102 protein-coding genes and 1 pseudogene (1 of these 103 running past the window's edge) are annotated in these 115,343 nt (G+C 38.1%); 48 read left to right on the top strand and 55 right to left on the bottom strand.

The window, feature by feature from the left end; genetic code table 11:
- Positions 1–50: 50 nt before the first annotated feature.
- Positions 51–614 carry a thermonuclease family protein gene (locus VB713_RS15605; protein WP_323312428.1) on the top strand — a complete coding sequence of 188 codons (564 nt, stop codon included), beginning with the start codon at positions 51–53 and terminating at the stop codon, positions 612–614.
- 248 nt (positions 615–862) lie between these two features.
- Here the strand turns inward: VB713_RS15605 and VB713_RS15610 are convergent, their stop codons facing one another.
- The 3 genes from VB713_RS15610 to VB713_RS15620 all read right to left on the bottom strand — a co-directional run bounded on the left by VB713_RS15610 (position 863) and on the right by VB713_RS15620 (position 3,004).
- Positions 863–1,135: a cupin domain-containing protein gene (locus VB713_RS15610; protein ID WP_323312429.1), complete on the bottom strand. Its 273-nt coding sequence runs from the start codon at positions 1,133–1,135 to the stop codon at positions 863–865.
- 22 nt (positions 1,136–1,157) lie between these two features.
- Positions 1,158–1,496: a Mo-dependent nitrogenase C-terminal domain-containing protein gene (locus VB713_RS15615; protein WP_323312430.1), complete on the bottom strand. Its 339-nt coding sequence runs from the start codon at positions 1,494–1,496 to the stop codon at positions 1,158–1,160.
- 728 nt (positions 1,497–2,224) lie between these two features.
- Positions 2,225–3,004, bottom strand: coding sequence for an HAD family hydrolase (locus VB713_RS15620; protein ID WP_323312431.1), 780 nt, complete (start codon positions 3,002–3,004; stop codon positions 2,225–2,227).
- A 106-nt stretch (positions 3,005–3,110) separates the two neighbouring features.
- On the opposite strand from VB713_RS15620, the gene VB713_RS15625 reads away from it, so the two are divergent.
- Positions 3,111–3,917 (top strand): hypothetical protein, encoded by an 807-nt coding sequence (locus tag VB713_RS15625; RefSeq protein WP_323312432.1) that lies wholly within the window; start codon positions 3,111–3,113, stop codon positions 3,915–3,917.
- A gap of 17 nt (positions 3,918–3,934) precedes the next feature.
- Here the strand turns inward: VB713_RS15625 and VB713_RS15630 are convergent, their stop codons facing one another.
- From VB713_RS15630 to psbP, 6 genes are all read right to left on the bottom strand, one after another.
- Positions 3,935–4,675: a DevA family ABC transporter ATP-binding protein gene (locus tag VB713_RS15630; RefSeq protein ID WP_323312433.1), complete on the bottom strand. Its 741-nt coding sequence runs from the start codon at positions 4,673–4,675 to the stop codon at positions 3,935–3,937.
- Between the two features lie 221 nt (positions 4,676–4,896).
- Positions 4,897–6,051, bottom strand: coding sequence for an ABC transporter permease DevC (devC, locus tag VB713_RS15635; RefSeq protein WP_323312434.1), 1,155 nt, complete (start codon positions 6,049–6,051; stop codon positions 4,897–4,899).
- A gap of 156 nt (positions 6,052–6,207) precedes the next feature.
- Complete coding sequence (locus VB713_RS15640) at positions 6,208–7,641, bottom strand: HlyD family efflux transporter periplasmic adaptor subunit (protein WP_323312435.1); 1,434 nt, start codon at positions 7,639–7,641, stop codon at positions 6,208–6,210.
- Between the two features lie 968 nt (positions 7,642–8,609).
- Positions 8,610–9,347, bottom strand: coding sequence for a phycocyanobilin:ferredoxin oxidoreductase (locus VB713_RS15645; protein WP_323312436.1), 738 nt, complete (start codon positions 9,345–9,347; stop codon positions 8,610–8,612).
- A 939-nt stretch (positions 9,348–10,286) separates the two neighbouring features.
- Positions 10,287–10,880, bottom strand: coding sequence for a nucleoside triphosphate pyrophosphatase (locus VB713_RS15650; RefSeq protein WP_323312437.1), 594 nt, complete (start codon positions 10,878–10,880; stop codon positions 10,287–10,289).
- 357 nt (positions 10,881–11,237) lie between these two features.
- Positions 11,238–11,783 (bottom strand): photosystem II reaction center PsbP, encoded by a 546-nt coding sequence (psbP, locus tag VB713_RS15655; RefSeq protein ID WP_323312438.1) that lies wholly within the window; start codon positions 11,781–11,783, stop codon positions 11,238–11,240.
- A gap of 296 nt (positions 11,784–12,079) precedes the next feature.
- On the opposite strand from psbP, the gene rpiA reads away from it, so the two are divergent.
- The 3 genes from rpiA to VB713_RS15670 all read left to right on the top strand — a co-directional run bounded on the left by rpiA (position 12,080) and on the right by VB713_RS15670 (position 15,589).
- On the top strand, positions 12,080–12,790 hold the full coding sequence (rpiA, locus tag VB713_RS15660) for a ribose-5-phosphate isomerase RpiA (protein WP_323312439.1): 711 nt from the start codon (positions 12,080–12,082) through the stop codon (positions 12,788–12,790).
- A 170-nt stretch (positions 12,791–12,960) separates the two neighbouring features.
- Positions 12,961–14,142, top strand: coding sequence for an aldo/keto reductase (locus tag VB713_RS15665; RefSeq protein WP_323312440.1), 1,182 nt, complete (start codon positions 12,961–12,963; stop codon positions 14,140–14,142).
- A gap of 79 nt (positions 14,143–14,221) precedes the next feature.
- Entirely contained in the window at positions 14,222–15,589 is a 1,368-nt protein-coding gene (locus tag VB713_RS15670) for a DNA cytosine methyltransferase (RefSeq protein WP_323312441.1), read from the top strand.
- A gap of 1 nt (position 15,590) precedes the next feature.
- On the opposite strand, the gene VB713_RS15675 is transcribed toward VB713_RS15670, so the two are convergent.
- From VB713_RS15675 to VB713_RS15685, 3 genes are all read right to left on the bottom strand, one after another.
- Positions 15,591–16,136 (bottom strand): TdeIII family type II restriction endonuclease, encoded by a 546-nt coding sequence (locus VB713_RS15675; RefSeq protein WP_323312520.1) that lies wholly within the window; start codon positions 16,134–16,136, stop codon positions 15,591–15,593.
- Between the two features lie 97 nt (positions 16,137–16,233).
- Positions 16,234–16,518, bottom strand: coding sequence for a TdeIII family type II restriction endonuclease (locus VB713_RS15680; protein WP_323312442.1), 285 nt, complete (start codon positions 16,516–16,518; stop codon positions 16,234–16,236).
- 111 nt (positions 16,519–16,629) lie between these two features.
- Entirely contained in the window at positions 16,630–17,943 is a 1,314-nt protein-coding gene (locus VB713_RS15685) for a hemolysin family protein (RefSeq protein WP_323312443.1), read from the bottom strand.
- 229 nt (positions 17,944–18,172) lie between these two features.
- Between VB713_RS15685 and mfd the strand changes: the two genes are divergently transcribed.
- From mfd to VB713_RS15715, 6 genes are all read left to right on the top strand, one after another.
- Positions 18,173–21,679 (top strand): transcription-repair coupling factor, encoded by a 3,507-nt coding sequence (gene mfd, locus VB713_RS15690; RefSeq protein ID WP_323312444.1) that lies wholly within the window; start codon positions 18,173–18,175, stop codon positions 21,677–21,679.
- Positions 21,680–21,791: 112 nt separating this feature from the next.
- A complete protein-coding gene (locus VB713_RS15695) occupies positions 21,792–23,213 on the top strand; it encodes an ATP-binding protein (protein ID WP_323312445.1) in 1,422 nt (473 codons plus the stop codon).
- A complete protein-coding gene (locus VB713_RS15700; RefSeq protein WP_323312446.1) occupies positions 23,213–23,779 on the top strand; it encodes a hypothetical protein in 567 nt (188 codons plus the stop codon). The genes VB713_RS15695 and VB713_RS15700 overlap by 1 nt, the downstream gene beginning before the upstream one ends.
- A 116-nt stretch (positions 23,780–23,895) precedes the next feature.
- Positions 23,896–24,453 (top strand): Uma2 family endonuclease, encoded by a 558-nt coding sequence (locus VB713_RS15705; protein ID WP_323312447.1) that lies wholly within the window; start codon positions 23,896–23,898, stop codon positions 24,451–24,453.
- A gap of 234 nt (positions 24,454–24,687) precedes the next feature.
- Positions 24,688–25,968 carry an AAA family ATPase gene (locus VB713_RS15710; protein ID WP_323312448.1) on the top strand — a complete coding sequence of 427 codons (1,281 nt, stop codon included), beginning with the start codon at positions 24,688–24,690 and terminating at the stop codon, positions 25,966–25,968.
- Between the two features lie 6 nt (positions 25,969–25,974).
- Positions 25,975–26,727, top strand: coding sequence for a hypothetical protein (locus VB713_RS15715; protein WP_323312449.1), 753 nt, complete (start codon positions 25,975–25,977; stop codon positions 26,725–26,727).
- 32 nt (positions 26,728–26,759) lie between these two features.
- Here VB713_RS15715 and VB713_RS15720 read toward each other — a convergent pair whose 3' ends face one another.
- Positions 26,760–27,785, bottom strand: a complete 1,026-nt coding sequence (locus VB713_RS15720; protein WP_323312450.1) for a hypothetical protein — start codon at positions 27,783–27,785, stop codon at positions 26,760–26,762.
- A gap of 526 nt (positions 27,786–28,311) precedes the next feature.
- On the opposite strand from VB713_RS15720, the gene VB713_RS15725 reads away from it, so the two are divergent.
- Positions 28,312–28,926: a CP12 domain-containing protein gene (locus VB713_RS15725; protein WP_323312451.1), complete on the top strand. Its 615-nt coding sequence runs from the start codon at positions 28,312–28,314 to the stop codon at positions 28,924–28,926.
- A 152-nt stretch (positions 28,927–29,078) separates the two neighbouring features.
- Here VB713_RS15725 and VB713_RS15730 read toward each other — a convergent pair whose 3' ends face one another.
- From VB713_RS15730 to VB713_RS15755, 6 genes are all read right to left on the bottom strand, one after another.
- Positions 29,079–30,194, bottom strand: coding sequence for an LptF/LptG family permease (locus tag VB713_RS15730; protein WP_323312521.1), 1,116 nt, complete (start codon positions 30,192–30,194; stop codon positions 29,079–29,081).
- 333 nt (positions 30,195–30,527) lie between these two features.
- Positions 30,528–31,256, bottom strand: coding sequence for an LPS export ABC transporter ATP-binding protein (gene lptB / locus VB713_RS15735; protein ID WP_323312452.1), 729 nt, complete (start codon positions 31,254–31,256; stop codon positions 30,528–30,530).
- A 26-nt stretch (positions 31,257–31,282) separates the two neighbouring features.
- Positions 31,283–31,780 (bottom strand): LptA/OstA family protein, encoded by a 498-nt coding sequence (locus VB713_RS15740; protein ID WP_323312453.1) that lies wholly within the window; start codon positions 31,778–31,780, stop codon positions 31,283–31,285.
- A gap of 330 nt (positions 31,781–32,110) precedes the next feature.
- Positions 32,111–32,503, bottom strand: coding sequence for a DUF309 domain-containing protein (locus VB713_RS15745; protein ID WP_323312454.1), 393 nt, complete (start codon positions 32,501–32,503; stop codon positions 32,111–32,113).
- A complete protein-coding gene (locus VB713_RS15750) occupies positions 32,500–32,865 on the bottom strand; it encodes a ferredoxin thioredoxin reductase catalytic beta subunit (RefSeq protein ID WP_323312522.1) in 366 nt (121 codons plus the stop codon). Before VB713_RS15750 ends, VB713_RS15745 begins: the two co-directional genes overlap by 4 nt.
- Before the next feature lie 222 nt (positions 32,866–33,087).
- A complete protein-coding gene (locus VB713_RS15755; protein WP_323312455.1) occupies positions 33,088–34,242 on the bottom strand; it encodes a DUF58 domain-containing protein in 1,155 nt (384 codons plus the stop codon).
- Positions 34,243–34,340: 98 nt separating this feature from the next.
- Here VB713_RS15755 and VB713_RS15760 point away from each other — a divergent pair, with 98 nt between their 5' ends.
- The 3 genes from VB713_RS15760 (at position 34,341) to VB713_RS15770 (ending at position 35,801) form a co-directional block, all read left to right on the top strand.
- Positions 34,341–34,667, top strand: coding sequence for a DUF433 domain-containing protein (locus VB713_RS15760; protein WP_323312456.1), 327 nt, complete (start codon positions 34,341–34,343; stop codon positions 34,665–34,667).
- Entirely contained in the window at positions 34,660–34,845 is a 186-nt protein-coding gene (locus VB713_RS15765) for a DUF5615 family PIN-like protein (RefSeq protein WP_323312457.1), read from the top strand. Before VB713_RS15760 ends, VB713_RS15765 begins: the two co-directional genes overlap by 8 nt.
- Before the next feature lie 164 nt (positions 34,846–35,009).
- Positions 35,010–35,801 carry an endonuclease/exonuclease/phosphatase family protein gene (locus VB713_RS15770; RefSeq protein WP_323312458.1) on the top strand — a complete coding sequence of 264 codons (792 nt, stop codon included), beginning with the start codon at positions 35,010–35,012 and terminating at the stop codon, positions 35,799–35,801.
- Between the two features lie 62 nt (positions 35,802–35,863).
- Here the strand turns inward: VB713_RS15770 and VB713_RS15775 are convergent, their stop codons facing one another.
- The 8 genes from VB713_RS15775 to VB713_RS15810 all read right to left on the bottom strand — a co-directional run bounded on the left by VB713_RS15775 (position 35,864) and on the right by VB713_RS15810 (position 42,412).
- A complete protein-coding gene (locus tag VB713_RS15775) occupies positions 35,864–36,196 on the bottom strand; it encodes a type II toxin-antitoxin system RelE/ParE family toxin (RefSeq protein ID WP_323312459.1) in 333 nt (110 codons plus the stop codon).
- Positions 36,168–36,431 (bottom strand): type II toxin-antitoxin system Phd/YefM family antitoxin, encoded by a 264-nt coding sequence (locus VB713_RS15780; RefSeq protein WP_323312460.1) that lies wholly within the window; start codon positions 36,429–36,431, stop codon positions 36,168–36,170. Before VB713_RS15780 ends, VB713_RS15775 begins: the two co-directional genes overlap by 29 nt.
- A 293-nt stretch (positions 36,432–36,724) precedes the next feature.
- Positions 36,725–38,377, bottom strand: coding sequence for a serine/threonine-protein kinase (locus tag VB713_RS15785; RefSeq protein WP_323312461.1), 1,653 nt, complete (start codon positions 38,375–38,377; stop codon positions 36,725–36,727).
- Positions 38,378–38,513: 136 nt separating this feature from the next.
- Positions 38,514–39,155: a Uma2 family endonuclease gene (locus VB713_RS15790; protein ID WP_323312523.1), complete on the bottom strand. Its 642-nt coding sequence runs from the start codon at positions 39,153–39,155 to the stop codon at positions 38,514–38,516.
- 334 nt (positions 39,156–39,489) lie between these two features.
- Positions 39,490–41,280 (bottom strand): translational GTPase TypA, encoded by a 1,791-nt coding sequence (typA, locus tag VB713_RS15795; protein ID WP_323312462.1) that lies wholly within the window; start codon positions 41,278–41,280, stop codon positions 39,490–39,492.
- A gap of 169 nt (positions 41,281–41,449) precedes the next feature.
- Positions 41,450–41,914 (bottom strand): type II toxin-antitoxin system VapC family toxin, encoded by a 465-nt coding sequence (locus VB713_RS15800; protein WP_323312463.1) that lies wholly within the window; start codon positions 41,912–41,914, stop codon positions 41,450–41,452.
- Complete coding sequence (locus VB713_RS15805; protein ID WP_323312464.1) at positions 41,915–42,178, bottom strand: hypothetical protein; 264 nt, start codon at positions 42,176–42,178, stop codon at positions 41,915–41,917. It lies immediately after the preceding gene.
- A 36-nt stretch (positions 42,179–42,214) separates the two neighbouring features.
- The gene (locus tag VB713_RS15810) at positions 42,215–42,412 is read right to left on the bottom strand and encodes a ribbon-helix-helix protein, CopG family (RefSeq protein ID WP_323312465.1); all 198 of its coding nucleotides are present in this window, start codon (positions 42,410–42,412) and stop codon (positions 42,215–42,217) included.
- A gap of 119 nt (positions 42,413–42,531) precedes the next feature.
- On the opposite strand from VB713_RS15810, the gene VB713_RS15815 reads away from it, so the two are divergent.
- A complete protein-coding gene (locus VB713_RS15815; protein ID WP_323312466.1) occupies positions 42,532–43,821 on the top strand; it encodes a serine/threonine-protein kinase in 1,290 nt (429 codons plus the stop codon).
- Between the two features lie 118 nt (positions 43,822–43,939).
- Positions 43,940–44,512, top strand: a complete 573-nt coding sequence (locus VB713_RS15820; RefSeq protein ID WP_323312467.1) for an HD domain-containing protein — start codon at positions 43,940–43,942, stop codon at positions 44,510–44,512.
- Between the two features lie 70 nt (positions 44,513–44,582).
- Here the strand turns inward: VB713_RS15820 and VB713_RS15825 are convergent, their stop codons facing one another.
- Complete coding sequence (locus tag VB713_RS15825) at positions 44,583–45,599, bottom strand: ribose-phosphate pyrophosphokinase (protein WP_323312524.1); 1,017 nt, start codon at positions 45,597–45,599, stop codon at positions 44,583–44,585.
- 1,103 nt (positions 45,600–46,702) lie between these two features.
- On the opposite strand from VB713_RS15825, the gene VB713_RS15830 reads away from it, so the two are divergent.
- Together VB713_RS15830 and bioD are read left to right on the top strand one after the other, a co-directional pair.
- Positions 46,703–48,406, top strand: coding sequence for a serine/threonine-protein kinase (locus VB713_RS15830; protein ID WP_323312468.1), 1,704 nt, complete (start codon positions 46,703–46,705; stop codon positions 48,404–48,406).
- Positions 48,407–48,485: 79 nt separating this feature from the next.
- Entirely contained in the window at positions 48,486–49,160 is a 675-nt protein-coding gene (gene bioD / locus VB713_RS15835) for a dethiobiotin synthase (RefSeq protein ID WP_323312469.1), read from the top strand.
- Positions 49,161–49,332: 172 nt separating this feature from the next.
- Here bioD and VB713_RS15840 read toward each other — a convergent pair whose 3' ends face one another.
- A complete protein-coding gene (locus VB713_RS15840) occupies positions 49,333–53,178 on the bottom strand; it encodes a PAS domain S-box protein (RefSeq protein ID WP_323312470.1) in 3,846 nt (1,281 codons plus the stop codon).
- Positions 53,179–53,464: 286 nt separating this feature from the next.
- Between VB713_RS15840 and VB713_RS15845 the strand changes: the two genes are divergently transcribed.
- Positions 53,465–53,629 (top strand): hypothetical protein, encoded by a 165-nt coding sequence (locus VB713_RS15845; RefSeq protein ID WP_323312471.1) that lies wholly within the window; start codon positions 53,465–53,467, stop codon positions 53,627–53,629.
- 28 nt (positions 53,630–53,657) lie between these two features.
- Here VB713_RS15845 and ppsA read toward each other — a convergent pair whose 3' ends face one another.
- Positions 53,658–56,099, bottom strand: coding sequence for a phosphoenolpyruvate synthase (gene ppsA / locus VB713_RS15850; protein WP_323312472.1), 2,442 nt, complete (start codon positions 56,097–56,099; stop codon positions 53,658–53,660).
- A gap of 550 nt (positions 56,100–56,649) precedes the next feature.
- Complete coding sequence (gene gntT / locus VB713_RS15855) at positions 56,650–58,011, bottom strand: guanitoxin biosynthesis MATE family efflux transporter GntT (RefSeq protein ID WP_323312473.1); 1,362 nt, start codon at positions 58,009–58,011, stop codon at positions 56,650–56,652.
- Between gntT and VB713_RS15860 the strand changes: the two genes are divergently transcribed.
- The 7 genes from VB713_RS15860 to VB713_RS15890 all read left to right on the top strand — a co-directional run bounded on the left by VB713_RS15860 (position 57,932) and on the right by VB713_RS15890 (position 65,611).
- Complete coding sequence (locus tag VB713_RS15860) at positions 57,932–58,144, top strand: hypothetical protein (RefSeq protein ID WP_323312529.1); 213 nt, start codon at positions 57,932–57,934, stop codon at positions 58,142–58,144. The genes gntT and VB713_RS15860 overlap by 80 nt on opposite strands.
- Before the next feature lie 22 nt (positions 58,145–58,166).
- Positions 58,167–58,415, top strand: coding sequence for a regulatory protein SipA (sipA, locus tag VB713_RS15865; protein ID WP_323312474.1), 249 nt, complete (start codon positions 58,167–58,169; stop codon positions 58,413–58,415).
- 52 nt (positions 58,416–58,467) lie between these two features.
- Positions 58,468–59,025: a peroxiredoxin gene (locus tag VB713_RS15870; protein ID WP_323312475.1), complete on the top strand. Its 558-nt coding sequence runs from the start codon at positions 58,468–58,470 to the stop codon at positions 59,023–59,025.
- Positions 59,026–59,757: 732 nt separating this feature from the next.
- Positions 59,758–60,495, top strand: coding sequence for a helix-turn-helix domain-containing protein (locus VB713_RS15875; protein ID WP_323312476.1), 738 nt, complete (start codon positions 59,758–59,760; stop codon positions 60,493–60,495).
- On the top strand, positions 60,389–63,115 hold the full coding sequence (locus VB713_RS15880; protein ID WP_323312477.1) for a peptidase domain-containing ABC transporter: 2,727 nt from the start codon (positions 60,389–60,391) through the stop codon (positions 63,113–63,115). Before VB713_RS15875 ends, VB713_RS15880 begins: the two co-directional genes overlap by 107 nt.
- Before the next feature lie 94 nt (positions 63,116–63,209).
- Positions 63,210–64,739 carry an HlyD family efflux transporter periplasmic adaptor subunit gene (locus VB713_RS15885; RefSeq protein ID WP_323312478.1) on the top strand — a complete coding sequence of 510 codons (1,530 nt, stop codon included), beginning with the start codon at positions 63,210–63,212 and terminating at the stop codon, positions 64,737–64,739.
- 134 nt (positions 64,740–64,873) lie between these two features.
- Complete coding sequence (locus VB713_RS15890) at positions 64,874–65,611, top strand: peptidylprolyl isomerase (protein WP_323312479.1); 738 nt, start codon at positions 64,874–64,876, stop codon at positions 65,609–65,611.
- Positions 65,612–65,616: 5 nt separating this feature from the next.
- Here VB713_RS15890 and VB713_RS15895 read toward each other — a convergent pair whose 3' ends face one another.
- From VB713_RS15895 to VB713_RS15980, 18 genes are all read right to left on the bottom strand, one after another.
- A complete protein-coding gene (locus tag VB713_RS15895) occupies positions 65,617–66,354 on the bottom strand; it encodes a peptidylprolyl isomerase (protein WP_323312480.1) in 738 nt (245 codons plus the stop codon).
- 15 nt (positions 66,355–66,369) lie between these two features.
- Positions 66,370–67,386: an aldo/keto reductase gene (locus tag VB713_RS15900; RefSeq protein ID WP_323312481.1), complete on the bottom strand. Its 1,017-nt coding sequence runs from the start codon at positions 67,384–67,386 to the stop codon at positions 66,370–66,372.
- A 312-nt stretch (positions 67,387–67,698) separates the two neighbouring features.
- Positions 67,699–67,962, bottom strand: a complete 264-nt coding sequence (locus VB713_RS15905; RefSeq protein WP_323312482.1) for a hypothetical protein — start codon at positions 67,960–67,962, stop codon at positions 67,699–67,701.
- 144 nt (positions 67,963–68,106) lie between these two features.
- Complete coding sequence (locus VB713_RS15910; protein ID WP_323312483.1) at positions 68,107–68,310, bottom strand: hypothetical protein; 204 nt, start codon at positions 68,308–68,310, stop codon at positions 68,107–68,109.
- Between the two features lie 40 nt (positions 68,311–68,350).
- Entirely contained in the window at positions 68,351–68,566 is a 216-nt protein-coding gene (locus VB713_RS15915; RefSeq protein ID WP_323312484.1) for a hypothetical protein, read from the bottom strand.
- A 531-nt stretch (positions 68,567–69,097) separates the two neighbouring features.
- Entirely contained in the window at positions 69,098–70,207 is a 1,110-nt protein-coding gene (locus tag VB713_RS15920; RefSeq protein ID WP_323312485.1) for a T3SS effector HopA1 family protein, read from the bottom strand.
- Positions 70,208–70,232: 25 nt separating this feature from the next.
- Positions 70,233–71,393 (bottom strand): phosphotransferase family protein, encoded by a 1,161-nt coding sequence (locus VB713_RS15925; protein WP_323312486.1) that lies wholly within the window; start codon positions 71,391–71,393, stop codon positions 70,233–70,235.
- Between the two features lie 195 nt (positions 71,394–71,588).
- A complete protein-coding gene (locus VB713_RS15930; protein WP_323312487.1) occupies positions 71,589–71,786 on the bottom strand; it encodes a hypothetical protein in 198 nt (65 codons plus the stop codon).
- Positions 71,787–71,843: 57 nt separating this feature from the next.
- Entirely contained in the window at positions 71,844–72,005 is a 162-nt protein-coding gene (locus tag VB713_RS15935; RefSeq protein WP_323312488.1) for a hypothetical protein, read from the bottom strand.
- Between the two features lie 12 nt (positions 72,006–72,017).
- On the bottom strand, positions 72,018–73,271 hold the full coding sequence (locus VB713_RS15940; protein ID WP_323312489.1) for a nif11-class peptide radical SAM maturase 3: 1,254 nt from the start codon (positions 73,269–73,271) through the stop codon (positions 72,018–72,020).
- Positions 73,272–73,510: 239 nt separating this feature from the next.
- The gene (locus VB713_RS15945; RefSeq protein ID WP_323312490.1) at positions 73,511–73,843 is read right to left on the bottom strand and encodes a Nif11-like leader peptide family natural product precursor; all 333 of its coding nucleotides are present in this window, start codon (positions 73,841–73,843) and stop codon (positions 73,511–73,513) included.
- 64 nt (positions 73,844–73,907) lie between these two features.
- A complete protein-coding gene (locus VB713_RS15950; RefSeq protein WP_323312491.1) occupies positions 73,908–74,225 on the bottom strand; it encodes a Nif11-like leader peptide family RiPP precursor in 318 nt (105 codons plus the stop codon).
- 42 nt (positions 74,226–74,267) lie between these two features.
- Positions 74,268–74,705, bottom strand: coding sequence for a nitrogen fixation protein (locus tag VB713_RS15955; protein ID WP_323312492.1), 438 nt, complete (start codon positions 74,703–74,705; stop codon positions 74,268–74,270).
- Positions 74,706–74,831: 126 nt separating this feature from the next.
- Positions 74,832–75,065, bottom strand: a complete 234-nt coding sequence (locus VB713_RS15960) for a hypothetical protein (protein ID WP_323312493.1) — start codon at positions 75,063–75,065, stop codon at positions 74,832–74,834.
- A 672-nt stretch (positions 75,066–75,737) separates the two neighbouring features.
- Complete coding sequence (locus VB713_RS15965) at positions 75,738–77,003, bottom strand: MFS transporter (protein ID WP_323312494.1); 1,266 nt, start codon at positions 77,001–77,003, stop codon at positions 75,738–75,740.
- Positions 76,969–77,427: a MarR family transcriptional regulator gene (locus VB713_RS15970; protein ID WP_323312495.1), complete on the bottom strand. Its 459-nt coding sequence runs from the start codon at positions 77,425–77,427 to the stop codon at positions 76,969–76,971. Before VB713_RS15970 ends, VB713_RS15965 begins: the two co-directional genes overlap by 35 nt.
- Before the next feature lie 19 nt (positions 77,428–77,446).
- A complete protein-coding gene (locus tag VB713_RS15975) occupies positions 77,447–78,301 on the bottom strand; it encodes an ABC transporter permease (RefSeq protein ID WP_323312496.1) in 855 nt (284 codons plus the stop codon).
- Entirely contained in the window at positions 78,258–79,112 is an 855-nt protein-coding gene (locus VB713_RS15980; protein ID WP_323312497.1) for an ATP-binding cassette domain-containing protein, read from the bottom strand. Before VB713_RS15980 ends, VB713_RS15975 begins: the two co-directional genes overlap by 44 nt.
- Positions 79,113–79,416: 304 nt before the next feature.
- On the opposite strand from VB713_RS15980, the gene VB713_RS15985 reads away from it, so the two are divergent.
- The 8 genes from VB713_RS15985 (at position 79,417) to VB713_RS16020 (ending at position 87,757) form a co-directional block, all read left to right on the top strand.
- Positions 79,417–79,887 (top strand): hypothetical protein, encoded by a 471-nt coding sequence (locus tag VB713_RS15985; RefSeq protein ID WP_323312498.1) that lies wholly within the window; start codon positions 79,417–79,419, stop codon positions 79,885–79,887.
- Positions 79,888–79,927: 40 nt separating this feature from the next.
- Positions 79,928–80,797: a polyphosphate kinase 2 family protein gene (locus tag VB713_RS15990; RefSeq protein WP_323312499.1), complete on the top strand. Its 870-nt coding sequence runs from the start codon at positions 79,928–79,930 to the stop codon at positions 80,795–80,797.
- A 613-nt stretch (positions 80,798–81,410) separates the two neighbouring features.
- Positions 81,411–81,632 carry a DUF4327 family protein gene (locus VB713_RS15995; RefSeq protein ID WP_323312500.1) on the top strand — a complete coding sequence of 74 codons (222 nt, stop codon included), beginning with the start codon at positions 81,411–81,413 and terminating at the stop codon, positions 81,630–81,632.
- A 432-nt stretch (positions 81,633–82,064) separates the two neighbouring features.
- Positions 82,065–83,903 carry a response regulator gene (locus VB713_RS16000; protein WP_323312501.1) on the top strand — a complete coding sequence of 613 codons (1,839 nt, stop codon included), beginning with the start codon at positions 82,065–82,067 and terminating at the stop codon, positions 83,901–83,903.
- 16 nt (positions 83,904–83,919) lie between these two features.
- Entirely contained in the window at positions 83,920–86,286 is a 2,367-nt protein-coding gene (locus tag VB713_RS16005) for a PAS domain S-box protein (protein ID WP_323312502.1), read from the top strand.
- A 192-nt stretch (positions 86,287–86,478) separates the two neighbouring features.
- Positions 86,479–86,859, top strand: a complete 381-nt coding sequence (locus VB713_RS16010) for a response regulator (RefSeq protein WP_323312503.1) — start codon at positions 86,479–86,481, stop codon at positions 86,857–86,859.
- Positions 86,860–87,011: 152 nt separating this feature from the next.
- Positions 87,012–87,386, top strand: a complete 375-nt coding sequence (locus tag VB713_RS16015; RefSeq protein ID WP_323312504.1) for a response regulator — start codon at positions 87,012–87,014, stop codon at positions 87,384–87,386.
- Between the two features lie 191 nt (positions 87,387–87,577).
- Positions 87,578–87,757, top strand: coding sequence for a hypothetical protein (locus tag VB713_RS16020; protein WP_323312505.1), 180 nt, complete (start codon positions 87,578–87,580; stop codon positions 87,755–87,757).
- 55 nt (positions 87,758–87,812) lie between these two features.
- Here the strand turns inward: VB713_RS16020 and VB713_RS16025 are convergent, their stop codons facing one another.
- A complete protein-coding gene (locus VB713_RS16025; RefSeq protein ID WP_323312506.1) occupies positions 87,813–88,298 on the bottom strand; it encodes a P pilus assembly/Cpx signaling pathway, periplasmic inhibitor/zinc-resistance associated protein in 486 nt (161 codons plus the stop codon).
- A gap of 266 nt (positions 88,299–88,564) precedes the next feature.
- Here VB713_RS16025 and VB713_RS16030 point away from each other — a divergent pair, with 266 nt between their 5' ends.
- The 8 genes from VB713_RS16030 (at position 88,565) to VB713_RS16065 (ending at position 95,394) form a co-directional block, all read left to right on the top strand.
- A complete protein-coding gene (locus VB713_RS16030) occupies positions 88,565–89,773 on the top strand; it encodes a sensor histidine kinase (protein ID WP_323312507.1) in 1,209 nt (402 codons plus the stop codon).
- A complete protein-coding gene (locus tag VB713_RS16035; protein WP_323312508.1) occupies positions 89,770–90,432 on the top strand; it encodes a response regulator transcription factor in 663 nt (220 codons plus the stop codon). The genes VB713_RS16030 and VB713_RS16035 overlap by 4 nt, the downstream gene beginning before the upstream one ends.
- 540 nt (positions 90,433–90,972) lie before the next feature.
- Positions 90,973–91,443: a hydrocarbon-binding protein gene (locus VB713_RS16040; RefSeq protein WP_323312525.1), complete on the top strand. Its 471-nt coding sequence runs from the start codon at positions 90,973–90,975 to the stop codon at positions 91,441–91,443.
- A 96-nt stretch (positions 91,444–91,539) separates the two neighbouring features.
- Positions 91,540–91,911, top strand: a complete 372-nt coding sequence (locus tag VB713_RS16045; protein ID WP_323312509.1) for a roadblock/LC7 domain-containing protein — start codon at positions 91,540–91,542, stop codon at positions 91,909–91,911.
- Positions 91,912–92,079: 168 nt separating this feature from the next.
- A complete protein-coding gene (locus tag VB713_RS16050; protein WP_323312510.1) occupies positions 92,080–92,619 on the top strand; it encodes a GTP-binding protein in 540 nt (179 codons plus the stop codon).
- A 130-nt stretch (positions 92,620–92,749) separates the two neighbouring features.
- Positions 92,750–93,682 (top strand): DUF4388 domain-containing protein, encoded by a 933-nt coding sequence (locus VB713_RS16055; RefSeq protein ID WP_323312511.1) that lies wholly within the window; start codon positions 92,750–92,752, stop codon positions 93,680–93,682.
- Between the two features lie 185 nt (positions 93,683–93,867).
- Positions 93,868–94,422 (top strand): protoglobin domain-containing protein, encoded by a 555-nt coding sequence (locus VB713_RS16060; protein ID WP_323312512.1) that lies wholly within the window; start codon positions 93,868–93,870, stop codon positions 94,420–94,422.
- Between the two features lie 180 nt (positions 94,423–94,602).
- Positions 94,603–95,394 carry an ion transporter gene (locus VB713_RS16065; protein ID WP_323312513.1) on the top strand — a complete coding sequence of 264 codons (792 nt, stop codon included), beginning with the start codon at positions 94,603–94,605 and terminating at the stop codon, positions 95,392–95,394.
- Between the two features lie 466 nt (positions 95,395–95,860).
- Here VB713_RS16065 and tnpA read toward each other — a convergent pair whose 3' ends face one another.
- On the bottom strand, positions 95,861–96,229 hold the full coding sequence (gene tnpA, locus VB713_RS16070; RefSeq protein WP_323312526.1) for an IS200/IS605 family transposase: 369 nt from the start codon (positions 96,227–96,229) through the stop codon (positions 95,861–95,863).
- A gap of 153 nt (positions 96,230–96,382) precedes the next feature.
- Here tnpA and VB713_RS16075 point away from each other — a divergent pair.
- The 4 genes and pseudogenes from VB713_RS16075 to VB713_RS16090 all read left to right on the top strand — a co-directional run bounded on the left by VB713_RS16075 (position 96,383) and on the right by VB713_RS16090 (position 106,543).
- A pseudogene (locus VB713_RS16075) lies at positions 96,383–97,688 on the top strand (RNA-guided endonuclease InsQ/TnpB family protein).
- Between the two features lie 54 nt (positions 97,689–97,742).
- A complete protein-coding gene (locus VB713_RS16080) occupies positions 97,743–99,302 on the top strand; it encodes a DUF1565 domain-containing protein (RefSeq protein WP_323312527.1) in 1,560 nt (519 codons plus the stop codon).
- A 183-nt stretch (positions 99,303–99,485) separates the two neighbouring features.
- A complete protein-coding gene (locus VB713_RS16085; RefSeq protein ID WP_323312514.1) occupies positions 99,486–105,077 on the top strand; it encodes a PAS domain S-box protein in 5,592 nt (1,863 codons plus the stop codon).
- Between the two features lie 359 nt (positions 105,078–105,436).
- Positions 105,437–106,543, top strand: coding sequence for a hybrid sensor histidine kinase/response regulator (locus VB713_RS16090; protein WP_323312528.1), 1,107 nt, complete (start codon positions 105,437–105,439; stop codon positions 106,541–106,543).
- A 61-nt stretch (positions 106,544–106,604) separates the two neighbouring features.
- On the opposite strand, the gene VB713_RS16095 is transcribed toward VB713_RS16090, so the two are convergent.
- The 4 genes from VB713_RS16095 to VB713_RS16110 form a co-directional block, all read right to left on the bottom strand.
- Positions 106,605–110,138, bottom strand: coding sequence for a response regulator (locus VB713_RS16095; protein ID WP_323312515.1), 3,534 nt, complete (start codon positions 110,136–110,138; stop codon positions 106,605–106,607).
- A 324-nt stretch (positions 110,139–110,462) separates the two neighbouring features.
- Positions 110,463–112,475, bottom strand: coding sequence for a transketolase (tkt, locus tag VB713_RS16100; protein WP_323312516.1), 2,013 nt, complete (start codon positions 112,473–112,475; stop codon positions 110,463–110,465).
- Positions 112,476–112,773: 298 nt separating this feature from the next.
- Positions 112,774–114,021 carry a beta-ketoacyl-ACP synthase II gene (fabF, locus tag VB713_RS16105; RefSeq protein ID WP_323312517.1) on the bottom strand — a complete coding sequence of 416 codons (1,248 nt, stop codon included), beginning with the start codon at positions 114,019–114,021 and terminating at the stop codon, positions 112,774–112,776.
- Between the two features lie 138 nt (positions 114,022–114,159).
- Entirely contained in the window at positions 114,160–114,411 is a 252-nt protein-coding gene (locus VB713_RS16110) for an acyl carrier protein (protein WP_323312518.1), read from the bottom strand.
- 236 nt (positions 114,412–114,647) lie between these two features.
- On the opposite strand from VB713_RS16110, the gene VB713_RS16115 reads away from it, so the two are divergent.
- On the top strand, positions 114,648–115,343 hold the 5' portion of the coding sequence (locus tag VB713_RS16115) for a CoB--CoM heterodisulfide reductase iron-sulfur subunit B family protein (RefSeq protein ID WP_323312519.1). 210 nt of this gene lie beyond the right edge of the window; 696 of the gene's 906 nt are visible here — the first part of the coding sequence; its start codon is at positions 114,648–114,650; the stop codon falls past the right edge of the window.

Raw genomic sequence — 115,343 nt, forward strand, 5'->3', positions numbered from 1 at the left:
CCCATCACCAAACTGAGTACAGTTTTGGTGGGGGTCTCCTGGAGGTTTAGATGAATCAATTAATTAAACAAGTTCTAATTAGTTTGGGTGCAGCTATCATTATTGTGAGTCTGAGCGGGTGCAATCGCCTATTTCCTCCCTCCGGTGATGCAGTTGAGCGAGTGAGTGATGGTGATACACTGGTATTAAAAGGCGCTGATGGTAATAAATTTACAGTGCGCTTTGCTTGTGTTGATGCACCAGAAGTACCTCATTCTCAAAAAGAAAAGAACAGTAAATTTACTAAAGATATTAATCAATTTACTTGGGGTATCAAAGCACAAACACGGGTGGAGGAAATGGTTAAACAGTCAGGTAATCGCGTCAAGTTGAATATCACGGATAGCGATCGCTACGGGAGAAAAATTGCAGAAGTACGTTTAAAAGATGGTACTTTTGTACAGCAAATTTTATTACAAGAAGGATTAGCTAAAGCGTATCGCCCTTATCTAAACAAGTGTCCCAGTCAGGATTTAGTGAAACAAGCTGAAGCACAAGCGCAACAGCAACGAATTGGAGTTTGGGATGATCCTAAATTTGTTGACCCTTGGGCGTATCGAAAGGCGAATAAATAACAACAAAAAGCTACCGTCTTGATTAGATATAGCAACAGGTAAAACCTGTAAGTAAAAATATACAATTTTAGAGAATATTTTCTAGAGGATGGAGTCGCAACAAATTTTGAACGATCCGAATATCAATCATTTACCCATCTTGTCGTTGCGAATCTCCATACAAGACTAACTCCAAGTCAATGATGAGATATCTGTATTCTGAATAATTCAGAATACGAGGAGAACCAATATGGACTCTTAGCACTAAATTAATCAAAGCAATAATGTTTTTTTACATCGCTGGTAATTTCCCATGTACAAGACATACCAGCAGGAAACGTCACTAAATCTCCTTCCCCCATTTTCACTGATTGTCCTCCATCAGGAGTTACAATTACATTACCTGCTAAAAAGTAGCAAATTTCTTGAGAATCATAAGTCCAGGAAAATTTGGAAGCTTCTTTTTGCCAAATTGCCCATTTAAAGACACCTAATTTTTTTAGATCATCTTGAGTTGGTTGATGCTGGATTTTAATTTTCATGCGGTTTTTGATCTAGTTATCTTTAGCAGTAAGATTGGATATCTTCTCCACACTTATCTACTAAATAACATAATGCACGAAAACGCAAGCCAACTAATTGATCATATAGTGGATTTAGCTTACACATAGGAGGAATATGGGCAATTTTCCGACCAAACACCACAATATCACGTTCAAAGGGACACTGAGCAGGAATCAATTTAGCAATAAATTTAGCTGATTTACGATTCTGAATCTCGATTTCATCTAACCATTGACGTATTGGTTGTAGTAAATCAGATTTATTATCTACTTGATGCTCTTCTCCTATAGGGCTAATTAAAGTATGGAGAATGATAGGTTGAGAATTTGTTGTGATCATAGTTCTAACTCCTGCTGTTTTGAGATTGATGAAAATCAGCCAATTTGGCTTATAATCGTGCAAATTATTGTAGAATACTACACCAATTTGGTAATCTTAGGTAAGATAATTGTGACTTACATCTCTTACATAAAATAAACAGAGAAATCCTTCAACTAATTGCTATTTAAGCTCAGGGTATGTTGGAGAACTGTCCCGTTAAATACAAAATAACAAAGAAATTATAAAAATGGTATTGCGTTAACTTATTGATTTCTGATATCAAATATTGTGTTCCCATATATCAATTGTAAATGCCTGATTAGGAAGGCATACAGCAGTACAAAGTTTAACTATACAGATAAAAATATAGTTTAAGTTGGACTATAGATGGGTTATGGAAATGTTAGCAATTATGATGTTCTATATCAGAATAGATAATATATAGAAAAAATGCCATATAAGCTACATAAGTCAACCTAAAGATTATCCAATTAGTCGCAACGAGTCATTTGATAAGTACAAACTAATGTAACTATAAACTTTCAAAGTGACTAACGGAAATACTTCATTTCATTACTATAGCGGTACTCAGTTGAGTAAGATACAAGAACCAGAAGATTATGATGCATCTCATTCAACTGCATACCGCTATATCATCTTGAATCTGCCGCTCATATTTTGGGTTTTTTGAAGGTTGAAACGACCAATCTTCGTTCCAAATTTCACCACTTTGAAAGGGTTACTTCCTAGCTTCTGCCCTCGGCCTTTTTTTGTAAAATATAATTAGATAGTTCACAAAATCCTTCCCCTTCAGCCGCAGTGGTTACATAAATTGGTTGATACTGCAACTGGTGTGCATATTTAATTACATTTGCCACACCTACAGAAATAGGAAAAAAACTTTGGTTAAATAAACTTTCATCATTAGGACTATCACCAACAGTAACAATTTGTGAAGGTGAATATTCGGGGAAGTGTTCGCGTAGCACTTGTAACAATCCTCTAGCCTTATCTTGTTTTTGAGGTTTAATGTGACACTGGACATTGCTATAAGTAAATCCCCAACCCATTTGTTGAGAAAGATTACTAAGAGATTGCAGTTCATTTTCTGTCAAAGCAGCCACATCAAATGTCCAATCGGTGAGACGGAACTGATTATCAGTAGATTCCCTAAGTTGGGGAAATTGACTTTGTAATTTTTTAAAAGTCATAGCTAAATCTTGGCGATGTTTAGCTATGTCAGGTATAGGTGTTAAAGATATTGGTGCGAGGTTCTTTGATGGGGAGAACATACCTCCATTTTCTGCGATCGCACCCACCACAGGCATTAAACTACTAAGTCCACTTACCCAACCTGCTGAACGACCTGTTACAATCAGTACCTGAATTCCGTTAGCTGCTAAATTTTCTAAAGCTTGCAACAATAGGGATGTAAATTTTCCCCCCTTCGTCAGAGTGCCATCCATATCCGTGGCGACAAGACGAATATCCTTAAATTCCGTAGATTCGCTAATGTGTCTATACATAACAAAATCACAATTATGATGTAAAAAAATATTAACAATACAGTAATGTGATATTAAAGATTTGGGCATCCTAACCATTAGGAGTCAAATCTTTAGTTTGCTAACCATGCTTAGTACAATGTTTTTAGCCCAGTCTTCAAGTTCTAAGACTAAACCGGCGATCAAGTCAGTAGCAGTCAGTGATTTTCAGGTGCCATCATCTTTATTACTGTTTGCCAGTGGAGGACTGATAATAGCACTAGTTGCTGTGATTGTTTATAGCAAAATATTAGCTGGTAAGTATGAAAAAAAAGTTAAGTTTGAAAAGTTTCGCACGCGAGAACTAGAAAAAAAGTTGAAGTTGGCGCTGGAAACTATTCGGAAAATGGAAACAAACCCCGATTTGGTTCACTCACGGGATTTTAACCTCGATTATCTGCGGATGCGGATGACAGAGGAGGTATTTCATTTTGGGGTTGTTAATCAAGTTAAACTCAAGGTGAAAGAGAAAATTTCTCAGGCACTGCGTCCCAGTCAAGCTCAACAAGGTCAAGTTGGAATTGCCAGTGCGGGTAAGCAGGTAGATGAGATTTTTGATGTCGAATATGAAACTGGTATTGCGCCCAATATTGTCAACCGAGTACTATTTCGGATTCAAATTCGCTTAATGAAGTTACCCACACAAGCAACTTCTGCCACTATTAGCCAAATTATGGACTGTATAGAAACTTATCTTAGTCCTAGAGAAGAAGATGATACATGGCAACCGACAATTCAAGGTCGGATTGTCTATATGCATTGGGACCAAAAGGCTAAACCTACTCCTCTACTGGTGTTAGAACAATCAAATGAAGGGGTAAATGTTACTTTTCGGACTACGCGCCAACAAAATCTTCCTGCACCGCCGCCGCAGATGCCCCGGTCAAAAAAATAGGTTTGACAATGTGAAGGTTAGTTATGAGGCTCGGAAACTTCTCGCCCTACCTTGTTGCTAATAACATTTTGGGCATCACGAGTTAATAGACCGTCTTCCATTTCGACGATACGATCAGCTATGTCTAAGATGCGGTTATCATGGGTGACTAACAAAATAGCTGTTCCTTGATCTTTAGCAAGACGTTGCATGATTTCTACAACATCCCGTCCTGATTGTTTATCTAAGGCGGCTGTGGGTTCATCTGCTAGAACTAATGGGGGGTGATTAACTAAGGCGCGTGCGATCGCAATTCTTTGTTTTTGCCCACCAGATAGATTGTCTGGATAGTAGCTCATCCGTTCGGATAACCCAACTGCACCCAGCATTATCTCTGACTTCTTAATGGCTGTTGATTGAGAAATACCCTGATTTAATTCCACTGCCATTTGCACATTTTGTCTAGCAGTTAAAAACCCCAGCAAATTATGAGCCTGAAAAATGTAACCAATGTTACGCCGCATCTGTACAAGTTTACTTTGACTAGCACCAAGCAATTCTTGACCTAACAATTTCATACTTCCTTCTTGTACAGACCGTAATCCACCAATCAGGCTCAGTAATGTAGTTTTTCCTGAACCTGAAGGCCCTGTCATAATTACAATTTCTCCAGCATATATTTCTAGATTGATATCAAATAAAATTTGTTTTCTGAGAACACCTTTACCATAGTAATGGTTAATATTTTTAATAGAGATTACAGGTTCTGTGTTGTTCATATGTTTCTGGTTACTAATTTTTGGATATATTGAGCAACTAAGAATTTTTTCACTGGAATTGTTCAACAGGATTTAGAATTATGATTGCTGCCAAATATGGATTTAATAATCCTAAGGATTCAGGATACAGAATATTTTATATAGCAGGGAACAGAAGAAAAAAATATTCTTCCTCCTTCCTTCTTTCTCCTGACTCCTGAATTATCACTAATAATCTTAGATTAAAAAATATCTGCGGGGTCGGCTGAACGTAATTTTCTCATGGCAATAGCGCCAGATATAAAACACATAAAAATAGTTAATATTAGCACCATGATAGCACGATTATAACTCATAAAAACTGGTAAAAGGGTAGCATCTCTGGCGACTTGATACATCAACAGAGCGCTAGCAAATCCAGGCATATATCCTAAAACTGCTAACATAAAAGCTTCTTGAAGAATAACAGTTAATAAATAATTTTGTGTATAGCCTATTGCTTTCAGTGTAGCATATTCAGACAAATGATCTGTTACTTCTGTATACAAAATTTGGTAAACAATTACGGTGCCGACAATAAAACCCATAATTGTTCCTAAGGTAAAAATAAACCCAATAGCTGTACTACTTGCCCAGTAGTTTCTTTCAAATGCAATAAACTCATCTTTGGTTAAAACATTAACATCTTTAGGTAAATAAGTCCGCAAATATTGAGCGACTTGGGTTGTATCCGCACCTGGTTTTAGCCTAATTAATCCAATATCAATTAATCCGCGTTGTCGGGTACTAAATATCCTCATAAAGTTGACATCGCTGGTAATTAAATTGCCATCTGCGCCAAAGGATGCACCTAAAGTAAATAATCCTGCTACTTTAATTCGTCTTCTTCTTACTTCTGCCGTTACAACTTTTCCCTGATCAATATCAGCAGCGATAGGCCCATATTCTAGTCGAGAAGAACGGTCAAATATAACTACATCAGGCAGTTTCAGGGCATTTAAATTTTCCTCAACACCTGGCAAATCAAAAACGTTAAATTCTGGATTGATGCCAAAAACTAAAATACTCCGAGGGCGGCCTGTAATGGGATTTTTCCAGCTGGTATAATCTAAATATATAGGATGTACTGACTGTACTGCTGGTAAATCTAAAGCTTTATATAATCGCCTTTGGGAAAAGGGTTTCATTGCTAGTACAGCGTTGGATTGATTGTTAATTAAAACAATGTCACCTTTTAAACTGCCATGCATTCTGACGTTACTGTAATATAGTGCATCTCGGAAACCAAGTTGCATAAACATCAAAATATCAGCAAAGGCAATACCTGATAGTGCCACAGCGAGGCGAGTTTTTTCTCTGGTCAGTTGTAGCCAAGATAGAGGTATTTTCTGAGTCATTTTCTATGTTTACTTACAGTTAGGCCAATTTTTTATTTTTGATGGGGAATGATCATAATTTTTCCAACTTCTTCCTAGGCATTGGATAATTATGTATTGATAGGGATGAAAGAGAGTGAGCCGAACTTCATAATTTCGGCTGATAGATAAATGTAATTACTGCCCATCTGTAACTCCATTAGTATTAATTTCAACAATGACTTTGGCGTTAGTTAAACCAGAAACTCGCTGACTATCTGCTGGAGAGAGGGCAATTTTCACTTCTACTACTCTGGCATCAATATCTGCGGCTGGATCTGTGTTTAGGACATCTTTTTTGCCAATTTTTCTGCCAATTTGAGTGATGCTTCCCTTTAATTCTTTTTCAAATGCGCCGTTATCACTAGTAATAGTCGCCATTTGACCAACACGGATTTTACCAATACTGTCTTCAGCTATTTCGGCAACCACAAACATTTGATCAGTTTGTCCAATTTCTGCAATGCCATTTGCACTCATGACTTCGCCTGATTTGGTGTGAACTTTGAGGATTTCACCTTGAGTTGGTGCTTTGACATAGCTTAACTGAAGTTCTGCTTGGGCTTTTTTGACAAATGCGATCGCATTACTAACTTGGGCTTGGGCTATTTGGATATCAATAGGACGAACATCTAAGAACCTGCTCAATCTAGCCCGTTCTTCGTCGATTTGCTTTTGTAAAGTGGCTAAAGTTTTGTTGCGGGTAGCTGTGGCTTCAATCAGTTGTTGCTGCAAAGTAGCGATAGTTTGAATTTGGGTAGCTCTAGCTTGAGTTATTTGCTGCTGCAATGTTCCTAGTGCTTGTCTCAAACTGGCTTGAGTTTCACGCAGTTGCTGATTAGCTGTAGCCGCACGCAAACGCCTTGTATCTCTTTCTTGCTGGGAAATAGCCCCTTCTTTGTACAAGAACTCATAGCGTCCGGCATCAACCACCGCATCACGCTGTTCGGCTTGTATTTTGGCAATGGTTGCTCTTAAACCATCTCGTTGTCCTCTGAGTTCAGCTTCTAGACGTTTAATGCCAGCTTGTTGAGCATTTTTTTCTCCACTTAACTCGGCAGCAATGCGGCCAATGGTGGCTTGTTGAGCATTACTTTCACCAGATAATTGTGCTTGTAAGCGAGCAATTATTGCTGTTTGGGCTTGAATATCTCTTGGGGAAACAGCTTTTATTTGCGCTAAATTAGCACGAGATTCTTGTAGTTTGGCTTTTGCTTCTTCGACTGCTGCCATGTTGGTATCACGGCTGTCTAGAATTGCGATAACTTGACCTTGTTGTACTCGTTGTCCTTCTTTCACCAAAAGTTGCTGCACTCTTGCTGATAGTCCTGAGTTGGGCGCAGCTATTCTAATGACTTCTCCTCGTGGTTCTAATCTTCCTACCGCACTGATACTTTTGATCGATGGTGCTACTGATACGGAGGATGTGAGTTTTCTTAGCTGCTCAATTTTGGCTGTAGCTAGGAACCCTGCTGCGATCGCAACTGGCAGGGCGACAGCAACCTTCAACCAAATTTTAGATTTTTCTAGTCCCTGTTCTTTTAACTCTGGCTTATCAGTCACCCTTGACATGGTATATTGCCCGTTTATCTGATTTGTACTAATGGAAGTAAAAAAGCAAATTAGCCGCAGTTGAATTAGTCAAAAAGAGTCATAAGTAAACTGCCAGCTATTAGGAAATAAGGCTGGTTTTAGACTAGTTATTTACTTAAAATCCATTGCCTAATTAGCACTCAAGGCTAGAATTTTCTGCAATGGCGCGTAGTTTTTCACTGGCTATTTAATAGTTTCTGAGTATGAGATGTGATTGCACTAAAGATTAAGGGAATTCAAGCTATTGAATTCACCAACTCCAGCACCCAGATTCTATTGATTTGAGCAGGTTATTTTGAAAGGCAACCCGGTATAAATTTGGTAGGTATAATAATGCAGACATCTTCTAGGCGTAGGCTATTGCCAAGATTGTCTACAATCATAGATGATCAAACTCAGTTATCTCGGTTTACTGATAACTCTTTGTTGAATCCTGACTTTGAAACTAGGTAAATGTGTCAAAAAAATCTAAAATTGGCTTTTTCTCAATCTAAACTTGGCACGATCAATTACCAATTGAAACATATCTATCAAATAGAGCATTCCTAACATCACAGTTTCCTTATCTTGATTATTAATCTGTGAGCATGGTTGGTTGTTGGCATCGAATAAGACAACAAATATCTTTGCTTATCTACTGCGAAGATTTGATGCGCTACTTTCCCTGCTGTTGTTTTTGACTCCATTCAACTCTGGTTAAATGAATTCTACATTTATCAGTTGGGGGAAAACGTAACGGAGCTTACAAAAGCACAGGTTGAAAGCTCCGAAGTGAATACCTCAAAACCAAAAAGTTATGAGGGATGAAAATCGCTACTAGGGGCGTTACTTATTCTGGGTAAGAATTTAGGAGAAAGGAGTCAGGAGTTAGGAGTCAGGAGAAAGAAGGAGAATATTTTTATCTTCTGTTCCCTGCTATATCAAATATTCTGTATCCTGAATCCTTACTATTCTGGTAAGTCGAATAATACGGTAGTCATGTAATTTTCTGCCCAATCTATACCAAAGGCTTTTTCTAGAACACGTCTGGTTTTATCGTTTTGCTGTTGTTTGGTACAGTAGTTGTGTTGTCCTGCCAGAATTGGGGCTACTTTTTCTGGTGGAACGGGATTAGATGCGATCGCATTTTGGCAATGAATTTCTAAAAATTCTTGTACGCGAGAGAGAAATAATGTTTCTTCTTCTGGTGAACCGGGACGAATAAAAATACAAAAATCAGAAAATATAGCTCCCCATTCCGGTAATTCACGGGGTTGGGAAAAGTCGATGACAGGTAGTTCAGTCAGTGCAGAATTATAAGCTGTGGGTAAGATCCGCTCTAAGTTTACAGGAGAAAGGTCTGCGATCGCAGCACTAATTTGACCTCTACCCCCAACTAAGTCACAACCAAACATCGGGATATCGTATTCTGGACGGGGAAACATCACACAATGCAAGATATCTAGCATATTACCTACTTTTGCTAGTTCCAAGTGCATTTTGCGGAATTGTGGACTTTGATAACAGCGATTTTCGATAATTAGTTTTTCGCCTTCTAGTCTACCTTCTACATATCCCAATTCCGCAGGTAAATGATAGGGTGATAAGTCTAAGTATTTATGCCAAACCGCTTCGATTGTATCAGCTAGTTGACAAATTAACGGATGTTGTTGTTTACGTAGGGAGGTAGTAGAAGTAGAAGACATATTATTTTAATTGTGTAATTCAGGATCTAGTTTACAATTATTTGGGTGAGATTATATTGTCTGAATCAGGATTTCCAGGATTTAAGGATGAACAGGATGAAGTCTGGGATTTTATCACCAATTACCCATTACCAGCCTTAACTAGATAAATAGCAAATTGGGTTACTAGAACAAGTCTCATGGAATTAGATTTGATGCGGATTTGATTAATGCCTATTTTCGGGAGGATATCATGCAAAAATCTGTCGTGTATCAAAACATCATTCGAGAAGGTTTAGAACAGGAAAATTTTTCTGAAGTTTAATTAATTAATTAATTAATTAATCGTCTACTTCAACATCATTTAGAAAAAATAAATACTGAAGTTTAAAATCAAATTTTAAATTTATTTTGGCTCTTGCGTCTCTTCTTTGGTGATTGAGGATTGATTATAACAAAACCCTTGCGGGACAAGGGTTATAAACAATTATCCTCATATTTTTAATGAAATGCTCACATCATAAGGCTTTCAATGGTTTTGAACCAGGTTTTCCATAAAAAGAACCGAAGAACCTTTATTTTTTACATCTGCTATTTTAAATAAATCATTATTTTTTGGTTGAAATTATTATTAATACAGGAAGTTTATGAATATTGTATGAAGTTAATGGCTCAGGTAAGTGATACCTTTCTATACATTTAACTTATTAAGTCAATGAATTTAGGTCATTTTTAAGTGATCAATTTTTGATAAATGTCCATATTGCTTAATTAGGAATCGCTTATTCAATCAACTATTCTCCAGATACTTCCCTCTCCAGCACTTCCTGTAGATAATTAAGGGATTTTACTCCTAGGTTCTGCAATTTTTCTCGATGTATAGCTAAAATTGCCAGTACCTCATCTCTTTTCATTATTTTTCCCTAAAACACATTCAATATTATAGTTTCTCTTGATCTGCTATCCCCAAAAATCCGTCACTTCATAACCCAGTTCCCCTATCATCTGTCGGAGTAATGGCAAACTTAGCCCAATTACATTACTGTGACAACCCTCGATTTTTTCTACAAATAAACTACCAAATCCTTCAATAGCGAAGGCTCCAGCACACTTAAGGGGTTCACCTGTAGCTACATAAGCTTGAATTGCGCGATCGCTCATCTTCCCAAAGAAAACTCTAGTAACTTGACACTTGACAACACTCCGGTTTTGTGTCGTATCAATCAAAATATGACCAGTATACAAATCACCAAAATTACCTTGCATTAATTGCCAACGAGCGATCGCTTCCTCAGCATCTGCCGGTTTGCCATAAATCTCTCCATCCATAGCTAAAACCGAATCACAGCCCATAATCAACGCTGATGCAAACTGCGGAACTACAGTTTCTGCCTTACACTGAGCCAGAGTTTGCACTAATTGAGCAGGATCACTGTATTGAATTTGTGACTCATCAAAATCACTAGGACAAACTATTGGTTCAATCCCCACAGTTTGCAGCAAGCGACGACGTGCTGGAGAAGCAGAAGCAAGTATAAATTCAGGAATGGTCATAGTCAAAAATATGGAGAGAATTGCTAATTAGGTGATGGGTAATATAGCGGTATGCATTTGAATGAAATACATCATAGCCCCCTCATCGCTTGCGGGGAGGGGGTTGGGGGTGGGGTTCTTGTATCTCACTCAACCGAGAACCGCTATAGTTAATAGTTAATTGATATACTAAAAACGGGTTAAAAGTGTCATTCTGTAGCTTGCTTCCCGCAGGGTACGAAGTGAAGAATCTCCGAGATACTTCCCTGCACTACGTTACGGTCAGTATGACATAAGTCCAAGTTTGACCCATTTGCAGTATAATTATTCACTAGAAAACTCTGTACCCAATCCCCAGTTCCCAGTTATCCAAATTAATTAATACACCGTAAAAGAATTGACAATTTCATCAATCATGCGTTGCAGTTTTTTCCAGCGCTTTTCCGGGACTGAAGCATTAAAGGTAAAAAGCTTACCACGACTCACTGCGACACTAGAAATATTGTGTCTTTGTTGTCTATTAGGAAGTTGCACATCATACTCTAATAGGTAGTATATTTTACCACCAGCTTCTTTTTGAACCGCGTTAGTTAATTCGGCTGTCCGGCCAGAATCTACAGGAGCGAGAGCAGCCTTACCTAACTTATATCCCACTTCTGTAGGAGTCCCCAATTCTGCCAAAGTTTTTCCTTCAGGAACAGGACTTATCACCACAGATACATTTTCTGATACCTCAATTAAATCATGGAAAACTACATCAGGTCCGTTGGCAACTTTAACTTGCAACCACCCATTAGGATATAAAAACTGATAACCATCAGCACTATCTACAAAGCTTTTGAATCCAGCAGCCGCCGCTACATCAGAGTTACTGAAACTGAAGCTAAACACTAATAAGAAAATTAAAGCAATTTTTTTCCACATTTATCAAAATTCCTTTAGACCCAAAGCAATAATATAAGGCAAGCGCTATTGCACCGTCCTATTCTCCCATTAATGGGTACGCTTTAGGATATAGAGAGAATCTTCATAGCTATGCCTGTAGAGGACGTAGCCATCGTTATACCTCAATTGAACCTTTTTGAACTGGATAGTTATTTTCGTCACACTACGCTAGTCAGATGGAACCGAAGATCATAGACATTCAACGTGATACATTCTCTGTAAGCATTCAATAGTGCCTTCTATTTCTATTAATTGATTTTTCAGGAGTTGAGGAAATGACCGTAGCAGCAGATCCAGTGAAATTGATGAAGCAAGAAGTTGGTAAAGCCGCAGCCGCCCTGGTAAAATCAGGTTCTATTGTGGGGTTGGGTACAGGTTCAACTACAGCATACACAATTCAGTTTTTAGGCGATCGCCTCCAGTCTGGTGAAATCAAAGATATCGTCGGCATCCCCACCTCATTTCAGTCGGAAGTACTAGCAAAACAGTACGGTGTTCCCCTCACCACTTTAGATGCTATTGACCACATTGATATCGCCATAGATGGTGCGGATGAGGTCGATCCCTACAAAAATTTGATCAAAGGTGGTGGTGCAGCACATACCCGCGAAAAAGTTGTAGATTATCTAGCAGAGCAATTCATAGTTGTGGTCGATAGTGGCAAATTAGTAGACCGCTTGGGTTCTAGTTTTGCCGTACCAGTAGAAGTGATACCAATGGCCATTACCCCTGTACTTAATGCCATTAAGAAACTCGGTGGTACGCCTGAATTGCGTATGGGTGTCAAAAAAGCAGGACCAGTCATCACCGATCAAGGTAACATGGTCGTAGATGTCAGATTTGACTCAATTCCAGATCCAGCGAACTTAGAAATTACACTCAATAATATTCCTGGTGTTTTGGAAAATGGCATCTTCGTTAATTGTGTTGATTTAGTTCTGATTGGTGAAGTTATAGATGGTAAACCTGTTGTTCGGCAAATGTAGTTAGCAATTACAGGTAAAAAAATCTAAAATAAAAGGGTGTATTAACCACAATAGCAAAAATGTCAGTTAGCTATATCGTGAAGTAATGCACCCTAAATTTTTATGAATAATTGGACTAAGTTATACTTGTAAATATTCATAATCTAAAATCCAAAATCTAAAATTACACAATGCTATATAAAAGATTCGGACGTACAGAATTACAAATGCCCGTATTTTCTTGCGGGGGAATGCGATATCAATTCAAATGGCAAGATGTTGCACCAGATGAAATTCCCGCAGATCAACAAAAAAACTTAGAAGCAACAATTCATCGTGCCGTAGAACTAGGAATCAATCACATTGAAACTGCCCGTGCTTATGGAACATCAGAAATGCAGTTAGGAAAAGTACTGCCTAAATTTCTCCGTGAAAAGTTAATTGTACAAACTAAAGTTTCCCCTGTAGCAGATGCCAAAAAATTCCGAGAAACATTTGAAAAATCTCTGGCATATCTCCAATTAGATTATGTCGATTTGCTGGGTTTACATGGTATCAATCATGCCGAATCTTTTGATTATAGCCTGAATCCTGGTGGTTGTTTAGAAGTAGCAAAGCAGTTACAAGCAGAAGGGAAAGTGAGATTTATTGGTTTTTCTACTCACGGACCAACAGATATAATTACAAAAGCGATTAACACCAATCAATTTGATTATGTTAATTTGCATTGGTACTACATTAATCAATGGAATTGGCCAGCAATTGAAGCTGCAAATCGCCTAGATATGGGTGTGTTTATTATTAGCCCATCTAACAAAGGAGGCTTGTTATATCAACCATCAGAAAAATTAGTTAATTTGTGTTATCCATTGAGTCCAATAGTGTTTAATGATTTATTTTGTTTGAGTCATCCCCAAGTGCATACTTTAAGTATAGGGGCATCAAAACCTCAAGACTTTGATGAACATTTACAAACTTTAGAATTATTAGATAAAGCCGAGGAGATTTTACCACCAATTATTTCTAGATTGGAGTCAGAAGCTAAAAACATTTTAGGCGAAGATTGGGTAAATACTTGGGAGACTAATTTACCAAGTTGGGAAGAAACACCAGGACAGATCAACATCAAGATAGTTTTATGGTTATTGAATTTAGCTTTAGCCTATGACATGATAGAATATGGCAAAATGCGCTACAACCTCTTAGGTAATGGTAGTTCTTGGTTTCCTGGTAATAAAGCAGATAAGTTAGATGAATTAGATTTAAGAGAATGTCTTGTTAATAATCCCCAAGCGGAGAGAATACCGCAAATGTTAGCAAAAGCCCAGGCAATGTTAGGGGGTGCAGAGGTGAAACGATTATCTCAAAGTTGAAGACTAGAAACTTAGTATATTTAATGATATACTGGGTTGCCACATATAAATAGTTAGTTGATAAAATTAGCTAACAAACATGAAATCTGTATTTTTACAAAGACCAAAACAAATAGAATTACCTCTACAGTTCGTCACTAAGCAAAAACAATTCACTTTTATCGATCTTTTTTCGGGTATTGGTGGATTTAGAATCGCTTTAGATAAATTAAGTGGTCAATGTTTAGGCTATGCTGAGATAGATAAACAAGCTATTAAAGTTTATCAGCAAAATTTCATCAGTTACTTGAATCAAGATGAACTTGAGTTAGGAGATATTACAAAAATTAGTGAACTTCCACCGAATGTTGACATAATTGTGGGTGGTGTTCCTTGTCAACCTTGGTCTGTTGCTGGTTGTTTAAGAGGATTTGAAGATCCGAGAGGAAAATTATGGTTTGATGTAATTCGACTGGTGAATAAAAATCAACCCAAAGGTTTTATATTTGAAAATGTGAGTGGATTAGCAAGTCCTAAAAACCGAGATAATTTGGAACTAATTCTTAATGAATTGACAAATATAGGATATTGCGTTAAATGGAAAGTTATTAATGCTTATGATTTTGGTTTACCGCAAAATAGAGAGAGAGTTTTTATTGTTGGGATTAGACGGAATATAGAAAGATGTCAGGATTATAAATTCCCTACTCCTTTAAATATTCACCCAAAAGTTTTAGATGTTTTGGATGAACTGAAAAATATTAAATTTGTTGAAAAAGTTAAATTAGATGCAAATACTTTATTTAAAGGTGCCATTCCACCATCAAGAACTAGATTTCAAAAAGATGATGAGTTAAATGATTTTTTCATTTTTTCTGATTTAAGAAATGGACATACAACAATTCACTCATGGGATATTATCGAAACTACTGATAGAGAGAAACTAATTTGTTTGACTTTTCTGAAATATAGAAGAAGCAAAAAATATGGAGATAAAGATGGTAATCCTTTATCTTTTGAGAATTTTCAAGAATTAATCACAGATATAGAGATAAATGAATTAAATAAATTGATTGAAAAAGGGATATTTCGGTTAACTGTTGATAATAAGTATGAATTTGTGAATTCTAAAAATATGACAGGTATTAATAATATTTATAGAATTATTTTACCTACTGCTGATATTTTCCCGACCTTAACTGCTACTGGTGCTAAAGACTATATCGCAACTGTATCAATTCATGCTAATCATCCACAGGAATATAAAAATCTGTTCTTAGAAAAAATTTACCAACCGCATAACTATATCCCAATTACTGCAAAACACGCTTGTAAATTACAAGGATTTCCTACAAATTTTGAATACCATAAAAAAGACGAAGTAGCTAAAAAACAGTTTGGTAATGCTGTTCCTGTACCTGTAGTTGAGTATGTAGCTAAAGAATTATTGAAGATTCTTGATATCTAACCTAATTTGGATAAAAAATATCGTGAAATTCTTCTGCAAAATTTTCTTGTCCTAATTCAATAAAAAGTGATTGTAACTGCTCAAATGTATTTTCTTTTCCTGAGCAAAAATCCCAAAATTCATTTTCTACCCAAATGTCTTGAGTAATATCTAAAGGAGAACTAGATAACTTACTTTTTTGTTCTTCATACCAAGATTTTTTAAAAGGATTAAAAGGGATAGCAATACGCGCTTCTAAGTTAGCATAAGGGCTTTTAGCGAATCTGTAAGCGTACCATTCTAAAATTTGTCTGTTAAATCCTTTAAACCCACCTTGATTTGGTTGTGTGGTTTTAATATCAAAAATATATTCAATACCATTTTTATAAAAGTGAATATCTACTCCTGTTCCAGAAGGAGGAGATGTATATTTGATTATTTCTTCAGGATTAATTTTTAAAGCAGCTTGTTTCAGTCGCTGTATACATTCTTTAGTATCAATAATATTACCATTGCGTTTATTTTCACGTATAGAAATTAGGTTGCTTAAGTAGGTAAACCGAAAAATTTAAAGGTATGTGACGAAATGTAAATTCAATGAATGCCTTGCAAATAGGTTGTTTTACGGTTTTCACAAAACTAAACATATATCGTTTTTATTATGTTTACCTACTTAGTTCAATATCTAATTTTTTAGGAAATGGCTGAGGACGTAATATTTTCTCGGTAACAATTTCAAATCCATTTAATTCTGCTAAAGTTTTAGCTATAGGTTCCCAACAAGTTGTTCCTAAACTTGTTTCTAGTCCACCAATAAGAGAACGTATTCTTCTTTCTTTGGGAAAAATATCATCTAATATTTGGTAATTTTCTATTTTCTTACCTTTAAAAAAATTCCTAATTGATTTTTTCAGATTTTCCTTAATGATTTGTCTAATATAGTCATCCATCTTTCATTATTCTCAATAATTACACCTATCTAGATAACTAGAAAAAAAGGTGAATAGATAATCGCTAATTTATCACACATTACCTATCACCTATCACCTATCACCTATCACCTATGACCTATCACCCATTACCCTCGGCACAACTAACACCTTATCAACACGGTTGCCATCCATATCCATGACTTCAAAACGGATACCATCCCATTCAAAATGATCTGCGGCTGCGGGAATACGTCCTAAATGGGTGATGACAAAACCACCTAATGTTTGATAATTTCCTCTTTCTTCAGTGTCTAATTTTTCTAAATCAAACAGTTCTAAAAATTCTTCTATACCTAACATTCCATCTACAAGCCAAGAACCATCTTCCCGTTGTACAGCTTGGGGTTCTTCCTGTCCAGGTTCTGCGGGAACATCACCGACAATTTCACTCATGATGTCATTCAGGGTAACTAATCCTTGAATTACGCCGTATTCATCGACTACTAAGGCCATGTGAGTGACAGTTTGCTTGAATAATTCCAATACTTTTAAACCACGAGTACTTTCAGGTACAAATACAGGCTGACGTAATCCCAGTGTTAAGTCGAAGGGTTCGTTGCGTAAACTCCTGGCTAATAAGTCGGTGACGGGAACAATGCCTAACACATTGTCAAGTCCTTCTTGACAAACCGGATACCGAGAATAGGCACTTTCAACCATTTTATAACGGTTTTCTTCAGGAGAGTCGTCTAAGTCTAACCAAACAATATCAGGACGGGGTGTCATTAAATAAGTGACTGGACGATCGCCTAAACGGAACACCCTTTCCACCATATCCTGTTCTGCTTCTTCAAATGTTCCTGCTTCTGTACCTTGTTCTATTAAAATTTTAATTTCTTCTTCAGTAACTTGAGGTTCAGTAGAGGGTGTAATTCCCAATAGTCGCAGTATGGCATCTGTAGAAGCACTTAACAAATACACTACTGGAGCGGCTAATTTAGCTAAAGCACGCATGGGAATAGCAACACTTGAAGCGACTCCTTCTGGGTTGTTTAAAGCTAAACGCTTAGGGACAAGTTCACCAACGATTAACGAAAGATAGGTGATTACTAAAACCACTACTCCAAAGGCAATGGGTTGGCTATAAGCGGCTAAAAATGGTACTAGTTGGACATACTTCTCTAGTCTTTGGGCAATAGTAGCACCACCAAAGACACCATTGAGGATATTAATGAGTGTAATGCCTACCTGAACAATGGACAAAAAATGATTGGGAGATTCTGCTAGTTGTAATGCAGCCTGTGCATTGAGGCTTCCTTGGTTGGCTAGTTGCTGCAATCTGACTTTCCGGGCTGAGACTATCGCCATCTCAGACATGGAAAATACACCGTTGGCAAAGATCAGCGCCAAAATCGTTAAAATTTCAAGAGAGAGGGAAGACATTTTAAAAATTACAGCTATAGAGAAAAAAGATAGCTTAAACCTTAGTATCCAGTATTTAAGGTGATTTTATAAATGCTTTGACTATACATAAAGTAGTAGTTATATTTTTTCTGTCTATTAGTAGTTACGCCTTATCATCAGATTGCTGTGAACACTTTTAAAATAGTTGAAAGGGACTGCCTCTAGATTTTCTCCTCCCCCACGACTTCTAAATTTAAGTATAAAACCTATGGCCTTTTCTTCTATTGTGCGTGCATTGGCGCGATCGCCTCTTACCGCAGAACTGACTCTCAAACTCAATAAACAACAGGAGTTGCGGTTAAATGGTATCTCTCGTTTACCCAAGACTTTGATCGCTTCAGCTTTAGCTAACTATGAGGGTAAGGATTTATGTGTGGTGTGTGCCACTTTGGAGGAAGCCGGACGAGTTTACTCCCAAATGGAAGCAATGGGATGGAAAACTGTTCATTTTTACCCCACTTCTGAGGCTTCTCCTTATGAACCTTTTGATCCTGAAACTGAGTTAAGTTGGGGACAAATGCAGGTTTTAGCTGATTTGGTGGGTAGAGATGGGGTTGCTTCTCCTGTTAATGGTCAACTTCAGAAAAATACAGCCGTGATTGTGACTGTGGGGGCGTTACAGCCACATTTACCGCCACCGGAGGCTTTTAAATCTTTTTGTGTCACTTTAAAAAAGGGGATGGAATTTGATTTAGATGCTTTTAGCGAAAAAATCACCATTTTGGGATATGAACGGGTTCCTTTGGTGGAAATGGAAGGACAATGGAGTCGGCGTGGAGATATTGTCGATATTTTTCCGGTGTCTTCTGAGTTGCCAGTGCGCTTGGAATGGTTTGGAGATGAAATTGAACAAATTCGGGAATTTGACCCCACTACTCAGCGTTCTGCCCTGGATAAGATTAACGAAATAACTCTGACCCCAACTAGTTTTACACCAATTATTTTAAACGCACTGAAAGATAGTGAAGAGTTCCAATCGCTACATCCTGAATTAAATCCCGACTCAGGACTCTTAGAAGGTAGTCGGCGTTTTTTGGGTTTAGCTTTTGCAAAACCTGCATCTCTGCTGGATTATTTAGCCGAAAATGCTCTTGTTGCCATTGATGAGCCTGAACAATGTTATGCTCATGGCGATCGCTGGGTGGAGAATGCACAGGAACAGTGGGAAGAGGCAGGGGTGCAGGGTGCAGGGTGCAGGGGGGAAAATTATCAATTACCTAAAATTCACCGTTCTTTTGATGAGTGTTTAGTTGAAGTTGGGAAATTTAAAAAGTTATATTTATCGGAATTATCTGAAGAAAATACTGGTCTGAATTTAGCGAGTAGACCTTTACCTGTCACACCTCACCAATTTGCCAAGTTAGCTGAGACAATCAGACAAGAACGCGATCGCAAGTTTGCTGTTTGGGTACTTTCGGCTCAACCTTCCCGTTCTGTCTCTTTACTCCAAGAACACGATTGTCCAGCCCAGTTTATTCCTAATCCCCGTGACTATCAAGCGATCGATAAGCTACAAATCAATCATACGCCGATTGCTCTCAAATATTCCGGTTTAGCAGAATTAGAAGGCTGTATTTTACCTTCCTTCCGGATGGTTATCGTCACCGACCGCGAATTTTACGGACAACATTCTTTAGCTAATTTTGGCTATATCCGCAAACGTCGCAAAGCTGCTTCTAAGCAAGTTGACCCCAACAAACTGCGTCCAGGGGATTATGTCGTTCATCGCAGTCATGGCATTGGCAAATTTGTCAAGTTGGAAAGTTTGACAATTAACCACGAAACCCGTGATTATTTAGTTGTTCAATATGCGGACGGTTTGCTGAGGGTTGCGGCTGAACAAGTTGGTTCTCTGTCTCGGTTTAGAACTAATGGAGATAAAGCCCCCGAATTACATAAAATGACGGGGAAAGCTTGGGAAAATACGAAAAATAAAGTCCGCAAAGCGATTAAAAAATTAGCTGTGGATTTGTTAAAGTTGTATGCAGCGCGATCGCAACAACAAGGTTTTTCCTATCCCGCAGATATGCCTTGGCAGGAAGAAATGGAAGATTCTTTTCCTTATCAACCTACCACAGACCAACTAAAAGCGGTGCAAGATGTGAAACGGGATATGGAAAGCGAAAGACCGATGGATCGGTTAGTTTGTGGAGATGTGGGTTTTGGTAAAACAGAAGTAGCAATTAGGGCGATTTTTAAAGCCGTCACCGCAGGTAAACAAGTCGCACTTTTAGCGCCAACAACAATTTTAACTCAACAACATTATCACACTATTAAAGAACGTTTTGCACCTTATCCAGTCAATGTAGGTTTACTCAATCGGTTTCGGAGTGCAGAAGAAAAGCGTAATATTCAAAAACGACTGGCTACTGGAGAATTAGATATAGTTGTCGGCACACATCAGCTATTAGGTAAAAGTGTAGAATTTAGAGATTTAGGACTTTTGGTAATTGACGAAGAACAAAGATTTGGTGTCAATCAAAAGGAAAAAATCAAAAGTCTGAAAACTCAAGTTGACGTTTTAACTCTTTCCGCAACTCCCATTCCCAGAACCTTATATATGTCTTTATCTGGAATTCGGGAAATGAGTTTAATCACCACACCACCCCCAACCCGCAGACCAATTCAAACCCATTTAGCACCTTTAAGACCAGATATTGTCAGAAGTGCAATTCGTCAGGAATTAGATCGGGGTGGACAGGTTTTTTATGTAGTTCCCCGTGTAGAAGGGATTGAAGAGACAACAGCAAACCTGCGAGAGATGATACCAGGGGGAAGATTTGCGATCGCACATGGTCAAATGGACGAAAGCGAGTTAGAATCAACCATGCTCACCTTTGGCAATAATGACGCTGATATCCTCGTTTGTACCACCATTATTGAATCTGGTTTAGATATTCCACGAGTCAACACCATCTTAATAGAAGATGCTCATCGTTTCGGTCTATCCCAATTATATCAATTACGTGGACGTGTCGGACGCGCAGGAATCCAAGCTCACGCCTGGTTATTTTACCCCAAACAACGGGAATTATCCGATGCCGCCAGACAAAGATTAAGAGCAATTCAAGAATTTACCCAACTCGGTTCTGGATATCAACTAGCAATGCGCGATATGGAAATTCGCGGTGTCGGTAACTTGCTAGGTGCAGAACAATCTGGTCAATTAGATGCAATTGGTTTTGATTTGTACATGGAAATGTTAGAAGAAGCAATTCGAGAAATTAGAGGACAAGAAATACCCAAAGTTGATGATACCCAAATTGACCTCAATCTCACCGCCTTTATTCCTTCAACTTACATCACCGATATTGACCAAAAAATGAGCGCATATCGTGCTGTCGCAACTGCAAAATCCCAGGAAGAATTAAAATCAATTGCAGCAGAATGGACTGATAGATATGGTGCTATACCTGTTTCTGCAAATCAACTCTTGCGAGTCATGGAATTAAAACAAATCGCTAAAAGTTTAGGATTTAGCCGCATTAAACCAGAAAATAAACAGCATATTGTTTTAGAAACACCAATGGAAGAACCCGCTTGGAATTTGTTAGCAGAAAACCTAAAAGAAAGTATGCGTTCTCGTTTTGTTTATTCTCCAGGTAAAGTCACAGCTAGGGGTTTAGGAGTGTTTAAAGCAGAACAACAATTGCAAACGCTAATTGATACTTTAGGAAAAATGCAAGGAACAATTCCCGAAGCAGTTTTGGTTTAATTTTGTAGGTTGGGTTAAGCGATAGCGCAACCCAACAAAAGTATTAATCATGTTGGGTTTCCTTGCGTCAACCCAACCTACATTTGAGAGAATACAATTAGTGAGTAATAACATGAAAATTAAAGTTAAACATCTTGGTGCTTTAAGAGAAGCCGAATTTACTCTTGGTGAGTTGACGATTATTTGTGGTGGCAACAATACCGGAAAAACCTACGCAACTTACGCCTTATTTGGCTTTTTATATACTTGGCGACGAATGCTTTCAATTCAAATCAACCGTGATAAGATTGAGCAACTTCTCTCTGATGGCTCAATGCGTCTTGATATACAAGAATATGTTCAACAATCAGAGCAGATTTTAGACAAAGGCTGCCAAATATATACACAGCAATTACCAAAGATATTTGCAGCATCAAATGACAAATTTAGACAAACAGAATTTAACATAAATCTGGAAATTAAAAATAAAAATATTAATTTAGCAGACAAATTTGATCGGACAATGAGGTCTGCTAGTATAGGACTTTTTTCAATTACAAAAAATGAAGAAAGCACAGAATTAGTTATCACCTTGCTTATCGAAAAAGAAAAAGTAAGAATCCCTGCTGAAATGATTGAGCGTACAATTGCTGATGCACTAAAAGATATTATTTTTGATCAGTTTTTTCCTCAACCTTTTATTGCTAGTGCCGAACGAACTGGTGCGGCCATTTTTCGCAAAGAGTTAAATTTTGCAAAAAATCGCCTGCGAGAAGAAATGGGTCAAGTAGACAAGAATATTGATCCAATGGAGCTTTTTTCATTCAAAGAGTATCCAATCGAGCTTTTATTCAAAGAGTACGATGATTATGCCCTGCCGATAAAAACCAATGTGGAGTTTACCCGACAACTAGAAACCATTGTCAAAAAAAGTAGTTTCATTACTGACAACTATCCTGATATACTGGCTGATTTTACTGATATTATTGGTGGTGAGTATACCGTCACCCGCAACGATGAGCTTTATTATCTGCCAAAGGGTAAACGTATTAAGCTTTCTATGGATGAAAGTTCTAGCGCTGTACGTTCTTTATTAGATATTGGATTTTACCTAAAACATGAGGCTCAAGTTGGCGATTTATTGATGGTAGATGAACCAGAATTAAATCTACACCCTGAAAACCAACGTCGAGTCGCAAGGCTTTTTGCCCGACTGGTTAATGTGGGTATTAAGGTTTTCATCACTACTCATAGTGATTACATCATTAAAGAACTAAATACCTTGATCATGCTTAATCATGATAAACCTTATCTCAAACGAATTGCTGAACAAGAAGGTTATCGGCCAGAAGAACTGATTGCTGCTGAAAAAATTAAAGTTTATATTGCGGAAGAAACAGATATGAAACTAGAGGGAAACACAAGAAAAACTAAATGTCAAACTCTTACACCCGCAGACATTGATCCAGAATTGGGTATTGAAGCTCGGAGTTTTGATACAACAATTGAAACGATGAATCGGATTCAGGAAGCAATTGTTTGGGGTGAGGAGTAATGTCTGATATTGCTATCTTGAAAGAAATGATTAAAGAAACCGCTACAGTATCATTAGAAAATGATCTCTACGGGAAAAATCAGGTAATACTCAAAGAACCTAAACCCCCTAACTACTATGTAACTATTGATGGGATGCCTGATGATGATCAGGTCATAATTATCAATGCAGATGAATTTAAGTCACCTGATACAATTTTTAACGGAAATAAAGGTGAATGCAAACGTGCAGACTTTATTATCATTGCCGATATTGGTAAGAAAAAGGTAATTCTCTGTATTGAAATGAAGGCAGGAAAAGGAGGATCAACTACTGCACAACTTCAAGGAGCAAAGTGTTTTATCGCTTATTGTCGAGAAATTGGGCAATCATTTTGGGATCATCCAAATTTTCTTAAAGGTTACGACTTGCGGTTTATCAGCATCAAAAATATCACGCAAAAAAGAAAAACACGGTTTGATCCTAAGGAAATTGACCCTAATCAAAATCTGGTTTCAAAATTACAAATACTGCATAGATCAGGCAAATCTTTTCAATTTAATGATTTAGTCCATTGCCAAAAATAATTGTAGTGATAGCTAGGTAGTGAAGTAAATTTCAGAAAAAATATACAATAAGTTTAGAATATTTGATAAATTGCCTATTTTTACCCATCTCAATTAAAATTCAAATAGAGGTGACAATGGTTTTACAAATACTCAGACACCAATTTACAGTTAAGCAATTTCACCAAATGGCTGAATCTGGTATTTTGTCAGAAAATGACAGAGTAGAATTAATTCGAGGGGAAATGATTGATATGTCACCTATTATTCCCAAACATTCAGGTTGTGTGATATTTTTCACGAATATATTAGTATTAATTTTAGAAACACTTGCTTTAGTTAGTGTACATAACCCAATAGTTTTAGATGAAACTTCTGAACCGCAACCAGACATAGCATTATTAAAACCACGTCCAGATTTTTATAGAAATTCACACCCCCAACCAGAAGATATATTTTTGTTAATAGAAGTTGCCGATACAACTATAAAATATGACCGGGAAGTGAAAATTCCGTTGTATGCAGAAGCAAATATTCCTGAAGTTTGGTTAGTAGATGTTAATCAGGAAATTATAGAAGTATATCGAAATCCTCTTCAGGGAATTTATCAAGATGTACAGAAATTAGTGAAAAATAAAAGTTTATCAATTTTAGCTTTTCCTGATGTAAATATTAATGTGAGTGAGATATTTTAATAATCATCTTTTCTATGTTTATTAATAACCAGATCAGTAATTTTTTACAGAATTGTGTATCTATCTATAGGGATATGCAATTGAATAAGATACATCATAGTCCCCTCCTCGCTTGCGGGGTGGAGTTCTTGCATCTCACTCAACCAAAAACCGCTATAGTTTGTAATATAATTATTGATCGAATTATTATTCATTAAATAGTAACGAAACAATAATATTTTTTTAGAGGTTAAGATGTTTACACAAATTACTTTAGAGAATTTTAGAACCCACAAATCAACAAATATAGAACTATATCCAGTAACTTTGTTAATTGGTAATAATAATTCTGGTAAAACAAACCTTTTAGCAGGAATACAACATTTTTGTAATCTTGTCAGAAGAGGAAACTCTGATAATGAAGTACGTCGATTTATAAATGTTACTACAGATTTATATCCACATAAATATAGACTTGCTAAAAATGATGAACCAATGTCATTTTCAATTTCATGGAATAATGAATATGCAGAAATTGATTATAAAATAGAAATATATGAAAGTAATAATTTTATATACAATGCTAGTTGCAAAGAAGAAATAATTATTAAATTAGCTAATAACGGAATATCAAAAAGATTGAGTAGTGGTTATAATTGGTCTAAAAATATACTAGAATTGAGAGAGAAAATACAATTAGATCCATATTTAGAAGAAAAGGAAAAAGCAATAAGCGAATCTTTTTTTCTTGATTTTACTAATATATTTAGCTATCACTTTCAACCTACCTTTCTCAAAGGAAAAATTAAAGGCTATCATAATACAGATCAAAAACAATATCAAGATAAAGAAATCAATCAAAATGATTTTGAACTAAGCATACCAGTTTTCTTAGAAGAAACAGGAAGTAACTTTCAGTCAATTATCCACGATATAAAAGAAAAAGAACAACGTATATATTCATCATTTATTGCAAAAATGAGGACGGTTGATACAAGCTTTATTGGAGTTCGTTATGATCCCAATCGGTCGAGTTTAATCTGGGAATTTGACTTAGGACGTAAGGGAAATATTGAAGAATTTATGCCAGATGTTGTATCAGATGGCTTTATGAAAATTGCTGCAATAAGTTTGCTGGCATCCTTGCAAAGACCACCTGCTTTAATCATGTTAGAAGAAATAGAAAATGGTATTAATCCAGGTAATATACAACAACTAATGAATTGGATTTGGCAAGCAACATCACCGAATCAAGATGGTTTTACATCAACACAATTTATCTTAACTTCTCACAGTCCTTCTGTTTTGAGAGAATTTAATCAACATCCTGATCATGTTTATACAGTTCGTTTAGATAAACGTAGTCGTCAAAGCGATGTCAGAAACTTAAACACTGCACTTGATACCCTGGTGGGAATTGGAGCAATTAAAGATGATGAAGTAGAATATGAAACAGAAGAAAACACAGGTAAACAGTTAATAAAAATACCGAAATATCAGTTAGCAGAACTTTGGTACTCAGGGACAATTGGGTAAAATATAATGAATACTATTAATGTGGGAATCGTGGGAGACGGACTAACTGACTATAAAGTTTTTGGTAAAATTGTCGAATGTATTCTGTTGGAAGAAACATCGGAAAATATACAAATTAAGGCTATACCACTAATTAGAAAAAATATTTTTGATCATGTTCAAAAATACAAAAATGCCTGTCGTAAAAATGCTGTTGAGCATTATCTGCCAAGTGAAACAGCAGTGCAACTAAGAGATAATATATGTGCTACAATACTTGCTGCCTGTGAAGAGTTTAATGATAATGTAGAAGTATGCTATGGCGATATTCTCTTAATAACTACTGATACAGAACATATTCTTAAAGATAAAAATCAATATTTTGATACTTGGGCAATCAGCATATCACATATTTTGAGAGAATCAATTGAAAAATTTTATGCTATTCAAGCTAGAAATGGATATCCAAGACAATATTTACCCATAATTATGCCTTTAGCAACATTTCCTTCAATAGAAGTTATTGTTGCTGCTGCAAAAGGGGAATTAGATAAAAATTATGGTAAAACTCCACGGGAATGGAAGGTTTTATTATACAAAACTGAATATCCTAAAGACGAAGAAATAGAAAAGCAAGCTTTGAATTACATAACACCCGATAGTATAGACAATATATTTAATGATTTACCTGAATCAAGATTCTTTATTCAAACATTGTCTTTAGGATTAAAACGTTGTTTTTTAAATGGTAAATCTAATTGTGAAAAATACATCAGCTAAAACTATATTATTAGTTAATGATCCTGAAAAAATTATCTGGGATACTGTTGCACCTGTCCAGGATAAGATAAATTAGATTGCGGCAATTGACTAGGCTGCTGTAAACTATAATTACTATAATTGCCATATCCTACAGGAGCAGTTGAGTTAACAACATTTTGACTTGGAGGCTGAACAGCATAAGGATTATTAGGTACAGGAGTTAACTCTGTTGTTGGTGTTACTACATTGGGTGGTGTCTGAACGCCATTAAAATTACTATAGGGGTTTTGTGACTGCTTCACTAATCCTGGCTGAATATAACCCATACTGGAACTAGAGGATAAACCCTGATTAGTTAAGTTGTTAGTAGGTACAATTGATCTGACATTTCCATTGCTACTAAAAGAATTTATTTGATTTGTATTACTAGATTTGTTGATAGCTGCTGCTAAAGGATTGATCAAAACAAGAGTTTGATTGTTTGTAGTTTGATTATTTAATTCAAAACTCAAATTAGAAACGGCTGTTAGTTCTGTTGGACTTGGAACAGCTAGATTATTAATACCTGAAAATTGATTGCTATTATTAGTTTGAACAGGCTGTAATAATTTTTCTGCTTGCAGGACAAAGGGATTTTTTACACTGACTGATGAAACTTGATTAACTATCCCTAAGCTAAGATTTGATTTAGCAGAATTAGCATCAGCATTTTGTTTATTAATTGCCTGGTTTAAAAATGTTTCCTTATTCTCTACCTGAGTATTTTCTGGGGATGTAGTTATTATCGCAGATAAATTTTCTTTGTCAAAATCGCTTAACAACGATGGCATATTATCAATATCTGCTGTAATTGCTTTATCTTCATTAGAAAGTGAAGCTTCTTCAACATTCTCTGAAACAACTGCATCTTTATTTGGTTTTTCAGTGAAAATGGCTGGATTTATCCAATATTCCCGAATTAATAAGGATACAACAATTAAGAAAATGCCTGTTCCCCAAAAACTAGGCCGCAAGAAATTGGATAATCTGGCTTTGAGATAGCGTAAGTAAGCAGGAGGGTAGTTGCGTGCTGGCATAACTTTATTAATTGAATAATTTTTATAAATTAGGAAGGATTTGGATGCTGATCTTGAGTTGAACTGTATCAATAGTAGAAATATAGTAATTTCATCATAGCTTCTCAAAAATCATAATTCATATGTAATACAGTTTAATTAATCAAAAATTTACTTTCATACGAAATGTAAACTAAATAAATTTATAAAAAATTCTATAGCAATTTTTAGATTAGTAATGTGCAGTTTTCAATTGCCAAGCTTGTAGAGACAGGATTTACCCAACCTTGATTGTATTTATTGCATCTGGCAGAGAACCATTATAGATAGAAGTATTTTCAATCCCAAATGTAAAGTTAGTGTTAAATCTTGCAGTTTTTTGACATTTTTTATAACTTTTAGTCAATTTATGCTTAGTTTTTAGGCATTGGTCACTTTGGATATCATCTGGAGTTGAAAGCTGGACTAATTTTATTGGTATAGCCAAACAATTGTTAAACTTTCCCCTTCCTAGTTACTACTGTACCATTCACCAGGAGACTTAATCATGAAAGCCGAAGATATCATGACCAAGGAAGTAGTTACTATTCGTGGTACAGCGACTGTAGCAGAAGCAGTCGGACTAATGAAAGAAAAAGGATTGCGTGCGCTGGTTGTGGATCGTCGCTATGATGATGATGCCTATGGCATTGTCACTGAAACAGATATTGTTTATAAGGTGACGGCTTACGGCAAAGATCCTCGACAATTAAGGGTTTATGAAATTATGAGTAAGCCTTGTATTATTGTCGATCCTAATTTGAGTGTGGAATACGTAGCACGATTGTTTGCTAATACAGGTATTCGTAGGGCCCCTGTAATTCAAGGTGAGATGTTGGGAATTATCTCAATTACGGATATTCTCACTAAAAGTGATTTTGTAGAAGCTCCTAAAACGTTACTACTAGAGGAGAGAATTCAAAAAGCGATCGCAGAAGCTCGTGCTACTTGCACTGAACAAGGCGCTTATTCTAAGGCCTGTGCTGCTGCTTGGGATGAGGTAGAGGAACTGCAAGCAGAAGCTGCACATCAAAAAGCGGAAGTTATGGTATCTGCTAAAGTTTCTTTTGAAGAATACTGTCGAGAAAATCCAGCTGCACCAGAATGTCGGAATCCTCAATAAGACTATTGCTGTAAAAATTCAGGAGTCAGGAGTCAGAATAATTGTCAAATCAGTAATTTACTGATTCGAGATTTTCTCAACAATATTAAGCATGATGCTTTAATTATTATTTATTCTGTATCCTGAATCCTTACTTACAAATTACGAATTATTTATCTTTGTGCAACTCGCGACAATAGAAATAGACCTGTTACTAAACCAAATAAGTTGGGCAACCAAGCACCTATCAAGGGAGATAGAATATCTGCCTGTGCTAAAGCACCAGAAACTGATAATAATAAGTAGTAACTGAAAATAACTATGACACTGATACCAAAACTTGTTCCTCTACCTGTCCGTTGAGGTATGCTGCCCATTGCTGAACCTACTAAACCAAAAATTATGGATACAAAGGGAAAGGCAATTTTTTGTTGAATCCGCACTTCTAATTTTCTAATTTTTTGGGGGTTGCCAGCTAAACGTTCTATTTCTAGTTGTTCCAGCGCTTGGGAAATGTTCATTTCGCCATAATCTCGGCTATTTTCTGCTAAATTTAAAGGTGTGCGGGGTAGTTGTAATTGTTGTTTTTCAAACCGCAAAATATTTCGATAGGAACGGTCGGGAGCAACTAAATAAATAGTACCATTATAAAAATCCCAAACCTGTTCTGATGCATTCCACTGGGCAGATTCTGAGACGAGTATTTGATTGAGTCCTTGTGTAGATCTATCTATAATTGTTAAACCTTGCATTTTTTTGCCATCAAATTGATCGGCATAAAATAAGCGTGAAAGTATTTTATTAGTACTACCATCTGGTTGTTTAATTTCTCGATATTCAGGATAGTAGATATTTTGTTGTTTAAATGAGGGTGTATCTGATTTTAGTGCTTGCTCTAGTGTCCGAGTTGCTTCGTAATTGGCTGCTGGTGCAATTTGTTCATTAAAAACATAAGTCATGCCTGTGACTAAAGTACTTAATAAAACAGCAGTTAGTACCATGCGATAGACGCTTACTCCACAACCACGAAGGGCTATTAGTTCACTCTCACTAGACAAACGACTGTAGGTCATTAAAGTAGCTAATAAGGTGGACATGGGGAAGGAATAAACCATGACATAAGGCAGTTTTAAGGCAAAAACCTTCAGGGCTGTGGTGATTGGTAGTCCAGATTCTACTACTTTTCGTAATAATTCAAATAAGCTGTCAATTGCTAAGACTACGGAAGTAAATGCTCCAACCCCGAATAGAAATAGTGGTAGCAACTGCATTGCCAAATAGCGATCCATGATGGAAAAAGGCAGCAGTGAATTGAATGAGTAGAAAGATTTAATCTGCTTGGATATCATAAGTAAGTTGTCAGAATTCAGGAGTCAGGAGTCAGAATGCTTATGAATCAGGAATGGAGAGAAGTGAAATTTTCTCAAAAGCACTAAAATTAACTTAAAAAGCGTTTATTTTCATGATTTATGTATTCTCCATCCTGAATACTTACAATAAGTTTAAAAGTTAAATCTCGGCAACCTAGATGTATTAGCAGTTTGAAAATGTATTTATAATTGTGATTGAAGTGGCTAATTTATGAGATTTAAATTATTTATTATTATTAACAATAATAAATTCTAAGTGGAAAAGTTATCACCTAAATAGTATTGACGGACGAGTGGGTTATTGTAAAGTTCATCGGCAATGCCAAAAGCGAGAATTTGCCCTTCCCGCATGATATAACCACGATCAGTGATGGCCAGGGTTTCGCGGACATTGTGATCTGTGATGAGAATACCCATACCGCGATCGCGCAATCGTCCCACAATTTCTTGAATTTCCGCAACTGCTATAGGGTCTACTCCCGCAAATGGTTCATCCAAAAGTAGGAATTTAGGCCCTTGTCTACCTGCGGCTAAAGCCCTTGCTAACTCTGTCCGTCGTCTTTCACCACCAGAAAGTTGAATACCTTTGCTATTAGCCACCTTTTCCAAGCGAAATTCCCCGATTAAATCATGCAACCTTCTCGACCACTCCCTGCGTGGCACACTAGTTTGCTCGAATACTAACAGGATATTATCTTGAACGGAGAGTTGACGAAAAACACTTGCTTCTTGAGCTAAATAGCCAATTCCCAATCTGGCTCTTTTGTGCATAGGCATTCCCGTAATATCCAAATTATCCAACCACACCCGGCCTTGATTGGGTTTTTCTAAGCCTGTAGCGATATAAAATGTTGTCGTTTTACCAGCCCCATTGGGGCCGAGTAAGCCAACAACTTCACCTTGAGCTACAGAAAGGTTAACGCGATTGACAATTAGTCGCTTGCCGTAAGATTTGTGAATATTTTCTAAAACTATTTTCACTATTCGCGTTTTTATGGTGACAGATACTAATTAGAACGCTTGAGAGATGGTGTCTTCGGAGCAGGTTTGGCAGTTTGTCCATTGAGATTAGAGTCTTCTACCATGTACACAGATTCTACTTGACGATTGGACTGGGGTAAGGCGATAAATCGACCTTCATCAATCAAATAAGTTACTTTCTCTGCCCTAATACTATTATTACCCTGTTGCAAAATATAGACATTACCGCTGAAATCAATGCGTCTTTCTTGACTAAAGTATTGTGCTTGGGCTGCTGTTGCTTGCAACTGACGAGCAGGATACAACATTTGGACATTACCGCGAGCAGTAATTACTTGACTTTTGGCATCATATTCTTGCACATCAGAGCGAATAGTGAGTGGGCGATTTCCCCCAGATGATTGGGCTGTAGCGGTGGGAACACTCTTAGGAAAAGCAACTGCACCCAACAGTACCACGGGTAGCATGAGGGCTAATCCAAGACGACGCATCTGTGATTTTGGCAATTGATAGGGGGGTATCATAGTGGATAAGGATTATCTCAGTTTGTATTCTGATTTAAAAAATCGTACTCAGTGCAGAATCATCAAAATTAAAGTTGAAAAAAATCAGCCCTAATATTTATCAGAGGTGATGAAGTGTCAACTCAACCACTTTATCCAGAAATATAATCTACAATCGGGAATAGTTGCCGATAAAAATCAATTAAGGACATCTAAAGTAAAGGTTTAGTTTCCGAAAAAATCCTCCATTCCGTGCAATCCTTAAATCCGTTTCATCAGTGATAAATCTGAGATATTAGACTACAACTTGAAATTGTTGACGCTTGAGGACACCTGAAGGTTTCGTTATTGCTAATCTTTAATTATAGAAATTCTAGGTAAAGACAAGGCTGTATTTTTACCCAAATCTACACTCAGAATTTTTTCTGGATCTGTTTGTTGGAGTTCCTTCAACAATTTCACACTTTGAGTAAAAAATTCTTCCACATTGATGGCGCAATCACTAGCGGGATAACGGCGTAAGCGATTGCTACCTTCCCCCAATAAAATCATTGCTCCTCGCAAGTTACGATTACCCAGGTGATAGAGGGCTACTGCAATTTGCAGAATACCTTGATATAAACTTTTTTCTGGCTCGGTTGCTTCAATCCATAGCGCTTCTAAGGTGTCATGACAAGCGTAGAACTGTCCAGCGTTGAACTGTTCCACTCCTTGCCAAAACTCTTGGGGTAGGTCGTCACTCATCCCATGCTATCCCGCACTTCTTTGATGGTTTCTAGGGAAATATCTTGTCTGTCGCCAGCAAAATCGTTATCAGTGGTGAGAAAAAGCATACAGTGGCACTCTTTGCGTTCTCGCATGGGGACACAAGGACAGTTCCAGTAGGCTGCACCGACTTCTGCTGCTTTGTCTTCATAGTGGCGGCAGGGACACAAGGGCGCACCGAGTTCGTCTTTATGTTTGGCTAGACCTTCAATTACGACTGCTGTGACGGAAGGTTCTGAACAGAAGTATGTTCCAGTCCGTTTGGCGTATTGTTCGGAAAAATGCCGCATTGCCTCTAGGCTTTTTTCGCTGGATTTTGTGTTAACTTCTGATTTAATCATTGGATCGTCGTTCATAAATTAAATATTTCTTTGCATTGTACAACAGCCTCAGTGAGCTATTACTTGGGAAATCTCCCCAACCTGAATTTTAAAATTTGACCTGGATTTATGCTAACATTCGTCGGTCTAGCCGCTGGGGTTTATTCCAGAGCAAAATAATTTATGTCATCCATGAAGATTAACTTATTGAAGTTAATTTAATTTTTGTATCAATTTCTATAGTCAATTTAATGGTTTTTGCAACTGAAGTTGTAGTTCTTGTTCACTTTGAAGGATGATGCCAGGATAGTCTCGATTGACGATGACTTGTTCTGAGGATGGATTTATATTCTCCCATAAAACCCAACGACTGCCTACAGGTAACTTAGATAGGGTTAAGGGGTTTTGGGTGAGCCAAATTAGGGGGTAGTTTTCTGGTGGTGTGTTGGCTTCTTCTAAGGGGTTGGTTGCTGCTAAGGTTTCGAGAACGGGAATATCACCTTTGATTAAGCCTGTGGCTGCTGTCCACAGTTCTACTTGCAATTGTTGTTTATGGGCATAGAAATATAATGAAGCGGCGGCGATGACTGCTTGTTCAAATTGTTCTTCTTGCCAATTAGCTGCACTATCAAGGGCAATAATGATTTCTTGTCCACCTGTGATAACTTCTAATTCTCTGACTCGTAATTCTCCATAACGAGCGCTGGTACGCCAATGAATGAGACGGGTGGGATCACCAATGCGATAAGGACGGAGCGATCGCACTAATCCTGTTGTTGCTAATTGTAATGGTTTTCCACGAAGATCATTTTTTTGATGTTCATCTTGCCCTATTTCATCTACTAAGGGGCAGCTGGTGAGGGGTAAAACGGTGGGATAAACTATGGCTCTAGCTTTACATTCTCGCTGCCGACGACACCAAAATAAACCCCAGGGCGCACCTGTGGCTAATTCTACTGTTTCCCATCGGTACAATCCTCGGCGTTGGGTGGGGTGATAATATATCCAACGGTGAGAGTCTTTTGCGTCAATGGTGTCAATTGGCTGTTTGACTGGGTTGCCTAAAATAAAGGGAAGTATATCTGATACTTGCAATAGAGTGACAGGTTTTTGGGTGGGGTTATGGACTTCTATTTCAATGGTGATATCGTCGCCAACGCTGACTGGCTGGATGGGAGAGCGTTTGATAATTAGATTTTTGAGCGATCGCGGTGCTAAAAAAGCTGACACACCCACAAGGGCAAGACAGACCCCACTAATTACATATAACCAGCCCGCCATCGTATTGATAGCAGCACCTAAATAACAAATAGCAATCCCAGCTAATACCCACCCCCCGTAGGTAGGAGATGAAGCGTGGATTTCTAGCCAACTGGAAATGTTTTTGGTGATTTTCATAGTTTCTTTTTTAACTCAACAATGGCTGAAATGTACAGTATTTTGGCGGTTTACATCTATAAATTTGTAAGTGTGTATGATGAAATTATGAAATGTAGGTGGAAGATTTATTAATGCAGTTAGTCAGCCAGGAGTATATAGAAATTGCTGCTGATGTGCGAAGTGGGAAACCCAGAATTGCTGGTACTCGCATTGCAGTAGAGGATGTAGCGGTGATGCATTTAAAGCTGGGTTATTCTTTGATAGAGATTGCTGGTAAATATGACCTGTCACTAGCATCCGTTTATGCAGCAATGGCTTATTATTTTGATCATCGAGACGAGATTGATGAACTTGCAGCACAAGAAAATGAGATAGTTGAGGTGCTGAAGCAAAATCATCCCTCACGTCTTCAAGAAAAACTCAGACAGTCGAGAAATGAGTGAACGAATTCGCTTTCATCTAGATGAAAATGTTGATCCTGCGATCGCCATTGGGTTACGTCGTTATGGAATTGATGTCACAACCACAAACAATGTGGGATTACGCACTCAATCTGATGAAGTCCAGTTAGGGTTTATTCAAGAATCTCAGCGAGTGCTGTTTACCCAAGATACATTTTGATTATTGCGAGTCGTAGGCTTGATCATCCTGGAATTACATACTGTAAAAAAGGAATTCGTTCAATTGGAGAAATCATTGAAACCTTAGTTTTGATTTATGAAGTGATGACACCTGATGAGATGTTAGGATGTGTCGAATTTTTGTGAAAAAATAACAATAAAATTATGAAAATAATCACAATTAATATTCTTTTTAAACTAGACCATTGGACACAACGCCGAGAAGTATTAATAGCAGGACTTAAAAACGAAAATCCTGATGTTATTGCATTACAAGAAGTGAGTTTATCAGAAGATACAGCCAATTGGATTGCAGAACAATTAAATATTCCCCATATTTATAAAGTTACTCCCAAAGAAGTATCTGATAGCGATTTACCATTTGGTTTAGCTATTCTCAGTCGTTATCCGATTGAAAAAACAGCAGCACTTAATTTAGAACATCAGGGAAGAATAGCCCAATATGCACAAATTAAGTTAGATAATCATAAATCAATAGTAATTTGTAACGGTCATTATTTTTGGCATCCCGGTTCTCACAAAAAACGCAATAAACAAATACAAATGATGTTAAATTGGTTATCAGAATTTCCTGAGACAATGCCAATTATATCAGTGGGAGACTTTAATGGTACTCCTGAAACATCAGGAATTGCATTAGTTAAGGAAAAATATCAATCAGCATATCAAGTTTATCATGGACAAGAACCAGAATATACTTGTCCCACACCTTTAGATCAAATTAGTTGGAAAAAACGAATCAGACAATTTTGGAGAACGTTAATTTTTAATAGGAGTTGGAAACTGTGGAAGGGAACTTTAGATTATATTTTTATTAATCAGCATTTACAAGTTAGAGATTGTCGAATAATTCTCAATCAACCAGCAGCGAGTAACCGTTATCTTTATCCTTCAGACCATTTTGGCATTGTTGCTGATTTAGAGATTGTTGATTAAACAGGTAATTCAATATTCTTGATATTCTATCACCTGTATAAAGTATCAAGATTATTATAACTTTAGAGTAATTTCTGTAAGAGATTATAAATGTCCCCTTTGTCACCTTCTTTCCTTAAGCCTACACCAACTACTAATACTACTACTTTATCATTTTCTACTTTATAAAGTATACGATAGCGTTGACCAACAGCCCTAACACTACGATAATTAATCAGATTTCCGGTTAAAGGTTTTCCCTGCTTATCTGGCTCTATTTTCAACTTATCAATACGTGAACTTAGAGCTTTTTGGTGACGTTTATCTTTAACATTTTCTAACATCTCTAGTGCAAGAGGTGTTAACTTAATTTCAAATTCAATATTATCAGATTCCGAGTTTGAGTTTTGCATCATTCCAACTAATAGTTTCTCCTCTCTCTCCTTGCGCTATACTTTCTTGTAGTTCTTCAGTAAATTCTTTATCAGATAAAATTGCCAGAGTTTCTAGTATAGATTCGTATTGCTCAAAACTAATAGCCGCTATTACTGGTTTACCATGTTTGGTAATAATTATTGGTTCTTCTTTTAAATCGTCCGGTAAATCTAAAAGTTGCTCTTTTGCTTCTGCAATTGTCAGATATTTTAGCATATTTGAGTTTATAAATAATACTTCAATATCATTATATCACTTTTTCTAGACAAATGTGCTTACACTCTTATTTATTAGATAATAATTATTTATATGAAATAAATCAGTCATTATATGGTAAGTTGAGTTGTTCGCGTTAGCGTTGCGGAGCAATCGGAACAAAACCCAACCTTATCAAGGATTTTGTTGGGTTTCGCTGTCGCTCAACCCAACCTACATTTCCTTAACTTCTTAATTTAATCTTTGATAAATCATCAAAATTACTCAAAAAATTTGTGGATATAAATATGGGTTTAGTGATGTCCAAATACTGGGAAGAATTGATAAACGAACCAGCCTAAAAATAAGCCTAGAGAAGATACACCAAGTACAATGATGAATCGATGCCATTTACGGAAAGATTTGTTGAACTCTTCGTCTGCAACACTATAAGCAAAAAAGGAGAGGAAATGCAAAACACAAAACCCAGTATAGGCGAAAACAGCAACCCAACCGTATTTTAAGCCTACCAGCACGGCCAATAATAAAAATATAACACCAACCGAAGCCAAAGCCAAAGCCGAAGCCGAAGCCGAAGCCGAAGCCCAAGCCCAAGCCAAAGCCAAAGCCAAAGCCAAAGCCGAAGCCGAAGCCGAAACCAAAGCCCAAGCCGAAGCCGAAGCCGAAGCCGAAGCCAAAGCCAAAGCCGAAGCCCAAGCCCAAGCCGAAGCCGAAGCCCAAGCCCAAGCCCAAGCCCAAGCCCAAGCCCAAGCCCAAGCCAAAGCCCAAGCCCAAGCCGAAGCCAAAGCCGAAGGTGCGGAGAAAAAGCCCATGACCGAATAATAGAAAATAATGTATCCTAGTGGAAGCCAAGGGAGACCACTAATTTCTGCTAAAATATTTTTTAAAATATTTAAAATACTGCCTAGAATATTAATAGTGATAGAAAATGTAGTCTTTAAACCATTACCTAAATAATCGAAAACAACTCCTAATATTCTGACTATATCCGGCTCATTTTTTATTTGACGATTATATCTTGATGGAACAGAATTTGTCCGATAGTTTTTATTTTCCTGTGTTTCTGTTTTAATCTCTACTTCAGAAACATGATTAACAACCCTAACACTATTAACCTCTGATAATAATTCCAACCACTCAGACATTGATTGAGTGCGATATTGTGGTTCTAATTTCATCCCCTTATTTATCGCCAATTTCACATTATCGCTAATATGAGAATTATATTGTTCTGCTGGAATTAAGGGATCTGATTGACGTTGTAAAATCACTTGTTTATAACGTTCATCGGCAGGAATAGGAAGCTTCCTAGTGACAGCATAGTAAAGAGAAGCAGCTAAAGTGTAAACATCTACCGTTGGTTCACGCATTCCAAAAAGTTGTTCATAGGGTGCAAAAACTTGATGGGCAAATTGTTTAGAACTTCTATATCTGCTAGTGGGAATAATTTCTCCAGCGATGCCAAAATCAATTAATATAGCAGTACCATCATTTTGAATCATGATATTGCCAGGATGTGCATCTCTATGTACTAACCCTACTTTATGAACAACAATTAAAGCTTTTGCAATTTGCCGAATATAATTTACTGCGTCTGTTTCTGATAATTTTCTGTTTTGTACTAGATATTCTAAACTTTCTCCCTCTACAAAATCCATGACTAAATACCAGATTTCGTCTTCTGGAAATAAATCTGTGACTCTGACAATATGATTATTTTTTTGTTGAGACAGTCGTTGTAGTGTTTTTCCTTCTTCGTGGAATTTCTGCTCATATCTGGGGTATTCTGAGTCATCTTGCAAGTCATCATTAAGGGTTTTAATGACTACATAACTCTTTAAATATTCATGCCATACCTTATAAGTAATCCCGAAACCCCCTTGTCCCAGGACTCTATCTATAATATACTTCCCACCCTGTAGTTGATGCCCCTTTTCCCAAACCATCGGTTACAGATGCCCAAAAAACAGTTATGTTCATTTTGGCACAATCATCGGCGTAATGTAGAGATGTTTTTTATCTTAGTCGTCATTAGGAAAGATTTGACGTTTTAGTACAAAAATGCCTTAATAATCACTTAAATTATAACTGTTGCTGTCTTACCCAACTCCGAAAAGCCTTAAACGTCGCATTTCTCCCAGCAGTTCTACTTTTTTCTAAATATTGAGGAATTACTTCAATCAAAGATAAATTGGGAAAATTCAAACTTGACTGAGACTCCACATAATTACCATCTTGTAAAAGATTAATTTGCAGTTTCCCTTTCTCAAACCTCCACAGTTCTGGAACTTTTAAACCTTGATAGATATTAAGATGAGTGCGGGAAGTAATATCAATTTCTAAAGCTAAATCTGGTGGAGGATCTATTGTTAAATCTAACCGCTTTTTTCCACGAATTAAAGCTTCATTTTTAATATAAAAACATTGATCAGGTTCTATCCCCTGATTCATGAATTGATTTTTAAAGGTAGTAGAACCAAGACATCTAAACTCAATATCTAATTCTTCCAATAAAGCCTTAACTAAATCGCTAATGATTTCTTTGTCATCTTCATGTTCTGGTAATGGTGCCATAATTTCTAATATTCCCTTGTCATAAGCAATTCGCGCCGCACGATGTTCTCCTAATTCTTCCAGAATTGCTTCTAATTCCGTCCAAGTGACATCTGCCAATAAAACTCTTTGTCCAGGTGGTACATGAATGCGCTTTAATTCCAACAACATCATTTCCACTCCTTGGAAAATATCAAATATTCTAAAACTAGTATAAATCTCTACTTTTCTATCTCCGCGTCTCTGCGTGAAAAAAATCTTTCAAAACCCTATACGAATACCTTGGGATTTTAACCAAATTTACCAAAAAAAATATTCCCTGTCAATATCAATCGCTGAAAAAACCAAACTTCGTAAAATTATTGATAATAGTCTCAAGAATATTGAAAATAACCGCTTCTTATTGCGAAAATTGCTACGGCTACAAATTTTCTAAAAATAGAGATAAGCAAAATTGATTAACCGCAGAATAAAAAATAGGGTGGGAAAATCCCACCCCTAAAGATTAGCGTTTTGCTAATTTCTTCGACATCTTGCGGAGACGAATAGATTCAGGTGTTACTTCCACCAATTCATCTTGAGCGATGTACTCTAACGCACGCTCTAAGCTCATATCTATTGGTGTTTGCAACTGTACAAGTTCATCACCACCTGCTGCACGGTGGTTGGTTAACTGCTTAGTTTTACAAACGTTCAATTCCAAGTCTTGGGGACGATTATGTTCACCGATAATCATGCCTCTATAAACCTTGGTTCCAGGACTGATAAAGAATGCGCCTCTATCTTCAGAGTTTTTCATGGCGTAGAAAGTAGAAACACCTTCTTCAAAGGAGATTAAAACGCCTTTATTGCGGGCTTCGATATCACCAGAAAGTTGACGGTATTCGAGGAAACTGTGGTTCATGATCCCTTCACCACGGGACATCCGCATGAATTCACCACGGAAACCAATTAAACCACGAGCAGGAACTACAAACTCTAGTTGAGTGCGATCGCCTCCACCAGGTTGCATATCTTGCATTTCTGCTTTCCGTTGTCCCAATCTCTCGATACAGCTACCAACTGCATCAGCGGGAACGTCTAAGGCTAGAAGTTCATAGGGTTCACAAGGTTGACCGTTAACTGTGCGGTAAATTACTTGAGGTTGAGATACTTGGAACTCAAAGCCTTCACGTCGCATGGTTTCGATTAAGATACCCAGGTGTAATTCACCCCGACCGGAAACTAGGAATTTATCCGGTGAGTCGGTTTCTTCCACACGCAATGCTACGTTGGTTTCTAATTCTCTAAATAAGCGATCGCGTATTTGTCGAGATGTTACCAACTTACCTTCTTGACCGGCAAAAGGTGAATCATTCACCCAGAAGGTCATTTGCAATGTGGGTTCATCTACCTTAATTAAAGGTAAAGCTTGGGGTTCATTGGGATCTGTAATAGTTTCGCCAATGTAAGCATCCGCAAAACCAGCCACAGCCACAATATAACCTGCGGTGGCTTCTTCCATTTCCACCCGCTTCAAGCCTTCAAATCCCATCAGCTTGGTAATTTTACCCTTGACAACGCTGCCATCTTCTACAACTAAAGCAGCTTGTTGTCCAGCCCGGATAGTCCCATTGTGGATTTTACCAATGACAATCCGACCTAAATATTCAGAATAATCTAGGGTGGTAACTTGCAATTGCAGAGGTTTATTTGGATCTCCTATGGGTGCAGGTACATGACGGAGAATCGCATCAAACAGGGGCTGCATATCTACCGATTCTGCTTCCAAGGTTTCCTTAGCGAAACCAGCCATACCGGAAGCAAACAGATATTTAAAGTCGCACTGGTCTTCATCTGCTCCTAATTCCAAGAACAGATCCAATACTTTATCAACAGCAACGTGGGGGTCAGCTTGGCCACGGTCGATTTTGTTAATAACTACAATTGGACGCAGACCTTTTTCCAAAGCTTTTTTCAATACAAAGCGGGTTTGGGGCATGGGGCCTTCATTGGCATCGACAATGAGCAGACAGCCATCAACCATGCCGAGTACACGTTCTACTTCTCCGCCGAAGTCAGCGTGTCCAGGAGTATCAACAATATTGATCAGGGTTTCTTTATAGCGAACCGCTGTATTCTTAGAAAGAATTGTAATCCCTCTTTCTCTCTCCAAAGCGTTGGAGTCCATGACGCAATCCGGAACGTCTTCACCTTCACGGAAAATGCCGGACTGTTTGAGGAGAGCATCAACCAAGGTGGTTTTACCGTGGTCAACGTGAGCGATGATGGCGACGTTACGAATTGGGAGCGTCATAGAGAGTTTATGTGAACTTTAGTGTTTTTAGAATTAGTAGCTAAATGTTTGGCTGTTTTAACAGAATTGGGGATGATTTACCGATTCTGTAACGAACCTTTAATAATTCTAGCTTAATTGTCACAAATATTGTTGTTTTGAGAATAACTAGCAAGAGAATTTCTTAGGTTTAGGGATGCTTGTTAGGGTTTTCCACAAGCAAACCTTCACTAGCAGCGGCTATATTTAATTCTTTATCAGCAGATATAAAAGTCAATAAAGGTAAATTATTTGCTATGCAAAGAGTATTGATGGCTTTACCAGCAGCTAATTGAACTGCGTCATAACCTCGTAAACCATATTTTTCTGCCAATGTCATTCCTGAATTAATGATGCTGTCTGTAATTTCCAGAACCTGATACTCAGATTGGATATCATTTCTCAACTGATGATATACTGCTGTCGCATCTTTAGAACTGATACTTCCACCACGAAATCGCCTACTAATCGCCGCAGTAATCTCCACAGAGGTAATAGCTGCAATAAACACATGATTTTTTAGGGTAGGATCGAACAAACTCACAACCCAAGCTGAACCGATTTCTGCAACATAGCGTTTAACTAACGCACTACTATCTAAGAAATAAACTGCCATTTAGCGGCGTTCCTCAATAATAGTTTGAGAAACAGGCTTACCCTGTACCTGAATGAGTTTTCTTTCCTGTTGTTGACTGTCAGCAGGGTACTTAATTTGTTTTACTAAACCAGAACTTAAAAGTGCTTGATGAAATTTTGTGATTTGATGCGCTTGTGCTTTATCAGTCAGACATATTTGGATAGCTTGATTCAGCTGTTGTAGTTCATCTTGTTCTAAACTATCAAGCTGATTGAGAATTTCGTTAAGAATGGTTTGTGGCATAGGTTTTCAGGACTTCAACTAATGTCAGGTAACGTATCATGCTAAACGACGGTACAATTCAGAATTTTTCTGAAGTACATAATTTGCGACTTGCTCAAAATCACTTTTTGGATGATTAAGCCAATCTTCTATAGTGGCACGTAATAATTCTTCAGGAGAGATACCATTTGCTTGTGCCATTACTTGCAGTTGTTGTAATTGTTCTTCTGAAATATTGATGGTGATTGCAGCCATAGCAATTGTTTATAAAAGCTAGTCTTTTCTACTATTTTAGGCAAATAACAATCTGGAATTAGCACTGATAACTGAAATTGTGCCAAAATTAACATATCCGCTTATAAAGTTGACAGGTTATGGCTTGGTTATCAGGACAGCAACTACAAGATGGTAAATATACCATAGAAAAAGAATTAGGTGAAGGTGGTTTTGGTATCACTTATCTTGCTAAAGATAATCATGGAAATTTCGTTGTTATCAAAACCTTGAATGATGCAATACAACGACGTTCTGATTTTGCTAAATTTCAACAAGATTTTATTAACGAAGCGATTAAATTAGCAAAATGCAGTCATCCCCATATTGTCCAAATTCATGAAGTCATCAATGAAGATTCTCTGTGGTGTATGGTGATGGAATATATTGATGGGGAAGATTTAGGAAGTTTGGTAGAAAATCAAGGTATTTTATCTGAAGATGTTGCATTAAGGTATATTCAGCAAATAGGAGAAGCGTTAGCTGTAGTTCATAATAATGGATTATTGCATCGAGATATTAAACCACAAAATATCATGTTGCGTTCTGGTAAATCAGAAGCAGTATTAATTGATTTTGGGATTGCGAGAGAATTTACGCCTAATTTAACAAAAACTCATACAAAAATATTATCTGATGGTTTTGCACCAATTGAACAATATGACGCAAGAGCAAAACGGGGAGCATTTACAGATGTTTATGCTTTAGCGGCAACTTTATATTCTTTGTTAACTGGAGAATTACCAACTATAGCACCAATGAGAGCCATTGGTACAGAATTAGAAGAAGCAAAAAAGATAAATTCTAGTATTAGCAATAAAGTGAATCAGGCGATAATTAAGGGAATGGAAATAAAGCCAGAAAATCGTCTTCAGTCAATAAAAGAGTGGTTATTTCTTCTAAATATTGAAATAACTAGTATTGCTATTTCCCCAGTTACACAAATTCTAGAAGATCAGATTATTCGTGAGTTTATAACTCATGTTGACTATAATAGTGCCAACGCAGGATATCTTATACATCATCGAGAACATAACAATGATCCTGCATTGCACTACCATATTACTATCTCTGATACCCATGTTTTTAACTTTGGTGGGAATGGATTTGCTGTATTTCCTATTCCCAGAAAGGCTAAAAGAGCAAAATACGTAAATTTATTACCTAGAAAAGAAGTACTAGATAGATGTTTAATTGCTTATGAATTATTCAAAACTTGGGATTATGGTTTATTAGGTTGGAACTGTGAACACTTTTCTAGATTAATCACAACTGATGAAGCCATTAGTTATCAAGTAAAAGAGTCAATTTTAGCCTTCTTAAATAACAATGGTTATCATCCATTAGCTAAAGAAATGATGGACAAAGCTTGTCAAAGTGCAAAATACTAGTTTTGGTTCAAAGCACTAACCTCTTCCTTCTCTTCCTCTTCCTTCGTGTCCTTCGCGCCTTCGCGGTTCGTTCCTTACCAACCTCAACACCAAACCAGAAAATTAAAATTAACCATCAATGCTATCAGAAAGATTTACCCAAGCCCTTACCTACGCGCACGAACTCCACGCAAAACAAGTGCGTCAAGGTTCAGGCGTTCCCTATATTGCCCATTTATTAGGAGTAGCCAGCATAGTTTTAGAATATGGTGCAAACGAAGATGAAGCGATCGCAGCTTTATTACATGATGCCATAGAAGATCAAGGAGGAGCAACCACCAGAGAAGAAATTCGTCGTCGGTTTGGGGACAATGTAACCGCCATTGTTAATGGTTGTACAGACGCAGACAGCACACCTAAACCACCTTGGCGAGAACGTAAAGAAAAATACATCGCCCATATTCATACCGCTTCCCCCTCAGTGCTGCTAGTTTCAGCCTCTGATAAACTACATAATGCCAGATCAATTGTCAAAGATTACCGCTTGATTGGTGATGCCGTGTGGGAACGTTTTCAAGGTCGCAAAGAAGGTACACTTTGGTATTATCGAGCATTAGCCGATGCCTTTGGAAAAAAACAAATCACGCCCTTAGTCGCAGAATTAGAAAGAGTCGTGACAGAATTGGAAACTTTAGCCACAAAGAAAAAATGAAGGACGAAGATGAAAACAATCATCCTTCATATTTCATAATTCATCCTTTGGGATGAGAGTCTTTTGTTGACTAACGGAATAAACTACTCAGAGAACTATCTTCGTGAATCCGCCAAATCGCTTCTCCCAGTAAATTAGCAACCGAAAGCGTCACTAATTGGGGAAAGTGATTACTTTCTGGAATAGGGATTGTATTAGTGACTATAACTTCTTCAAACAAGCCACTTGACAATCTTTCAATTGCGGGGGGCGAAAAAACTGCATGGGTAGCACAGGCGTATACTTGACTTGCACCTTCTTCCCGCAGTAACCTCGCTCCTTCGGCAATTGTGCCGCCTGTATCAATCATGTCATCTACCAACACCGCTGTTTTGCCTCTAACATCACCAATGACATTTAAAACTTCGGCGACATTGTGCGCCTGACGGCGTTTGTCAATAATTGCTAATGGTGCATCATTGAGCTTTTTCGCAAATGCCCTAGCTCGTGCGACACCACCGACATCCGGAGAAACAACTACAATGTCATGCAGTTGTTTACTGACCAGATAATCTAACAAAACTGGTGAACCATAAACATGATCAAAGGGGATGTCGAAATATCCCTGAATTTGCGCGGCGTGTAGATCCATTGCTAAAATGCGGTTAGCACCTGCTTGTGTGATGAGGTTAGCAACCAATTTAGCTGTTATTGATTCTCTACCGGCGGTTTTGCGGTCAGCACGAGCGTAACCATAATATGGAAGTACTGCTGTTATCTGCCGTGCGGAAGCCCGACGACAGGCATCAATCATAATCAGCAATTCCATTAAGTGGTCATTAACAGGTTGACAGGTTGGCTGAATTAAATAAACATCACAACCCCGAATTGATTCTTGGATTTGAACATAAAGTTCTCCGTCCGCAAATCTTTTGCGAATCATTGGTCCCAAGTCCATTCCTAAATAACGAGATACTTCTTGGGATAGTTGTAAATTAGCAGAGCCAGAAAAAAGCCGCAGGCGATGATTTTCTGTGATTCCTGTGGCTGCTGGTTGCACTTTTAAAGTTGCAGAACTAAGCACAGCAGATCCTCGATGTGCATTCATGGCAATATTATCATTTAGAGATTTAGAAGATTTTACTGACATAGACTAAACAAAACATCTATAAGTTTTGTTGAAGATTTTATACAAAGAAAGAAAGATTTCTCCATAAAATTACATTTGCTAATTTTCTAGTCCTTTGGTGAAAAAACCAATGAGGATCTTACTGACATCTATTTTCTCAAATAGTTTCATCGTTTCCAGTGTAAGTGTTGAAGTAAACCGCGCAAATATTCAAGAAGTTGGTGAGTAGATTACTTATTGTACCCATTTCTTTTATAACTGAGAACAAAAGATTTACACATAAAGTGATAATTAAATTATTTCTCAGGTAGGAGAACATTTATGCTTATAGAGGTTTTCCGTAGGATGAGAACATACTGTTATCATAAAATATGGCTTAGGCCAAGCTACGCGACAAACATCAGAGAATTTTCAACCTTGTTCCCTGTTTTGAGTTATTTGCTATAAGCATCCAAGGTGCAGCTAATTATTTTATGATACTAGCGCTAAATTCAGAGATTAGTGCAGAAAGACAGAAGGTATGAGGTGGTTTTTTTGGGGTCTATGCGCTACTAAAACGTTAAAGCTGTCAAGTGTAGCAATACCTTGTCCAAATCGAAAAAAGTCTTGATTTGTAGGTTGGGTTGAAGCATGAAACCCAACAAATGCGTTGGGTTGCGCTGTCGCTTAACCCAACCTACAGAAAATGGACAAGGTATTGGTGTAGAGTATCTATTTATTTCCAGGCAGTCATGGTGTTGTGCTTATACACGGCTTACATCAAAGTTTGCAGTATACAGCAGAATTCAGGCTTCGCAGTGAGCCTCAGTCGAACGGAGTTAGGATTAAAAGTATGGGTGTAGGATAGTTTTGTGATCATACTTTGCATCTTATCTACCTGCTATCTGCTGTATTAAAAAATGTAGCTAAAATAAAATGCCAAACTTGACTAGCATAGTAACGTACCATTTTTTTGAAAAAGATGCGGTAGACATTTTGCGATCGCAGTTATGACTATCGGTACAACCAGGTCATATTGTCTATAATTAGTCCTTTAAGCTTTATCTTCCAACTCAGTTGCTATTACACTTAATCAATTGATTATGCAACCACCCATTACAGTTAGTACTGTCCTGCAAAATCGTTACCATATAATTCACGTTCTTGGACAGGGGGGATTTGGTAGAACCTATCTTGCAGAAGACCAGAGGCGCTTTAACGAACTTTGTGCGATTAAGGAATTAACGATCGCAGTTAAGGGAACAGCTAGTGAAAAAAAGGCAAAAGAGTTGTTTGAGCGAGAAGCTGCGACTTTATATCAAATTGAGCATCCACAAATACCGAAGTTTCGGGAAAAATTTGAACAAGAGCAAAGCTTGTTTTTGGTGCAGGATTACGTTGCTGGGAAGACTTACCAGACGTTGTTAGCTGAACGCCAAGCTGTTGGTCAATCTTTTTCAGAAGCCGAAGTTTTAGAGTTGCTGAACTCTTTATTGCCAGTTTTAGAATACATTCACGGCTGCGGGATTATTCATCGTGATATATCGCCGGATAATTTGATTTTACGAGACAGTGACAAAAAACCTGTGTTAATTGATTTTGGGGTAGTTAAAGAATTAGCCACGCGATTATATGCGCCAAATCAACAGCAGGTAACTACTGTGGGAAAAATGGGCTATTCTCCCAGTGAGCAAATTCAATCAGGAAGGGCTTATCCCAATAGTGACTTGTATGCACTGGCGGTAACGGCCATAGTTTTGTTGACTCTCAAAGAACCGACAGATTTATTTGATGAAACTACACTGAGTTGGAATTGGCAGCAGTTGGTAACGGTTAATCCCCGCTTTGCTGAAATCTTGCAGCGAATGTTAAGCCATGTTCCGAGCGATCGCTTTCAAACTGCGGCACAAGTGCAATTAGCCTTGCAATCTCTAGATCAACCCCATGTTCCTCAAACCAATATATCCTATGTACGAACTCTCGCCGTTGGTAATCGTCCCCAACCAAAACCACTACCACCTCAAAAACATAATCCTGTAATTTATCCTAGACAAACTAGCCCAAACCAAACCAGTTCAATCTTAGATCAACCGTTAGCAATTGGGGCTATTGGCAGTGCTGTGGTTATTTTAGCGGGATTTAGTTCTTGGGCAATAGTCAAGTCTCTTCGCAATCCGTCCCAACAACCATCACAAGAAACAGCTGTACCCCAAAATTTTCCCTCACCAGTAATTCCTGAGAGTACATTTACACTGTCACCGACACCGACACCTACTAATACCCAATCTGTTGTATATCAAAAACGCCTGAAACTAGGCAGACTTAATACGGCTACAGTTGATGATACTCTTAAAGTAAATGACATAATTCAATATAGTTTTGCAGCTCAAGTTGGGCAAAAATTAACGGTTTCTGTTGACCAAGGAAATGGAATTTTACTCACAGTGTTAACTCCCAATGGTCAACCAATTGATGGACAGTCTCAACCAATTACATCATTTGAAGGCATCTTACTAGATAGTGGTAAATACATTATTCAATTAAGTCTGTCAGAAGGAGTAGCTGAAAGTTATTACAGTCTCAGTGTGGCTTTATCAACAATTGCACCTACAGAGACACCAACGCCAACTGAAACTCCTACACCTACAGAGACACCAACACCAACGGAAACCCCTACACCTATAGAGACACCAACGGCAACTCCTACACCTGTAGAGACACCAACACCAACTCCTACTACAGATGCAGAAAACAATAATCAATTACCTGAAACAATATCTACACCAGGATTTGATCAACAAAATTAACGCTAAATTATGAACAGTCCCTGCAAGAAAATTGCAGGGTAGAATTGTCAGTAAAAAACAGGAATTCTTGGTAAATAAATTGTTAAACACATTACTAATTACAGGGACTGATACGGAGGCTGGTAAAACTTTTTTGACCACAGCCTTAGCAGCTTATCGGCAAAAATATTACCCTCAAAGCAGCTTGGGGATTATGAAACCGATTCAATCAGGTGTCGGTGATAGTGAACTTTATCAGACTCTTTTTACACTAAATCAGTCGCCAGAAGAGATTACACCTTTGTATTTTCAAGCACCTCTAGCTCCACCAATTGCAGCAGCGAAGGAAAATCGTACTATAGATTTAGCTTTGGTTTGGCAGACGTTGCTAAAGTTACAAAAGGAACGTGATTTTTTGCTGGTGGAGTCTTTGGGGGGATTGGGTTCACCAATTACTGATGAACTGACAGTAGCAGATTTAGCAGGTGAATGGCGTTTACCAACGGTTTTGGTTGTTCCAGTGAGATTAGGTGCGATCGCACAAGCCGTGGCTAATGTAGCATTAGCTAGACAAACTAAAGTTAATCTGCGTGGAATTATTCTCAACTGTACCCAATCCCGCACAGAAGCAGAAATAGCTGATTTAACACCACCGCAGTTAATTCAATCATTTACTCACATCCCCGTTTTAGGTTGTTTACCTTATTTAGAAAATCCCACTGATTTAGATAAACTTGCTGAAATTGGATCTGATTTAGATTGGGAAATATACTAAAAACGGTTGAAAAGTGTCATTCTGAACGAAGTGAAGAATCTCCGAGATACTTCCCTGCACTACGTTACGGTCAGTATGACATAAGTCCAAGTTTGACCCGTTTGCAGTATATTATCTTTTTAGCCTAAGACTTTTGACTTCACGACGGTACTAGCTATACTCCTGTCTTCAATTAAGAATTACGAATTATTTGATCGATGTTTCGCAATAAATCATTGGCAGTATAGGGTTTAAATAAAACTGCCTGTACTTCTGTATTGGCTGATTCTGGTAATATTTCTATTGTATTTAGCCCACTACAAGCAATCACTTGGACTTGTGGATTCATGCTTTGCAAAGTGCGAATAGCTGTGATACCGTCCATTTCTGGCATCATCATATCCATTAAAACTGCACTGATGCGCTTTTTGTATTGAGAATAAAGTGCGATCGCTTCCAATCCATTACTAGCAGTAATCGTTTGATAATTGTATTGTTCGAGGATGATTTTAGCGACATCACGAATTTGAGGTTCATCATCTACCACCAAAATCAATTCTCCTTGTCCTGAAGGCATTTCCAAATCTTCTATTGCCGGAATTTGAAACTCTTCTACAGACGGCAAGAATATCTTAAATGTACTGCCTTTAGCCACTTCGCTAGAAACTGTTATAAAACCATCATGGCTTTTAATAATTCCCAATACCGTGGACAAACCTAATCCTGTTCCAGCACCAACTTCTTTGGTGGTAAAAAAGGGTTCAAAAATTCTATTTAATATTTCTGGGGTCATTCCCATCCCAGTATCTGTAACTGTAATGACGATGTAATGCCCAACTTTGGATTCAAGATGCATCCGAGTAAAGGTTTCATCAATAAACAGATTCTCCGCAGTAATTTGCAGACTACCTCCTTCTGGCATCGCATCACGGGCATTAACTACCAAATTCATCAGGACTTGATGTAATTGTGTCGTGTCTCCAGAAACAGCCCATAGGTCTTCGGATATCTGGGCTGTAAATTCGATAGATTTGGGAAATGTCTGTCTACCAATTTGAATGATATCTGCAATTAGATGTTTAACTTGTACAATTGCCCGTTCTCCTTTTAATCCGCGTGCAAAGGATAACACTTGTTTGACTAAACCTGCACCGCGCATAGCATTATTTTCAATGATTCTCAATAGTTGGGGATGACGTTCTTGATCATTGACAAATCGACCTCTGAGTAATTGCGCTGCGGTTAAAATGGGTGTCAATATATTGTTGATATCGTGGGCGATGCCACCGGCTAGAGTGCCGATACTTTCTAGACGCTGGGTACGATAAAACTGTTCTTCAAGTTCTTTTTTCTGAGTAATATCAGTATCTACAATTAGGATCGATTTGGGTTGTCGTTCAGAATCAAACATCAGTGTCCAACGACTTTCAACGATAATTTCTTGTCCGAATTTGGTTTTTCTGCGTAACTCACCATGCCAAGTTCCAGACTTAACTACAGTCTGGAGAGCGATTACTTCTGGCTTTTGAGAAGTTGTCGGGTAGAAAATATCCCTGAGGTTTTTACCTAAAGCTTCATGATTCTGCCAACCGTATATCTTTTCTGCACCTTGATTCCAAAATAAGATTTCGGTCTGAAAATCTCGCACGAAAATTGCATCGGTAGCAATATCTAGTAGGGCTGCTTGTTCGTGGATTTTTTGTTCTGCCTGCTTTTGTGCTGATATGTCTTTAGTTGTACCAAGCATCCGTACTGGCTGCTCGTTTTTGTCATAATAAACCTTACCTTTGGTGAATAACCAATGTAGGCTGCCATCAGCCCAAATCACTCGATATTGAGCAGCAAATTCAACTTTTTGCTCGATGGCGCTTTTTGCAGCTTTAGTGAAACTATCACGGTCTTCAGGATAGATTAAATCGAGAAAGTCTTCAGAATTGGGGCATAATGTATGACTCGGTAAACCATAGATTGGCCCCATATTGGTAGACCATAGGGTTTTGTTAGTCTGGATATCCCAATCCCATATACCCATGTTGGCAGCTTCTAGGGCTAAAGTCAGTCGTTCTTCAGTTTTCCTGCGTTCTTCTTCTATTTGCTTGTATTCAGTGATATCTTCGGTAATACTACCAAAATATTCAGGCTCTCCTTGTTGATTTTTAATGGGGAAGCATCTACCCCAAATCCAGCGTATTTCTCCATTGGGTTGGATAATGCGATACTGTAAATCGGCGGGTTCACCTTTTTGATGATGCTCATCTATTTCTGCTAAGATGCGATCGCGATCTTCTGGATGTATTGCATCTTTCCAAGATAGGGGTTCCTCTATCAGACTTTGGCAACTCCGTCCCCATATTTGCTCATAAGCAGGATTAACATAGAGGGTTTGTGTGCCATCTTTGGAGGCCATCCAAATCAGCGACTGGCTATTTTCGGTAAAGTGCCGAAATTTCTCTTCACTCTTGCTTAGTGCGGCTTCTGCTTGTTTGCGTTCAGTGATATCTTCGGCAATACCACCAAAATATTGAGTCTCTCCTTGTTCATTTTTCATAGGAAAGCATCTAGCCAAGATCCAGCGGATTGATTTATCCGGTTTGACAAGACGATACTCTAAATGAGAAGGTTCATCCTTTTGAAGATTCAGCTGTATTTCTGCCAAAATGCGATCGCTATCTTCTGGATGAATAGGTTCTGTCCACGATTGAGGATTGTCGAATAGACTTTGGCAACTCCGTCCCCATATTTTCTCATAAGCCGGATTTATATAGACAGTTGCGCCGCTATTGAAGGATTTAATCCAAATGATTTGTTCTTGAATATTATCCCCAAATTGGCGAAATTTTTCCTCACTCTCTCGCAGTGCTGTTTCTGTCTGCTGACGTTCAATAATTTCTTGTTGCAAAGCTTGATTAATAATCACCAGTTCAGCAGTACGTTCTAATACCCGTTGTTCCAACTCATTCGAGGTTCGGCGTAATGCTGCTTCTGCTTGTCTGCGTTCAGTAATGTTGCACAATAACCAACACCAGCCACACCACTGTTTTTGAGGATCATACATCGCTGCTATTCTCACATTAGCAGGAAAAGACTCTCCTTGTCGTGGCTCAAGTTCAATTTCCCATTCTTGGAACTGCTGGAAATTTTTCAGTTGGGATGTAATGTTTTGTCGATCTGCTTCAGCAATAAAAATTGTTATGGGTTTGCCTATTAAGTAATCTTGGTCTACTGATAGTAACAATGAAGCTGCATGATTGGCTTCTTGAATCAGACCTAATTTATCAGTTACTAAATAACCATAAGGAGTAAATTCAAACAAATCTTGGTAACGTCGGCGTTCTAATTCTGCCATCTCACAATCAACAGCCAGTTGTTCGTTGTGTGAAAGTATTTCCTCCACGGTTTGTTGAAGTTCTGCATTCACTCTTACTTCTCCCTCAACTGGTTCTGTTCCCAATTGCTGCGAAAGATTTTGAGTTTTGTAGATTACTCCCTCTATTTGCTGATTGTTGTTTGACGATTCATCGGTTGATGTTCCTAAATATTGCTGTGTAGCTTTGGCAATACCGACTATTTTTACTAAATCCAACTCTTGTAACAAGCTAGATTCAGTAACTATCCCTAGCAATTTTCCTGCATCATCTACAATTGGTAAATGGTGAATTTGATACTGCTTTAAAAGCAACCAAGCTGTAGAAATATCTTCAACTTCTGAGTGTTTTAATGTGATAGGTTGTTTGGTCATCACTTCAGCCATTATTGTCCTGGATAAATCCAGTCCCAAAGCTGTTAATCTTAATACGTCTCTAAGGGTGAATATTCCTACTAACTGCGTTTCTTTTACCACTAAAACATAGCTAGTTACTTTTTGACTTGATTGGCGACTTGGTAATGATCCTGGAGAGTTGATATCTTCTAAACTTTGTTCTTGATTCATCAAGATAATAGCATCGGCTACATGACTATCAGGACTAATCGTCAAGGGATAACGATCAATAACTTGATATAAATTTGGCAAATCAATCATCGGATTGTTGAATTGCATAGTTAATTGTAGATTATAATTATCCTATTGATATCCGGTTTACGTGATTTAAGGCTTTTTGATAAAAAGGTGGTAAATCCTAAATTTTTGACTTTTTAGAAGTATTTGTGCATTTTTATTGATTAATTAATATAGAATAAAGACTATACTAATCATTTGGATACGACTTTAAATAAATTTTAGCGCCTACATCTCTATCTCTAACTGTACCACTAAACCTCTTGACAGAGGTACAGAGTTAGGATTGTCTATACATAAGAAATATCCGAGAAAGTAAAGACGTTCCATGAAACGTCTCTACAAGGGTTTCAAGTTTGATTCTTCAGGAAGCATGAAGCCAATTATGGAAAATAACTTGGGCTTACCAAAAAATTGTATTGTTGACGATGGCGCAGAAAATCAGCCAACACTGGCAAGCGATCGCTCAGTGTTACTGCTGCCTGGTTCCTAAAACGCTAATTTTTAATCCCCCTATCCCCTCAACGTCCTGCTTCCGCTGCGGCAATTTCCAGGAGAGTTTTGAGTACAGAGTCAGGGTTGAGACTGATAGAATCAATTCCTTCGTCAACGAGGAAGCGGGCAAATTCTGGATAATCGCTAGGGGCTTGACCGCAGATACCAATTTTGCGATTAAATTGTTTTACGGTAGCGATCGCTCTGGCAATTGTTCTCTTGACAGCTTGATTACGTTCATCAAACAGATGTGCCACCAACTCAGAATCCCGATCTATTCCTAAAGTTAATTGTGTCAAGTCATTGGAACCTATGGAAAAACCGTCAAAGACTTGGCTAAACTCATCAGCTAAAATCACATTACTGGGTAACTCGCACATCACATAAACTTGCAGACCATTTTCGCCTTTTACTAACCCATTTGCAGCCATTTCCGCCAATACACGTCGTCCTTCTTCAGGAGTCCGACAAAAGGGAACCATCAAAATCATATTGGTTAAACCCATTTCATTCCGTACCCGCTTCATAGCTTCACATTCAAGGGCAAAACCTTCACGATAACGAGGATCATAATAACGAGAAGCACCACGCCAACCAAGCATCGGATTTTCTTCTTTTGGTTCAAATTGTCTACCACCCAAGAGGTTTGCATATTCGTTACTCTTGAAATCGGACAAACGCACAATTACAGGTTTAGGATAAAAAGCTGCGGCAATTGTACCAATACCTTGTGCAAGTTTATCAATAAAGAATTCAGCTTTATTTTCATATTGGGCAGTTAACTCAGCAATTTTATATTTAGCAAGTTCATCTTCTAAATCATCAAAATGCAATAATGCTAAAGGATGAGCTTTAATGTGGTTAGCAATAATAAATTCCATCCTCGCCAAACCCACACCATCATTAGGAATTGCTGTTAAACCTAATGCCTCTTCAGGGTTGCCCACATTCATCATAATTTTAGTGCGGGTGTGAGGCAAATTTTCTAGAGGTAATTCTTGGACTTCAAAGTTTAACAAACCCGCATAAACTTTACCTGTTTCCCCTTCAGCACAACTGACAGTAATTTCTTGTCCAGTTGCTAATACTGTCGTTGCATTACCACAGCCAACAATAGCCGGAATGCCCATTTCTCTGGCAATGATCGATGCATGACAAGTTCTCCCACCAGAATTAGTAACAATAGCACTAGCTTTTTTCATAATTGGTTCCCAGTCTGGATCTGTGCGATTGGTAACTAGCACATCTCCGGCTTGAAATTGTTGAATTTGATTCGCATCAAGAATAACTCTGGCTTTACCTTGACCAATCATTTCCCCCACACTACGACCTGTGACTAAAACTGTATTTTTTTCTTTGAGGTGATAACTTCTTAGGACTGTTTTAGATTTTTGCGACTGTACTGTTTCTGGTCTAGCTTGGACGATAAATAATTCTCCCGTCACCCCATCTTTTGCCCATTCAATATCCATTGGCGTGTCCATACCACGCACTTGGGAATAATGATCTTCAATAATACAAGCCCAGTTTGCTAGTTGGAGAATTTCGTCATTATTCAAGGCAAATTGATTGCGTTCTGAGGGGAGAACAGAGACATTTTTCGTTAATTTCATCCCTCCCAAGTCATAAACCATTTTTATTTCTTTTGTCCCTAAACGTTTTTTGAGAATTGGTTTAAATCCTTGTTTGAGAGTTGGTTTAAATACTAAATATTCATCTGGGTTAACTGCACCTTGAACAACGGTTTCACCCAAACCATAGGCAGCAGTAATTAAGGCTGCATCTTTAAAACCTGTTTCTGTGTCAATTGAGAACATCACACCAGAACAAGCCAAGTCAGAACGTACCATTTTCTGCACACCGACGGAAAGAGCTAACTCGAAGTGGTCGAAGCCTTTGATTTGTCGGTAGGAGATAGCGCGGTCAGTGAAAACAGAAGCAAAGCATTTATGACAAGATTCTAATACACCTTTGATTCCGTGGACATTGAGATAGGTTTCTTGCTGTCCGGCAAAACTAGCATCAGGTAAGTCTTCGGCTGTAGCACTAGAACGAACTGCAACATCAGTATCTTCACCGTATTCTTGACATAGTTTTTGATAGGATTGAGCGATCGCTTGTTGCAACTCTAGCGGAAATGGCGTGTTTAGCATCAGCGACCTAGCTTGTTGTCCACATTGCCGCAGATTATCTATATCCTCTACATCTAAAGCAGCAAATATTTTTCTGAGTTTTATCTCTAAACCTGCACCAATAATAAAGCATCTATAAGCATAAGCTGTAGTTGCAAACCCAGTAGGAACTTTTACTCCTTTGGGACTCAGTTGCTGAATCATCTCTCCTAAAGAAGCATTTTTGCCACCTACAAAGGGAATATCTGTAATTCCCACGATATTAAATGGTAAAACCAGTGCTTGTTCTTTGGATAATAGGCGCTCATTTTCTTGATTTTGTGATATTTCTTGCATATTTGGGAATCCTTTAAAAGCTACAAATATTTTGATGAACCAGTTTTTATACTAAAAACGGGTTAAAAGTGTCATTCTGAACGAAGTGAAGAATCTCCGAGATACTAGAGCCTACGGCACGCTACGCGAACGCTGCACTACGTTACGCTCAGTATGACATAAGTCCAGATTTCACACGTTGGCAGTATAAGTAAATTGATCTACTTCTGAAATTACACCATTATTTTTATACACTTCAAATTTGAGGAACTTGTGAAGATATAACTAGTACCGCAGGGCGGAAGTCAAAAGTCAAAAGGAATACAGCGTAAGTTTTTCAGAGATTTAGAATGGTTGGTTTATTTACGCCGTTCTGTACTAGTAGTCTGTCAAATACATTTTGACGGATAAAGGAATGAACCGCAAAGACGCGTTCACGTTCGCGAAGCGTGGCGTTAGCCATAGTGTACCGTAGGTATAGAACGCGTTCGCGTAGCGTCCCGTAGGGATAGGAAGAAGGAAGAAGGAAAATTTATTTACCCGTCAATTAGTTCTTGACAGACTACTAGTCCTATGAATTAATTGTTTGAATTGATTGATTTTGGAGACTTTGTTTGGCAAATGTCTGGGGTAGTTGTACACCAAGTACTACCATAATAGTTGCCATATAAGAGACGATCGCAGACCAGAGTAAATGGTTGTTGTGGAAATACCAAGCTGCGATCGCTAAAGGAAGAAAACCAATGCCAAAAGCGAGTAAAACAGCGTTACGTAAAATTGCCCCTTCCTTTAAGCCGATATAGTATCCTTCTAAGATAAATGCGATCGCAGTAATCACTAAAACAGGTAACAACCAAATTGTATAACTCGTGATATCTTCATTCACCTCTGCATGATTAGTCAACAGCCCAAAAACCTGCTCTGGGAAAAGAATAGACACAGTGGCGAAAGTTAATGCAATCAACAAACTGCTAAATATAGAAACAATCAGCAAAGGACTCATCTGATCTATCTTCCCTTTACTCTTAAAATTGCCCGTCAGAGTTTGGGTTGTTACTCCTACACCTTGAACTGCAAACTGACTCAAAAAAGCAATTTGCAGCAGTAAACCATTTTCTGCCAGAAAAGTTGTTCCCATCAGCGCACTCAGATTCATAAAAATCGCGTAGGCAGAAATCAGTGCCAAAAATCGGATCAGAATATTACTATTAAGTACCACAGTCTCTTTAAGAGCCACCCAATCAAACATTTCTTCCCAGACAGCGGGTAAAACTTGCCACTCGATACTAAAGCAGACCCAAACCAAACCAATCACTAAAGCCAAATACTGACTGATTGCTGTTGCTAATCCGGCTCCCATACTTGCCCAGCCCCATTTAACAATCATCAAATAGTCCAGCAACACATTAGAACCATTGCCAACCAAAGACATCAACAGCACCACTCCATTCATTTCCCGCCCTAAAAACCAACCAAATAGCACAAAGTTTAGCAAAACAGCAGGAGCGCCCCAAATCCGAGCAGAGAAATAATCAACTCCAGAAAGTTCAATCTCTGGGGAACCACTCAGGATAGTAAATCCAATCTTTTGCAGTGGATATTGCAGCAATACAATCAGTAAACCAACAGCTAAAGCAATCACAGCACTGCGTAATCCCGCCAGCAGCACAGCTTTGGGGTCATCAAGTCCAACAGCTTGAGCCGTCATAGCATTAGTACTAGAACGCAAAAATTTTAAAACCCGATAAAGGTAATCGAAGAGAATAGTTGCTAGGATAACCCCTGCTAAGTGACGGATATCTGCCAAATGTCCCAAGAAGGCAATATCAACTAAACCTGCAAGGGGAACCATCATGTTGGAAAGAACACTGACACTTGCCAGTCGGGAAAAGCGAGGTAAGAAGTTGTATTGTGGTGGAAATGTCAATGGCATGGTTTGGTTTATTGATTGTCTACGGGGAAATTTGGTGATATTAGAACTTAATTCAATTCCTTCAGTTTATCAACCTTCCATCAAAGGTAAAAATAGAAAGTTAGGCGAATCCCTGCTAAAAGTGAAGAGTTAGGAGTTAACGTTACTATTTCAAAATGACTCAAGAATTCACCATTGGTAGTAAAGTCCGTGTCGTCGCCTTACCACCCTACGTCAAAACTGCTGATCCTATGCCTATGCTGCGCCCTCCTGAAGTAATTAGCATTGGTGAAGAAGGTATAGTCCTTGACCGTCGTCCTGGCGGATATTGGGGAGTACGCTTTACTAGAGGTGCTTTCCTCATAGATAGCCAATACATTGAAAGTATAGAAAATCCGACTGAATCTCAGCCAGAGTCAAAATAAGTAGCCCAGCAAGAATGTAAACTTGTGTTAAGTTTTGATTCGGGTTTACACAATGATTTCTCGTCGCACTTTTATCAGCATCTTATTTGCTAGTTGTTTTACAATTATCAGTTGGTTGAATTTTACCCCCTCTGCTCAAGCTTTGGGTGGTAAACTACCTGCAATTAACCAACCAGCACCTGAGTTTACTTTACCTACTAACACAGGTGATGGCAAAATTTCCCTCTCTGACTTGCGTGGTAAATGGGTAGTTTTGTATTTTTATCCCAAAGACTTCACCTCTGGTTGCACTATTGAAGCACGGCGTTTTCAACAAGACTTACCTAAATATCTCAATAAAAATACTCAGATTATTGGTGTGAGTGCTGATGATATTGATTCCCACGCCGAATTTTGTGATTCTGAGGGGTTAAAATTCCCTTTGTTGGCAGATACTAACGGTGCAGTTAGTAAAGCTTATGGTTCTTGGATTGGTTATGTATCTATGCGCCATAGTTTTATTATCGATCCTCAAGGTGTTCTCCGTGAGACTTTTGTGAAGGTGAATCCCAGTATTCACAGTACGGAAGTTTTGACAAACTTGGAGAAGTTGCAATCAGCAGTTTCATGATTTGAAACGGAGAGGAGGAGCGATATGAAACAGTGAGATGTCTTCGTTTTGGCAGGAGACAAGGCGCAGGGGGATGAGAAATTAGTGTTTTATAAATCCTCATGCAACGCCCTCAACTTCCTAATCTCCGGCCAAATCGTTACGCAGGTTAGAAATCCCAGGTTTGTAAGGATTCAGGATATTTGATATAGCAGGGAACAGAAGAGAAAAATATTCTTCTTTCTTCTTCCTCCTGACTCCTGACTCCTGACTCCTGACTCCTGAATTCTTACCCAGGTTTTTCATTTTTGATATCTTTAAAAAGATATGCTGTTGGCAAGATGGCCAAGTTGTGACTTTTATAGAACTCGATATTGAAAAATGCTTTAATAGGATAAATCACACTGCCATCATGGACAGACTCATCGCTCCGTATAGCATAGCTTCTTCTCAAGAGTCTTTAAGGCTTAATTTGTCATCAATGAATGCAAGATATAAGTTTTATTCTTTATTAATCCGTAATTTAATCTCTACTTAAACAAAGTATTCTAGACTGCCTTAAGTCAAAATTAACATCTAAAAACTCTGAAAAATCGCTGCTTGAATAAGTATGTCAAGTATTATGTCTAGGGCGAAATATTTGTATTGCCAAAATGACATAGAAGACAAATGCAAGATTGCATTGAGGCCAAATTTAGAGTACCTACTGACTTTAGTTTTTACTAATGTCAATCAATTTTAAATGGGTGTATTATGTCTTACTATCAATCAGAAGTTGAGATTAAAGAATTAAGTAATTTAACTGATAACAGTAAATTCTTAACACCTTTTCAGCGGAAACTGCTGCAAAAAAATCTACAAGAGGATTACCCTGAGTCCTATCGCCAAAGAATGGAAATTATGTTGTTGGCGGATGATGGCAAAACTCAAACAGAAATTTGTCAAATCCTGGGATGTTGTGCAGCCACAGTCAGACATTGGATGCACATAGCCCGGATGGGGATGGCGCATCAATGGCAAGATTGTCCAATTGGTCGTCCCAAGGTGGTGAACGACGAGTATTTGGAGCGGTTGCAAGAACTTTTGCAGAGTAGTCCTAGAGATCATGGCTATTCATTTCGGCGTTGGACAGCCAACTGGTTGCAAAAACATCTGGCTAAGGAATTTGGGATTTCGGTGAGCGATCGCCATATTAAACGACTACTTAAACAACTGGGGTTATCTACACGACAAAAAACCAGTAATAACGGAGATAACCAGATTAAATCTGATCAGGAAGCCAGAATTTTGATTAATGACCTTAAAAAAATCAAAAATTTGGATAATTCCGAATTTATATCCCTCAATTTTACAAACCTAGGTAAAGATAAAGATTCAGATATATATGGCGCACAATCTATCCGCTCAGTTGGTATCTCTACAACAAATCAACCATGCGTTGGGCTACTCTCTCTCCGAAACCGAATTTCAGTCTTATTTGCCACAATTTAAGGAAATAACCCCTAAAGTTGGTAAATTTTGGCAAGGAAATGATGTTGAATCTGGTATCTACGTCGTTATTGCTGGTAAAGCGAGATTGCTAGATCAAGCGGGTGAATTAATCGCCACTATTGAAGCAGGAAAATCATTTGGTGAATTCACCTTATTTCCAGAGTCTGAATTTCAAATCTATGGTGCAAGGGCAAGTGTAAATTTACAGCTTTGTTTTGTACCAAATTCGGTTTTATCGCCATTAATGGCTAAATATCCGCAAATTCAACAACATTTATGGCATCAAGCACAAAAGATCAATAGCTTACTGATATGCTCAGATTCCACCGCAGAAATAGTTGAAAACACCAACCCCAAACCGGAATTTTCAGCACTTTCAACAGTAGAAATAAAATCAGACCCGAAGATTAGTAAAGCCTATTTTCCTAGTCCTACTCAACGAGTTAGACATTTATGGCAGCACATCGTCCGTCGCTATCCGTTTTTTGCCCAACAGAGTGCTTCCGATTGTGGTGCTGCTTGCTTAGTTATGGTATCTCGTTATTGGGGGAAACGCTTTAGTGTCAATCGGTTACGGGATATTGCCAATGTAGATCGCAATGGTGCATCTCTGCGTGGTTTATTGACAGCAGCCGAAAGTCTGGGTTTTGCTACCAGACCAGTGAAAGCTAGTCTTAATCAATTAGCTAAACAGAAATTACCTGCGATCGCACACTGGGAAGGTAAGCATTATATCGTTGTCTATGAAATAACTCCCAGGCACGTTATAGTCGCCGATCCTGCGATCGGTCAACGCACCCTCACTCACGCCGAATTTAAAGCTGATTGGACCGGCTATACATTATTGCTGCAACCAACAGTCATGCTCAAAGAAGCCAAAGAAACATCCACACCATTTTGGCAATTCTTTGAATTAATGAAACCCCACTCTTTAATCCTCTTGGAAGTCTTTATTGCTTCCATATTTATCCAGATATTTGGACTCATTACTCCCCTATTCACCCAATTAATATTAGACCGCGTAGTAGTGCAGCGTTCCGAACTTACTTTAACTGCTGTGGGTCTAGGATTATTATTATTTAGCTTCTTTCGTGTAGCCATGATGGGCTTGCGGCAATATCTCCTAGATCATGTAGCAAATCGGGTAGATTTAGCACTTATTGTTGGTTTTATTCGCCATACATTTAGACTACCATTAAGCTTCTTTGAATCTCGTTATGTGGGAGATATTATCTCTCGCGTCCAAGAAAATCGTAAAATTCAACGCTTCCTTTCCGGCGAAGCATCATCTATTCTTCTAGATTTATTTACGGTTTTTATTTATGTAGGATTAATGCTTTGGTATAGCTGGAAAATGGCATTGCTTGCCTTAGTTATAGTTCCACCTTTTGCCATGTTAGCTTTGATTGCTACGCCTTTTTTACAAAGAGTTTCTAGAGAAATATTTGGTGCTGTTGCCAAAGAAAGTAGTTACCTAATTGAAGCTCTAACAGGTTTACGAACCGTAAAAGCTACCGCCGTAGAACAAACAGTAAGATGGCATTGGGAAGAGTTATTAAATAAGGAAGTTAAATCCAATTTTTCTGGACAAATTATCAGCAATCGGTTACAAATTTTCAGTAATCTCATCCAATCATTAGCAACTACTGGTTTATTATGGTACGGCGCATATTTGGTAATTCAAGGTGAATTAACAATTGGTCAATTAGTAGCATTTAATATGCTGCTAGGTAATATTATTACACCCTTCCAACGTTTGATTGTCTTATGGAATCAACTACAAGAAGTTGTAATTGCTATAGAAAGAATTAATGATGTCTTAGATACAGAACCAGAAGAAGATTTACAGAATCAACCCCGACAAAATCTGCCCCAACTCAAGGGAAATATCCGCTTTGATAACGTGACTTTTCGCTATCATCCCGAAAGCGATATCAATATCATAGAGAATCTAAGTTTTCAAATCAAACCAGGGCAAATGGTAGCATTAGTAGGGCGTAGTGGTTCAGGTAAAACTACCATTTCTAAGTTAGTTCTTGGCTTATATCCTGCTACAGATGGGAAAGTATTAATTGATGGACAAGATATTACTAGTATTTCCTTACGTTCCTTGCGTCAGCACGTCGGAGTAGTTGATCAAGATACATTTTTATTTGGTGGGACAATTCGGGAAAATATTAGTTTAGGTCATCCTGGTGTACCTTTAATAGAAGTAATTGAAGCTGCACAATTAGCCGGTGCTGATGAATTTATTAAAAAACTACCAATGGGATATGAAACCCAAATAGGTGAAGGTGGAGGATTATTATCTGGTGGACAACGACAGAGAATAGCGATCGCTAGAGCGTTATTAGGTAATCCTCGATTATTGATTTTAGATGAGGCTACTTCCCATTTAGATACCGAATCAGAAAGAATTATTCAGCAGAATTTAAACACAATTCTCAAAGGCAAAACCACCTTAGTAATTGCCCATCGTCTTTCCACTGTCAGAAATGCAGATGTGATTTTAGTCTTAGATAGAGGTGTGTTAGTTGAAAGTGGAACTCATGAACAATTAATGTCAAAACGAGGGCATTATTTCTATCTCAATCAACAGCAATTACAAAAGATAGAATAAATCACAATTCTAGTAATTATTTTTATGAAAATTATTTGAATAATTACTGAATCACTAAGAACTATAAATCAGCAGTTTTAAGCAGGGTACAAATATGACGGATTTACTTAATGGACGAGTTAAAACTCAGCTAGTACAAAATACAGATAGATATGATGAATTAGCGATTGAAGTCCCAGTAGAAATAGTAATTAGAGATGATTGGTCTGACATAACCAAAGAATCCCTTGATAGTTTACCCCAAGTTTGGACAAGGGGACTACTCTACTTTTTGGTAATATTTGTATCTATAGTTTTACCTTGGGCAATCCTATCTAAAGTAGATGAAACTGGTACTGGTAGAGGCAGAATTGAACCTAAAGATAAAACAATTAAACTTGATGCGGCTGTGTCTGGTACGGTGTCGGAAATTCGCGTCAAAGAGGGTGATTCCGTTAAAGCTGGACAGACTTTATTGTTGTTAGAATCAGAATTGGTAAAATCGGAATTGCATCAAGTACAGGATAAATTAGAGGGACAACTAAACCGACTATCTCAACTCAATTTATCCAAAAATCAATTAGTTGTATCTTTATCAACTCAACAACAACAAAATCAATCTCAACAATTAGAAAAACAAGCTCAAGTAGACCAAGCACAACAGAATATTACTGCCTTGAATAATGCCTATCAATTACAAAAAGAAGAAAGATTATCTCAAGTCAATCAAGCCCGACAAACCCTAGAACAAAGTCAAACTGCTAGTAGATTAGTAGAAAGTAGTTTAGCCAGTACGCAACGCGAAGTAGAACGATATAGCAAATTAAATAAAGAAGGTATTGTTCCCGAAATTAATGTTGTGGAAAAGCAAGATATAGCTAAAGATAAACAACAGTTACATGAACAAAGTAGATCAGATGTTAAACAGGCTAATTTACGTTTAGCAGAACAACTAAATAGTTATGAGCGAAATATTCGCCAAGCTAAAGCAGATATTGAACAGGCTAAATTGCGACTGAAGGAACAGGAACGAGGATATCAAAGCCTAGTCCGTTCTGGTCAACTAGCTATGTTAAGAATTCAGGAACAGCAGAAAACTTTAGCTACAGAAATTACTTCTTTACAGGCAGAAATTTCTCAAAGCAAAAGCCAAATTGAATCATTAAAATTCCAATTAGGGCAACGAGAATTAAAAGCTACTGCTAGTGGGACATTATTTCAATTGCCGATTCAAAAAGCCGGTTCGGTTGTGCAAGTGGGGACAATGATGGCGGAGATTGCACCGCTTAATTCGCCTTTAATAATTCGGGCGCAAATGGCAACTACTGAAAGTGGATTTTTGCGATTAGGATTACCAGTAAAAATAAAATTTGATGCTTATCCTTTCCAAGATTATGGCATAATTTCAGGGGAGTTAATTAAAATTTCACCAACTACTATAGAAATAGATACACCTAATGGTAAAGTTGCAGCTTACAATTTAGAAATTTCTCTGAAACAGAATTGTATTCCCTCTGCGAATAAATGTATTGCTTTACATCCGGGGGATACAGCAACGGCTGAAGTAATTGTGCGTCAGCGCCGCATTATTGATTTTCTAATTGATCCATTTAAGAAGTTGCAAAAAGGAGGTGTAAAATTATAAAAATTATACCTCCCCTCAGATTTACGACTTCTAAAATCAGTTAATGATATTTTTTAGAAAATGAAAAAAGAAGTCAGGGATATTAATTTTTAGTTTCTGCTTTGTGTTTTTTTAACTAATTTCAGGAGAATATTATGTCACAACCTATTACCATTACTAAAGAAGATATTTTTCACCAATTTCAGTATTCTTGTAAAATTCCCGAAATCATTGAGCAAATTGTTTCTCGGAAGGTGATTATATCTGCTGCGGAAAAAGCTGGAATCCAGGTAGAAACAGAAGAACTGCAAAAAGTAGCAGATCAAATCCGATTAACTAATCAACTAAATAGTGCTGATGATACCTGGAAATGGTTGGAAAAACATCATTTGTCTTTGGATGACTTTGAAGAAATTGTCTATACCAACCTTATTTCTAACAAGTTACTTAATTATCTATTTGCTGATCAAGTTGAACCCTATTTTTTTGAGAATCAACTCAATTATATGGGTGCAGTGATGTATGAAGTTATTCTTAGTGATGAAGACTTAGCGATAGAACTCTTCTATTCTATTAAAGAAGGTGAAATGAGTTTCTATGATGTGGCGCACAAATATATTCAGGATGTAGAATTACGGCGCAAAGGAGGATATTTAGGAGCGATAAGTCGGAGAAAATTAAAACCAGAGATTTCCGCTGCTGTTTTTACTGCTACTCCTCCCCAGGTTCTCAAGCCAATTTACACTTCTAAGGGAGTACATCTGATTCTGGTTGAGGAGATTATTCAACCAGAATTAAAGAATACTCTGCGCTTGCAAATTATGTCAGATTTGTTTTCTGAATGGCTGAAGCAGCAATTAGAACAAGTGGAGGTTTTGAGAAATTTTGAATAATCTTCTTATTTCTGGATATTAGCTTGTAACCAGCCTTGGAAGAGAGATTCTAATATTTGATCTCTAACTTGATTTAGTTCAGGATGAAACCACTTCTCCAGTCGAATAATATGGTAGCCCAATTTTGTTTGTACTGGACCAATAATATCTCCTTCTTTGTGATCTGCGATCGCTCCTGAAATTTCTGCCATCAGTTCTGTGATAAAGCGAACACCAGCAAATCCGCCATTTTCCTTCGATTGTTTCCCTTTAGAATACTCTAATGCCAAGGCACAGAAAGAAGCCTCCTCCTGCCGAAGTGCTTGGGTGATTTTCATCGCTGTTGTCAAGTCACTCACAAGAATCTGAGACAAAGCAACACGTTTATAGTCATTACGGTTAGCAAGGTAATGAGAATCAACTGCTGCACCAAAAAGATGTTCTTTTAATTTTTGTGTCAGCAGTGTTACTTGAATACCTTGTGACCAATCCTCCACACTAATTCGTTGTTGAGATAGCCATGCGAGGGTTTCAGAAGCTCCTAAAAGCTTGTTTTCTTGACGAAACTTATCTCCCGCAACTTGCAATTCTGCTTCGGAAACGGTAATACTTAACTGTTCACAAACATTCAAAATTAGGGTATCATGTTCAGCTAAATCAGCAATTTCAGCTAATTTATAAGAATAGCGAAGATATGCAAGTATTTTCTCATCAGTTGATGGCAGGATGTCTTTTAGCGATAGCTTTTCTAAAGTTTCTTGCATAATTAATTTAGGTGTTTAAGGACGATAAATTAAACGTTCTTGAGGAATATGTGGAACTTTGGTTGGAGAACGATGTAAATCCCCATACAAATTAAGATAATCAAGTTCCTCTGGCATTAAATTACCATGTTCTAGTCCACTAATTGCCGCATCAATTTCATTTCGGTTTCGCATACCTGTCAAACAAACATCTACACAATTTTGACTTAAGGAATAACGATATAAATCAGGTACAGAGGGTTGCCAACATCCATCCGGTAAACCAGGAGGAGCTTCCCACAAAAGACCACTATGAGAACCTGTAGACTTAAATGTGACAATTCCCGGTCTTTGTGAATTGTGGAAATCTAGCTGATTAAAAATCTGATTTTGAGCAGAACGATGAGCAACATTATGTCTAACCATTACCACATCTAGTAATGAACTATCTAACCATTGACTTGCCAAATTTATATCATGAAAAGAAGCACCAATGTAACGAACAGCGCCCATTTTTTTCATTTGCTCAGAAACGCCAAATATTCCTTCCAAGGTGCGTTGATAAACACTATTCGGTCCTTTAATATCTGGAGAAATATCTAAGCACCTCTGGAAACTTAAATGATCATCTGCATCAATCCAACCCCAAAAAAAGATGTCAATATAATCAATTCCTAGCTCTCCAAATTGATCTAACAGCGCTGCGATCGCCATTTCTGGCTTTTTGATATAACTTACAGTTGCCAGAACAACTTTTTCTCGAATTGAAGAACCCCTCTGACACATTTGGCGAATTGCTCCCGACATTGAGGAGTAAATATGGTGGTGCAAATCGCTGGAATAGAAAAAGTAATTGATTCCCTTGTCAAAGGCGTAGAGTGTATCTTCACTAGAGATACTACCACCACCACCTAAGCCTAAACAACTGACTGTTAAATCGGTTTTTCCCAATTTACGGTAAAAGGAAAAATCGGATTCTTGAGATTCGTTAATTATGGAACTATTCTGTTTTAATGGAGATGAAGAATTATCTACAATGTCTAATATTTTCATCAGATTTATCTATATTTGTTGTTCTATTTAGAATATTTTACTCTATTGAGAACTTTTATATAGCAATCCTATTTAATTTATGAATAGAGTTTTTAAAACGTATCACTGACAGGAGGCGTATCAATATTACTCGGTTAAGAAAATTTGTAGGTTGGGTTGAACGGAGTGAAACCCAACAAAGCCCTGAAAATGTTGGGTTTTGTTCCTCAACCCAACCTACACTCAAGTAGTTTTTTAGGCTTAACCGAGCAGAGAGCGCAGAGGTAAAGAAAAATAGATGTTCATATATTATTTAGGATTGCTATATACAGATCATGAATGATGCGAGTGATCTCTAAATATCTTATAGGAAAATAAAACAACAAAAATCGCCAGTGTTAACCAAGCAAAAATCACTTTGATTAAGGGTATTTCCGAATTACTCAAGTTGATTAAATTAAAACTACCAACATTTTCTATTAATGCTATAGATATGCCAAGAGATATGAAAGAAATAGCTCCTAAATAATCTGCATAAAAAATAAAAGGAATTCCCACAACAATACTAAATACAGCTAAAGTGATTCCCAGATTCATAATAATTATTCTCCTGTTTTGGTAATACTATCTTAAAAACAAAATGTCAATAAATGAAGGTTGAGTTAATTTCGTTTTGAGAAATAGCGACAATTTTAAATAACTGTCACATATTTCTCATTTATGATCTAATTATTCTCAAGCCTAGAAAATTGCTTGAACGATGTTCACGGTAGCTTTAGTAATTTGATAAGTTGCAGCGGCACTCATACTAACAGCTAGAAGAGGTGTGATTCCACCTTGAGTCAAGTCTAATTCAGAATCAGTTAACTCATTCAAGTAAGTTTCGTTATCAAAAAGCAGATCAGCACCTGCTGGATTTAAGTCACGGATAGAAATTGCAGACATGATTTAGCCCCTAAATTTACTTTGTGTTTAAGTTAATTAATTATCTGGTTGTTTCAGCGATCGCACCAGCAGCACTCAAAGCAGCACCACCAACAAACCACCATGTATTTACAGCTACGGTGTAAATAATAACGGGTGTGATTCCACCATTTGTACCAGTTAATTCTTGTTCAGTTAAGTCATTCATGAAACTTTCAGAATCCATGAACAAATCAGAACCAGCAACGTTTAAATTGGAAATGCTAATAACAGCCATTGTCTTAATCCTTAAGTGAAGTTAAATCTCAGACTGAGCTTTTATTTACTCATGCCTTTCAGTTATTTATTATTAGTTATTTAATCAAGATGATCAATAGTTCCAGTTAATTCTAAACAACCTTAAATAAATTATTTATGTCCCTTAATTTTAACGATTAAATATCTTCTGCGAACTCAAAATTCATGAATAAATTTAATGGTTGTAAAATGATTATTTTAATGGTTTTAAGTAAACTATTTATGTCCCTTAGTATTTTCTAATTTTGGCTTTGTTTTACTCTTTCACAAATTGATATCTAATTAAAAAGAGACGTAAATAATTACGTCTCTATGTACAAGAAGTCAGAATCAAACGCAGCTAAACGCAGATGAACACAGATAATTGGCGTTGCTGACTTGATGTATGAAATTCCCAAATTGAACCTTTAAAACTCTTACCTTTGCGTCTTTGCGCCTTTGCGTGAGACTAAAATTCATACCCTTAATCAGCAACGCCAGATAATTTTGTACCTGATTAGACTAGGAAACGCTATAATGGGATATAAATATCTTCAGAATTAGCATTCAAATAAGTACGCTCTATATCAATTCCCAAAAGAGAAAATTGCCCTAAAATTAACTGCATCCGATTTTCTGGTGAATTATCTCCTTGATACCAAGCTTCTAATAAACCATTTGCGACTATTTGACACCGATTCATACCAAAACTTTCTTGAGCCGCAAACTTTGTATCTGGTTCTTCTGCTAATCCTAATCCCGGTGCAATCTGCATTGTAAATAGAGGAACTTCTGATTGAAAATATGCTTTATTTTCTCTATAAACAACTTGTAAAACTTCCCTAACTCTCACATAGTCTATTTTATCAAAATATAAAACACCTGAATCGTGTCTTCCATAGTCTTTTGGATTATATAAAACTTTGAAACTAAAAGAAATATCTAACTCATTTAGTCTCTTTGTCAGACTTTTCATTACGAGACTAGTACCTTCAGGAATTATATTAAAATATATGCGTACAGTTACAGGATGATGTTCAGTTTTTCTACCATGACTAAATCCCTGATTACTAACTGCCATATAAAAACCATTTTGTACTCGATTTTTAGGCAACAGAATCGCCACTACATCACCAACAACAGCAGCTTTTTCAAAATCTTGTAAATGTTTATCTCTTTGAATATGTAACCTTAAACCGCCTTTAGTAACTGCTACACTTCCATCAGTTTCTTCTCTAATAACTACCCAGCCAGGATCAAAATAACCTTCTCCACAATTACTTTCGTGTAATTGCTCATAAAATCCCATATCTATCCCTAGAACAGTATTATTTTCCAAATCTAAAGGCAACCCATTTGCCTCTCCATCTAGTGCTAATGCACTTTGCATCGAACCATTATAGTAGATGCCATAAAGAAAACTTCGCAGTTGTAAACTCAGATATTTTTGCTGCATTTCTACTGGCATTTTCTGAAACCGTCCAACCACCTCAGTTGGTAATTCTAAGGGTTTATAATCGGCATGATGAATATAGAAATTAGATTTAATATCAATTTTATGAACCATGTCTTGGAGTATATCTAATAACTGATTATTGGATTTAACTATTGACTGGTTGTGAGAAGATTTTAATAATTGCATAATTATTTATTGGTAATAAAATGAATTAAACAGCAGTAGAATTAAAGCTAGTTACTTGAACAGCATCATCACCAAAAATAGTTGGCATTGACTGTTCAGGACGACATAATAATGATTTAGCAACTTGAAGCATAGCAATGCCTGTATTACCAAGAGATTTTTGATATTGAATCATTGCATAAATCTGTTGAATTAAGGCAAAACCAGCAAATTGGACTGTTCTTTGCAAGAAGTCAGAGCGGTGGTTTAAAATTTCTGGAAAAGTGTTTAAATAGGCTATAGTTAATGCACAAATTGAAGGCTGAAGTAGTTCTAAAGGCATCATTGCCAAGCGTAAAGATTCCTCAAGACTCAAGGAACTACTAATAACTAGGCTATTGAGCCACATTTGGACATAACTGCCGATAAGTGTTCCCAAATCAAAAGCTGGATCTCCCCAATCGGAACGTTCCCAATCAATTAACCGAACAACATTATGATTAGAGTTTTGCCAATCGTTGTGCAGAAGAATATTATTTAACTTCAAATCCTTGTGGGTGAGACAAGCAGGGGTTATGGATTTGGCTAGTTGTGCGATCGCTTGCCCCAAGCTATCATAACGTTGGTATAAACTGAAAAACTTTAATCCATCATCAGGGACTAACCCAAAAATTTCTGGTTCAACCCGTTCCAATCCCCGAATTATTCGTGATACTTGATCAGGCATTAAATTATCCGAACCCTGGGAGAAAAAATCCTGATATTCTTGATGGTTAAAAGTATCACGATGAATAGTACCTAAAATAGTGCCAATTTGCGTAGCAACTTCTATAGGAAATTTTTGTTCCTTCATATAGAAATCCATTAAATCCCGATAATCATCTAGATATCTAAAAACAATCATGGAATTTTCTGGATCAAAATGCAGCACTTCTGGCAAAAACAAGCGATACTTATTAAGATCGGGAAATTTTTGTAAAAACTCTTGAATTCTCCACTCAATTAAAAACTCACCAGCCGCTTTTCCTTCCTGATTATGTCGCTCTTGCTTAACTAGCAACTTATGACCATCTGCAAAAGTTAATAATAAATTAAAATTTTTGGCTGTAAGTGGTTCTATCTTAGTGGGAACTGGATCGCCGTGATTGGATAAACTCTGTGCAACTAAATAATCAAAAACATTGTGAGAATTTAAAATAAATGTCATGGGTTCTAAATTTATAAAATTATTAATACATTGGATTTACAGACTAAACAATATGTATGTTGACACCTAACAGTTACTAAAACAACTGCCATAAGCAAATTTTTTGGGACATAATTATTTTACTATTGACACAAATAAAACTAGAGATCCCCGACCTCTTAAAGAAGTCGGGGATATGGGTATCTTATTATTCAATCACCGAATAATAGAAACAGATGGTTGGTAAATATCCTCAGATACAGGAATTTGAATCACACTAATGTTAGGGAAAATAAAGATTCCGCCACGAGTAATATACAGTTCATCATCTTGCAAATCTATAAGAAAGGTTTCAGTATCTTGGAAAAACTGAAAACCAGCGGAATTTAAATCAGCAATCTTGAGTTGAGACATGGTAAATTTCTCCAAAGTGAGTTGTTATGGTTGTAAAATTTATCCGGTGAATTAGTCTTACCGAATTATTGGAACACCTGCTTCTTTCTCAATTCGATCTAAAGCTTTTTTAGCTCTAAAAAGCAATCTTAAATAGGTAACTTGACTATTCCAAGCAGAACGAGGTAACAAGCGATTGCTCTCTAATTCTTCTACACTATGAGAATCTTCTAAATTCATATCAACAGAATTTTAATTAACTAAGGATTCAACCAACTCCGGTGCTTTTTCCCAACCTTCTGGCCATTGAATTAAATCAGCCGTAAAGTGAAGAGAATCATTTTCTGGCCAAGGAGTATTAACAGGTTCTTCAATCAGTGCAAATTCCCCATTATCAAACGGGTTGCCATCTGCTTTCCGGTGAAGAAATACCCGTTCTCTGATACCACTTTTTTCCTGAGTGAGAGCGCGGTGATGACAGTAAGGATTATTACCTCGTTTATCAAAGAAAACATGGGCAGTCCAACTGCAACCACCGCGACAGAGTTCCGCAAATTCACAAGTCTTGCAGAACCCCCACAGATGTTCTGTTCCTTGGGGAGTACCAGCGCCAATATTAAACCGCAGTTCTTCCGTTTCTTCAATAATTGTTCGCAGTGAATGGTCGCGGATATTACCACCTGTATAAGCTGTAGTTGGTAGGGAAGGACAACCTTTAATTGCACCATCAGCTTCAATACCCAACGCAGATAATCCAGCACTGCATCCCTGCCAAAAAGACCAAGCATCTCCCCCGCGAAATAATCGCTCATAGGGTCCGTAATAGCCAATATTATTTCCTGCTTGTACCTGTATCCCTTCTTGCTTTGCCCGTTCAGCGACATGAGCAATCATCGGATATAAATCTATTAGTTCATAAGGTTGCAGTAAAATTTCGCTATTATCTGCTGCATTCCCCATGGGTACAGTTAATTGAATTTGCCAAGCGAAAATACCCGCGTCGCGGAGATGTTCGTAAATTTTAGGAAATTCTGGTGCAGAGAGACGATTAATTTGGGTATTGCAACCAAAAGGAATACCTGCTTCCTTCAAATTACTCATGGTCTTAAACGCCCATTGCCATGACCCTTGTTTGCCCCGAATATTGTCATGAGTAGCTTCTAAACCATCCACAGAGACAGAAACTACCTGAATACCTGCGGCTTTCATCTGACGGGCTGTTTCTAAAGTGATACCATAGCCCCCAGTGGTCATACCACAAAGCATACCGGCTTTAGTAATTGCTTGGGCAATTTCCAACCAATCAGGACGGAGAAAAGCCTCTCCTCCAATGATAGTAACTTCTGTAATTCCTACATCAGCCATTTGTTTAACTAAATCCAGAGCTTCCTCTGTAGAAAGTTCATTTGTCCTTGTATGACCAGCGCGAGAACCACAATGTTGACAAGCTAAATTACATTTAAGTGTAATTTCCCAAACTGCATAACTAATTCGGCGATAAGACATTCAAATATCCTCAATCAATTTCTTTAAAAAGGGACAGATATGTTCTCATCCATCCCTAGAAACTTAATATTTGTCGGTTAAGGAAATGTAGGTTGGGTTGAGCGACAGCGTAACCCAACATTACCAAGGATTTAGTTGGGTTTTGTTCCTCAACCCAACCTACGATATAACAAAGTCTTACCCTTAACCGAACAGTATTGCCTAGAAACTTAATTTGTGAGTTTGGCAATGGAGATTTCCTAAATTAGTGTGTTATCTATGATCACTCCATACAATAGCTGAATAGGTGGACGAATGACTCCATATAGTGGTTGGATCTTTGGCCATCCAGTGATGCCACCAAACACTCCTGCTAGTTCTTTTTCGCCTAAATCTTCCAGTTCATTGTCAGAATTAGCTGATTCTAACAATTTCAAAGTATATTCTTCATATTCTTCTTGAGTGAAATCATAGCCAGCAGCTTTAACTATTTGGCTACATTCTTCTTTATTTGCAACACTTTGAATTTGATTGCGAAAATCATCGTCAGCAACTAGTTGCTTGTAGAAATCTCTTACACTTCCTAAAGACATTGTTTTCTCCTTGCAAAAAATATTTGATGTGTGACTTTAAAATTTCAAAATTCCAGAAAAAGATTTAGAGTAGTCGTCCGATTTGACTGATGACAACTCCATATAATAGAATCGGAAAGCCTATAGGTAAAAGCACAGATGTTGCTCCACCAAAAACAGCTTCCAATTCTTTTTCATTTAGGTCTCTTAAACCTTCAGGAGAATTACCTGATTCCAACAATTGCTCTGTATATTCTTCAAACTCTTCTTGAGTGAAGTTATAACCAGAGGCCTTTAGAAATTCTCTACCTACTTCTTTGTTATCAACTTCTTGAATTTGGGTACGAAAATCTTCGTCAGCAGCTAATTTTTCGTAAAAAGCTCTCACGTTTTCTAAGGACATAATCTGCTCCTGAAATGATTTAAATGCAGTTTATTGTTTTGGTTAATTAGTATTTGGTGCTGCAACTTTAACGGCTAATTCAGATGCGTTGTAATTATCTGTAATTACTTGGGGACAACGCATACAAGCCACTTTTCCTTCTTGTTGCCACCAGCGACAATCCCGACGGATTGAACAAGGAGGTAATTCTTCTGTGGCTACGGGAAAATTTTCGACAATTCGTGTAGCTAAACCACAATTGTGTCCATCAAAATGTTGACAACCTGTTTCTGCACAAGGTGCTGCTGTACGGAATATTTCCGCAGGTGTAACTGGACTGGCTTTTGCTATTAATTCTTCTGTGATAGGTTGGGTTTGTTTCAGATAAGCTACACGAGGTTCTGTTGCTGTTCCACCAATAATACCAAAAACAACACTATTTTCAGATTCTGGTCTAGCACTGGGACAAAGTGTAGTTTTATCAGTTGCAATTTCTTTCATTACGCGCCTCTTGAAAAAATGACCAGCCGTACCCAACCTTTGCTTAGAAATTCGCATCTTACAAAAGCAGTTGTAGATGAGACTCAAACTAAATACGGCTGGGCAATTCTCTGATTATGTCAATACCTAAATGCTTTGAATTTTAGGATCAACTGCAATCAGTCCTATGGTGATAGGAGGGCAAATAATAATGCCTAAAATGATGGGGCTAATTAATGCGCCACCTGTTACGTTTTTAGCTTCTTCGTCAGATAAGTTTTCTACTGAATCTAAAGCTTCACTGCGACGTGCTACTGCATTGTTTACAGCTTCATCAATGAGGTCATTGATTTCAAATTGATTTTTCTTGTTGGTTTCCATGTTGATTTTCCTCTGGTTAGTATGTGTCTCTACTGCTCCATTTTATCTGTGAGGAAAATTATTCAAGTATAGTCCTGTAATATTTAGTGTCCATAAATAAACCTTTTATGTCACTAAAATTTCCAAGATTTTATTCATATCCCTAATTTACAATTGGAGAACTGGTTGAAATATTAGATATACTAAAAACGGGTTAAAAGTGTCATTCTGAACGAAGTGAAGAATCTCCGAGATACTTCGCTGCACTACGTTACGCTCAGTATGACATAAGTCCAGATTTCACCCGTTTGCAGTATAATACAAATGTCAGAATCAGGATGCCCAGGATTAAAGGATTAACAGGATGAAAAAAATACAGATATAGCGTTTCCTAATCTAATGAAGTACAAATTTATCTGCGTCTATCTGCGTTCATCTGCGGTTAATTCTTTCTTTTTGTACCTCACTTGAATGGCAATACTTGTCGGTTAAGAAAATGTAGGTTGGGTTGAGCAACAGCGTAACCCAACATTATCAAGGATTTTGTTGGGTTATGGCTTCGCCACACTTCGTGAACGTGCCTCAACCCAACCTACTATATAATGACTTTTGAGCCTTAACCGAGCAGTATTGACTTGAATGGGAATTGCTATAATTAGGGCTTGCTGATAGCGTGGTGGTAGCTATATCTGACTATAAATCCTCATGCAATGCCCCTAATTTCCTAATCTCCGGCCAAATCATCGCCGTAGCCACCACTACCAAAATCGTTCCAATACCCCCAGCAACCACAGACAACACTGGCCCAAATAAAGCCGCAGTCAAACCAGATTCAAAACCCCCCAATTCATTAGATGCACTGATGAATACACTATTGATAGCTGCAACACGACCTCGCAAATGGTCAGGAGTGCGAATTTGCACCAAGGTATGACGAATCACCACGCTAATGCTGTCTAACACCCCGCTAAATGCCAACATCAATAACGACAACCACACCCAACGAGACAGTCCAAAAATAATTGTCACAATCCCAAACCCGACAACCGACCAAAGTAAGGCTGGTCCGGCTTTGCGAATAGGTGGCAAATATATTAATAATGCTGCCATAGTCAATGCACCTATAGATGGGGCTGCTTGTAAATAGCCCAATTCTACTGGACCAACGTGCAGAATATCTTTAGCAAAAACGGGCAGTAATGCTACTGCACCACCTAGCAAGACTGCAAATAAATCTAGGGTGATAGCTGCGAGAATGAGTTGATTATTCCAAACAAATTCAGCCCCAGCAGCTAGGGTTTTTAGAGATATTGGTTCTTTGGTAAAGTTGGTTTTTTGCGGTTTGATGGCTGCGGTGAGGAAAAAACATAATAGTGCTGCGATCGCAGATAATAGATATACTCCCGTTGCACTTCTAAAAAAAGCAATACTAAATCCTCCCAAAGCTGGCCCAATTACCGACGCTATATGAAAGGTACTACTATTCCAAGTCGCTGCATTGGTAAAAGCACTCGTAGGTATCAACTGCCACATCATCGCATCACCAGCGGGTTTGAGGAATGCCCTGGCTACACCTGTTAGTAATAAACAGCCGTAAACTAGAAAGATGGCACCTTTGTTGTAGGAAATAACAGCTAAAGCTATTGAGCAAAGAGCTAATAGTAAAATTGAGAATAAACTAATCTGTTTCCGGTCATTTTTATCAGCAACGTGTCCTGTAATCAAAGTCAACCCAATAATCGGTACAACTTGTGCTAACCCGATAAAACCCAAGACTATTGCTGAATTTGTCCGTTCATATAGCTCCCAACCCAGCGCCACGGTCTGCATTTGTCCGGCGGTGAAGAGGACTACACGCCCAATAATAAATAACCGATAATCTCGAAATCTCAAAGCTGCAAAGGGATCGTGTGCAGCTTTATCGTTATGGTGATTTGGTTTCTGTTTGCTCGAAGACATTTTTTAGTAGAGTCAAGCCGGATTCAATATGTGATACTTGCTCTGGTGTCAAACCCTGTAGAATTTCCACAATTTCTCCGCGAGTTTTCTCCTGAGATTGCTCTAAAAGCAGCTTTCCTTCTCTCGTCAGATTCAGGACTACTCGTCGTCGTTCTTGAGGATTATCTGTACGTTGCACCAGATTTCGTTGCACTAATTTTTCTATAGTTGTTGATGCTGTAGCACAGGTGACACCTAAATGATCTGCTACCTCAGACAAGGAAGCACCAGGATTGCGATTGAGAAAGGCGAGCGATCGCAACTGTGGTATAGATAAAGAGTCAGAACTGTGCGATCGCATTTCGGCTCGGATAAACCGCATCAATAAGGGGACTGTTTCCATCACCCTAGCAGCACATTCTTCAGAGGGTTTATCCAAACTCATAAGACTGTTTTTCTCCAGATTACATCGCCACCCGTGGATAAAGTCGTCCACAGATATAGGTTAAACCTATTAATGTTAGCAAGAGAATTGTACAATCTAACCCAAACCCATAAATACTTGAACCATTGTCCAGCATTGCACCACGTAAAGCATCAACTTCATAAGTCAAAGGATTAATACTCGAAAGAATCTGTAACCAAACTGGCATCAACGATATCGGATAAATCGCATTACTAGCAAAAAACAAAGGCATTGTCATCAATTGTCCAATTCCCGTAAACCTTTCCCGCGATTTCACCAAACAGCCAATAATGAGTGAAAAAGTGCAAAAACAACCTGCTCCCAAAAACACAATTAGCACAACTTGCAAAAAAGCCCAGGGATGAAGATTGAGCTTTACACCCAATAAAAAAGCCAATAAATAAATCAATACCACTTGGGAAAAGCAACGTATACCAGCAGCAAAAGCTTTACCCATGACAATCGCTGCGCGGGGTATAGGTGCAGCTAAGAATTTATGTACAATCCCTAAATCACGTTCCCAAATTAACGTCATCCCCCCGCTAAAAATGGCGACAAACAGCGCACTCTGAGCCAAAATACCCGGTGTCATGAAATCCAAGTAAGGTAAATTACCTGTGGGAATAGCACGAGTCCGAGTAAAAACTTGCCCAAATATCAGCAGCCATAAAGCTGGTTGTACAGCCCTAATCACCAAGTCACTAGGATCATGGCGCAATTTTCGCACTTCCAACTCAGTAATTACTAGGGTTTTGGTAAATAGTTCTTTAATGCCAGAAAAAATCCCTTTTGGGCGATTATATCTTGGTTCAGCCCAGCCGTTGAGTGGTACGTCTAGTTCTTGCGGTTTCACGATAACTCACTCCTGATACTAATTGATTTCCTGCATAGTGGATGAAGACATCATCTAAAGTTGCGTCTGTTTTCCCAATAGCTGCTTTTAAATCTGCGGGTGAACCAGTGATAATTTCTTTACCTTGGTTCATAATCACCACTCGGTTACAAAGATGATCTGCTTCTTCTAAAAAGTGGGTAGTTAAAAAGATGGTTGTACCAAAATTAATCCGCAGTTGTTCCATTAGCTGCCATACTTGGGTTCTTGCAACTGGATCTAATCCCACTGTCGGCTCATCTAGAAATAAAATCTGCGGTTGATGTAAAATGGACTGGGCAATTTCCAATTTCCGAATCATCCCCCCAGAGTAAGTGCCAACTAAGCAATGTGCCACATCCTCCAAACCCATGAATTCCAGCACTTCAGCGATTTGCTGTTTTCTCCGTCGAGAAGGAATATCATACAATTTGGAAAAAATTAACAGATTTTCATAACCTGTCAAACTCCCATCTGCTGATAAAGCCTGGGGTACATAACCTATGACTCTTCTGACTGCATCAGGTTGACGAGTCACATCATAACCCGCTAAGTATGCTTTCCCGCTACTGACTGGTAGCAAGGTAGTTAACATTTTAATTACTGTACTTTTTCCCGCACCATTGGGACCTAATAACCCAAAAACTTCTCCCGCTGTTACGGAAATATTTAAAGTATCAACGGCTGTAGATTTTTCAAAGCGGCGCGTCAGTTCCAAGGTTTGCAATATTACCGACTTTGGCACTTGTGCAGGTATTTCCGCAGATTCTATTCTTCCCGTAAGTTTCGTCACGAGTCGGATTTATTTCCTTATTCAAATAATTAGAGTATCTAAATATTAGTTTGACATAAATTCCCTAAAAGTCAAGATCAACTTGATCTTGAAAGAGTTACAGCGGTGTCCAATTGCATGAGGTACATCGTAGTCCCTTCATCGCTTGCGGAGAGGGGTTAGGGGGTGGGGTTCTTGTACCTCATAATATCGGGAAGTGCTGTCAGTTTCCTCCGATGTTCTATATTTGGGGGTAAAATTTGCATATCTCCTCTATCATTCGCTAGGCTAGTCATATTCTTAGTTATTCTGAGGCGTGGTATGTATGGAGTTTGAAAGCAAAGCAACTTCCCCCACTGCGACAAAAGATATCAAATTTGCTCAACTGACTAATACCCGTAAGCCTCTAGAATTATTACGAGATACTGAGGCTTGGCTACGTCGCCCTACTGTAGCTACACTCAAGCCAATTTTATCGCCAAAACTCAGCCAGAGATTGCAATCTGCTTCGTTTTTAGCAGAGGAGTCACTCCAGGATTTGGCAGAAATTGATATCAGTAAAATTAGTGATTTTGAATTGCACCCCGCTAGAATTCATGTTGGTTTAACTTTTGTTGGGTTTGGGGCGCTGTTAATATTGGTACTATTACTATACATAAATACCTTACATCCAGAACTCACTACTATTCAGCAAATCCGAAAATATTGGTATCAATATATTGGGTGTGTTAGTTTGGGTGTGGCAGGAATGTTTATTCTGGGTCGGGAAGCAATGCGTTATCCCCGCAAACCCTAGGAATAATTTTCACAGCAGTTAGATTAAGGTGCGATCGCAAATGAATCATGATCCTTTTATTGTCTCTCCAAATTCTCTGATTTCTTTAAAAAATGATTATGACTCCAGTTATATAGCTGAGTTTCATAAAAAAACTGATGCGAAAAAAAAATTAAAAGCAGGTATTAAAGAACTCGCTAATTATCAAAATATTCTCTATGCTCAAAATACTTATGCTTTGCTGATTATTTTTCAAGCAATGGATGCTGCTGGTAAAGATAGCACTATCAAACACGTTATGTCTGGGGTAAATCCTCAAGGTTGTCAGGTTTTTAGTTTTAAAGCACCCAGTGATGAAGACTTAGATCATGATTACCTATGGCGCTCGATGAAGGCTTTACCAGAACGAGGGCGAATTGGCATATTCAACCGTTCATATTATGAAGAATTGCTAGTGGTGCGTGTACATCCAGAAATATTGGAAAAACAGCAACTGCACTATGTTCCCCAGGATAATAAAATATGGCAGCAGCGGTTTGAGGAAATTAATAATTTTGAAAAATATTTAGTAAATAATGGTATCATTGTCCTCAAATTTTTTCTAAATGTCTCCAAAAAAGAACAGAAAAACCGCTTTTTAGATCGAATTGAAACACCAGAAAAACATTGGAAATTCTCAGATAGTGATGTGAAAGAAAGAGGTTTTTGGAACGATTATATGACTGCTTATGAGCAAGTTTTTAATCACACAAGTACTGAAGCTGCACCTTGGCATATTATTCCTGCTGATCACAAGTGGTTTACGCGTCTAGTTGTGTCCGAGATTATCTGCAAAAAATTACAACAATTAAACTTACAATATCCCTCTGTTAGTGAAGAACACAAGCAGAAACTTTTGCAAGCTAAGAAAATGTTGGAAAGCGAAGAGTGAAATATTCGTAATTATCTCTTCCGCTTTCCTGCGACTACGCTCAGGCAAGCCTGACTTTTGACTCCTTGCTTTGAGCATTCACGCAATGTATCGAAGACAACAGCCGTTTGATCAAGACCATAGAAAGCTTTGGGGATTAAATAGATTATTTATTCAAAATATTTCTTGAGAATTATCTCCTAGGGGTCATCCCAAGGGGAAACAGTTTCATTTATTCTGGTCTGGTGTCTAGTTACAAAAGGAGGTAGCCCTATGGCCATGCTATGCTATCGACTTCCTTCAGAGCAAGGAGTCAGGAGTAAAGTAAAACTAGCTTGGTATCTGGCTTTAAATTTAGATCCTGTACCTCATTGATCTGCAATCTGCTTTATTCGCTTTTGAAATTTTGCCATGCACTAGTAAAAATTAATCTTGTAATTTTTTACAAAATCAACCAATTTCTTGATACGTTTAAAGTAGAGATATAAATTCTATTGTCAGGATTCAGGATACAGAATATTTGATATAGCAGAGAACAGAAGAGAAAAATATTCTTCTTCCTTCTTTCTCCTGACTCCTGAATTCTTACATTCTATTTTCTCTCTTAATTCCTTGATGAAAAATGAGAAAAACTATGGATACCGCTATTAGATATGACATTGAAGTTATCAAAAAAGAAGCACTTCAACTTGCCAAAAAGGGACTTGTTAACCGTCAACAGCCAATTTATACCCTTGCTAAATATATTCCTGATAGTGAATGGGCTTATTTTGAGCAAGAACTAGAACAAAATGAATATTTGCTCAGAGATAGGATTATTGATCTGCTTGATCATGAGACATGGGAAGAAGATTGAGGTATTACTGAGAATTCATCAGCAATTAGCAATATCCGAGATAAATTTTCAATTACAAGATCAACTCTCCCTAAATCAAGCCTCCGAACTAATTCGTGGGCTTTTTAGTAGAAAATAGTCAAAATCAACAGGTTGAGAAAATTTTTGTTACTATTCTAATAGATATTTTTGATCAAGTAGAGACATTCCATAGAGCGCCTCTACAAGAGTTCTGGATAACGCATATTTAATTGCTGAAGATGTCTAATAGAAAAACTAATAAGATTAGACATTAAAAATTATGTAAGTATTCAGGATACAAAATATTTGATATGGCAGGGAACAGGGAACAGAAGAGAAAAATATTCTTCTTCCTCCTGACTCCTGACTCCTGACTCCTGAATTCTTACAAAATTACGAACTTATTTAACAAATTAGTAGGTATATACCATCATGAAAATTTTGTTGGTAGAAGATGACCAACTTACTAGTTCAGCCATTACCAGCAACCTGATTGCTCATCACTATACAGTTAACTTAGCAATAGATGGACAAGCTGGTTTAGAACTAGCAACAACTTATGAATATGATTTAATTCTGTTGGATCTCATGCTTCCCAAGCTTGACGGTATCAGCGTCTGTAAACAACTCCGCTCCCAGGGATATCAAAGCCCTATTCTACTACTGACTGCAAAAGATAGTACAACTGACCGAGTGATGGGGTTAGATGCAGGAGCAGATGATTATGTGGTTAAACCATGTAATATAGATGAATTGATGGCACGAGTTCGCGCTTTATTACGGAGAGGGAAAGCTATTCCTTCATCAGTTATTGTTTGGGAAAATGTATACTTTGACTCTATTAATAGTGAAGTAATTTGTCAGGATAAACTGCTGCATCTGACTCCTAAAGAGTATTGTTTATTTGAACTTTTTTTACTTAATCCCAAACGGATTTTTAGCCGTAGTGCTATTCTCGAAAAATTATGGGATTTTGCAGATACACCTGGAGAGGAAACAGTTAGTACCCATATTAAATGTTTACGCCAAAAACTTAAAGCTGCTGGATCATCAGACCCTATTGAAACTGTGCATGGATTAGGTTATAAACTTAGACCTCCATCTCAATTACAAGCATCAGCTAGTGCTGTAGTCTTACCTGGTGATATTCAGAAGCCAGAAAAATCTTACCAACAAAAAGTAAAATCCAGCACGTATAAAATTTGGGAGAAATTTAAAGGCAAATTCGCCGAACAATTTGCTGTTTTAGAGCAAGTTAGTGACTTATTAGCAGCCGGAAAACTCACTCCTGAATTAAAACAGCAGGCACAATATCAAGCACATAAACTAGCTGGATCTTTAGGTATTTTTGGCTTAATTCGAGGTTCGGAAATTGCTAAAGAGTTAGAGAATTTGTTAGAACCGCAAATCAAGATAGAGAAGTTGCAGAGCCAGCAAATTGTTCAATTGGTGAAAATGTTAGCAGCAGAAATATATAAAACACCGGAATTGGAATCAAAGTCAGATCAAATTTCTGATTCGCCATTGATCTTAATTGTGGATGATGATTTAATATTGGCAGAAAGAATTAGAATTGAAGCGATCGCTTGGGGGTTACGAGTAGAAATCGCTACAGACTTAGATGTAGCCCGCAAAGCTATTACCCAAAATCCCCCTAATGTCATTTTACTGGATCTTAATTTTCCTAGTTCCACAGAAAACGGACTAACATTACTTAAACAAGTAACACAGCAAATTCCTAAAATTCCTGTATTAGCTTTCACTGGTAGAGGTAATTTAGCCGACAGACTCGAAGTAGCAAGTTTAGGTGGGTGTCTTTTTTTACAAAAACCCTTACCAACTTATGAAATTCTCAAAGCAGTTACCGGGATTTTGAATCGAAATCAGTCCACATCTGCTCATCGTGTCATGGTAATAGATGATGACTTAACAGCGCTCTCACATATATCTAGTTTATTGTCACCGCTAGGACTAGAAGTGATAGTCCTCAATAATTCAAAATATTTTTGGGATGTACTGACAGATAACCATCCAGATATATTAGTGCTAGATCAAGAAATGCCAGATTTTAGCGGATTGGATTTGTGTAAAGTAGTCAGAAATGACCCTAAATGGTACAAATTGCCCATAATATTTTGGTCAATACACACCAAAGAGAGTGATCTTGATCAAGCATTTACAGTTGGGGCAGATGATTATATTAGTAAGTCTACAGATATAACAGAACTAACAACTAGAATTATCCGTCGTCTCAAGCGAGTTGAAATTTAAGGGCATGAAAAGTGCTATGAATGCAAGAATTTACCAGCGATTTTCCTCTTATATAGGTGCTATTAGTTCGTTAGCGATAGCTATGCTCGCCGTAGGCACTGCCCTCTTCATGACCTGGCAACTGAAATCTGTACTCACAAATGCGATTACTTCATTTTTTTTCGTGGCAGTTGCAGTTTCTACTTGGTATGGCGGACTCAGACTAGGATTAATAACAACCATATTATCGGTATTAACAATTAACTATTTTTTTATTCCCCCAATCTACAACTTTACTGCTGCAACTTGGAACGATTTTATTTTGTCAGGGTTATTTTTTGTCAATAGCTCAATTATCAGTTTACTCAGTTATGACCTACGGAGAAGCAAAAAGAAACTACAACAAATCAACGAGCAACTACTAGGAGAAAGTACACAGCGTTATGCCAGTTTAGCCGCAGCAGTTCCCGTAGGCATCTTTCGTACCGATCTGCTAGGACATTGTCTTTATGTGAATGAACAATGGTGCAAAATAACTGGAATGACCTTTGATCAGGCGCTGGGAACGGGTTGGATTCAAGCTTTACATCCAACCGATCGCGATCGCATTATTCAAATATGGAATAAAACCACTCAAAACCAAGAAAAATCTATTACTGCGGAATTCAGATTTCTCCGTCCTGATGGTGTAGTTACATGGGTATTCACTCAAGCAGTAGTGGAAAAAACAAACAATGGAGAAGTAACTAGCTATATTGGCACTGTCACCGATATTAATGAAAGCAAACAACGTGAAGAACAACTCAGATTACTAGAATCTGTCATTGTTACCAGCAATGATGCCGTCCTCATTACCGCAGCCGAACCCATAGACTTACCAGGTCCACAGATTCTTTATGTCAATCCTGCATTTACGCAAATGACAGGATATACCTCAGCAGAAATATTAGGAAAAACACCACGCATTCTCCAGGGAGAAAAGACCGAACGAGCAGCATTAGCTAAAATCAGAACCAATCTCCAAACTTGGCAACCAGTCCAAGTAGAAATGACCAATTACCGCAAAGATGGCTCTGAGTTTTGGGTGGAATTAAACATCATCCCTGTTAAAGATGAAAGAGGTTGGTTTACTCATTGGATTGCCATTCAAAGAGATATTACAGATAGAAAACAAGCAGAAACAGCATTAAAGCTGGCAAATGCAAAATTAGAAAGCCGGGTGGCCTTACGCACAATAGAACTCAGTCAAGCAAATGCTCAACTCCAACTAGAACTAATGGAGCGTCAAAGAGCAGAAGTAGCACTAAGGCAAAGTGAAGCCAAGTTTCGTTCTTTAAGTGAATTTTCACCTATGGGTATTTTTATGAACGATGCTCAAGGGCGATGTATTTATACTAATCCTCGCGCTCACGAAATTGCTGGATACACCTTTGCAGAAGCCTTAGGATTTGGATGGTTAGAATTTGTTCATCCTCAAGACCGAAAACAGATTACTCCTCAGTGGATTCAAGCCTTTTCAGAACAGCAAGGAACTGTATATGAAGAACTTCGATATATTCATAAAGATGGCACAATTCGCTACGCACGAGTGCAGAGTGCGCCTATTTTTGCTGAGAATAATAAATTTATCGCTAATGTTGGCACAATGGAAGATATTACAGCCAGTCGGGCAATTGCTCAAATGAAAAATGAGTTCATTTCTATTGTGAGTCACGAACTTCGTACCCCCCTCACCGCTATTCGTGGTTCATTAGGATTGTTAGCTGCGGGAGTCTACGACAAAAAGCCAGAAAAGGGAAAACGGATGTTACAAATTGCCTCAGAGCAAACAGACCGACTGGTGCGGTTAGTCAATGACATCCTAGATTTGGGACGATTGGAATCAGGAAAAATGACTTTGGTGATGCAAAGTTGTGATGCAGCGACACTAATCGGTAAATCTGTAGATGCTATGCAATCTAGTGCTGAACAAAATCAAATTACCCTATCTGTAAATTCTCCTCCATCTATCCAAATTTGGGCAAATCCTGATGCCATTATTCAAACTTTGACGAATTTGTTAAGTAATGCAATTAAATTTTCTCCTCCGCATACGACTATTTGGATAAATGTTGAATGCTGTGAAGATATTGAAAATGCCTGTGGGTCTTCTTCACCTCATTCCCTGGTGAGATTTCAAGTGAAAGATCAAGGCAGAGGAATTCCAGTAGATAAAATAGAAGCAATATTTGATCGTTTTCAACAAGTTGATGCTTCTGATTCTCGTGAAAAAGGGGGAACAGGTTTAGGACTAGCTATATGTCGTCGGATTATTCAGCAGCATGATGGTAATATTTGGGCAGAAAGTATTATGGGTGAAGGCAGTAGTTTTTATTTCACCTTACAAAGAATTGGTGATTGGTAATTGGTAATTGGTAATTGGTAATTGGTAATTGGTAATTGGTAATTCTTCTTCTGACTCCTGACTCTTGCCTCCTGAACTCCTGACTCCTGACTCCTGACTCCTGAACTCCTGAACTCCTGAACTCCTGAACTCCTGAACTCCTGAACTCCTGCCTCCTGCCTCCTGAACTCCTGCTATATGAATTATGATGCTATGTCAATAAAGTGTATTTTGGTCATTGATGATGAAGAGGTAATTCAGGAAGTGATTCAAGGATGCCTGGAAGATATAGGAGAATGGGAAGTTATTACTGCTGGTTCAGGTAGAGAAGGATTGTTAGTAGCTGAGTCTCAATTACCAGATGGCATACTGTTAGATGTATCTATGCCCGAAATGGATGGTTTAGAGACGCTTCAAAAACTACAGCTACATCCCGTAACTCAAAGCATTCCTATTGTGCTGTTAACTGCTAAGGTTCAACCTGCTGATCAAGCTCGGTTTTCTCAATTAGCTGTTGCTGGGGTTATCCCTAAACCGTTTGATCCATTGATTTTGGTTGATTTGGTGGCAAATGCTTTTCATTGGGATATATGAACTTTGCCAACTTCAAGTTTTCTTCAATTATTTTTTATAAAGTAGACAAAACAAGTTCCAGGTTATTGAGCAAAATAGAGCTTCTAGATGCAGATTGTGAGATTTTTCAGACTAAATATGTTTGGACTAAGTATGGTATTGAGGTGGCAAACATGACCACCAGACGCATTTTGGTTGTTGATGATGAAGAATTTATTCAAGAGATAGTCCAGTCCTGTTTTGAGGATATTGCTGGTTGGGATGTGATTACTGCTAGTTCTGGTAAGGAAGGTTTAGTTAAGGCCATGAAGGAACAGCCCGATGCTATTGTTCTGGATATGATGATGCCAGAAATGGACGGTATGACATTTCTACAATATTTGCAAGCAGATCCCAATATCAAATATATTCCTGTGGTGCTAATTACAGCGAAGGTTGATTTCACTGAACCTCAGCATTTAATAAGTTTGGGGGTAGCTGGTGCGATCGCTAAACCTTTTGATCCCATCTTACTAGTCGATCAAGTTTGTGACTACCTTGGGTGGTAATTCATAATATAGTGCTGACTCCTCCTTATGTGTGTCGAAAAGTATCTAATCATTATTTCTTTGTTACATTGTCTCCATCTTCAAACTTTCTTCAAATTTGCCTACTAAATTAAAGAAAGATTAAACCCAGTTCTTGACAACAAGTTTAGTCTGCCATAACAAAACTTTTTTAGGATAAGGTTTAAAAAATTATGTCTAACTGTCTTTGTTGCTCCAACCAACTACTACGCCACATTCGCAACCATCAAGTAGTTTTATTTTGTCGCCATTGTTGGCAAGAAATGCCAGCAATTAATCCGAATAAGGCGTATTCACTATCTATGTCTGTGTCTTCTCACATAGGCATCAAAGAGTTTATTTCTGCACATTGAAATACCCCATCTTAGTTGAAGATGGGGTTTCTACATCCCCTTAAATTTTTTGCACTTATTGGGAATTACGTTGTTGACGACGTGAACTACGATTTTCCCGCATTTGCTTGAGTTGTTCTTGCTGTGCTGGAGTCAGAACTGCTTTCATTTGTTGTTTTGATGATTCCTTAATTTCGCGCATTCTGGTTTTTTGGGCTTCAGTTAAATTCAACCCACCAAAACCATTCTTTTTCCATTGACCTCTACCTCTACCTTGATCTTCTGAACCCTGTTCTTTGCGTGCTTGCATTGCCGCTTTTAACTGTTCTTTTTGTTCTGCGGTGAGAACCTTATCCATTTCTGCACGGGTATTGCGGCGAATTTCCTGCATTCTGGTTTTTTGTGCATCTGTCAATCCCAACTTTTGCCAGGGGCCTTTTTCTGCAAATTCTTTACCTGGTTGACGTGAAGAGGGGGTTTGTTGTGCTTGAGCAACAAAAGGGGTTGCAGTTAAAGTCAAAGCAAAAGCAGCAGCTATAAATGATAATGATTTGAGTTTCATAAATTACCTTGTATTGATTCCTGGTCGGATGTCACCATCATAAGAAATTAGCCTAGTAACCACATGAGGCGAAAGTCACCTCTACACCCATGACTTTAGTCATAATTCAGCCATGATTAATGTAACTAGCTATAAATTAGAAATTATAGTAAGTGTATATAAACAAAATATAGGAATCCTATTTAATTTTTGTGTAGGGACGTATTGCAATACGGCACTTATGCCCCTTGTGTGACTTAGGCACAATTATAAATTACAAATTAATCATGACTCGTTCTATTCAAATTCATAATCATCCCTTTCGGTTTCTGCTTTATTTAGAGTGGGTATTGCTAGGACTTTCGGCATTATTTGCAATCATGCCATCTCCATCACCTCGATTTGCTGTCAGCTTCCCAGAATTAACAATTTGCAGCTTGGCTTTATTTGGTGTGATGGGCTTAAGGTTGCCAACCCAAAATAAATTTATTAAAATTTTATATACTGCTAGTGAAGTAGTATTAATTTTAATTACTGGTTTTTTTGGTGGAAAAACCACTAGATTTTTCCCATTTCTCTATCTAATTTTAGTCACTCGTAGTTGCTTAATTTTTCAATTACCTGGGCGTTTAACCGTTACTTTTTTATCATTTATACTATTTTTAGTTACTCTAAGAAATCGGGTAATACCTTTTAGATTACCACCTTTAGCTCAAGAAAGATTTCGGTTTTTTAGCTTTAGCTTGGCTGTTTTGTTCGGTTTGAGTTTAGTATTTGTTTTACTATTAATGAATGCGGTTTTATCTGAACGCCAAAGTCGAGATAAACTAGAAAGGGCTAACGAAAAACTCCGCCAATATGCTCTGCAAATTGAAAATCAAGCTACTTTAGAAGAACGTAATCGCATTGCCAGAGAAATTCATGATTCACTAGGGCATTCTCTGACGGCTCTAAATCTGCAATTAGAAACTGCTTTAAAACTTTCCAAATCTGATATACCCAGAGCAATGACATTTTTAGCAACAGCTAAAGAACTAGGCTCAAAAGCATTACGAGATGTACGTCAATCAGTTTCTACCATGCGATCACACCCCTTACAAGAGAAATCATTAGAACAGGCAATTATGATTCTCTCAGAAGATTTTCACCATTCTAATGGCATTTTACTAAATTGTAAAATTTCTCTAGAAGATCCCTTTCCCAAGGAAATGAGTACACCTATTTACCGGATTATTCAAGAATCTTTAACAAATATATCTAAATATGCACAAGCTTCAGAAGTGAAATTAGAATTAACTACAACCACCAAAATTTTTAAATTAATAGTTGAAGATAATGGGAAAGGGTTTGATGTTACTCAAAATACTACTGGGTTTGGTTTGCAAAGTATGCGCGATCGCACTTTAGCGCTAGGAGGTGAGTTTATCATTAACTCTGCCCATGATGCTGGTTGTCAAATTATAGTTACTATCCCTTTACCCAAATGGAAACAATGATTAGAGTTTTACTTGTAGATGACCAAGGTTTGATTCGTCAAGGTTTAAGAGCATTATTAGAATTAGAAACAGATTTAGAAATAGTGGGAGAAGCCGAAAATGGTGAAATTGCCATTAATTTGGTTACACAATTACAGCCAGATGTAGTTTTGATGGATATCAGAATGCCTATTATGGACGGTGTTGCAGCTACAAAAGAAATTCAAAAAAGTTTTCCCCGCACCAAAATTTTAGTATTGACCACTTTTGATGATGATGAATATGTAAAAGCAGCTTTACAAAATGGGGCGATGGGTTATTTACTTAAAGATACACCTTCAGAAGAGTTAGCTGTTGCTATTCGCGCTGTTGATAAAGGATATTCCCAACTAGGGCCAGGAATAATCAAAAAACTTGTGACTCAATTCCCTGCCAATGCACCCATTCCCAGCCCATCTGTGCCGCCGAGTTTAGCAGAACTCACACCTAGAGAGAAAGAGGTTTTGCAGCTAATAGCCACAGGTGCTAGTAACCGAGAAATTGCTCAGGAACTCTACATTTCTGAAGGAACAGTCAAGAATCATGTTACGAACATTTTAAACCGATTAAATTTGCGCGATCGCACTCAAGCTGCTATTCTTGCCAATACATACTCATCTTACTTAGAACAAAATACTTGATTTCAGTATTACCTGTGTCACTAAAAATTAGTGTTTATTATTTATCCCCACTGGAATGTATACCACCAAAATCTTTTAACTACGCAATATTTTCGTTGACAACAATTACTAAAAAATGAGCAAGACCAGAATATGATCTGCAATCACTAAACTTAAGATTAAATCCCATATTAGATATCTCCGAAAAATAATATGAAACCCTTGCCTTGTCTAGGATAGAACCTAATTTCTGGAGATGTTTATTCTTTACCCTATATATAGTCTCAAGGCTTGAGCCAAAAACAGTAATCTGTTATATTTGCTTAACTTATAGGAGCTATAACAAAAACTAAATTCAGTAAATTCTCGGTATCATATTAACTCTTCATTCAGCATAATTGAGTCAATAGGGAACTAAGCGTGGCGCATCCATTTACACAGTTTCACTTTTGCGAAAACATAATTTGGAAAGCTAATTTTTTTCCTACTAGCCTAGAGATTGCATTTATTAACTCCCTAACAGCAAGACTCTAGTTGTCAAAATCACGTGGAGATTTACATATGGCAGATGTATTGCGAAAACAACTAGGTAATTTTAGCAGCATTGTCTGCTTTAAATCGGTAATTGTAGGCATGGAAGATGCTCTGGGGGAAAAAGCTACAGCCATTGCTTTAACTACAGCAGGTCGTGCGCGGGGTAAAAAACTAGCTGAAGAGTTGGGTTTAGTTGCATCTTTAGATTCTTTAGATAGCGTAGCAGCCAAATTATCCCAAGCCTTGGGTCTAGAAGGTACTAGGTTGTGCATTGTTGATAAAATTGTTGTCGATGGTGATGTCATTCAAGTTTATACATCTGAAACCCTGTGTTCTGCGGGTGAACCGCTAAATTCAGGACGCAAGTGTACATTTACAATGGGTGCAGTTTGGGGCGCTTTAGAACAAGTACTTAATAAGCGTTTGAGAGGAGTGCATACCGAATCCGTATTAAGGGGAGGTAATTACGACGTATTTGAATTTACCCCTTTTGGCTAAATATTGTCTAATTAAATCCAAAACCGAGATTATTTCATTCGACATTACGAAAAATGTTTACTCACTTTCAAATTCAACACAAAGGAAAACAATCATATGGCTATTAATACAGAAAAACTGGGCATGATTTTGCAAAACTTTGTAGCTGCGACAACAGATGTTCAAGGAGCAGCACTTGTTACTCCAGATGGTCTACCTTTAGCAGCAAGTTTACCCGGTGGGATGGATGAAGAACGTGTATCAGCCATGTCAGCATCTATGCTGTCTTTAGGTGAAAGAATTGGTATTGAGTTAGCTAGAGGTACAGTTGACCGCATCTTTGTAGAAGGTAAGAAGGGCTTTGGCATCTTAACTGGTTGTGGTGAAGATGCAGTCTTCCTAGTTTTAGCTAGTGAATCTGCTAAACAGGGAGTATTAATGCTAGAAATCAAACGAGTTCTCCAAGAACTAAAACTAGTTTTGAGCTAAATAATCTATGATGCATAAGCCAATTCAAGACAAGTTCCCTGGTCACAAAATACTAGTTAAACTAGGGAACTTTCCATCCATTACTAAACAATTATCAAAACCATCTAAGATTTTGTTTAAACTAGTGAGTCATCAATCATTATTTGTTTATTTATGGAGTAAATAAACATGGAAGTTATGCGCTTAATCGTCACGGGTTCGGTAGGAGCGGGTAAATCCACTTTTATCCGTTCTGTCAGTGAAATTGAGGTCGTAGATACAGATACTCGTGCAACTGATGAAACAGCATTACTGAAACAAAAAACCACTGTGGCCTTTGACTTTGGTCGGCTGCAATTTGGACCTGACATGGCTTTACACCTTTATGGTACACCTGGTCAGTCTCGCTTTGATTTCATGTGGGATATATTGATTCGCAAAGCCCATGCCTATATCTTATTAATAGCGGCACATCGAGCCAGAGAATTCCGTCATGCACGTAAGATTCTCAACTTTATGGAAGAACGCGCTCAAGTTCCGATGATTATTGGTCTAACACATACCGATTGTCCGGGAGCTTGGTCTGAAGAAGATGTATACCTTGCCATTGGATATGTTAATGAAGATCAAAGACCACCTATGGTCAGAGTCAATCCCAACGAAGGAGACTCTGTAGCAGAGGCAGTCATTGTCCTAGTACAGAGCTTGATGGAAAGTTGTACAGTGTAATCTATCTCATTAATCTTGGTTAATTTAGGAAATATTCCTAAATGAAATAAAAATTTTTTGAGGTTAAATATCAGAATATTTTTATTCTGATTTGTTAAATATTTAGATCCTTTTATGAAGGAGGTAAATTATGACTATTACTGGTAACTTTGCAGATTTTTCCTTGCCTGAATTACTTCAGTTTTTAGATCAAGGAAAAAAAACAGGAATACTTTCTATAGAGTTTTTCTCTGACGCAAATGAAAATAGGAAAAAACAAGTTTGTTATATTTGGTTGCATCAAGGTCGTGTAGTCACCGCAGCTGATCGCTTAGACCAACAAGGCTTAACATTAATGATCGCCCAAAGAGGGTGGATAAGTGAGCGCGTAATTTCTAGGGTTACTCAAATTTCTTCCTGTTTTATCAATTCACCATTGGGGTTATGCTTAAAATCCCAGGGACTAGTACAAGCAGAACAACTGAAACTGCTATTTAATAGCCAAGTACTACGTCCAGTATGCTCCTTATTCCAAGTCAAAGATGCTCTGTTTAGATTTGAGCCGACATCCTCATTACCTTTAGGGGAAATGACTGGTCTAAGTATGTCTGCAACTGAGGTTATATTAATTGGTCTGCGATCGCTACGAGATTGGACAGCTTTGGAAGAAAAACTCCCAGATCCAACTTCCGGTTTGTCTGGTTTGATGGTAAAACAGCCCAAAATGCAGCTAAATGCTCAAGAATGGCAAGTGTGGGAATTTGTCAATGGACAAGTTTCTTTACAACATATTGCCAATCAACTGACAATTCCCATCAAAACTGTACAGCAAATTGCTTTTCGATTGATTGTAGTTGGTTTAGTAGAAGAGTATTTTATGGTTGCTACTACACCCACATTCACTCTAGAAGAGTCTGCCGATTCTGCTGCCGCTTTTCCAGAACCATTTCCGGAAGTTGCACCTCCAACTAAACCTATAGCAAAACCAGCAGAAAAGCCAACAGAAAAACCAGCAGAAAAATCATCTGTTAGTCAATCATTTCTCAAAAATTTAGTTGGATTTCTCCGCAGTAAAACATCATAATTCCAAAAACAATTGTGTTATTTTATCGTGAGCAAAAATTAATAATTAAAAATGTGTATTTTTGCAACCATGCTCAAACAGCCCAATCTTAAATTACACTCTTCTATAGAGCATATCAAAGATTTAATTCAACAAATAGTAAACAGTAATAACTTCAACCACATCTATTTTTTAAAGGGTTAATTATGGCTATTGAACCTACCGCTTTTATGACCAAAATGGAAACAAGAATTGGTTTAACTTCTGAAGATAAATCTATTCTTAAATCCCATGCTGACTGGGGATTAGCAAATGCTTCCACAATGGCTGATCACTTCTATGCTTATCTGGGACGTGATGAAGAAATGAACGAGATTTTAAATAAAAGTGAGGGACGAATTCACCGTTTACATGAAACATTTATTCAATGGTTTCATCAAATGTTTACAGGAATGGATGATTGGGGTAAAGGCTATGCTGATTGTCGTTGGCATATTGGGCTTGTTCATGTGAAGATTGGCATTGGACCTCAGCACGTAGTTCCAGCTATGGCGGTTGTTGTCCATGAAGTTGGTAAAAAGCTCAGACTTGATGGTAAACCAGAGGGCTTACAAGAAGCATTAAGTAGAATTTGTATGATTGATTTAGCTTTTATTGAGCAAGCTTATGTAGAAGTTTCTTCATCTGCTGTACTTAGAGAAACTGGTTGGTCAGAAGCATTATTTAAACGTCTGATTGCTACTGGTGCATCTAGTATGTAAGCCAAAGTCAAACAGTTCTAAGTTATGAAAACTTGTTGCATCTAGCAATAGATACAAGCCTTGGAGATATATTACCGGGGCTTTATTTTTTTATACAGCAAATTGTAACTTAGTGAGGTACAAATTATCGTAGGGGTAAACTGCTGTTAGCCTCTACTTCATTTACCTAAAAAACGCTGTATGTTACTAAATCGAGAAAAAATCGAATTTTATTTAACAGACTTAGAAACACCAATTGGTAAAGCTATTAATTTAACCATTGCAATTCTAATTTTATTATCATCAGGAATTTTTGTCGCGGAAACTTATAACATTTCTAATGATGCTCGCTTGGAGCTTAGAGCATTAGATACTTGTATATTAATAATTTTTGCTGTGGAATATTTACTGCGTTTATGGAGTGCAGAAAATAAATTCAAGTATATATTTAGTTTTTATTCAATTATTGATTTAATGGCGATTTTACCATCTTTTGTTGGTTTGGTAGATATCAGTTTTATCCGTTTATTACGATGGTTTAGGATTTTGCGATTAATTAGGTTTATAGACAAAAGATTTTTGATTGGTAGTATAAGTAGTGAAGATGGTGTAATTTTTGCACGAATATTATTTACTCTATTTGCAATTGTTTTCGTTTATTCTGGTTTAATTTATCAAGTTGAACATCCGGTTAATCCACACAATTTTGGTACTTTTTTAGATGCTTTTTATTTTTCGATAGTAACAATGACAACTGTGGGATTTGGAGATGTGACTCCAATTTCTGAATTGGGTCGGTTGCTGACAGTATTGATGATTTTAACAGGAATAGGGTTAATTCCTTGGCAAGTGGGAGATTTAATTAAGCGGTTGGTAAAAACTGCCAATCAGGTAGAAAAAATTTGTACAAATTGTGGGTTGGCTCTTCATGATCTAGATGCTGAGTTTTGTAAAAGTTGCGGTACGAAGTTGCCTATAAAAAAGGTTGATTGAGACATAATTATCCATGATGGTAGATGTTTTTCCGTAAGAATTCAGGAGTCAGGAGTCAGGAGAAAGAAGAAGGGAGAAAGAAGAAAAGAGAAAGAAGAAGGGAGAATATTTTTCTCTTCTGTATCCTGAATTCTTACGTTTTTTCATAAAAGCTGTTTTACAACAAAGAATTAAAAAGTATCAAGATGATGTGATACCTCCGGTCAGCGCAGCTATCGCATCTGCAACATTTTATGATAGGTTTACCACCCCTCATCTCAAAACTCAATCATAGAACCTCGTGGTAAGTGGGAAACTCAGACACTTTAGTGCTGAGAGGGATAGTTCGACATGGCTCACTAGCCGCGACACGAGCGTTTTTAACCGCAGTGGTATTTTCTATATTAACCATGATGGGGGTCTTCAATATATTTTCTAACGCTCTTTCATCACTTAAGGTGCAATCTAGGATTTTCAATCATTTCGATCAACAAAAAATCAAGGTTTCAACCCAGTTTGATAAAAGAGCGCTAACGGCTTCACTACTAACATTCCCTGCGGTACTTACAAAATAACTACTTGTCCAAAGAGACGGTAGTTTTTTCAATTGGGGAAATTCTTTTCTTAGGTAGAAACTAGAGCGCCCTTTAAAAGCCTTAATAACTAAATGTGGGGTATCCGTGGGCTTAACGCTAATAAATAAATGGATATGATCTGGAACTACTTCTAAAGCTAAAATATCCCAACCTTTTTCTATAGCCAGTTCAGCGAATATTTGTCTCGCTCTTGTTGCTATCTCTCCTATTAAAACTTTTTTTCGGCGTTTAGGTATCGAGACAAAATGGTAGTTAACCAGGAATTAAAAGTGGTTATGGGTTTTGTAATCTTCTTGGGTTAGCATATTCTTTTGTCGTTTTCCTGGCTCTGTTGACAAGATAAATTTAATAAAATATTATGAAAAAGTCAACTTTTATTACATCAAAAATTAGTGGCAAAGAATAAAAAAGCAATGGGAGTACAGCAGATTTTATTGTCTCCGGACAAGGAAACAAAAGCAGTATTGAATTATCTCTGTCAACAATCAGGAAAGTTATATAACAGCGGCATTTATTTTGCTCGACAAACGTTCTTTAAAACTGGGAAGTTGCTAACAAGTAAGTTTGATTTAGCTTATGAACCTTCAGTTTCTAAAACTATGGTTGCTCAATCAATGCCTTCTACACCTGCACAACAAACTTTATTGTCTGTAATTGAGGCTTTTAAATCTTTTAAAGAATTACGCTCTTTGTTTCTCAAAGGTCAATTACACTTTCAACCTAAAGCACCCGGATATCTAAAAGGTTCTAAACTTTTTAAAGTTGCCTATCCTAATAGCGGCGGACAAAAGCCAACTCTAGTTAATGGACAACTTAGATTTTCGTTGGGACTAACGGTTAAAAGATGGTTTGGATTGTCTGAATTTTTTCTACCAATGCCTTCAAATTTAAGACATTATAAAGGTTAAGGAGTTTACTATTTTGCCGAATAATGGTGCTTTTTACCTAGAAATGTCTTACGAGGTTGATAAACAACTTCATCATGATTTAGACATTAATCAAGCACTGTCTATTGACTTAGGCACGGCTGATAATTTAGCGGCTTGTGTTGATACATTGGGTAATTCCCTATTGATTGATGCCCGTGCAATCAAAGCCATGAATCAGCTTTGGAACAAGAAAGTATCAACAAGGAAAGAAGGGAAACCAGAAGCTTATTGGGATGATTGGTTAGACCGTGTAACCCGTAAACGTAACCATCAAATGCGTGATGGTATTAATAAAGCAGCGAAACTAATTATTGACCATTGCTTAAAATATGGTATTGGCACATTAATTCTTGGTTGGAATCAAGGCTTTAAAACTAATGCAAATATGGGGAGGTTGAACAATCAAAAATTTGTGCAAATGCCTTTAGGAAAGTTGAAAGACAGATTAGCACAATTGTGTGATTTGCACGGTATTAGATTTCAGGAAACTGAAGAAGCTTACACATCGAAAGCCAGCTACTTAGATGGAGACTCCCTACCCAAATATGGTGAACAACCAGACGGGTGGAAAGCATCTGGAAAGCGAGTGAATAGAGGTTTGTATCGGACAGCAAATGATTTAATTGTCAATGCTGATTTAAATGGTGCAGCAAATATTTTCAGAAAAGTAGCCAGTAACTTAAACTTAGATTTAAGCAGACTGGGTAGACGGTGTTTGACGACCGTAGCGAGAATTAGGCTTTGGATTCTTCCGAAGTCTTCTCTGTCAGCAGAATCTCAGTGTCTTTAGACCTGAGAGTGTCAATAGGTTAGGATTTCTATGTCTTTACTTACGCACATCATTATGACTCAAAGTTTTTACGTAAATCCTGTAACAGGTGCTAATACAAATCCTGGTAGCCAACTAGCACCCTTCAAAAATATTACTAAAGCTTTACAACAAGCTACAATCGGTACTATCATCCAACTGGCAGATGGGAATTATAATGCCGATAGCGGTGAAACTTTTCCTCTGACTGTACCCGTTGGTGCGATCGTAGTAGGGAATGAAACAAACAAGGGTCAAGGTGTTGTGATTGAAGGTAGTGGTAATTATCTCAGTCGCACTTTTGCTGGTCAAAATGTTACCTTGGTCATGCTTAATAATGCTGAACTAAGAGGGGTAACTGTAACGAATCCTGCTACTCGTGGTACTGCTGTCTGGAGTGAATCAAGTACCCCCACTATTGCTAATTGCACATTTACCCAATGCAAACGCGAGGGAGTGTTTGCTACAGGTGACGCTAACCCTGTGATTCAAGGTAATATTTTTAGTGAGAATGCTGCTAATGGCATTTCTATTGCTAAAAATGCTACAGGTCAAATTCAAAATAATATCTGCGTTAAAACAGGTTATGGTATTGCTGTCAGTGATACGGCATCACCGACACTTATAGATAACAAAATTTCTGAAAACCGTTCTGGGATTATCCTTTCTGGAAGTGCGCGTCCTATATTGCGGAATAATCTGTGTGAAAATAACACTGATGATGGTTTGACTGTCATTAATAATGCTTTACCTGATCTGGGGAGTATAAATAGTCCTGGGGGTAATATTTTCCGCAATAATGGTAAGTTCGATTTACAAAATGCCAGTTCTAATACGCTTGTTTCTGTCGGAAATCAAATAGATCCAGCTAAAGTGAAGGGAAATGTAGAGTTTACTGCAACACCAACTCCGACACCAACACCAACTCCAACTCCAACTCCGACACCAACACCAACACCAACACCAACTCCGACACCAACACCAACTCCAGCACCAACTCCGACACCAACTCCTATAACCAATGAATTAACGGATATTGGTAATCATTGGGCATCTGCGTTTATTCAGGAATTAGTTAAACTGGAGATAATTAAGGGTTATCCAGATCGCACCTTTAGACCGGATGCGACAATGACAAGGGGACAATATGCTGCGTTACTGGTTCAAGCTTTTAAGCCACCTAGTAAACGCGCTGCTATTAATTTTAAAGATGTATCAGCAAATTTTTGGGCATTTCAAGCAATTCAGCAAGCTTATCAAGGGCAATTTTTATCTGGTTATCCTAATAATACGTTTGCTCCCAACCAAAATATTGAGCGTGTACAAGTTGTTGTTTCTCTGGTAAATGGCTTGGGTTTATCTGCTAGTAACACAACAGTTACAACATCTTTTGAAGATCAAGCAAAAATCCCTAGCTATGCTAAAGATGAGGTAGTGACAGCTATCCAAAAGAAGCTGATTGTTAATTATCCAATTACTAAACAATTTAACCCTACCCGCGATGCAACACGCGCTGAGGTTGCGGTGATGGTGTATCAGGCTTTGGTAGATGCTCGTCGTGTGGCGGCGATTAATTTACCTTATATTGTGGTTTGATAGAGTGATTTTTGATCAATACTGCTCGGTTAACGAAAATTTTCCCGTTTCCATACTCTATATGGGAATAATTTATCACAGAGGCTCTACCTATCGATGATAGTAGAGGTAGAACCTCTGTGATAGCATTCCCAGTCAGAGACTGGGAACGAGATATTACCAATCACCAATCACCAATTACCAATGTTGTCCACCTCTCTGATAGAAGCAAATAATCTAGAACAGGCTATTGCTACGCCTTTGATTGTTAGTTCGGATACACTAGCAACGGATGCGATCGCTCTGATGAGTAATGCACGGGGAAGCTGTGCATTGACAGAATTTGGTGTTGACAACAGTTCCCCGTTGATTGATTCCCGCGCTAGTTGTGTTTTGGTAATGGAAAATAACCAATTAGTGGGAATTTTTACAGAACGGGATGTGGTGAGATTGAGTGCTGAGGGGAGACAAATTGCCGGGGTGGTGATTGGTGATGTCATGAATCGCTCTGTGATCACTATCTGCAAATCTGATTTCACGGATATTTTTGTTGTTCTTAATTTATTTCAACGTCACCGCATTCGTCATCTGCCGATGATAGATGATAGTGGACAGTTATTAGGACTACTCACCCATGAAAGCTTGCGTCAACTTTTACGTCCTGTAGATTTGCTGCGGTTACGTCTGGTGTCAGAAGTGATGAGTATTCGCATTGTCCAAGCTTCCCCAGAAACTTCGGTGCTGGAAATCACTAAGTTAATGACTAGGCAAAACGTGAGTTCAGTGATAATTGTGGAAGAGAACAATTCTCTACTGATACCCATAGGTATTGTAACTGAGCGTGATATCGTCCAGTTTCAGGCTTTGGCTCTTGATTTGGAGACAATTCAGGTGCAAACAGTGATGAGTAGTCCTGTTTTTTGTATGTCTCCAAATGAATCTCTTTGGTCAGTATCAATGCTGATGCAAGAAAGGCGAATAAATCGGGTTGTGATGACAGGTGAAGAAGGAGAAATGCTGGGGATTGTTACCCAAACTACATTGCTTCAAGCCTTGAACCCCTTTGATATTTATAATATGGTAGATAGTCTCAAACAAGAGGTATCGCGGTTAGAGGTAGAAAAACTAGAGTTATTGCAGATTCGTAATGCGGAACTCGAACAAGAAGTACAAAACCGCATAGCAGAGTTGCAGATACAGGCAGAACGGGAACGACTACTAAATGGAATCACCAGCAGAATTAGACAGTCATTAGACCTGCGAGAAACCTTGAATGCGATCGCAGTTGAGGTGAGAAAATTCTTGAATTGCGATCGCGTTTTAGTCTATAAAATTCAGCCACCTGGTGACGGTATCATCATTGCCGAAGATGTGCAAGCAGGATGGTTATCTCTACTAGGACAACAAGTAAGCGATCCTTGCTTTACATTCGATTGGGTCGAACAGTACATCAATGGGCGGATTCATGTTGTTAATGACATTGTTCAAGGAGATATGACTCCCTGTCATCGGGAATTATTGGAGAATCTGCAAATTAGAGCCAAGATTTTGGTTCCCATTGTTGTGGGGGAAGAACTTTGGGGTTTAATGCTGGCTTGTCAAAACGATGCCCCCCGTATATGGCAACCACAAGAAACAGAATTGCTCATACAGCTTTCCAATCATTTAGCAATTGCTATCCAGCAAGCGGAACTATATCAGCGTTTAAAAGACAATGAAGAACGCTTACGAACCATTGTGGAAACCAGTGGGAGTGGTTTTGTCACCGTAAATAAGCAAGGTCATATTTTATTTGTTAACCCGGCTGCGGCCAAGATGTTTGGTAGAGAAAGAGAAGAACTCTTCGGTTGGCCTTTTGCAATTCCTTATGATTATGACACTCAGCGAGTTGAAGAAATTGAACTACTACAATTATTTGGTCAACAGCGTACCGTCAATATGCAAGCTGCGGCAATAGCTTGGGAAGGTCAGGATGCTTTTTTGATGTCGATGTCAGACATCACCGATTTGAAAAAAACTGAAGAATTACTGCGTCAAAGTGAAACTAAATATCGGCTTTTACTGGAAAATCTGCCGCTGGGTTTAGTTGTTCATGCAGTAGATGGCAGTATTCTGACTTCTAATGCCAAAGCTGGCGAATTATTAGAACTAACTTCTGACCAAATGCAGGGTAAAACGACCTTAGATCCGGCTTGGTATTTTTTGAGGGAAAATGAAACAGTGATGCCAGTGTCGGAATACCCGATAAATCAGGTTATCGCTACACTTCAACCCCTGAAAAACTATGTGCTGGGGGTGAATCGACCTCAGAGTAGAACGCAGATTTGGTTATTGGTTAATGCTTTTCCAGAATTTGATAGTAATGGTAATTTACAACAAGTCATCGTTACTTATGTTGATATTAGCGAACGGCAAGCTGCACTAGGGGAACGCCAGCGAGCAGAAATTGCTCTCAGGAATAGTGAGGAACTCTTTCGCCAAATTGCCGAAAACTTGCCGGAAGTCATTTGGATGACAAACACAGCAGGTTCTGAGATCATTTTTGTGAGCCAAAAATATGAAAAAATTTGGGGTCGCAGCTGTGAAAGCGTGTACCAGCAACCTCATACCTGGCTGACCGCTATTCACGAAGAGGATCAAGAACGGGTGAAAACCGCTTTTTTTCTTAAAGCTGTATTAGGAGAGTATGACGAAGAATATCGTGTTATTCAACCTGATGGTACAGTCCGCTGGTTACGCGATCGCGCTTTTCCTATAGAAAATGATGCTGGAGAAGTATACCGCATTGGTGGTTTTGCTGAAGATATTACCAAACGCAAGGAAGCAGAAGAACAATTACGACAACTCAACGAAGAACTAGAAGCTAGAGTTGAACAACGTACCACCGCTTTACAAGAATCACAGACAATGTTGCAACTAGTGCTAGACACTATTCCTCAGCGGGTTTTCTGGAAAGATCGACAATCAGTGGTGAGAGGTTGTAACCGCAACTTTGCTGAAGATGTTGGTCAAACCCCGGAAGAAATTATCGGGCAAGATCCCTATGCTATGTCTGCAATTTGTGAAGAAATTGATTCTTATTTAGAATGCGATCGCCTGGTGATGACAACTGGTCAAGCAGAAATACATATCCAAGAAACCTTTCATAAACCAGATGGTTCTATCATGTGGCTAGAGACTAGTAAAGTACCATTGCGGGATAATGATGGCAATATTATAGGTATTCTGGGAACTTATGATGATATTACCAGCCGACGTGTTGCAGAAGAAGCTCTCCGCTACAGTGAAGAACGCTTTCGCATTGCTTTAAATAATTCGCCAATTGTCGTATTTAACCAAGACCTTGACCTGCGTTACACCTGGATTTATAACCCGGCATTGGGTTTGACTCCTGAACAGGTAATTGGTAAATTTGATACTGATCTATTTCTCCCTCAAGATGCTCAAAAATTAGAAGCCTGGAAACGCAATGTCATAGAAACAGGTCTTGGCATGAGAGATGAAATAGTGATTGGCACAGAAGACAATTTTATTTGCTACGTTTTAACAATTGATCCACTGCGCGATCGCAATGGTGTTATGGAAGGTGTCACCTGTGTAGCTTTAGATATCACCGACCGCAAAACAACTGAAATTGCTTTAAAAGAAAGCCAGTATTTAATTCAACGCATCACTGAAGCCAGTCCAGATATCCTCTACATCTACGATTTGCAGGAAAAATGCAATGTTTACGTTAACAGAGAAATTGCTCAATTACTAGGCTACTCTCCCGCAGAAATTCAAAGCATGGGTTCAGAGTTATTTTTGCAAATGATCCATCCCGATGATATCTCCAAAATCGCTGATTATCATGCTCGCTTTGCCACAACTAAAGATGAAGATATCTTGGAGATAGAATACCGGATGTGCGATCGCCAAGGCAACTGGCACTGGTTTGTTAGCCACGATACTGTATTTAGCCGCGATGCCGAAAATATACCTAAACAAATTATCGGTGCAGCTTTAGAAATGACAGAACGCAAGCAGATGGAAGCAGAACTGCGCCAAACCAATGCTGAACTAGCCCGTGCCACCCGTCTCAAGGACGAGTTTTTAGCGAATATGAGTCATGAATTACGTACCCCTCTCAACGCCATTTTAGGGATGTCAGAAGGTTTATTAGAGGAAGTTTTTGGGACAGTGAGCGATCGCCAACAACGAGCCATCCAAACCATCGAACGCAGCGGCAAACACTTACTAGACTTGATTAATGATATTCTCGATTTATCAAAAGTTGAAGCCGGTAAACTAGAGTTACAACCTACATCAGTTACCGTTAGTTATCTCTGTGATTCTAGTTTGACATTTGTTAAACAACAAGCACTGAAAAAAAATATTCAAATCTCCGTAGAATTATCACCAAATCTACCTGACTTAATTGCAGATGAACGCCGTCTTCGTCAGGTGCTAATTAATTTACTTAATAATGCAGTTAAATTTACTCCCGATGGTGGCAGTGTCAAACTTGTTGTGCAGCAGGAGGAAGGTAGGGGGCAGGGAGTAGGGAGCGGGGAGCAGGGGGCAGGGAGTAGGGAGCAGGGAGCAGGGAGCAGGGAGCAGGGAGATGAGAGCGAAAATTCACCTTTCTATAATTCGCAAACCCTAAATCCTTCTTCTTCTTCTTCACTGTCACCTTCTTCCCCAAATCAATGGATTTGTTTTTCAGTTATTGATACTGGAATTGGTATTGCTAAAGAAGAATTGGATAAACTGTTTCAACCTTTTGTGCAGATCGACAGTAGTCTGAATCGTCAGCATAATGGGACAGGATTAGGTTTAGCTCTGGTACATCGACTGGTAGACCTACATAATGGTCACATAATAGTAACTAGTCAGCTAAGTGAGGGTAGCTGTTTTACAGTTCGTATTCCCTATCTAGAGAAACTGGGGGATAGCAAAAAAAGTCTATTTTCTGGAACTTATCAACTTTTACCCAATACTCAAAACCAAAATTCACAGGTACTCATCATTGAAGACTCGATGGTTGCAGCAGAACAGGTTGCTCGATATTTGAATGAATTGAATATGCAAACTACTATTTATACTAAAGGTGAGGGAGCTATTGATGAAGCACTCCGCATCCACCCAGTGCTGATTATTTTGGATATTCTGTTACCGAATCTGTCTGGATGGGACGTATTACAACAACTGAGAGCTAATCCGCAAACGCAGAATATACCTATATTGGTAACTTCGGTAGTTGATGAGCGATCGCACGCAATATCTTTAGGTGCTACCGACTACTTAGTTAAACCTATTAGCCGAGAACAAATTCGCAATACTTTACAGAAACTCCAGAATCCCAATGATGTCTCTAATACAACTCTGATTATTACCTCAACTACCACTACTTCCACAGAACCAACTTCCCCTCCCCTAATTCTCTTAGCAGAAGACAATGAAGCCAACATTGCCACCATCTCTAACTATCTGGGTGCTAAAGGATATCGCCTGATTATATCCAAAAATGGTGAAGAAACCGTTACTCTCACTAAAGAGCAACATCCCGATCTAATTCTCATGGATATCCAAATGCCAGGTATGGATGGATTAGTTGCTATGCGTCTTATTCGTGCTAATCCCTTGTTTATACATACTCCCATTATTGCCTTGACAGCTTTAGCTATGCCAGAGGATCAAGAACAATGCATCGCATCTGGAGCAAATGAATATCTTACGAAACCAGTCAAGTTGAAACTTTTAGTAGAGAAAATTCAAGATTTGTTAAATCAGAAAACGGACAAAAGTGGTTCATAACTGATATAATTTTCGTATAAATACTTATTGTCATGTCTACTAGGAATTGTAAATTATCTTGGAAACAGTTTAAGTCAGTCGAACGACTTAAAAAAACAGAGACGCGTAGCGGCTTCTCAGAGAGTCATATGTAACGAAAAATAAATTTGCCTACAAACCTCTTCCCTTCGGCCTCATGCCTTGTCATAATGACAATTTTTAACGCTAATCTAGCTAGTGTAGAGTGAGCAATGACTACCAACCCAAACGGAGGAAATCCTATTTTGGTACTGGTAATAGGTAAGAGACATCTGGTGACAAATAATATTGTAGAAGCGTTTTTAGATTTATCAGTAAATTATTTGAACTTGATATTAGCTATGAAACCACTGCCAAAGATTTTGGTCATTGATGATGAACCTGATAACTTTGATGTTATTGATGCATTATTAGATAGTGACGGTTATGCCTTAAGCTATGTTGCTAATGGACAGCAAGCTTTGGATCTCATGGCTTTCTTTCAGCCTGATGTGATTTTATTAGATGTAATGATGCCACAAATGAATGGTATCCAATTCTGTGAAAAATTTAAATCTAATTCTCAATGGAAGCATATTCCAGTGATTATGGTGACAGCACTTACAGCTAAAGAAGATTTATCCCAATGTATGGCTGTAGGTGCTGATGATTTCATTAGTAAACCTGTAAATGGGATGGAACTGCGATCGCGGGTGAGATCAATGTTACGCATCAAACAACAATATGATTCTCTCCAAGAAACTCTGCATTTGCGCGAAGACCTTTCTAACATGATTGTTCATGATTTGCGGAATCCCTTAACCTCCATTATTCTCGCGGCAGAAATGTTGCGAATTGCTAACTTACCTCCCGAACGTCAGTTTCAAAAAAGCAGTCAGATCATTACCGCTGCACAACAATTAAGATCAATGATTGATAGTTTACTGCTGTTGGCAAAATTAGATTCTGGCAAATTAATTTTGCAACGCACAGATGTTGATTTATCTGAACTTTGTGCTTCAGCTATTACTGATATTGAAGCATCTGTAATTCAAAAGAATATTAAACTAATTAGCGATTTACCCAAACCTGGAGGAAGTATCAGCTTGGATGCAAATTTATTCCGTCGAGTTATTGATAATTTACTTTCTAATGCAATTAAATTCACCCATTCCCATAGTGAAATCATCGTCCACGCTGACTATCCTGCACCAGGAAAAGCCAAAATCCAAGTTATTGATTCAGGCCCAGGTGTGAAAGAGGAATTACGTAAAGTCATTTTCGAGAAATATGAAATCGGCACTTTTAACAAAGCAGCATCTCAAATTGGTTTAGGTCTTGCTTTCTGCAAAATGACAGTAGAAGCTCATGGGGGGAACATCAAAGTGGAAAGCAATCAACCGACAGGGGCAATTTTTACGATTGAGATTGATGACAATCAACAAATTTTGGAAACAACCATAAACTGATAGTTCTTCCTTATCAAGATAGATAATATCAGATTTTCAGGTCGAAGTCAACAGATGCTACTCATTTTTGCGGACTATCTTCTGATTCCTGAATTCTTATGGTATCAGTACATTTTATTTGCAAAGCTAACTTTACTCTCTCATATTCAGTTTCCATCTGCTCTAAGAGAACTCGATATTTATCAATAGTTTCATTGTGATCAAGTGCTTCCATTTTTTTGCAACACTTAGCTAAGTTGATAGCCCCAACAGAAGCGCTACTAGATTTAAATTTATGGGCTATTTGTTTAAGGGCAGTAGTATTTAGTTGTTTAATAGCTAGATTTAAATCTATTAATGAATTAGCAGATTCTGCTATATATATAGAAATTAATTCAGGTAAAAAGGTATTAGCATCTTCACCAGCTATATCCCGTAGTGACTGAAAGATCCGAAGATCAATAGCAGAGGTATAACTGAGTGAAGATAGGGTTGCTACTGATTTCTTTTCTTGATAGTAACTGTTAACAAATGAGTATGTTGCTGTATTTTTTTGAGACTCTAGTTGACATTGAGTTAGTACTCTGACTAGCTCTTCTAATCGAATTGGTTTGCTGATATATTCATCCATGCCTGCCTCAAGACAAACTTCTTTATCTCCCTGCATTGCATTTGCAGTCATGGCGATAATTCGTGGTTGTTCTTCCCAATGCCACATTCGGATTTGTTGGGTGGTTTCTAATCCATCCATTTGTGGCATTTGTACATCCATGAGAATAACATCATAGGATTGGCGCTGTAAGGCAGATAATACTTCTAATCCATTACCTGCGACATCTGCTCTTAAGCCCAGTTTAGATAAAATTAAGATGATCATTTTTAGGTTAACGGGATGGTCTTCCGCTACTAAAATTCGCATTGCTAGATCACCTAGATTGGGATATGTTTGCACAATATTTCTGTCTGAACTGCTAAATCTAGTTGGTTGCAGACGAGTAAGGTTGAGCAAACTGTTATAAAGTTGAGATTGTTTGAGAGGTTTATTTAAGAAAGCTATTCCTTCTATAGGGTTAACTCGATGTTTGATTTCTGGTTGATTGAGATCTTTTAATATTAGCAAAGGTAGTGTCTGGTAATTTGGATGCTGACGGATTTTTTGTGCTAATTCTAAACTATCTATTTCCGAAAGTTGCATATCTAAGATAGCGATATCAAACTGTTCTCCTTGATGTTGATATAAAAAAACTTCAGCAGGAGATTTAAATGTATGCACTAACATTTCCCAAGACTCTGCTTGCATAGTTAGAAATTGCCGATGAGCCAGATGGTTGCTGAGAATTAGTAGTCGTTTGGTTTTGAGTTGATTGGATGACTTGTTTAAGTTGATTGATTCTTGCTGAAGATCAGCAGGAACTGTGATAGTGAAATAGAAAGTAGAACCATTGTCTATTTGGCTTTCTACCCACATTCTTCCTCCCATCATTTCACTGAGTCGTTGGCTAATAACTAAACCTAATCCTGTGCCACCATATTTGCGAGTCATGGACGAATCAACTTGGCTAAAAGGCTGGAATAATCGATCTATTTTTTCTGGGGAAATACCAATACCTGTATCTTTAATGGCAAATTCGATTTCATAGGATGGGAAAGCGGGTGCTGTTGTGACTATTGCTAATGGTTTTGCTGTGGCTGTGACAATGACTTCTCCTAGGTTGGTAAATTTGACAGCATTGCTCAATAAATTCACGAAAATTTGTCGCAGACGGGTGATATCGCCGATGATGATATTCGGTGTTTGGGGAGTTAGTAAATAAATTAACTCTATTTTTTTAGTGGCTGCTTGGGAAGCTAATAAGTCTAAAGATTCTTCTAGACAATCACGTAGACTAAAGGGTTGTGCTTCTAAATTTAGCTGGTTAGACTCTATTTTTGAGAAGTCAAGGATATCGTTAATTATTGATAGTAGGGCATCACCACTACTGCGAATAGTGGTGATCAAGTCTTGCTGTTGTGAGTCGAGGTGGGTGTCGAGTAACAAACCTGTCATGCCGATGACTGCATTCATGGGAGTACGAATTTCATGACTCATCATGGCTAGAAATTGGCTTTTGGCTCTATTGGCGCTTTCTGCTTGGCGTTTTGCTTGTTCTAAGTCAGAGTTTTTGATAGTCAGTTGTTGGCGTTGTTGTTTTTCTTGTTCTAGAAGATTTGCTTGGGCGATCGCAATTCCTACTTGTGGTGCTACTGCTTCTAGTAGTTCTATTTCGTCTGCGGTCCAATTACGGATGCGATCGCATTGATGTAAGCTAATTGCTCCATTTGCTTCTCCTTGATAGGATGTGCGAATTGATAATATTGATTTCACCCCCATTTGGCTATACATTGCTTCAGCCGTTCTGAATAGAAGCGGCTCAGTGTAGACATAGTCAGATCCAATACCTATGGACTGGCTATAATAACGGGGAGTATTTTGTTCAGGTACTGTTTCCGATAGGAGAAGAGATGCGATCGCTTTGTCTTGTGCAATCATCAATTCTGCATGAAGATTACCTGCAATGAGAATTTCTAAACTTAGTAAAGATTCATAACCTATATCTAAATGTTCAGCAACAACAGAAATTTTTGGTATAGGTGTAGCAATATAAGTGTGAATCAAACAACGATTTACGTTAAAAGCCTGGCTGATTTGATTAGCTGTAGTTTGAAAAATTTCTTGTGTATTTAAACTTTGGCGAATTTCTTCTGTAATTTGTTTTAGTAATAAAGTTCGATTAAATTGTTGTTGTAGTGCTGTTTCTGCATTCCGGCGTTCAGTAATATCATGATATTTCCATAAATGTCCACAATAATTTTCATCTACAAAAATAGGAATATAAAAATACTTAAATATGCGATTATCTGCCAGAATAAATTCATCAATAACAACCCGCTTGTCTGCCAATATTCGTGCTGACTGTTCCCCAAAAACTTCTGGATCTGCAAATAATCCTTTTTTTTCTTTTGGACATTCGTTAAAATTTACCCCAATCAAACTTTCTGGTGCAACATGAATATCAAACATATGACAAAATTCTTGATTGATGAGAATAATTTTGTTTGATTCATCTTCAACCAAAACACCCGCTTGTAAGTTCTCAATTAATGCTGTTAGTCGTGATGTTGTCGCCCGTAATTTTGTTTCTGTTTGTTGGCGTTCTCTAATTTCATCGTGTAATTCCTGGTTAATTCTCTCCAATTCTCTGGGACTAGGTAAAGCTATAGCTTGAGGTATCAACGGTATCAGTTCTATAGCGGCATAGCAGGAAATCAAGGCTGTAATAGCTTTGATAGTACCCGATAGCCAATAATCTGGATACCAGAGTGTCCATATTGCCATTAAGTGGGTTGTACCACAGGAAATAATAAAAGCTCCAAATAAGGCAAATATAGACCTGAATGGGACATCTGGACGTTTATTAATGAAATACACCAGCCCGATTGGAATTGAGTAATATGCTAATGCAATCAGCATATCAGCAATAACGTGTAGAGATACCAATTCAGTTTTCCACAAATAACAGTGTCCATGCGGTATAAACATGGGTAAAAAAGATAAGTAGTTAAAAAAATCTAACATGGAGAAATGAACCCTCAAATAACCACAATGAAATGCAGATATTATCACTCTCTTCTAATAGACAAGTTTAGATGTATCTATTAGGCAATAGTATCAACAGTATATTAAATTTCTTTTATACAAAAAAATACAAGTGTTAGACAATAATAGGTTTGTATTAAATAAACCCAAAAATTAATTTCCAGTTTACGCAAGATGCTGGATAGTAGAGACGTATTTAATTTTTGGAGATGTCTAATATATCCTCACACTGGCTTCTCTGCGTTAAAAAAAGGGTGAGCTATTCTGCCCACCCCAAAAAATAACTAAACTATTTATTGCTAATTAACCCAACAAAGCCTTAGCCTTAGCTAATACATTATCAACAGTGAAACCAAACTTCTCCATACAAGTACCACCAGGAGCGGAAGCACCAAAGGTATCAATACTGACGGTATCACCATCAGTACCAATATACTTGTGCCAACCAAAACTGCTGGCTGCTTCTACAGATAGACGCTTGGTGACAGCTTTAGGTAGAACGGATTCTTTATAAGCGGCATCTTGAGCATCAAATAAATTAGTTGAAGGCATAGAAACAACACGGACTTTCTTACCTTCAGCCTTGAGTTTCTCTGCTGCGGTAACACAAAGGCTCAATTCTGAACCTGTACCAATGAGGATAATATCTGGTGTACCTTGACAATCCACAATTGTGTATGCACCTTTCTTCACACCTGCAATAGATGTACCTGGTAAGTTAGGCACATTTTGACGGGTGAATGCTAACAGAGTCGAAGCTTGTGCTTTAGACTTCTCAATTGCGATTGTGTAAGCACCAGAACATTCGTTACCATCTGCGGGACGAATCACTGTTAAATCAGGAATAGCTCGCAGGGAAGCTAGAGTTTCAATGGGTTGATGAGTGGGGCCATCTTCACCTTGACCGATAGAATCGTGAGTCATGACCCAAATTGAGCCAGCTTCGGAGAGAGCAGCCAAGCGAATGGCAGCCCGCATATAGTCTGTAAAGATTAAGAATGTCGCACCGTAGGGAATTAATCCTGAACCGTGGAGCGCCATACCGTTACAGATTGCACCCATAGCGTGTTCCCGCACACCAAAGTGGATGTTACGATTTTGGAATTCTCCTTTTTGGAAGTCACCAAAGCCTTTGAGTTCGGTGAGGTTGGAGTGGGTTAAGTCAGCTGAACCACCAATTAATTCAGGTAAAACTGCTGCTAATTTGTTGAGGCAGTTTTCTGAGTGTTTACGGGTAGGTAGTGCTTTATCTTCGGGGGTATAGGAAGGTAGGACTTTATTCCAATCTGCGGGTAATTTACCGCTGACAAACCGCTCAAATTCCGCTGCTTCTGCAGGGTATTTAGCTTTGTAATCAGCAAAGGTTTTGTTCCACTCAGCTTCTTGTCCTGCACCGCGTTCTATGGCTTTGCGGGTGTGGTTGAGGGCATCTTGGGGGATGACAAAAGGCTCGTGTTCCCAACCTAAGTTTTTACGAGTCAGTGCTGTTTCATCTCCACCGAGAGCAGCACCGTGAATACCAGCGGTGTTTTGCTTGTTGGGAGCGCCATAACCAATGGTGGTTGTTACCTTGATCATGGTGGGTTTGTCGGTGACAGCTTTTGCTGCTTCGACGGCTTTAGAGATTGCGTCTAAATCGGTGTTGCCGTCTTTAACGTGGAGGACGTGCCAACCGTAGGCTTCAAATCTTTTAGAAACATCTTCGGTGAATGATACATCTGTAGAACCGTCGATGGAGATGTGGTTATCGTCATAAAGAGCGATTAGTTTACCTAATCCCCAGTGTCCAGCGATGGAAGCTGCTTCACCAGAAATACCTTCCATGTTGCAACCATCACCAAGAATTACATAGGTGTAATGGTCAACAATTTTGGCATCAGGTTTGTTGAATTTAGCTGCTAGATGTGCTTCGGCTACGGCTAAACCAACTGCATTGGCGATACCTTGACCCAAGGGGCCTGTTGTGACTTCGACACCATCTGTGACAAAATTTTCTGGATGTCCGGGGGTTTTAGCACCCCATTGGCGGAACTGCTTGATGTCCTCGATGCCAACGCTGTCGTAACCTGTCAGGTACAGCATGGCATACTGCAACATGGAACCATGACCGGCAGACAAGACAAAGCGATCGCGGTTAAACCATTTAGGATTTTTGGGATTGTACCGCATGAATTTATCCCAAAGGACAAAGGCCATGGGAGCCGCGCCCATTGGTAATCCGGGGTGTCCCGATTTGGATTTTTCTATGGCATCTACAGCCAAAAAGCGGATTGAGTTAATACAAATTTGTTCGAGGGATTGGGTTGCAACAGCCATAATTTCTTGTTTTTAACGACGGGTTAACACTCTTTGTAGCTTTTTCTTGCTGGGGTCATATACAGCGATCCCACCATTCTCATCATCCCATTCCTACCTGTAGATGGACAAGCGGGATCTTCTTAGTTTGTGGTGATAAATAAGGCTGATAATTTGGTAAAGCTGAACCCTTAATATCAATGGTAATGATATCTGAGATACTTTCCGATGTTCATTTCCGGCAGGGTAATTGGTGATTGGTAATTGGTGATTGGTAATTTTTTCCTGTCACCTGTCACCTATTCCCTATTCCCAAAATTTAGACGTATTTTTTAAACGCTAGGGTGACATTATGACCACCAAATCCAAAGGAATTGGATAGTGCTACCTCTACTTTTTGAGCGCGGCTCAGGTGGGGGACATAATCTAGGTCACATCCTGGATCGGGATTGTCTAGATGGATGGTGGGGGGAATGTGGTCATTAGCGATCGCTAGGACTGTAGCCACTGCTTCAATTCCACCTGAGCCACCTAACAGATGCCCGGTCATGGATTTGGTGGAACTAATTGCTATTTTGTAGGCATCATCGCCCAAAGCCTTTTTAATTGCTGATGTTTCCGTTACATCATTGGCTGGAGTGCTGGTTCCATGAGCATTGATGTAACTGACCATTGATGGTGTGAGTTCACCATCCTTAAGTGCCAGTTCCATAGCTCTAGCTGCACCTAAACCACCGGGGACTGGGGAAGTCATGTGGTAAGCGTCACAGGTCATGGCATAGCCGACCATTTCTCCATAAATACGAGCGCCACGATTGAGAGCGTGTTCTAATTCTTCGAGAATTAAAATTCCTGAACCTTCACCCATAACAAAGCCATCTCGATCTTTGTCAAAGGGACGACAAGCATAATTAGGGTCGTTACGAGTTGACAGCGCCCTAGCTGCGGCAAATCCAGCTACAGACAAGGGTGTGACAGCTGCCTCACAACCGCCACAAATCATGGCTTGGGCATATCCATTTTGAATTAGGCGAAAGGCATCTCCAATGGCGTTAGAACCAGCGGCGCAAGCTGTAACTGAGCAGGAATTAGGTCCTTTAGCACCAGTATGAATTGCTGTTAATCCTGCTGCCATGTTGGCGATCATCATGGGGATCATGAATGGACTACAGCGGTCTGGACCTCGATTGAGGTAGATTGTTTGCTGATCTTCCAACACTTTAATGCCACCAATGCCTGAGCCGATCATGACACCTATATGTTCGGCATTGAGGTCATTGATAACTAATTGTGCGTCTGATATAGCCTGTTTAGCAGATGCGATCGCAAATTGGGCAAACCTATCTGTGCGCTTGGCTTCTTTGCGCTCCATGTAGTCATGTGGATCGAAGTTTTTGACTTCACCCGCAATGCGACAATCATGTTTAGACGCATCAAAGGCAGTGATAAAGTCAATGCCATTGCGTCCATTTAACAATCCTTCCCAATATTCAGTTGGTGTGTTACCAATAGGTGTAATCGCGCCAACACCAGTTATAACAACGCGTTTACGTTTATAGTCTGTCATGATTCAGTTAAAGGTGGCGAAAAAGCAGCAGGTAGAACAATCCAAAGTGCTGAGTTTTGAGTCCTGAGTGAATATATTGATATTTAGTGCTTTTCACAGAAAAGTCTAGAGTCTACATATTCAGGACTCAGAACTGCTTCAGGCAGATGCAGCAACGTGATTTTTGATGTAATCAACTACATCAGCTACGGTTAAAATCTTTTCGGCATCTTCATCAGGAATTTCGAGATCAAATTCTTCTTCCAAAGCCATAACCAATTCCACGATATCTAGGGAATCTGCCCCTAAATCATCTGTAAATGTGGCATTGGGTACGACTTTTTCCGCTTCAATTTCTAGTTGCTCGATGACGATTGACTTCACCCTTTCAAAAATATCTGCTTGGCTCATAGATAAAATTCCTTAACCAGTTGCTATGATCTGCTCTTTACGGGAAACGTTTTTTGAGCATATATATCTTATCGGAAAGCGTGATCACCCGTATACTTCTCAGGGTTTTTCCTATTTCCTGTTGTCTATCAGGGAGTAAAAAACCCCCACTTCTATAAGTAGTATGTTTCAGGGGAGGTATAAATCTCCTTCTAAAACCCACTGTTACCCATTCCCTATTCCCTCTTTAAAATTATATGCTATCTCAAATGCTCAAATACGCTTACTATCCAGGTTGTGTAGCTCAAGGAGCCTGCCGGGAGCTATATCTATCCACCCAAGCACTTACCCAAAAACTCGGTATTGAACTTATTGAATTAAAAAAAGCTGCTTGCTGCGGTTCAGGTACATTTAAAGAAGATTCCCAATTGTTGGAAGATACGGTTAATGCCCGAAATATTGCTTTAGCAGAAGAATTAAATTTACCCCTTTTGACTCATTGCAGCACTTGCCAAGGTGTAATTGGTCATGTGGATGAACGTTTGAAAGAATGCCAGTCAACTAACCCCACCTATTTAAATCAAGTTAATGGGTTGTTGCAAAAAGAAGGTTGTTCACCTTATCGCGGTAGTACAGAAGTTAAACATCTACTTTACGCCTTAGTTACAGACTATGGTTTAGAGGAAATTACTAACCGTGTCACTCATAAATTATCTGGGTTAAAATGTGCAGCTTTTTATGGCTGTTATCTCCTCCGCGCTCAAAAATCCATGCCTTATGATGATCCTTTTCAGCCAGAAGCGATGGAAAATATGTTTCGGGCTGTAGGTGCAACACCTGTATATTATCGTGGTCGTACTCAATGTTGCGGTTGGCCTTTATCTAGCTATGCCACTAATGAATCTTTTAAAATGGCAGGAATGCACATTCAAGAAGCTTTAGAAAATGGTGCT

Source organism: Anabaena cylindrica UHCC 0172 (assembly GCF_034931625.1).
Classification (GTDB): Bacteria; Cyanobacteriota; Cyanobacteriia; order Cyanobacteriales; family Nostocaceae; genus Anabaena; species Anabaena cylindrica_A.

Excerpts from the sequence above, each read along its gene's own strand:
- VB713_RS15605 (WP_323312428.1), top strand. The coding sequence starts at position 51 with ATGAATCAATTAATTAAACAAGTTCTAATTAGTTTGGGTGCAGCTATC.
- tkt (WP_323312516.1), bottom strand. The coding sequence starts at position 112,475 with ATGGCTGTTGCAACCCAATCCCTCGAACAAATTTGTATTAACTCAATC.
- VB713_RS15840 (WP_323312470.1), bottom strand. The coding sequence starts at position 53,178 with ATGCAATTCAACAATCCGATGATTGATTTGCCAAATTTATATCAAGTT.
- VB713_RS15630 (WP_323312433.1), bottom strand. The coding sequence starts at position 4,675 with ATGAACAACACAGAACCTGTAATCTCTATTAAAAATATTAACCATTAC.
- VB713_RS15830 (WP_323312468.1), top strand. The coding sequence starts at position 46,703 with ATGCAACCACCCATTACAGTTAGTACTGTCCTGCAAAATCGTTACCAT.
- VB713_RS15610 (WP_323312429.1), bottom strand. The coding sequence starts at position 1,135 with ATGAAAATTAAAATCCAGCATCAACCAACTCAAGATGATCTAAAAAAA.
- VB713_RS16010 (WP_323312503.1), top strand. The coding sequence starts at position 86,479 with ATGTCAATAAAGTGTATTTTGGTCATTGATGATGAAGAGGTAATTCAG.
- VB713_RS15915 (WP_323312484.1), bottom strand. The coding sequence starts at position 68,566 with ATGGCTGTTATTAGCATTTCCAATTTAAACGTTGCTGGTTCTGATTTG.
- VB713_RS16040 (WP_323312525.1), top strand. The coding sequence starts at position 90,973 with ATGGCAGATGTATTGCGAAAACAACTAGGTAATTTTAGCAGCATTGTC.
- fabF (WP_323312517.1), bottom strand. The coding sequence starts at position 114,021 with ATGACAGACTATAAACGTAAACGCGTTGTTATAACTGGTGTTGGCGCG.
- VB713_RS15715 (WP_323312449.1), top strand. The coding sequence starts at position 25,975 with ATGAATACTATTAATGTGGGAATCGTGGGAGACGGACTAACTGACTAT.
- VB713_RS15710 (WP_323312448.1), top strand. The coding sequence starts at position 24,688 with ATGTTTACACAAATTACTTTAGAGAATTTTAGAACCCACAAATCAACA.
- VB713_RS15645 (WP_323312436.1), bottom strand. The coding sequence starts at position 9,347 with ATGTCTTCTACTTCTACTACCTCCCTACGTAAACAACAACATCCGTTA.
- VB713_RS15810 (WP_323312465.1), bottom strand. The coding sequence starts at position 42,412 with ATGGCTGCAATCACCATCAATATTTCAGAAGAACAATTACAACAACTG.
- VB713_RS15765 (WP_323312457.1), top strand. The coding sequence starts at position 34,660 with ATGAGTGAACGAATTCGCTTTCATCTAGATGAAAATGTTGATCCTGCG.
- VB713_RS15895 (WP_323312480.1), bottom strand. The coding sequence starts at position 66,354 with ATGCAAGAAACTTTAGAAAAGCTATCGCTAAAAGACATCCTGCCATCA.
- VB713_RS16020 (WP_323312505.1), top strand. The coding sequence starts at position 87,578 with ATGTCTAACTGTCTTTGTTGCTCCAACCAACTACTACGCCACATTCGC.
- VB713_RS15965 (WP_323312494.1), bottom strand. The coding sequence starts at position 77,003 with ATGTCTTCGAGCAAACAGAAACCAAATCACCATAACGATAAAGCTGCA.
- VB713_RS15785 (WP_323312461.1), bottom strand. The coding sequence starts at position 38,377 with ATGGTTTGGGAAAAGGGGCATCAACTACAGGGTGGGAAGTATATTATA.
- gntT (WP_323312473.1), bottom strand. The coding sequence starts at position 58,011 with ATGCCATTGACATTTCCACCACAATACAACTTCTTACCTCGCTTTTCC.
- VB713_RS16025 (WP_323312506.1), bottom strand. The coding sequence starts at position 88,298 with ATGAAACTCAAATCATTATCATTTATAGCTGCTGCTTTTGCTTTGACT.
- VB713_RS16050 (WP_323312510.1), top strand. The coding sequence starts at position 92,080 with ATGGAAGTTATGCGCTTAATCGTCACGGGTTCGGTAGGAGCGGGTAAA.
- VB713_RS15970 (WP_323312495.1), bottom strand. The coding sequence starts at position 77,427 with ATGAGTTTGGATAAACCCTCTGAAGAATGTGCTGCTAGGGTGATGGAA.
- VB713_RS16060 (WP_323312512.1), top strand. The coding sequence starts at position 93,868 with ATGGCTATTGAACCTACCGCTTTTATGACCAAAATGGAAACAAGAATT.
- VB713_RS15950 (WP_323312491.1), bottom strand. The coding sequence starts at position 74,225 with ATGTCCTTAGAAAACGTGAGAGCTTTTTACGAAAAATTAGCTGCTGAC.
- VB713_RS15910 (WP_323312483.1), bottom strand. The coding sequence starts at position 68,310 with ATGTCTGCAATTTCTATCCGTGACTTAAATCCAGCAGGTGCTGATCTG.
- VB713_RS15650 (WP_323312437.1), bottom strand. The coding sequence starts at position 10,880 with ATGACCATTCCTGAATTTATACTTGCTTCTGCTTCTCCAGCACGTCGT.
- VB713_RS16005 (WP_323312502.1), top strand. The coding sequence starts at position 83,920 with ATGAATGCAAGAATTTACCAGCGATTTTCCTCTTATATAGGTGCTATT.
- VB713_RS16055 (WP_323312511.1), top strand. The coding sequence starts at position 92,750 with ATGACTATTACTGGTAACTTTGCAGATTTTTCCTTGCCTGAATTACTT.
- VB713_RS15740 (WP_323312453.1), bottom strand. The coding sequence starts at position 31,780 with ATGATACCCCCCTATCAATTGCCAAAATCACAGATGCGTCGTCTTGGA.
- VB713_RS15790 (WP_323312523.1), bottom strand. The coding sequence starts at position 39,155 with ATGTTGTTGGAATTAAAGCGCATTCATGTACCACCTGGACAAAGAGTT.
- rpiA (WP_323312439.1), top strand. The coding sequence starts at position 12,080 with ATGACCGTAGCAGCAGATCCAGTGAAATTGATGAAGCAAGAAGTTGGT.
- VB713_RS15890 (WP_323312479.1), top strand. The coding sequence starts at position 64,874 with ATGTCACAACCTATTACCATTACTAAAGAAGATATTTTTCACCAATTT.
- VB713_RS15620 (WP_323312431.1), bottom strand. The coding sequence starts at position 3,004 with ATGTATAGACACATTAGCGAATCTACGGAATTTAAGGATATTCGTCTT.
- VB713_RS15885 (WP_323312478.1), top strand. The coding sequence starts at position 63,210 with ATGACGGATTTACTTAATGGACGAGTTAAAACTCAGCTAGTACAAAAT.
- VB713_RS15670 (WP_323312441.1), top strand. The coding sequence starts at position 14,222 with ATGAAATCTGTATTTTTACAAAGACCAAAACAAATAGAATTACCTCTA.
- VB713_RS15685 (WP_323312443.1), bottom strand. The coding sequence starts at position 17,943 with ATGTCTTCCCTCTCTCTTGAAATTTTAACGATTTTGGCGCTGATCTTT.
- VB713_RS15935 (WP_323312488.1), bottom strand. The coding sequence starts at position 72,005 with ATGAATTTAGAAGATTCTCATAGTGTAGAAGAATTAGAGAGCAATCGC.
- VB713_RS16085 (WP_323312514.1), top strand. The coding sequence starts at position 99,486 with ATGTTGTCCACCTCTCTGATAGAAGCAAATAATCTAGAACAGGCTATT.
- VB713_RS15720 (WP_323312450.1), bottom strand. The coding sequence starts at position 27,785 with ATGCCAGCACGCAACTACCCTCCTGCTTACTTACGCTATCTCAAAGCC.
- sipA (WP_323312474.1), top strand. The coding sequence starts at position 58,167 with ATGACTCAAGAATTCACCATTGGTAGTAAAGTCCGTGTCGTCGCCTTA.
- VB713_RS15800 (WP_323312463.1), bottom strand. The coding sequence starts at position 41,914 with ATGGCAGTTTATTTCTTAGATAGTAGTGCGTTAGTTAAACGCTATGTT.
- VB713_RS15730 (WP_323312521.1), bottom strand. The coding sequence starts at position 30,194 with ATGGATCGCTATTTGGCAATGCAGTTGCTACCACTATTTCTATTCGGG.
- VB713_RS15805 (WP_323312464.1), bottom strand. The coding sequence starts at position 42,178 with ATGCCACAAACCATTCTTAACGAAATTCTCAATCAGCTTGATAGTTTA.
- VB713_RS15925 (WP_323312486.1), bottom strand. The coding sequence starts at position 71,393 with ATGACATTTATTTTAAATTCTCACAATGTTTTTGATTATTTAGTTGCA.
- VB713_RS15995 (WP_323312500.1), top strand. The coding sequence starts at position 81,411 with ATGGATACCGCTATTAGATATGACATTGAAGTTATCAAAAAAGAAGCA.
- VB713_RS15955 (WP_323312492.1), bottom strand. The coding sequence starts at position 74,705 with ATGAAAGAAATTGCAACTGATAAAACTACACTTTGTCCCAGTGCTAGA.
- devC (WP_323312434.1), bottom strand. The coding sequence starts at position 6,051 with ATGACTCAGAAAATACCTCTATCTTGGCTACAACTGACCAGAGAAAAA.
- VB713_RS15615 (WP_323312430.1), bottom strand. The coding sequence starts at position 1,496 with ATGATCACAACAAATTCTCAACCTATCATTCTCCATACTTTAATTAGC.
- VB713_RS15780 (WP_323312460.1), bottom strand. The coding sequence starts at position 36,431 with ATGCTAAAATATCTGACAATTGCAGAAGCAAAAGAGCAACTTTTAGAT.
- VB713_RS16015 (WP_323312504.1), top strand. The coding sequence starts at position 87,012 with ATGACCACCAGACGCATTTTGGTTGTTGATGATGAAGAATTTATTCAA.
- VB713_RS15960 (WP_323312493.1), bottom strand. The coding sequence starts at position 75,065 with ATGGAAACCAACAAGAAAAATCAATTTGAAATCAATGACCTCATTGAT.
- VB713_RS15625 (WP_323312432.1), top strand. The coding sequence starts at position 3,111 with ATGCTTAGTACAATGTTTTTAGCCCAGTCTTCAAGTTCTAAGACTAAA.
- VB713_RS15940 (WP_323312489.1), bottom strand. The coding sequence starts at position 73,271 with ATGTCTTATCGCCGAATTAGTTATGCAGTTTGGGAAATTACACTTAAA.
- VB713_RS15825 (WP_323312524.1), bottom strand. The coding sequence starts at position 45,599 with ATGAATGCACATCGAGGATCTGCTGTGCTTAGTTCTGCAACTTTAAAA.
- psbP (WP_323312438.1), bottom strand. The coding sequence starts at position 11,783 with ATGTGGAAAAAAATTGCTTTAATTTTCTTATTAGTGTTTAGCTTCAGT.
- VB713_RS15640 (WP_323312435.1), bottom strand. The coding sequence starts at position 7,641 with ATGTCAAGGGTGACTGATAAGCCAGAGTTAAAAGAACAGGGACTAGAA.
- typA (WP_323312462.1), bottom strand. The coding sequence starts at position 41,280 with ATGACGCTCCCAATTCGTAACGTCGCCATCATCGCTCACGTTGACCAC.
- VB713_RS15680 (WP_323312442.1), bottom strand. The coding sequence starts at position 16,518 with ATGGATGACTATATTAGACAAATCATTAAGGAAAATCTGAAAAAATCA.
- VB713_RS15755 (WP_323312455.1), bottom strand. The coding sequence starts at position 34,242 with ATGAAAATCACCAAAAACATTTCCAGTTGGCTAGAAATCCACGCTTCA.
- VB713_RS15665 (WP_323312440.1), top strand. The coding sequence starts at position 12,961 with ATGCTATATAAAAGATTCGGACGTACAGAATTACAAATGCCCGTATTT.
- VB713_RS16065 (WP_323312513.1), top strand. The coding sequence starts at position 94,603 with ATGTTACTAAATCGAGAAAAAATCGAATTTTATTTAACAGACTTAGAA.
- VB713_RS15990 (WP_323312499.1), top strand. The coding sequence starts at position 79,928 with ATGAATCATGATCCTTTTATTGTCTCTCCAAATTCTCTGATTTCTTTA.
- VB713_RS15770 (WP_323312458.1), top strand. The coding sequence starts at position 35,010 with ATGAAAATAATCACAATTAATATTCTTTTTAAACTAGACCATTGGACA.
- VB713_RS16090 (WP_323312528.1), top strand. The coding sequence starts at position 105,437 with ATGAAACCACTGCCAAAGATTTTGGTCATTGATGATGAACCTGATAAC.
- VB713_RS15845 (WP_323312471.1), top strand. The coding sequence starts at position 53,465 with ATGAAACGTCTCTACAAGGGTTTCAAGTTTGATTCTTCAGGAAGCATG.
- VB713_RS15985 (WP_323312498.1), top strand. The coding sequence starts at position 79,417 with ATGGAGTTTGAAAGCAAAGCAACTTCCCCCACTGCGACAAAAGATATC.
- VB713_RS15870 (WP_323312475.1), top strand. The coding sequence starts at position 58,468 with ATGATTTCTCGTCGCACTTTTATCAGCATCTTATTTGCTAGTTGTTTT.
- VB713_RS16080 (WP_323312527.1), top strand. The coding sequence starts at position 97,743 with ATGACTCAAAGTTTTTACGTAAATCCTGTAACAGGTGCTAATACAAAT.
- VB713_RS15880 (WP_323312477.1), top strand. The coding sequence starts at position 60,389 with ATGGCGCACAATCTATCCGCTCAGTTGGTATCTCTACAACAAATCAAC.
- mfd (WP_323312444.1), top strand. The coding sequence starts at position 18,173 with ATGGCCTTTTCTTCTATTGTGCGTGCATTGGCGCGATCGCCTCTTACC.
- VB713_RS16000 (WP_323312501.1), top strand. The coding sequence starts at position 82,065 with ATGAAAATTTTGTTGGTAGAAGATGACCAACTTACTAGTTCAGCCATT.
- VB713_RS15900 (WP_323312481.1), bottom strand. The coding sequence starts at position 67,386 with ATGAAAATATTAGACATTGTAGATAATTCTTCATCTCCATTAAAACAG.
- VB713_RS15695 (WP_323312445.1), top strand. The coding sequence starts at position 21,792 with ATGAAAATTAAAGTTAAACATCTTGGTGCTTTAAGAGAAGCCGAATTT.
- VB713_RS15815 (WP_323312466.1), top strand. The coding sequence starts at position 42,532 with ATGGCTTGGTTATCAGGACAGCAACTACAAGATGGTAAATATACCATA.
- VB713_RS15930 (WP_323312487.1), bottom strand. The coding sequence starts at position 71,786 with ATGTCTCAACTCAAGATTGCTGATTTAAATTCCGCTGGTTTTCAGTTT.
- VB713_RS15745 (WP_323312454.1), bottom strand. The coding sequence starts at position 32,503 with ATGAGTGACGACCTACCCCAAGAGTTTTGGCAAGGAGTGGAACAGTTC.
- VB713_RS15725 (WP_323312451.1), top strand. The coding sequence starts at position 28,312 with ATGAAAGCCGAAGATATCATGACCAAGGAAGTAGTTACTATTCGTGGT.
- VB713_RS15700 (WP_323312446.1), top strand. The coding sequence starts at position 23,213 with ATGTCTGATATTGCTATCTTGAAAGAAATGATTAAAGAAACCGCTACA.
- VB713_RS15945 (WP_323312490.1), bottom strand. The coding sequence starts at position 73,843 with ATGTCTTTAGGAAGTGTAAGAGATTTCTACAAGCAACTAGTTGCTGAC.
- VB713_RS16095 (WP_323312515.1), bottom strand. The coding sequence starts at position 110,138 with ATGTTAGATTTTTTTAACTACTTATCTTTTTTACCCATGTTTATACCG.
- ppsA (WP_323312472.1), bottom strand. The coding sequence starts at position 56,099 with ATGCAAGAAATATCACAAAATCAAGAAAATGAGCGCCTATTATCCAAA.
- VB713_RS15775 (WP_323312459.1), bottom strand. The coding sequence starts at position 36,196 with ATGATGCAAAACTCAAACTCGGAATCTGATAATATTGAATTTGAAATT.
- VB713_RS15875 (WP_323312476.1), top strand. The coding sequence starts at position 59,758 with ATGTCTTACTATCAATCAGAAGTTGAGATTAAAGAATTAAGTAATTTA.
- VB713_RS15920 (WP_323312485.1), bottom strand. The coding sequence starts at position 70,207 with ATGCAATTATTAAAATCTTCTCACAACCAGTCAATAGTTAAATCCAAT.
- VB713_RS15820 (WP_323312467.1), top strand. The coding sequence starts at position 43,940 with ATGCTATCAGAAAGATTTACCCAAGCCCTTACCTACGCGCACGAACTC.
- VB713_RS16030 (WP_323312507.1), top strand. The coding sequence starts at position 88,565 with ATGACTCGTTCTATTCAAATTCATAATCATCCCTTTCGGTTTCTGCTT.
- VB713_RS16045 (WP_323312509.1), top strand. The coding sequence starts at position 91,540 with ATGGCTATTAATACAGAAAAACTGGGCATGATTTTGCAAAACTTTGTA.
- VB713_RS15705 (WP_323312447.1), top strand. The coding sequence starts at position 23,896 with ATGGTTTTACAAATACTCAGACACCAATTTACAGTTAAGCAATTTCAC.
- VB713_RS15750 (WP_323312522.1), bottom strand. The coding sequence starts at position 32,865 with ATGATTAAATCAGAAGTTAACACAAAATCCAGCGAAAAAAGCCTAGAG.
- VB713_RS15860 (WP_323312529.1), top strand. The coding sequence starts at position 57,932 with ATGTTGGAAAGAACACTGACACTTGCCAGTCGGGAAAAGCGAGGTAAG.
- VB713_RS15905 (WP_323312482.1), bottom strand. The coding sequence starts at position 67,962 with ATGAATCTGGGAATCACTTTAGCTGTATTTAGTATTGTTGTGGGAATT.
- VB713_RS16035 (WP_323312508.1), top strand. The coding sequence starts at position 89,770 with ATGATTAGAGTTTTACTTGTAGATGACCAAGGTTTGATTCGTCAAGGT.
- VB713_RS16110 (WP_323312518.1), bottom strand. The coding sequence starts at position 114,411 with ATGAGCCAAGCAGATATTTTTGAAAGGGTGAAGTCAATCGTCATCGAG.